Origin of the sequence: Microbulbifer zhoushanensis, assembly GCF_021729055.1 — a bacterium.
In the GTDB taxonomy this organism is placed as follows: Bacteria; Pseudomonadota; Gammaproteobacteria; order Pseudomonadales; family Cellvibrionaceae; genus Microbulbifer; species Microbulbifer zhoushanensis.
Map to the genome: position 1 here is coordinate 449757 of NZ_JAJSAO010000002.1, position 115343 is coordinate 565099.

Here is a 115343-nt window from a genome sequence, read left to right on the forward strand (position 1 = left end):
ATCGGTAAACATGGCTGCAGCGTACAGCGGTTGCACCTGTTCCTGGGCGTCCCGGACCGCTGCGTAGAGGGCTTTTTCCGCATCTTCCTGCAGCAGCTCCTCGTTCACGGAGGCGGGCACCGGGCCATCCAGCTTGGCGAGTATATTGGATACCCGCTTGTTGGCCGCGGCGAGAGCAGCGGCTTCCGGCAACTGGCTGAAGGTGTGCACCGCGTGCACCCGGTTGTCGATATCGAGCGGACGGGACAGTTTGCGCGCGGCTACCGCCATAAAGACCTCGGCGGGAATCCCCTGGTCCTCATAGCGGGCGCGGAAGCGCTCGAGCATATAGGCGAGGGCCTGTTCCACCACCGTGTTGTATTCGCCCAGGGCAGTGCGCGGATAATTGTCGCGGGCCAGCTCCAGCAGGGTACGCAGGTCCAGGTCCAGTTTCTTCTCCACCAGCAGGCGAATCACCCCGAGGCTGGCACGGCGCAGGGCGAAGGGATCGCGGGAACCACTGGGCGGTTGGCCAATGCCGAAAATACCCACCAGGGTATCCAGGCGGTCTGCCAGGGCCAGCACAGTCCCGGTTTCACTCTTGGGCAGCTCGTCGCCGGCGAACTTGGGCATGTACTGTTCATACATGGACTTGGCCACGTCCAGTGGCTCGCCATCGTTCTCGGCATAGTAGTAGCCCGCCACACCCTGCAGGTCGGCAAACTCGAATACCATCTCGGTGACCAGGTCCGACTTGCACAACTTGGCGGCGCGCTCGGCCTGGCTCTCGTCGGCGCCGATGGCGGCGGCGATTTTCGGCGCGAGTACGGCAAGTCGCTCGGTCTTGTCATAGATGGTGCCCAGCTTCTGCTGGAAGATCACCTGCTTGAGTTTTTCGCGGCGGGCCTCGAGGCTGGTCTTCTTGTCGGTATCGAAGAAGAAGGCGGCATCGGACAGGCGCGGGCGGATCACCCGCTCGTTACCCTCGATGACCTGCTTCGGGTCCTGGCTCTCGATATTGGCCACGGTGACGAAGAACGGCAGCAACTGGCCATCACCGTCCACCACGTGGAAGTATTTCTGGTGTTCCTTCATGGAGGAAATCAGGGCTTCCGCCGGAACGTCCAGGAAGCGTTCCTCGAAGCGGCCAGTGAGCGCCACCGGCCATTCCACCAGCGCGGTGACTTCATCCAGCAGGTCGTCGTCGATCACCGCCTCACCGTTGACGTTATGGGCCTCGGCGGTGACCTGGTCGCGGATCATCTCGCGGCGCTCGGCGAAATCCACCACCACGTGCCCGGGGTCGCGCAACTGCTGGACATAATCCTGCGGGGAGTGCACTTCCAGCTCGCGATCGCAGTGGAAACGGTGGCCTCGGCTGGTATTGCCGGCCCTGAGGCCGAGCACTTCGCCTTCAACCACGGCGTTGCCGAACAGCATCAGCAGCCAGTGAACCGGGCGCACAAACTCCTCGCGGCGGGCACCCCAGCGCATCCGCTTGGGAATCGGCAGCTGGGCCAGCGATTTCTCGACGATGCCGGGCAGCAGGCTCACGGTGTCGGCCCCTTTCTGTTCGCTGACAAAGGCCAGGCGCTCGCCCTTGTCGGTGTCCTTGCGGGACAGCTGGTCCACGGTGACGCCATTGCTGCGGGCGAAGCCCTCGGCGGCCTTGCTGGGCTTGCCATCCTTGTCGAAGGCGGCTTTCACTGCCGGGCCCAGCTTCTCGATCTGCTTGTCCCGCTGGCGCCCGGCCAGGCCGGTGACGGACACGGCCAGCCGGCGCGGTGCGGCGTAGGCCTTCACTTCGCCGAACTCCAATTCGGCACCCTCAAGGCCCTGTTTAATCCCTGCGGCAAAAGCCTCCATCAGGGTGTGCAGTGCGGTCGGCGGCAGTTCCTCGGTGCCCAGCTCTACCAGAAAATCCTGCGCCATTACTGCTTCTCCTCTTGTTCGGACTGCTGTTCCGGCTGCTCCGCCAGAATCTCTTTGCGAATGGCTTCCGCGGCCAGCGGAAAGCCCAGTGCGCGGCGCGCATCGTAATACGCCTGCGCCACGGCGCGGGCCAGGGTGCGCACGCGCAGGATGTAGCGCTGGCGCTCGGTTACCGAGATGGCGTGACGCGCATCCAGCAGGTTGAAGGCGTGGGATGCCTTCATCACCTGTTCATAGGCAGGCAGCGGCAGGCCCAGCTCGATCATGCGTTGGCTCTCGCGCTCGCAGTGATCGAAGGTGTTGAACAGGAACTCCACATCCGCGTGCTCGAAGTTGTAGTGGGACATCTCCACTTCGTTCTGGTGGAACACATCGCCATAGGTCACCGGGCTGCCGTCCGGGTTGCGGGTCCACACCAGGTCGTAGATGGACTCGACGTTCTGCAGGTACATGGCGATGCGCTCGAGGCCATAGGTGATCTCGCCAGTTACCGGGTAGCACTCCAGGCCGCCCACCTGCTGGAAATAGGTGAACTGGGTCACTTCCATACCGTTCAGCCACACCTCCCAGCCCAGGCCCCAGGCACCCAGGGTGGGGGATTCCCAGTTATCCTCGACAAAGCGGATATCGTGGATGGCCGGGTCCACACCCATGGCGCGCAGGCTGTCCAGGTACAGCTCCTGGATATTGTCCGGGGACGGCTTCATCACCACCTGGTACTGGTAGTAGTGTTGCAGGCGGTTGGGGTTGTCCCCATAGCGACCGTCGGTGGGGCGGCGGCAGGGCTGCACGTAGGCGGCATTCCAGGTTTCAGGGCCGATAGCGCGCAGGAAAGTGGCCGGGTGGAAGGTGCCCGCACCCACTTCCATATCCAGAGGCTGTAGAATGACGCACCCCTGGCGCGCCCAGTAATCCTGCAGGGCAAAGATCAGCCCCTGGAAAGTGCTTAGGTCGTATTGCTTGGACACCGCTATCTCCGGATATGTGTTATGTGCGGCCCGCGTGGCGGCCCCGCACTGGGGCCCGGCCGCGAGCGCGGGCAAAGGGTCGCAATTATAGCGGTAGCGGGGAGCGCACTAAACCCGTGGGGCAGGGTGCGCGGCCCCGGCACCGCAATCAATCACCATAATGGAGGGACAGGGCCGCGGGCCCGCGGTTCCATGTTCGTGTAACTGGCAGAGGAAGTTGTTGTCTTGGATATCAAGGGCCGGTTGGCGCTATTCACCCTGAAGCTGGTTGGCCGTCTGCCGTTGCGCTGGTCGCGCCGGCTCGGCCGTGTGGTGGGCTGGCTCGCGGTTTTGACCCGCGGCGAGACACTGCGCCTGACCCGTATCAACCTGGAGCGCTGTTACCCGGCCATGGACGCCCGTGAGCGCGAGCGGCTGGCGCGGCAGAGCGTGGTACACACCGCCATGACCGGTTTCGAGGTGGCCACGGTCTGGCAGCAGCCCTGGAGCCGCAGCGAGGACCAGATTATCCGGGTGCGCAACCAGCAGCTCCTTACCGACGAGGTGGATGAGGAACGCGGCGTACTGGTGCTGATCCCGCATATCGGCAACTGGGAGATCTTCGGCATGTACCTGGCAACCCTGGGGCCGGCCACCGCCCTGTATGCCCCGCCCAAGCTGGCTGCCCTGGACCCGGTGATTCGCGGCGCCCGCGAGGCCACCGGTGCGAGGCTGATGCCGACGGATATCCGCGGCGTGCGGGCGCTGCTCAAGGCCTTGAAGGCCGGTGAAATTGTGATGGTGCTGCCGGACCAGGAGCCCGACAGTGGCGGCGACTTCGCCCCCTTCTTTGGACGCCCGGCCCTCACCATGACCCTGGCCCACAACCTGCTGCAGCGCACCGGTTGCCGCTGTGTGTTCGGTTTCGGCAAGCGGGTGGATGACGGCTTTGAGCTGGTATTGCTGCCCGCAGAGCAGGCCATTTACAGCGACGAACAGAAGGTCTCACTGGCGGCAATGAATCGTGGTGTGGAGGCCTGTATTGGCGAGGCACCCGAGCAGTACCAGTGGGAGTACAAGCGCTTTCGCCGCCAGCCCGAGGGAAAGAGCGCCATCTATCGCAAGCCCTGAGGCCCACTGCGCCCGACTGGCTGCATAACCCGCTATGCTGGTGCTCCCGACTGACAAGAGTGCCGCCAGCCATGACTGAAGACTCCTCCCGCAAACTGCTTCTGGCGCAGATGGCCCTGCTGTCGGCGCTGGGGCTGGTGGTCGCCACTGTGGCCGCCCTTGTCTGGGGCCTGCTGCCCGGTATCAACCCCCTGTTCCAGTGGATGCTCGCCGACCTGGCCGGCACTGCCTGGTTCTATCCCCTGGTCGGGTTGCAGGACCTGGTGATCAATATGCTGCTCTGGTCGCCGGTGGCACTATTGATAGTGCGTATGCCTGCGGGCAATACCCCCCTGTTGCTGGGGGCGGCGCTGGTCCCGGCACTGCTGGGGATGAGCTGGCCGCTGTGGCACCTGGCCGGGGCAACCGGGCTGGGGCTGCGCGAGGTGTTGGCACTGCTGGTGCAGCTGGCGGCCCTGCCGCTGGTGTGGTTGCTGCTTTCACGCCGGCGCGCGGGCAAGCCGGCATCCAGCGCCCCGTCAGCCGCCGTGTAGCAGTCCCACCACCGTACCCGTCATGCAGGTGGCCAGCAGGCCGGCGAACAGAGCCCGGGTGGCCAGGTAGGCCACCTCCGCGGTACGCCCGGGCACGATGGTGGAAATGGTACCCACCACCAGGCCCAGGCTGGCAAAATTGGCAAAACCGCAGATGGCGTATACCAGCACCAGGTAGCTGTGTGGCGACAGGGCGCCGGGACCCAGCTCGGCGATGCGCTGGTAGGCAACAAACTCATTGAAGATCAGTTTGATGCTCATCAGCTCCGCTGCCTGGCCCAGGTCGGCACTGTCCACACCCATCAGCCACACGATCGGGTGGAACAGGAAGGAAGCCAGGTACTCGAGCGTGACCCCCTCACCGAACAGCGCACCCAGCAGCGCATTGACCAGGTAGATCAGTGCAAACAGCACCATAATCATACCGATGATATTCAGCAGCAGCCTGACGCCGTCCTCGGTGCCGCGCACCAGCGCGTCGAGGGTGCTCTGGGCCTCGCTGCGCACCGGGGGGATATGGTGCTGCTCGCGGTCGGCGGGTGGGACCCACAGCTGCGCGAACAGTACAGCCGCGGGCATGCTGACCAGCGATGCCACCAGGATATGCCCGGCCGGGTTGGCGATGATCCCATCCAGCTGGCTGGCGTATAACACCATGACGGTCCCCGCGACCGTGGACATGGCGGCGGTAATCAGCAGGAACAGGGTGGAGCGGGACATGGATTCGAAATAGGGGCGTACCAGCAGAGGCGCCTCGACGATACCGAAGAAGACGCTGGCGGCCACGCTGAAAGTCTGCAGGCCATCCAGGCGCAGGGCCTTCTGCAGCAGGAAGCCGAGCCCGCCGATGATTTTCTGTAAAATGCCCCAGTAGAACAGGATGGCGGAGAGGGCGCTCATCAGCAGCACAATGGGCAATACCTGGAAGGCGATGATGAAAGAGGTGCCGGGGCCGTCGGCCTCGAACGGCAGCTCCGCACCACCCAGGTAACCGAACATGTAACTGCTGCCGGCCAGTGCCGCCTGCTCCAGCACCTTGACCGCACTGTTGAGGCCCAGCAGCAGCTCCTGTACCCAGGTGACCCGCAGCATCACCCAGGCGATGGCGAACTGCAGCGCCAGGCAGGCGAGAATCATGCGCGGCGAGATCGCGCGGCGATTTTCACTCAGTAAAATCGGGATCGCGGTAAAGACCAGGATCCCCAGCAAACCTTGCCACATAAACAACATTTCCCCCCGCGCAAGGCGGCGCGATTACTAAACCATGACAGAGACACCAGCAACGACTCCCTGGCGCCATGTGCCCAATCTTCTCTCCGCCCTGCGCATCCTGTTGATTCCGGTCATTATCTGGTTGTCACTGAACCAATATGCCGAGGCTGCACTGGCGGCCTTTATGGTTGGTGCCCTGACCGATTTACTGGACGGCCAGTTAGCCCGGCGCTGTGGCTGGCATTCCCATCTTGGGGCAATGCTGGACCCGGTAGCGGACAAACTTTTTGTGCTCTGCCTGATGCCACTGATCTGGCAACTGAGTTCCGTGCTGGCCCTGTTCGTGTGGCTGGTGATTATCCGTTACACCCTTCAACTCAGTGTTTTCCCGGTATTGATGGGCTGGCTAAAGCGGCCGTTCAAGGTTGCCCCCAGGCTGGTACCCAAGGTGGCAACCCTGGTTGCCTTCCTGGTACTCGGCCTGGGCTTCGCCCAGCCGGTGGCACTGGAGTGGACGCCGCACTATACCCACACCGGAAACTTCTTTGGCCGCTCTATCCAGGCTGCGAGTGCCTTCGGTTGCCTGCTGGAAGCCTGGGTGCTGGTCACCTTCCTGCCCCGTTACGCACAGATTATCGTCGGTACCCACGATACTTTCGAATAGCGACGGTAACCGAATCACGGCCACGGGCCTGGTAATTGTCGCGGCCGCAGCGGAACTATTACCCGGGCCGGGCGCAACGTTGTGTCAGTGACGCCAGAAAGCCGGGGTCAGTAATACCAGCAGGGTAAAGATTTCCAGCCGGCCCATCAGCATTGCCAGGATCAGGAACCACTTGGCCACCTCATTGACCGACCCATAGTGCGCGGCTGCATCCCCCAGTGCCGGGCCGATATTGCTGAGGCAGGAGGCCACGGTTGAAAAAGAGGTGACAAAATTCTCACCGGTGGCCATCACGATAATTGTCAGCACAAAAAACGACAGGATATAAACCGCAAAAAATCCCCACACGGCATCGGTCACCCGGTCCGGTACGATCTTGCCGTTGACCTTGATCGGCACCACCGCGTTGGCGTGTACCAGCCGGTTCAGTTCGCGCATACCCGATTTCATGATCAGCATACCGCGTACCGCCTTGATGCCCCCGCAGGTGGAGCCGGCACAGGCGCCGAGAATCCCCAGCATCAATAACACATAGGGCAGGAAGGCCGGCCAGGCGGAGAAGTTTTCCGAGGCGAAACCGGCCGTGGTACCAATGGAAACCACCTGGAAGAAACCGTGCAGGAAGCTGCTGCCGGGAGAAAAAATCCCCAGCCAATAGAGGTAAAGGCTGATCAACACCGCGGAGCAGAGGGTCAGGGTCACCCAGAAGCGAAACTCGGAATCCCGCCAGTAATGGCCCAGAGTGCGATTGCGGAAGGCGAAGAAGTGCAGGCCGAAGTTGATTGCCGCGGTGAACATGAAAAAGATACAGATCGCCATGATGGCATGGTTGTTGGCGTAGAAGCCCATGCTGGCGTCGTGGGTGGAGAAACCGCCGTTGGCCACGGTGGAAAACGCATGGCCCACCGCATCAAACACCGTCATGCCGGCCCACCAGTAGCCGAGGCCGCAGAGCACGGTGAGGATAATGTAAATCACAAACAGCGCCCGTGCCGTCTCGGCGATCCGTGGCGTCAGCTTGGTATCCTTGACCGGTCCGGGTGTCTCCGCCTTATACAGCTGCATGCCGCCGATACCCAGCATCGGCAGGATCGCCAGTGCGATCACAATCACCCCGATACCGCCAAACCACTGCAGTTGTTGCCGGTAGTAGAGGATCGCTGGCGGCAGGCTGTCCAGCCCGGTGATCACCGTGGCGCCGGTGGTGGTGAGCCCGGACAGCGACTCGAAAATTGAGTCGGTGATACCCAGGTTGGGTTGCGGGCTGATAATCAGGGGCAGGGAACCGAAGCTGCCCAGTACCAGCCAGAAAAGCGAGGTCACCACAAAGCCGTCACGGGTGCGCATCTCCTGGCGCAGGTCGTGTACCGGCAGCCACATGAACAGGCCGGTAATCAGCGTGATGGCGAAGGCGATACTGAAGGCGGTATGGGTGCCGTCTTCATACCACAGGGACACGCCGATGGGCGGCAACAGCGTCAGGCTGAATACCGTCAGCAGGATCCCGAAAACTCGCGCAATTACTGCAATTCGCATCGGCGCCTATCAGCCTGTTATTGAATATGTTTTGGTAGGAGCGGCCCATGGCCGCGAAAAGCGCAGGGCGATGGCGCCCCTGATCGCGGCCATGGGCCGCTCCTACAAAATAAAAACCTAGAAAAAACTGAATCCCACCTGGAACAACTGCTCCACATGGCGCGTGTGGCGACGGTCCACCAGGAAAACGATGACGTGGTCATCGGTCTCCACCACCACGTCGTCATGGGCAATCAGCACCTCGCTGCCGTGATCCCGCTCACGCACGATGGCGCCGATGGCGGCCCCCTCCGGCAGGTCGATGTCCTCGATCTTGCGGCCCACCACCTTGGAGGTGCGCTTGTCGCCGTGGGCGATCACCTCGATGGCCTCGGCGGCGCCACGGCGCAGAGAATGCACGTTGACCATATCGCCCCGGCGCACATGGGTCAGCAGGCTGCCGATGGTGTTCTGCTGCGGCGAGATGGCGATATCGATCTCACCGCCCTGCACCAGCTCGACATAGGCGCGGTTGTTGATCAGGGTCATTACCTTGCGCGCCCCCAGTCGCTTGGCCAGCAGCGACGACATGATATTGGCCTCGTCATCGTTGGTGAGCGCGAGGAAAACATCCGTGTCCTCGATATTTTCCTCCAGCAACAGGTCCTGGTCCGAGGCGCTGCCGTGCAGGATGATACTGTTGGAGAGCTCTTCCGACAGGTAGATGCAGCGCTCGTGGCTCTGCTCGATGATCTTGACCGTGTACCGGTTCTCCAGCTTGTGCGCCAGGCGCAGGCCGATATTGCCGCCGCCGGCAATGGTTACGCGCTTGTAACCGTGCTCGAGGCGCCGCAGCTCACTCATCACCGCGCGAATGTCGGCGCGGGCGGCAATAAAGAACACCTCGTCACCGGCCTCGATGACGGTGTCACCCTGGGGAATGATGGGGCTGTTGCGGCGGTAGATGGCCGCCACGCGGGTATCCACCTTGGGCATATGCTGGCGCAGGTAGCGCAGCTGGTGGCCCACCAGCGGCCCGCCCTGGATCGCCCGTACCGCCACCAGCTGTACGCGGCCACCGGCGAAATCCAGCACCTGCAGCGCACCGGGGTGCTCCATCAGCCGGGCAATATACTCGGATACCAGTTGCTCGGGGCTGATCAGCACGTCGATGGGAATCGACTGGGGGTCGAACAGTTGCGGGTACTGCAGGTAGGCGGCGGCGCGCACCCGGGCAATCTTGGTGGGCACGCGGAACAGCGAGTGGGCAATCTGGCACGCGGCCATATTGGTTTCGTCGTTGTTGGTGACCGCCACCAGGATGTCGGCATCCTCGATTCCGGCTTCCTGCAGGATATCGGGATGCGAGGCGTGGCCGGCGACAATGCCGATATCGATGCGGTCGCGTAACTCGCGCAGGGTTTTCTCGTCGCTGTCCACCAGCACAATATCGTTGCGTTCGGAAGCCAGGCTTTCCGCCAGTGAGCCTCCCACCTGGCCGGCGCCGAGAATGACAATTTTCATATTATTGAGTTTGGCTCGCGGCCGCGGCCGCCCTGACTGTTATTGTCCGGCCCCGCGCCGGTTATGCCGCGGGTATCACTGCGGGGCCTTGCGGAGGAGGGCATAGAAAAATCCGTCGCCACCACCGGCGTCGGGAAAGACCTGCATCCCCGCTGCCTGCGGCTCGCCCCATGGCACCCCGCCAAGCATCTGTGGTGTATTGTCGCTCGCATCCCCTGTCTCCGCAATGAAGCGGGCGACTACCGCGCTGTTTTCCTCCGGCAGGATCGAGCAGGTGGCGTACAGCAGGCTGCCACCGGGGCGCAGCAGTTGCCACTGGGCCCGCAGAATGCGCGCCTGCAGTTCCGCCAGGGCGTCAATATCCTCTTCGCGCCGCACCAGCTTGATGTCCGGGTTGCGGCGGATCACGCCGGTGGCAGAGCAGGGGGCGTCCAGCAGGATGCGGTCGTAGGGCTCGCCATCCCACCAGTCGCGGGTCTCCGCGGCGTCGGCACACAGCAGCTCGGCGCTGGCACCCATGCGCTCGAGGTTCTCCGCCACGCGGTCGAGTCGCTCTTCATCGATGTCCAGGCATGCCAGCTGGATAGTGGGCTGCAGTTCCAGCAGGTGACAGCTCTTGCCACCGGGGGCGGCGCAGGCATCCAGTACCCGCTCACCCGCGGCCGGCGCCAGCAGCAGCGCCGCCAGCTGGGCCGATTCATCCTGCACGCTGACATCCCCATCGGCGAAGCCCGGCAGGTCGCTCACCGCCTGCGCCTCCTCCAGCACCACGCCCACCGGTGAAACGGCGGTGGCGCGGGCGGCGATGCCGGCGCCGGCCAGCTGCTCCAGGTAGGCCTCGCGGGAGACCCGGGCCGTATTGACGCGCAGGATCATGGGCGGGGCGGTATTGTTGGCGCGGAAGATTTCTGCCGCACGGACGTCCCAGGCGGCCTTGATGCGCCGCTGCAACCAGGCCGGGTGCATGGAACTGAATTGCGGGTTGCCGGACAGCTTGCGCTGCAACTGCTCGCGGTTGCGCTGGGCATTGCGCAGCACGCCGTTGATCAGCCCGGTGGAGCGCTCCAGCTTGAGCGCGCGCGCCGCCTCCACGGTGGCAGAAATTGCGGCGTGATCGGGGATGCGGGTGTACTCCAGCTGGTACAGGCCAAGCAGCAGCAGTGCCTGCACGCGTGTGTCGCCCGGGACACGGCGCACCAGCTTGTCCGCCAGCAGTTGCAGTCGCGGGGCAGTGCGGGCACAGCCGTAACAGAGTTCGCGCAGCAGGCTGCGATCGCGCTCCGCCACGGATTGCTCGGCCCGTGGCAACAGGCGCGCCAGGGAGCCCTGGCCCTCGAGCAGGGTGGCGACCACCCCGGCCGCCGCGGCGCGGGTATCAGTGGTCATTGTCTGTGACTCCGCCGAGCTGCTGGCCCGGTGTAAAGAGGTCCGGGTAGCCCCGGAGGATTTCCTCCGCGGCCAGTGCCTTCTTGCCCGGCAGTTGCAGTAATTGCAGGCGCAGCGCCTCGCGGCCGCAGGCCACCAGGATGCCCTCGTCATCGGCGCCGAGGATAGTGCCCGGCGCATCACTGTGGCAGCCCCGCTCCAGCTGGGCGCGGTAGATCCGCAGCCGCTGTTCGCCGCGGGCATCGGAATAGGTGCTCCAGCACACCGGGAACGGGTTGAAGGCGCGGATCTGGCGCTCGATTTCCGCCGCCGGGCGCTGCCAGTCGATACGCGCCTCTTCCTTGCTGATCTTGGCGGCGTAGTTGGCCTGGCTGTCGTCCTGGGGCCGGGGCCGTGCCGTGCCGTCCGCCAGCTGTGCCAGCGCCTCGAGCAGGGCCGGGCCACCGATTTCGGCGAGCTTGTCGTGCAGGCTGCCGCCGGTATCCGCCGCGGTAACCGGGCAGCGGCTTTCCACCAGCACGGGGCCGGTATCCAGGCCGGCCTCCATCTGCATGATGGCGACGCCGCTTTCCGGGTCACCGGCCTCAATGGCGCGCTGGATCGGCGCCGCGCCGCGCCAGCGCGGCAGCAGTGATGCATGTACGTTGACGCAGCCCAGGCGCGGTGTATCCAGCACCACCTGCGGCAGGATCAGGCCGTAGGCCACCACCACCATTACATCGGCACCGAGCGCCGCCAGTTCCGCCTGGGCGGTTGCATCGCGCAGGCTCAGGGGCTGGTAGACGGGGATTTCGTGGCTCTGCGCCAGCTGTTTGACCGGGCTGGCGAGCAGCTTCTTGCCGCGCCCCGCGGGGCGGTCGGGCTGGGTGTAGGCGGCGACTACGCTGTGCTCGCTGTCGAGCAGCGCCTGCAGGTGCACGGCGGCAAAGTCCGGAGTGCCGGCAAAAACAATCTTCAGGCTCATAACATCAATGTTCTGGAATGGCGGGAATCGGGTTGGCCAGCGGCAATTGCCAATAGTGTAGCGAGCCGCTGGCTGGAGGCGTGCGCCGGAGCACGGGCGCCGGCACTGTGACTGTGAGGCAGCCGGTCAGGCGCGCTTGCGCTGGGCTTTTTCCAGCTTGGAGCGGATGCGGTTGCGCTTCAGGGGCGAGATGTAGTCAACGAACAGCTTGCCGTCCAGGTGGTCCAGCTCGTGCTGGATACACACCGCCAGCAGGCCCTCGGCCTCCATGGCGAAGGCCTCGCCGTCGCGGTCCAGGGCCTTCACGCGCACGCGGCGCGGCCGCTCCACCGTCTCATAGAAGCCGGGCACCGACAGGCAGCCCTCGTCGTACTGGTGGATCTCCGGGTCCAGCACTTCCACTTCGGGGTTGATAAAGACCAGCGGCTCGCTCTGGTCTTCGGATACATCCATCACCACGATGCGCTGGTGCACATTTACCTGGGTGGCGGCCAGGCCCACCCCGGGGGCCTCGTACATGGTCTCGAACATGTCGTCCAGCAGGGTGCGCAGCTCGTCGGTAACGGTTTCGACGGGCTTGGCGACCTGACGGAGGCGGGGATCGGGGAATTCTAGGATCTCGAGCTTGGCCATATCACCTGTGACAAACTTCTAGTAAACATGGAACTTGCGCTGATAACATAATGATCGCGCTCGATATTTGCCGCAAGGAGCTGCTGCAGGCCGTGCCTGCCGGATGCTGTTAACAATGCTCCCGCCACCTCGGCTGTGGCCCGGCGCTGAGAATTATAGCGATAAAGAGCATAGGAATGCTTCCATGAAAAAAATTATTCTGGCCGCCGGCCTCCTGCTGGCCGCCGCGTTCGGCATCCAGGCGGCCGACGTGCGCCTCAATCCGGACCACCCGGACGAGTATGTGGTCCAGAAGGGCGACACCCTCTGGGACATCTCCGGCACGTTCCTTTCCCAGCCATGGTACTGGCCGGAAATATGGCAGGTGAACCCCCAGGTCGAAAACCCCCACCTAATCTACCCCGGTGACCGCCTGCGCCTGGTGTATGTCGAGGGCCAGCCGCGCCTGCAACTGGAGCGCGGGCCGCGCCCGTACCGCCTGTCTCCGGGCGCCGACCGGCTCGAGCCGCAGGTGCGCCGCGAGGCGGTGGGCGAGGCCATCCCCGCCATCCCGCTGGACGCGATCAACGCCTTCCTGTCCCGCACCCGCATCGTCGAGCCCAATGCCTTCGAGGGTACTCCGTACGTGATTTCCGGTGAGGACCAGCGGATCCTGATGGGTGCCGGCGAGCGCATCTATGCCCGCGGCGACTTCCGCGCGCCGCTGGCCTCCTACGGTATCTACCGCCCGGGCGAGCTCTACACCGACCCCTACACCGGTGAAGTCCTGGGGATGCAGGCGCTGGACGTGGGCGATGTGGACCTTTACCAGCTGGATCCGGACCAGCGCCGCGATTTCTCCGTGGCCACCATGGAAGTGACCCGCACTTCCCGCGAGATTCGCCTCGAGGACCGCCTGCTGCCGGTGGAGGAGCGCTCCATTGCCGCACTGTTCCAGCCGGGCGCGCCGGCCACCCCGGTGGAGGGCGTGATCCTGGGCGTGGAAGAAGGCGTCACCCAGATCGGTAAGTACGACGTGGTTGCCATCAACCAGGGCGAGCGCGAGGGCCTGCAGCCGGGCCACGTACTGGCGATCTACAAGCGCGGTGCCGTGGTGCGCGACCGCATCGAGCGCGAAAATGTGAAGCTGCCCGACGAGCGCGCCGGCCTGTTGATGGTTTTCCGCACTTTCGACAAGATGAGCCTGGGCCTGGTGCTCGAGGCCGACCGGGCCCTGGAAGTCCTGGACCTGGTCCGCAACCCCTGATCGATCGCGGGGCGCCGGTCGCCCCGGTCCCGCTGGCCGCCCAGCCAAACGGGCGCGCCACCTGACAAAACTCCGGAAGACGCATGGATGCGCTGACTCCCACCATGGCCCTGCTGCGCCTGGAGGGCCTGGGCCCCGCCCGTTACTGGCAACTGCTGGACCGTTACGGCTCCGCTGCCGCGGCCCTTGATTCCCTGCCCCAGTCACTGCTCGACAGGCTCCCCCCGCGGGCGCGCCAGCAATGGCGTGAATATCGCCAGCGCGGTAGTGACTGTGCACTGCTGCAATGGGTGCGGGAGGAGCAGGCGCGCTGTCGTGACCGCGGCATACAGCCCCTGGAACACTCCCACGAGGACTACCCGGCCCTGCTGCGGGAGATTTCCCGGCCACCACCTGTCCTCTACCTCAAGGGCAATGTTGCCGCCCTGCACCTGCCGCAGGTGGCGGTGGTGGGTGCCCGCCGCGCCTCGCGCGCCGGGCTGGACAATGCCCACGCCTTTGCCCGGGAACTGGCCGCCGGGGGTTTTGCCATTACCTCGGGACTTGCGCTGGGCGTGGATGCCGCTGCGCACCGCGGTGCGCTCGATGCCGGCGGTGCCACGCTGGCAGTGCTCGGCAGCGGCATCGACCGGATCTACCCCCGTCGCCACGATGCGCTGGCCGCAGAAATCATCGATCGCGGCGGTGCGGTGCTGAGTGAGCAGCCGCTCGGCAGCGCCGCCGAGGCCGCCAACTTCCCGCGCCGCAACCGTATCATCAGTGGCCTCGCCCGGGGGGTATTGTTGGTGGAGGCGGCGGTCCGCTCGGGTTCCCTGATCACCGCGCGCCTGGCGCTGGAGCAGAACCGCGAGGTATTCGCCATCCCCGGTTCCATCCACAACCCGCTGGCCCGCGGCTGCCATGAAATGATCAAACAGGGCGCGGCGCTGGTGGAGACCGCGTCGGATATCGTTACCCAGCTGGGGGGGATACATGTACCGGCGACGGCACCGCCGGCCACCCTCGAGGCGCTGCCGGTGGAAGAGGGACGGCTGGTGGTAGCGCTGGGCGGGGACCCGCGCAGCCTGGAGCAACTGGCGGCCGATACCGGCGCCGCGGCAGGCGAATTGATGGCGATACTGCTGCGCATGGAACTGGCCGGGCTGGTGGAGCAGGTGCCCGGTGGCTTCCAGCTGACGGCGCGGGGCGCCACCCACCTGCAGGCGCAGCTGACTGCTGCAGACTGATATGGCAGTGAAAGCGGCGCCGACCCGGCACATCCTTGGTGTGGTGGCGCCGGAAACACCCCACGCCGCCGCGATTTGCGCTTTATTGTTGGAAGCTCCCCCCGCGCGCGGCCGGCCCGAAACAAGGGGCGGTGACCACAGCCCAGGCGAGACCCCGGGGCGGAACTTGTTTTGCGCAGGCCAATCCGCTAGATTGCCGCGTCTTTACCGCATCGACTGTGTTGAGAGAGCTGAAATGAGCAAGCCTTTTGTCGCCATCCTGATGGGTTCTGATTCCGACCTTCCAGTAATGGAAGCCGCCTTTGGCGTGCTGGAGAAGTTCGACATTCCCTTTGAAGTGAAAGTCACTTCCGCCCACCGCACCCCGGAAAACACCCACAAGTACGTTACCGATGCCGACCAGCGCGGCTGTGCGGCCTTTATCTGTGCCGCCGGCATGGCCGCCCACCTGGCCGGTGCGGTATCCGCTACTACCCTGAAGCCGGTGATCGGTGTACCGATCAATGCTTCCCTGGACGGCCTGGACGCCCTGCTGTCCACCGTGCAGATGCCCGGTGGTATCCCGGTGGCGACCGTGGCGATCGGCAAGGCCGGTGCCAAGAACGCCGCCTACCTGGCCGCGCAGATCATCGGCTCCTCCGACAAGGAGATGCACCAGAAGCTGGTGGATGAGCGTCGTGCCAACGCCGAGGCGATCATCGCCAAGGACGAGCAGCTGCAGAAAAACCTCGAGCAGCGCAAGTCCAAGTAAGCGGATCCGATCATGGCGGTATCGCCACTGGATGTCCGCTTCGCCGCCCGCGTCCTCGCCGCGGGCGGCGTGATTGCGCATCCCACCGAATCGGTGTGGGGGCTCGCCTGCGACCCGCATAACCGGGACGCGGTCGAGCGCCTGCTGCGCCTGAAGAATCGCCCGCTGGCCAAGGGCCTGATCCTGGTCTCCGGTGACGAGGACGATTTCTCCCCCCTGCTGGACAACCTCACCGGCAACCAGCTGCAGCAGCTACACCGCACCTGGCCCGGGCCTGTCACCTGGCTGGTACCCCACTTCGGCCGCGTGCCTCCCTGGATCAGCGGCGCCCATCACTCCGTGGCCCTGCGCTGCACAGCGCATCCATTCACGGCGGCTTTATGCCGGGAGTTCGGCGGTGCTATCGTGTCCACCTCCGCCAACCCGGGGGGCGCGCAACCGCCGCGCCACAAGTACCAGGTATTGCGTTACTTCGGCGGTGCGCTGGATTTTGTCGGCGGCGGTGCCACCGGCGGACGGGCAACCCCCAGCGAGATCCGCGACCTGATCAGCGGCGATGTCCTGCGACCGGGCCGCTGAACCATTCCCCAGAAAGCGAACTTCTGACCATGAGCGATGCAAATTCCACCGCACTGGATATCGCGGCGGTGAAAAATTACCTGCTCGAACTGCAGGACCAGATCTGCCAGGCCCTGGCGGCCGAGGATGGCAGCACTTTCCGCGAAGACAGCTGGGAACGCCCCGGCGGTGGCGGCGGCCGCTCCCGTGTGCTGGAGGGCGGCAGCGTGATCGAAAAAGGCGGGGTGAATTTCTCCCATGTGTTCGGCGATGGCCTGCCGCCCTCGGCCACGGCCAACCGGCCGGAGCTGGCAGGCCGTTCCTTCGAGGCCATGGGCGTGTCGCTGGTGATCCACCCGCGCAACCCCCATGTGCCCACCAGCCATGCCAATGTGCGCCTGTTCGTGGCGCAGAAGCCCGGTGCCGAGCCGGTCTGGTGGTTCGGCGGCGGCTATGACCTGACGCCCTATTACGGGGTGGAAGAGGATGTGGTGCACTGGCACCAGACGGCAAAGAAAGCCTGCCAGCCTTTCGGGGAGGAGGTCTACCCGCGCTTCAAGCAGTGGTGCGACGATTATTTCTACCTCAGGCACCGGGATGAGGCCCGGGGTGTCGGCGGGCTGTTTTTCGACGACTTCAACGACGGCGGCTTCGACAACGCCTTCGCCCTGATGCGCGCGGTGGGGGACAGCTACCTGGACGCCTACCTGCCGATTGTGCAGCGGCGCAAGGACACCGCCTACGGTGAGCGCGAGCGGGACTTCCAGCTCTACCGGCGCGGTCGCTATGTGGAATTCAACCTGGTCTACGACCGGGGGACGCTGTTTGGCCTGCAGAGTGGTGGCCGTACGGAGTCCATCCTTATGTCGCTGCCGCCACTGGTGCGCTGGGAGTACGACTGGCATCCCGAGCCCGGTTCTGCCGAGGCGCGGCTGTATTCCGACTTCCTGCCGGCCCGTGACTGGGTCTGATACAGCGGCTCGATTTACTCAGGGGGACAGGACATTGGACCAGGCGCGCGAACAGGCCATCAACCGATTGTTTGTGGAGTACCGACGCACCTTCGAGAGCGGGGATGCCGAGCAGGTCGCGGATTTCTACCGCTTCCCGCTGCACTATTACAGTGAGCGTGGCGGCAAGGCCGCGGTGAACCGGAACGACTTTGTCGTCCTGGTGGCGCGGCTGCTGGCGATATACCGGCGCCTCGGCGTCGACCAGATTGTCGGCGCTGTCTCCGATATCACCGAGTTGAATGAAAACAGTGCCCAGGTGTCACTGAACTGGGTCTTGCTGCGCCGGGAAAACAACAGCAGCGCGGAAGTCTACAGCGCCACCACCCGCTACCTGGTTAGTGATTTCGAGGGCACACTGAAGATCGATGGCCTGGTCGCCGTGGATGAAACCCGCCGGATTCGCGAAGCGCTGCGCCGGCGTTGATACGCCGGCCAACCTGCCAGCGGACGGAAACACAGATGACAGATCAATATGCCGTGGTCGGCAACCCGATCGCGCACTCCAGGTCACCGCAGATTCATCGCGCCTTTGCCGAGCAGACCGGTGAGCAGTTGGACTACGGCCGTGAACTGGTGGAGCGGGACGATTTTGCCCGCTTCGCGCGGGAATTCTTTACCGGGGGCGGTTGCGGCCTCAATGTCACCGTACCCTTCAAGCTCGATGCCTGCGCCTTTGCCGATACCCTGACGCCCCGGGCGCAGGCGGCCGGGGCGGTCAATACGCTCAAGCGCGAGGAAGATGGCTCTATCCTCGGGGACAATACCGACGGTGCCGGGCTGGTGGCCGACCTGGTGCGGCTGGGCTGGACCCCCCGCGGCCAGCGGATCCTGTTGCTGGGGGCCGGCGGCGCGGCGCGGGGCGCGCTGCTGCCACTGTTGCAGGAAAAACCGGCCGCACTGCATATTGCCAACCGCACCGCGGCCAGGGCCCTGCAGCTGGCCGAGACCTTTGCCGGTATTGGCCCGCTGAGCGGCGGCGGCCTGGAGGATATCCCCGGTGAGTACGACCTGGTGATCAACGCCAGCTCTGCCAGCCTCAGTGACCAGGCGCCACCGATCGCGGACAGCGTGCTGGCCCCGGGTTGCCGCGCCTACGACATGGTCTATGGTGCGGAGCCAACCGCCTTTATGCGCTGGGCCGCCGATCAGGGCGCGGAGTCCGCTGACGGCCTGGGAATGCTGGTGGGGCAGGCGGCGGAGTCCTTCTACCTCTGGCGCGGTGTCTATCCCGAAGTAGAGCCGGTGTTGCAACGCCTGCGCGCCGCGCTCTAGCGTCTTCGCTGTCTGGAAAAACAATAAACGACGTTGATTTGAGGTAAAACGTGCGCGAATTCCTGAGAAACCTTTCCTTCTGTTTTGCTGCCGGTGCATTCGGTGGGCTGTGCTACGCCCTGGGGCTGTGGGCCATGGGGTACCACGGATTCACCCGCTGGGTCGGTGTCGATATCGCCCCCTACCTGTCCAATGCCTACCTCTACCAGCGAATTGTCTGGGGCGGTATCTGCGGGTTGATTTTCCTGTTGCCCTGGCAGCGGTCGTGGGTGGAGCGGGGCTTTTTCCTGTCGCTGATTCCCGCCGGCATCATGCTGTTCCTGCTGTTGCCCATGCGTGGTTATGGCTTCGGTGCCATGCACCTGGGGGCGCTGACGCCGCTGGTGATTGTCATGGCCTGTGCGGCCGGCGGGATCGGGGCGTCCGGCCTGATGCGGGCCCAGGGCAAGTAAGCGGAAGGGGAAAAACAAGTAAAAAAGGCGGCCAATGGCCGCCTTTTTTGTTGTGGATCCTGGGCGCTGTTATCCCGGCTTGCGCGCCAGCGGCTGGCACATGCAGTGAACGCCGCCACCGCCGGCGGTGATCATGGAGATATCCGGATCGATCACTTCCAGGCCGCGGGCGCGACACTTTTCCTTCAGCTCGGTGTTGTCGGCCGGCAGCATCACCCGGTCGTTGCCCAGTGCGACGACATTGACGCCCAGCTCCATCACCTGCGGGTAGGAGATATCGATGATCTCGAAGTTGCGCGACCTGAACCACTGCACCAGTTCCGGCTCCACGGCGTCGACGCACACCGCCACCAGCTTCTCCGCCAATGCCGCCACCAGTACATCGATATGCAGGAAGTAGGGGTCGAATTCATAGCCCCTGACCTCCCAGCCCTCTTTTTCGATCCAGTTTTTCATCTGCTGGAAGCCCTGGGGTGAAGTGCGCTCGCCACTGTAGCCGCACAGGATCACGCCCGGTTCCAGCACCATGAAATCGCCACCCTCGAGACTGCCGGCGGTGATGATGTCGTAAATGGGGATATCGAGCTTTTCGTAAGTCTTTACCACGTCGACCCACTCGCCGCGGCGCCAGGGGCTGTACATCTGCGTCACGATCGGGCCCCAGGGGGTCATTACGGAGGAGTCGCGGGCGTACAGCTGGTAGGGGAGGTTCTCATCCGCCGGCAGCAGGTGAGTGTTCACTCCGGCATGTCTGTAGGCGTCGAGCATCTCCTGGTACTGGCGCTTTGCCACGGCGGCATCGAACTGGCGTCCCAGGCGCAGCGAGCGGCGCGAGGCGGCGTTGCCGGTCTGCCAGGTGTAGTGGTCGATAGGGCCGACGAGCAGGTCGGTGAGCACGCCGTGCTCGGAATCGATGCCCCAGCGACCCAGGGCCGCAGTGTTGCCGTTGTCGTTGCGGTGTTTGTAGGTGAATTCGGTCATTGCTGCCTCGGGTTCTTGAAAATCTTTCGGGCACCGGGGCCCGGTGGTCTTGATTCCCCTCCAGGGCGACCCCGACACCGGGGTCTTCATTTCAGGTGAAGGGGTTTGTTTTTACCGCTGCTCAGTCGTTCGCCATCTTCAGCATGGCGTGCAGCAGTACGTTGGCGCCGGCTTCCAGGTCTACCGGCTCCGCGTTCTCGGCCTCGTTGTGGGACAGGCCCTTTTCGCAGGGCACGAAGATCATGCCGGTGGGGGCCACGCGGGAGACATAGACGGAGTCGTGGCCGGCACCGGAGACCATTTCCTTGTTGCTGTAGCCGAGCTCGGCTACGGCGGCGCGCACGGCCTCCACGCAGGGTGGCGCGAAGGCCACCGCCGGAGAGCGCCATTCATCACGAATTTCGGCCTCTACACCGGTATCGGCCGCAATCTCCGCAGTAATTTCGCGGAAGCGACGGTCGATTTCGTCCAGCACTTCCTGCTCCGGGTGGCGCAGGTCCACCGCCAGCACCAGTTTCTCCGGCACGGTGTTGCGGCTGCCGGGCTCGGCGCGGATATCGCCGAAAGTGACACGGGCCCAGGGGGCGAACTCTTCCGCCAGCCGGTAAAGGCGGTCGAGCACGCGGTGCAGGGCCATAAACGGGTCGCGGCGTCCCTCCATCGGGCTGGGTCCCGCGTGGCATGGCTGGCCGGTGAGGGTCAGGTCGTACCAGTACATGCCCTGCACACCGGACAGCACACCGATCTGCTTTTCCTCGGCCTCGAGGATCGGGCCCTGCTCGATATGCACCTCGAAGGCGGCGGTGAGCGGGCGCGCCCTTGCCGGTGTGGGTCCCCGGTAGCCGATACGTTGCAGCTCGTCGCCGAAGGCCTTGCCTTCCTTGTCGGTGCGGGCGTAGGCGTAGTCCTGCTCGAAGTTGCCGCTCCAGACCCCGGAGCCGATCATGGCCGGGGAGAAGCGCGCGCCCTCCTCGTTGGTCCACACCGCCACTTCCAGCGGCGCCGCGGTTCCGATGCCGGCGTCGTTCAGGGCGCGCATCACCTCAAGTCCCGCCAGCACGCCGTAAACCCCGTCGAACTTGCCCCCGGTAGGCTGGGTGTCCAGGTGAGAGCCGGTAAGCACCGGCGGCAGGTCCGGGTTGCTGCCGGGCCGGCGGGCGAAAATATTGCCCATGCTGTCGATGTCGACGCTGCAGCCGGCGTCGCGGCACCACTGTACGAAGAGGTCGCGGCCCTGTTTGTCCAGGTCGGTGAGCGCCTGGCGGTTGCAGCCGCCCTTATCCGTGGCACCGATGGCCGCCATTGCCATCAGCGAATCCCACAGGCGTTGGCCGTCCACGCGGATCTTGCTGTTATCGGTCATAAGGGGGAATCCCGGTCGTTAAACTTATTCTGTCGGCGCCCGGGGCTGTCCAGGGAGGCGTGCGGGAGCCGTGCACACCAGTCTATGGTTTGCATTTATCGACACAATTAACTTTTAATTGCCGTTATGGTGTCTTTAAGGCACCAGAAGTGACAGTCCAACTCCGGATAACCCGATGCCCACCGCGCTCAGGAACCTCTCCCTCACCTCCCTGCGAAGCTTCCACGCCGTGGGGCGCCACTGCCATATGCGCCGCGCCGCGGACGAACTGCATGTTTCCCACCCGGCACTCAGCCGCCAGATCCGGGATCTCGAGGACCGGCTCGGCACGCCGCTGTTCCTGCGCACCGGCAACCGGCTGGAACTCACCGCGGCCGGGCGGCGGTTGCACCGGGTGGTCAGCGACGCCTTCGGGCGGCTGGAGAAGGGACTGCTGTACCTGGACCCGGACAGCCTCAGCGGGGAAGTGGTGATTGCCTCGACAGCCACGATTGCGGTGCGCTGGCTGATGCGGATTCTGCGCGAGGTGCAGGCCCGCTACCCGGAAATCCGGCTGCGCCTGGTCACCATCGAGCCGCGCGCGACACGCCTTGCCAGTGAAGTGGACATCGCTATCTGCCTCGGGGAACCGCAGGCGCCGGGGCGGGAAGTGTGCCCGCTGTACCAGGAACACTACCTGCCGGTGGCGAGCCCCCAGTTGCTGCAGGCGGCGGGTGGGGCCGGCAAGCTGGCCCGGCCCCGCGACCTCCTGGCCCTGCCACTGCTGCACGATCGCCAGCAGCAGTGGCCCGGCTGGTTCACCGCCCAGGGAGTCGAGTATGCGCCGCTCGCCAATGCCGTATCCGTGGACTATGCCTACCAGGCGATAGAGGCCGCGCGGCTGGGAATGGGGGTGGCCCTTGCGGACCGCCTGGAGGTCAGCGAGGACCTGAAGAGCGGACGCCTGGCCACGGTAATCGAGCGCCCGTTTACCATCGGCCAGTCGCTCTACCTGGTCAGCGACCGCAGCGATCGGTTGAACAGCCGCACCAGCCTGGTACTGGGGCTGGTATTCCAGTGGCTGGAAAGCCGCGGCGCGCCGCTGGCGCCCCCGGCCCGCGTCCTGCAACAGACCCTTGCCCAGCCCGCGGAGGGCCCGCGCCCCGGGGCATAAGCCACGCCGCGCACCAGCTTCCATCCTGCCAATCCCGCCACTATCACCTGAACAGGTGATAGTGGCCGCCCTGTTGATCACGCATACTGAATAATAATTCGAAAAAGATTAACGATTGCGCAGATTGTTTGTTTGGTAGACGATAGCTCCGGTTCCCGGACAGTCGAAAATGGCGCCAATTGCCGGCAGCGTGCCCGGATCGCCACTCCACGCACAGCAGTAGAAAAGCCGAAGAAGATGCAAAACCATAACAAGATCTATATCGATGGCCGGTGGGTGGAGTCCGCTTCCCCCGACTGGCTGGAAGTCACCAATCCCGCCACCGGCGCGCTGGTTAGCCGCGTGCCCGCCGGTACCCCGGCGGATGTGGACCGTGCCGTGCAGGCCGCTGTCCGTGCCTTCGACGGCTGGGCCATCACTCCCGCCGATCAGCGACGCGCACTGTTGCTGCGGGTCGCCGACCTGATGGAGGCCCGGAAGGAAGCTCTTGTCGACGCTGTTTCCACCAGCATGGGTTGTCCCCGCCATATCAGCGGCTGGCTGCACGTGGAGGGCCCGATCGAGGCCATGCGGCTGTTTGCCGACCACGCCGCCATAACCGGGGAAACCGCCGAACACGGTCACTCGCTGGTATGGCGCGAACCAGTAGGAGTGTGCGGTTTTATCAACCCGTGGAATTATCCCCTGCACCAGTTTGTCGGCAAGGTGGGCGCTGCGCTGGCGGCAGGCTGCACCATGGTGACCAAGCCCTCGGAGCAGACGCCACTGCAGGATTACCTGATGGCGGAAATCCTTCATCAGGCCGGCCTGCCCGCCGGTGTATTTAACCTGGTGCCGGGTCGCGGCCCCGAGGTGGGCCAGGCCCTCTGCGAGCACACGCAGGTGGACATGCTCTCGTTTACTGGCTCGACCCGCGCCGGCATCGAGATTGCCCGGGCCTGTGCGCCCACGGTAAAGCGGGTGACCCAGGAACTGGGTGGCAAGTCCCCGTTCATCATCACCGACGACTGTGATTTCACCGCCGCAGTCCGCTATGGCGTGGACGATGTGATGCTCAACAGCGGCCAGACCTGCACCGCACTCACCCGCATGCTGGTGCCTGCCAGTCGCCACGACGAGGCCCTGGAGATTATTCGCACACGGGTGGCCGAGATCGAGGTGGGGACGGGGCCGAATGCCTTTATGGGGCCGCTCTCGTCAGAGCGCCAGTGGCAGCAGGTGCAGGACTACATCCAGGTCGGCCTCGATGAGGGTGCCAGCCTGGTCTGCGGCGGCCCGGGTAAACCGGATGGCCTGCCCCAGGGCTTCTTTGCCCGGCCCACGGTTTTTGCCGGGGTCAGCAACGACATGCGCATCGCCCGCGAGGAAATCTTTGGACCGGTGCTGTGCGTGATTGCCTACGACGACCTCGACCAGGCCGTAAGTATTGCCAACGATACACCCTATGGCCTGTCCTCCGGTGTATACGCCCGGAACCACGAGGAAGCCCTGGCGATTGCGCGCCGGATTCGCGCCGGCCTGTGTTTTGTCAATGGCGGCGAGTTCAATTACCGCGCTCCGTTTGGCGGTTACAAACAGAGTGGTAATGGTCGCGAGTTTTCCCACCACGGCGTGGAGGAGTTTACCGAGCTCAAATCGGCACAGCTGGGTGCCCCCGCGGCATAAACCGCATGGCCACCGGCTGATAATAATAATCACTGAAATAACGCGGGAGTCTTACCGTGACGGACGTTGTAGTTAAAAAGAACCTTGGCAAGCGGGATATGATCCTGTTTACCGTCTCTGCCATCCTGCTGGTGGATACGCTGGCCGCTACCGCGGCCATCGGTACTTCCAGTATTTTCTGGTGGTTGTTCCTGGGGCTGTTTTTCTTTGTGCCCTTTGCGCTGGTATCGGCAGAGCTGGGCTGTGCCTACCCGGAAAAAGGCGGCATTTATGCCTGGGTACGAGATGCCTTCGGCGGTCGCTGGGGATCGCGTATCAGCTGGAGTTACTGGGTTAATGTAGCCATCTGGATGCCGGCCATTTTCATTCTCTTTGCCGGTGTCGCCAAACAGCTGTTCTGGCCGCAGATGGGGGTGGCGGGGCAGATCGGCCTCGGCATTGTGCTGACCTGGGTCGCGGTGGCTGCCAACGTGGTTACACTGAATGTCGGCAAGTGGGTGCCAAACATCGGCGCTATCCTCAAGATCATAATTTTCGGTGCGATTATTGTCGGAGCGATTTTCCATGCCGCGGACAACGGACTTGCCAACCCGATTACTTTTGACAGTATTAAGCCGAACCTGGGCGACAGCCTGCAGTATATCCCCGCTATTATCTACGGCATGCTCGGCTTCGAATTGATCAGTGCCAGCAGCGAGGAAATGCGCAACCCGCAGCGGGATGTCCCGCGTTCAATCCTGGTCTCGGGTGTCATTATCCTCGCGCTCTACACACTGGGCACAACCGCAATCCTGGCAGCAATCCCGGCACAGGACATCGACCTGGTCGAGGGCCTGGTGGATACCCTGGAAATGTTTTTTGCCCAGCTGCCATATGGTGGCCTGCTGGTGATGGCCCTGGGCCTGGCCGCGCTTTATACCTTCTTCTCCAACGGTGTGACCTGGGCCATCGGCGGTAACCGCGCTGCCGCCGAGGCGGCGGAGGAAGGTGAGCTGCCTCAGGTTTTTGCGATCAAGAGCCGCAGCCGCAATACCCCGGTAGGCGCGGCCGTACTGATGGGCATACTGAGTACCTTTATCCTGGTCCTGTACGGCTTTCTGGTGAATTCCAATGAAGACCTGTTCTGGTCCCTGTTTGCCTTCAGCGGGGTGATTTTCCTGCTCCCCTACGTGGGCATGTTCCTGGCATTCCTGAAAATGCGCCGCACTGACGCATCGCGTTCGCGTCCCTTCCGTGTGCCCGGCGGTAATCTCGGGGCACTGGTACTGACATCGCTGTGTGTCCTGGTACTGGTGGGCAGTATCTTCCTGTTTGTGTATACCCCGGGCGAGGGCATCCAGTGGCCGGTGCTGGTGGGCTCGATAATTACCCTGTTGCTGGGCGAGCTGGCAATTCTCTGGGCGGAGAAGCAGGGTAGGGGAAAAATTACCGGGGCCAGTGGAATGCCTGTTACTGCTACATGACCTGACTAGCTACCGGGCAGCGTAATCCGGCCCGGTTCCGGCCGGCAGCGCCGCAGGCGCTGCAGCGCCATCCTGTTTGACCCGCACCCGCGGGTTTTTTTGTTCCCCGGAAAAATAAAGCGAAACCCGCCTTACTCACCCATTGGGGTGATACCCGAATTTCTATTCGGTTTTTATAGTGGATCCCACGATAAAACAGATAACTGTGTCCAGAGGGATCTCTATGCTTTCACCTGTCAGTGCCACCAGCGGTGGCTACCCGAAAAACTCACTTGCCTTCGCCATTGCCGGTGTTCTGGTTTCCGGTATCGCCCTGTCCTCCACCGCTGCCGCGCGGCAGATCGAGGAAGTCAGTGTTACGGCGCAGAAGCGCGAACAGTCCGTCAACGATATTGGCGTGTCTGCCAGTGCCCTCAGCGGTGAAATGATGGAAAGCATGGGCGTCGACAGTGCTGTCGACCTGGGTGCACACACGCCGGGCCTGGTTACCGTGAACTCCACCTCGGGTGGCACCCCGGTGTTCGCCATCCGCGGTATCGGCCTGGATGATTTCAGTCCCAATAACAGCAGCGGGGTAGGTATTTACACCGACGAGGTGTTTGCCAGCAACCCGGCATTCCTCGGTGGCCAGCTGTTCGACATCGAGCGGGTGGAAGTGCTCAAGGGGCCGCAGGGAACCCTCTACGGAAAAAATACCACCGGTGGTGCGATCAATTTTATCAGTCGCAAGCCCACCAGTGAGTTTGAGTCCTTTGTCGAGGCGGGCCTGGGTAACTACAACGCGACGGAACTGACAGGCGTTGTCAGCGGTGAGATCAGCGGCGAGGTGCTGGGCCGCCTGAGCCTGAATGTGTCAAGGGCCGACGGCTGGCAGGAGGACGCCATTACCGGCCGGGAATATGGCAGCGTCGATCGTGCCGCAGGTCGCGGCCAGGTCCTGTTCCCCTTTGCCGGTAATGGCGAGGCACTGGCAAAGGTTTACTTCAGCTCAGACAGGTCCACGCCGGTTTCGCCCCAGGTGAGCGGCCTCGGAGAAGCCTTCGGTGACCCGTCCTTCGATATGCTGAACAGCATTGCCGACCCGACCCGGGTCAATGTCGGCAACCTGGACGTCAGCCGCGATGAATCCGGCTACGGCGCGTCCCTGAACCTGAATTACGGCTTTGAGTTTTTTGACCTGGTTTCCATCAGTGCTTTGGATAACTACGAGCGCGCCGTCGTCGACAATTATGGAGGTGCGTCGGCGGCGATCCTCGATCTGTTCCAGGACAACGAGATCAGCCAGTGGTCGCAGGAATTCCGCCTGGTGAGCAACGGTGCCGAGGCCGTCTCCTGGGTGGCCGGTGTCAACATTTCCGAAGATACCGTGACGGTGACAGATACCTTCGATGATTCATTCTTCGTCACCGATTCCGTCGCCAGCACCTTTGTGCTGGACCCGGCGGATGTCCCGGTCCAGGGCTGGGACCTGCTGACGGCAAGCTATGAGCAGGTGACAGGCTCGTGGGGGGCCTACCTGCACACGGAAACCGCGCTCAATGACACCCTCAACCTGGTCGCCGGTATTCGCTACAGCGCGGATGATCGCAGCTTCGACGGTATCTCCAATAACCACGACGATATTTATTCTTTCAATGACGTGATCACTGCGCTGGATGACAGCGCCAGCGAGAGCGCGGTTACGGGTAAGCTCGGACTGGACTGGCAGCTGACCGACGACCTGCTGCTGTACGGCAATGTGGCCAACAGCTACAAGGCCGGCGCTTACTACGGTGCCGCGATCCTCGATGATATCAGCTGGGCCTACGTGGAACCCGAAGAGGTGATTTCTTACGAGGCCGGCTTCAAGGCGACGCTGTTCGATGCCGCGCTTCAGCTGAACGGTGCGATCTTTAGTCTTGATTACACGGATCGCCAGTCCCTGGTCACCATTATCGTTGACGATTTCAGTAATTTCCTCGAATTCCCCGTGGCCGATACCACCCTCGTCAACGTCCCCGAGTCCACCACCAACGGTTTTGAGATGGACCTGCACTGGTTGCCAACTGACAACCTCACATTGATGGCGGGCGTTGCCTATCTCGACAGCGAAGTTACGCGTGCACCGGGCACCGCCGAGATGCGCGGTATCGAGGCGAATGCGGCGGTCAATGGCGCGGCCGATGGTGTGAACCAGCTGTTTGTCGATGCCCTGGCGGCACCACTGCCGGAAGGCGCCGCGCTGTCACAGTCCCCGGAGTGGAGTTACAACAGCCTGGTGGCCTACGACCTGCCGGTGGCCGACTACAACCTGCGGCTGCAGACCAGTTACACCTACAGCGGCGAAATGACCGCCCAGCTTGCGGATGCCAATGCGCTCTCCGGTCCCGTGCATTCCTGGGATGCTGAAGCAACCCTGTCCGATTTTGACGGTCGCTGGGAGCTCGGCGCCTGGGTCAAGAACATCGAGGACAGCAGCGCGGAAACTTACGCCTTTTCCAGTTTTGCAGGCCGTTCCTACTATCGCCAGGCACCCACCACCTTCGGGATGTCGGTTCGCTACAACCTCTATTAATCCTGCGCTGGCGATACCGCGATGATGAGAGACCAACAATGACAGATGAACAGACCCGGGCGGATGCCCTGGCGGCGCTACAGCACACTACCTTCTTTCCCTACTGGCTGGACAACTCCCAGCGTCCACGGGAGGAGCCGGCCCTGCAGGAAAACCTTTCCTGTGACCTGCTGATTGTGGGCGGGGGCTTCACCGGCCTGTGGGCAGCGGTGCAGGCCAAGGAGGCCAACCCGGCCCGGGAAGTGATCCTGATCGAGGCCAGCAGCATTGCCATTGGCGCTTCCGGGCGCCCGGCGGCGATCCTCTCAACTTCGGTAATGCACGGACTCCAGAATGCCCAGCGACTGTACCCGGATGATATGGAGGAGCTGGAGCGACTGGGCAAGGAAAACCTCGACGGGTTCCGCGAGACGATCGAGCGCTATGGAATCGACTGCGACCTGGAGTGGGGCGGTGAGCTGACCGTAGCCATCGGCGACGAAGGACTGGCTGATATCGCAAAGGAGCATGAACTCTATTGCCACTACGGCCACGATGCCCACCTGCTGGATGCCGAAAGCGTACGGCGCGAAGTCCGGTCGCCGCTGTTCAGTGGCGGCCTCTGGTCGAAGAAGCGCAGTGGTACCGTGCACCCGGCAAAACTGGCCTGGGGCCTCAAGCGGGTAGCGCTGGAACTGGGAGTGCAGATTTACGAAAACACACCCATGGTCAGCAACCGGAAAAAAAGCGGCGGCGTTGAAGTGACAACTCCCTGTGGCCGTGTGCTGGCCAACCGCGTGCTGCTGGCTACCAACGCCTTTGCTGCAGGCAACCGCAAAATTCGCAAACGGGTTGCCGCCATTCGCGATCGCATCGTCGTCACCGAGCCGTTGAGCGAGGAGCAGATGGCAGCCATTGGCTGGCACAACCGCCAGGGTATCTACGATACCCGCACCCAGCTTAACTATATGCGACTGACGGCGGATAACCGGATCCTGTTTGGCGGCCGCCTGGATTATTTCTTTGGCAACAATACCGACCCTGCAGAGGACAGGACGCCGGATCCCTATCTGCGACTGATCGACAATTTTTACCGCACCTTTCCCATGCTGCGGGGTGTGCGCTTCACCCATGCATGGAGCGGCCCCATTGCCCTGACAACCCGCATGGCGGTGCACTACCAGCATTACCATGGCGGCCGGATGTTGTATGCGGGCGGCTATTCCGGTTTCGGCGTTACCGCAACACGCTTCGGGGCCCGGGTGGCACTGGCAATTCTGGATGACAGGAAGGTACCGGAGCGTGCGTTGAAATTTGCGCGCTCGCAGCCGGCATATATTCCCCCGGAACCCTTCCGCTGGATCGGCGCCAAGATCACCATGTACGCACTGGATACGCTGGATGAAAAGGGAGGGTGGCGAGTGCCCTGGGTGCGGATGGTAGAGCGCATGGGCTTTCCGGTAACGCAGAAATAGCGACTCAGTAACGTTTGTAAGCGAGTGGTTCCAGGTACCGGGAACCGTTGCCCGCGCGTCGCCCCCCTATTGGTTAGCGGGGCTGGCGGTGCGGGCGTTTTTATTTCCGCAACAGATATTCCGGGATTACCTATCCAGGCTTGAGAGCGGGTCTGGGTCCGCCCCGCTGTGGTGACGCAGGGCGCTGATAAAGAGGTAGAACAGTTCCGACTGCGAGGTGACATCCAGCTTGGTATAGATGTGCTTGCGGTGGGTCTTGATCGTGTCGACGCTGGCATCGAGCTTTTCCGCCATGGACTTGATCGAATGGCCGCGCATGGTCATGTGCAGTACCTCGCACTCCCGTGGGGTGAGTGTTGAGCTGCCAAAGTTGCGCAGGGCATTGTCGAGTCGTTTGCCGAAGCTCTCCCCGGTGCCCCGGGGACGGACGCGATTATTGATCCATTTCCTCAGTACACTTTCCACCAGCGGCCACAGGGCGTGCAGTAGATCCACTTCCTGCCGTGAAAACCGCCCGCCACCGAGATCCGAAGCGCGGCCGATCGACAGGCTGGCGATAATGCCACTGTCCCCGACTACCAGGTAACAGGCCTCGTCGGTCAGGTTGGCCTCGCGATAGTACATGCGGAAATATTCTGTCTCCCCGAACGCATCGGGGGCCACTTCGCGCAGCAGGAACAGTCCCTGGCGATTATCGTCCACCGCGGCACGATAAAAAGGATCGAGCAGGTAGGCTCCATCGACATAGCGGTCTACCTGGGTGCTGGGCTTCTCGTTGGCAAGCAGGCGATGGTGGGTGATTTCGGGGGCGCTGTCGGAAGGGTAAATGATTGCCATGCTGCTGTTGCCCTTGACCAGGGCCTCGGCGCCTTTCAGCAGTTCGTAGATGCGCTGTGAATCTGACTCACAGTCGAGCAGGGTGGCAATACACTGGTGCCACTGGCTGAGGTCTGGTGCAGTCGTCATAAAACATCCCCGTTGCAGCGGATATTACCAAAGAACGGGACCCCGCGGCGCCTGCGCGGGGCTCATGAAGGCGTGTTTTTGCGACCCGGGCCGGTGTGCCGTCCACACTGTGCCCGGCCACCGCTGGTGGCCATGCTGCGAATCAGAACTGCTCGTGCTCGGTCAGGTACTGGTTCTTCAGTTTGACGTAATTGGCGGCCGAATAGCGGAAAAACTCCTTTTCCTTTTCTGTCAGTGGCCGCGCCTGCTTGCAGGGGGCGCCGACATAGAGGTAGCCGCTCTCGAGCTTCTTTCCCGGCGGTACCAGGGCCCCGGCGGCCAGTACCACCTCGTCGCCGATCACGGCGCCGTCCAGCACAATTGCACCGATCCCGATCAGTACACGGCTGCCTACGGTGCAGCCGTGCAGGCAGGCCTTGTGGCCGATGGTGACATCCTCGCCGATCTCCAGTGGCCAGCCCGCTTCATTGAAAGGCCCGGCATGGGTGATATGCAGAACCGCGCCGTCCTGCACACTGGTGCGGGCGCCAATCCGGATCCGGTGCATATCGCCGCGGACCACCGCCATGGGCCAGACGGAGCAGTCATCCCCGAATGTGACATCGCCGATCACCGCCGATTGCGGGTCGATATAAACACCGTTCCCGAGCTGTGGTGACTTTTCCGCCTCGCCGTCACCGTGGGGGCGCAATGGGGACATACCTCTCCTCCTGTACAATGGGTCCGCTATCATAGCAGGCTGGGGCTACCGCGAACCTGCCGGCGCCGCAGCCGTGGCCTCGCCCAACCAATTGTTGCACCGATGTAAGAGAACAGGGTCCCACATGTCCAATCCGCTGTCAGAAAACGCCCTCCTGCCGCCCTTTGACCGTCTTCACCCGGAGCACGCTGAGCCCGCAATAGGGGAGCTGATAGATGCGTGCCGGGAAGTGCTGCGGGAGGGCCTGCGCCAGCCGGGCTGGGACACGACCCTGGCCCCCCTGGAGGAGGCCGAGGATCGCCTGAGCCGGGCATTTTCCCCGGTCAGCCACCTGAACAGCGTGCTCAGCGGTGACTGGCGCGCCCCCTACGAAGCGACCCTGGCGGAAGTGACCGCTTACTCCACTGAGCAGGGCCAGAACCGCGAGCTGTTCGAGGTCTACCGGGATATCGCCGACAGCGACGAATTTGCCCAATGGCCCCAGGCCCGTCGCCAGATGATCGAGCTGGGCCTGCGGGACTTTCGCCTCGGCGGTGTCGCCCTGGACGGCGAGGAGCGCGAGCGATTTGCCGCCAACAAGCGGCGGCTGGCGGAGCTGTCCAGCCGCTTCGCCAATAACGTACTCGATGCCACCAACGCCTGGACCCACCACACCCGCGATGTGGAAGAACTCGCCGGCCTGCCCGCCACCGCGCTGGCCGCGGCGGAAGAGGCCGCCCGCAACCGCGACCAGGAGGGCTGGACCATCACCCTCGATGGACCCTGTTACCTGGCGGTGATGACCCACGCCGACAACCGCGACCTGCGCGAAATGGTCTATCGCGCCTTCGTCAGTCGCGCCTCTGACGTGGGCCCCCAGGCCGGCGCCTTCGATAATTCCGCGGTAATGGAAGAGATCCTCACACTGCGGGCGGAGCAGGCGCAGCTGCTGGGTTTCGCCAGTTACGCCGAGCTGTCCGTGGCCCGCAAGATGGCGACGGATGCCGCCACCGTAACCCGCTTCCTCGAAGACCTGGCGGCCCGCGCCCGGCCCGCCGCCGAGCGTGAGTTTGCCGAACTGCAGGCGTTCGCGCGGGAAACACTGGACCTGGACCACCTGCATCCGTGGGACATCCCCTGGGCCGCGGAAAAACTCAAGCAGGCTCGCTACGCCGTCAGCCAGGAAGCGCTGCGGCCCTATTTCCCGTTTCCGCGGGTGCTGGAAGGGTTGTTCGCGGTAGTGGAAAAACTGTTCGCGGTCACCGTGGAGGAAGACACTTCCGTGCCGGTCTGGCACGAGGACGTGCAGTTCTTCTGGCTGTCGCGGGACGGTGAGCGCATCGCCGGCTTCTACCTGGACCCGTTTGCCCGCGAGCGCAAGCGCGGCGGAGCCTGGATGGATACGGTCACCACCCGCCGGCAGGGGGCAGGCGGCCTGCAGCTGCCGGTGGCCTACCTGGTGTGTAACTTCAGCGCGGCGACCGGCGATACGCCCTCCCTGCTGACCCACAATGAGGTCACCACCCTGTTTCACGAGTTCGGGCACGGCTTGCACCATATGCTGACCCGCGTGGATGTGGCCGCGGTTTCAGGGATCAACGGTGTGGCCTGGGATGCAGTCGAACTGCCCAGCCAGTTCCTGGAGAACTGGTGCTGGGAACCCGAGGCCATCGCCATGATTTCCGGGCACTACAAAACCGGCGCGGCGTTGCCGCAGGCGCTGCAGGAAAAAATGCTGGCGGCGCGCAATTTCCAGTCAGCCATGTTTACCGTGCGCCAGCTGGAGTTCGCTCTGTTCGACTTCCTGCTGCACAGCCGCCCTGGCGGCGCCACGGCACAGGAGATCCAGCAATTGCTGGACGAAGTGCGGGCGCGGGTCGCGGTGGTGCCGGTGATTGCCGACAACCGTTTCCAGCACAGCTTCAGCCATATTTTTGCCGGCGGCTATGCAGCGGGTTATTACAGCTACAAGTGGGCCGAGGTTCTGTCGGCGGACGCCTTCTCCCTGTTCGAGGAGCAGGGTATCTTCGATCGTGACACTGGCCAGCATTTCCTCCACTGTATCCTCGAGCAGGGCGGGAGTCGCGATGCACTGGACCTGTTCACTGAATTCCGCGGCCGCGAGCCTAAAATAGATGCGCTGCTGCGCCATTCGGGCATTGACTCCACCGCCGAAACCGCGTGATGCCACCACCAGTAAACATCCAACCGAAGCAAAGGCAGTATCGGGAAAATTGATATGAGTACAGAAGATGGCGGCAAGCAGACTGGCAAGAAGCGTTTTATTGCCGGGGCGGTCTGCCCGCGCTGTAGCGCGATGGACCGAATCGTCAACTTTCGCGAGGGGGATCGCAATTACCGCGAGTGTGTAGAGTGCGGTTTCAAGGACGAAATTCGCCTGCAGTCCACGCCCCGCATCCCGGACACGCGGGTACAGCGGACGCCGGATGCAGAGCATGAGGCACCGGTGAAAATCATCCAGCCACCTAAAAAGAATAACCAGGACTGATAACAACCTGTGAAGAAAATCCTTGCCTGCGGCGGGCTGCTGCTCGCCGGCATCATTGCTTTTACCTTTATTGGCCACTACCGGGAAGTACGCGAAGAGCAGCGCGAACAGACGGCACAGCTACTGGCGCGCTGTGTCAATGAGAGCCTGCTGTCACTGTTCCGGCTGCAGGCAAATGAGTGGCGTGATCGGCCGGACTTATACCGGGACGAGGCAGCGCGGCTGAGTAAAAATGTCGCCGCGCTGCCGCAGCGACTGTCGTCCGGAGAAGACTACCCGGAATGGCGGGAAGCGGTGCTTATCTGTGAACAGTTTACGGAGCATACCAACGCACAGCACCGCACGATATTCCGTCCGCTGGCTGCCTTTGCCGAATTGCCGGTGGGAGACAACCGCCTGTTAGGTGACCGGCGCGAATTGCGGCAGCTCCGTCGCCGCCTGGCATCAGTAGAGGTGTCGGCGCGTGCGGCGGACCGATACCTGCAGGATATGCAGCGGGATATCGCCCAACTGGTCAATGATTCAGGTCTCTCTGCGGCGACCCGGCAAGCAGCCGAACAACAGATCAACAGCGAGGTCCTGGACCGCTACCGGCGCGGAGCCTTCTCCCTGAAGCAGGTGCTGGCGCATACGGGACGAGTGCACCACTATTATAAATTGCTTGCCGGGAATCCGCGCGGCTGGACGCTGCGTGCCGGGGGATTGTACTTCCATGATCGTGCACTGCGCAGTGAAGTTGACCAGTTGAACAGTGCGGTATTCCAGGGTGAGGGGCAGTTCTATGCCAACTGGAAACAGGTTCTACAGCGCCAGCAATAACCGGGCCGGCCGGGGGATAATCCGGTTGGAAAAGCGGGATGTATGCGGACTGTGAAGTGGGTGTAAAAAATAATGAGCAGGCACAGCCATTATTATTCGACCTGCTCCATGCTTCCATCCTGGAAAGATATTTTTATTGGGAATCCTCTATAACTGGCAAAACAGCCAGTAAACAAACCTGTAATCAATTCGAAAAATAACCCTTCAGACCGATATACGTCAGGTTGCCCTGGCTAGTGCACCGTATCATTGCTGATTACCGCACCCGGGGTCAGCAACCCGAACTCCAGGCTGTGGGCCAGGTCCGGCCACTCGCCGGGATCGTGGCTAAAACGCTGGCGACAGAGAATCAGGGCCACCGTCATCTCGCTGTCGAGCTTCAGGTCCATGAAAGCCCGCCCCAGGCGGGCACTCTCGGAATCCATCTCCTCACAGTGCTTTTCATTCAGTAGCCCGCGAATGACCAGGTTCGCGCGCATGGGGTCCATGGGCAGTAGCGGTGCGCCACAAAGTGGTTGCAGCCGGTCGTTGATTTCTTCCATTACCCGGTGCGACAGGTAGGCTTCCGGGACCAGGGTGTGCAGCTGTGGACGCTCTCCAGCAATGCCGGACATCCGCTCCAGGCACTGGTCAATCATCACCTGCACCGGGTTAAAGTCGATGTCGGCCGCCGCCAGCTGGTGGTGCAGCTGGTGTAACCAGGGCGGCACACTCCGTACATAGCGTATCGCAAAGCAGGTCAGGTGCAGTGCACTGTCGCCCTCGGGTAACTGGATGCTGCGGTGCAGCGCAGGTAATTGCCGGTGGACGTGCCGGCGAAAATCGCCCTGCTCGCGCTCTCGCATAACAGCGAGATCGATCGTCCGCTGCATCTGGCGGTATTGGTTGTACATCGGAACCCGCTTTGCTGTGTAGTTAAATATTTTTTAATTTGTCTGATATATAGCAACGGAGATCGGATAGTGCAAAAAAGATCTGCTATTGATTGCTGTCGGGGATCCACGAGTTGCTTTGAGTGTAGTAGTGGTAATAAAGCAGTAGACTGAAAGATCGTGCGCTGATCCACAAAAACAGGCTGAACCAAACGCCATGGTTGTCCCACGGACGTGTCAGCCACCATGCGGGAAAGAAAACCAGCACGGTTGCAATAAACATGGTGTCCCGCATTTCCCGGCTGCGTCCCGCACCGATAAATACCCCATCGAGCAGAAAGCACCACACTGCCAGCAGTGGCAGGGCGCACAGCCAGGGGTAGACCGACCGCGCTTCCACCAACACTGATTCCAGGTCGGTAAACAGCGGCAGTATCCATTCCCTGCCCGGTACCAGGATGGCAGTGACCAGCAGCGCGCTGCCCAGTGCCCAGCGGCCCGCGCTGCGGACAGTTGCGCGGAACGCGGGTTGTGAGCGCCGTGCTATCGCGTCACCCACCAGGGACTCGGTGGCATGGGCGAACCCATCCAGTGCATAAGAGGTCATCATCAGTAATTGCAGCAGGATAGCGTTGGCTGCGAGTACTGCGTCGCCCTGCGCAGCACCCTGGGCCGTAAAAAAAGTGAGCGTTAAGAGCAGCAGGCAGGTGCGCACAAACAGGTCGCTGTTGATGCGCAACAGCTCCCGCCATGGACTGCTATCCGCCCAGGGATACAGGCGCGGGTCCCGGAGCCGCCGGGCAATTTGCCGGTAAATATCGCTACCGATCCCCCGCAGCAGGAAAATACCGCAGCCGAATGCGCAGATATCGGCGCATACCGTTGCCAGCGCTGCCCCGCGGGCACCCCATCCCAGGCCAATGATAAAGACCACATCCAGCAGGATATTGAGCAGGTTGGCAGCGAGCAGAATCAGCAGTGGCGCGCGGCTGTCCTGGCGGCCGATAAAGAACCCCAGCAGTGCGAAGTTGGCCAGTACCAGGGGGGCGCTGAACAGCCGGATCTGCAGGTACGCCTCAGCCTGGGGCGCGGCCGCGGCACTCGCATTCATCCATTGCACAATGGTGCCGAGTAAGGGGGACGCGATCGCCAGCAGTGCCAGCCCCAGCACCGCGGCCAGGCACAGCGCCCGCAGCAGCCAGCCGATACCGCCATCGGAACTGCCGGCGGCCCGGGCCACCAGCCCGGTGGTGCCCATGCGGAGGAAGCCGAAGGCCCACAACAGCATCGACATCACGCTTGCACCCACGGCCACCCCGGACAGGTAGGTGGGGGAGGGCAGGTGGCCGAGGATTGCGGTATCCACCGCGCCCAGTAGCGGCACGGAGATATTGCTGAGGATCATCGGCCAGGCCAGCTTCCAGACGCGCTGGCCGGGATCTTCCAGGAGTTGTGACTGCTTCATTCACCCGAGACTTAAGTTGGCGGATTCATTGACTTTTTGCCAGCGATGTGTTCCTTTTGTTGTCGTGCTGCCCCTCTGTGAAGAGGCCGCACCGGCTCTTCCCGGGGGCGGTCCACAGGGCCACACCGGCAGGCCGGAAAAAAGATGTACTGAGACAGTAATTGCAACAAAAAGAGACGCAGGTTGTTGGTTGTACCTTCCGGACGACGACATCTGAAGTAAAAAATCTTTGGGAAAAGAATAACAAGTTGCACTGAAGCAGTATCGCGGAGCAGGTTTTTCCCCTGCTGCGCCCAGTGTAAGTAGTCTTGTGTTACTACGCGATGTCCACAATTTTTGTGTGGAATTACCCGGAAACCGTGCCCGGCGAGCGCCCGGCCGGCAATGGGGAATCCAGTTATCCGTGAATGCAGCCGATGGCTGATATAAAAACAAACACACGGAGATCTGTAGGCGATGTTGAAAGGCTTCGATCGGCTGTTCGCCTTGCTGGCAACTTCGCTGCCGGCCTACTCCGCTTTTGCGGAAGTCGAGGGGGCGGAGCGCTGGGGGGTCAATATGACCCAGGGCGTTACCGAAGTTTCCCGTACCACTTACGACCTGCACATGCTGATCTTCTGGATCTGTGTGGCAATCGGCGTGGTCGTCTTCGGGGTGATGTTCTACAGCATGTGGCGTCACCGCAAAAGCAAGGGCTACCGGGCAGCACAGTTCCATGAGAGCACCGCAGTGGAGCTGGTGTGGACCATTATCCCCACCCTCATCCTGGTGCTGATGGCAATACCCGCCACCAAGACCCTCTACGATATTTACGATACCGGCGAAGCCGACCTCGATATCATGGTCACCGGTTACCAGTGGAAGTGGAAATACGACTACCTGGGTACCGATGTTTCCTTCTTCTCCAACCTCTCCACACCGCGTTCCCAGGTCGACAACCAGTTGCCCAAGGGTGAAAACTACCTGCTCGAGGTAGACGAGCCTGTAGTGGTGCCGGTGGGCAAGAAAATCCGCTTCCTGTTTACTGCCAATGACGTGATTCACGCCTGGTGGGTACCGGACCTGGCGGTGAAGAAGGATGCAATCCCCGGCTTTATCAACGATGCCTGGACCCGCATCGACGAACCCGGTATCTATCGGGGCCAGTGCGCTGAACTCTGCGGCAAGGACCACGGCTTTATGCCGATTGTGGTCAAGGCGGTACCCCAGCAGGAGTACGATAACTGGCTGAATGAGCGCGCTGCCACAGCTGCGAAGATGCGCGAGCTCACCGAGAAGACTTTCGACTTCGACGAGCTCTTCGCCATGGGCGAGAAGGTCTATAACCGCAACTGTGCCGCCTGCCACCAGCCCGACGGCCAGGGCGTACCCGGCACCTTCCCGGCCATTGCCGGCTCGCAGATCGCCACCGGCCCGCTGACCGAGCACCTGAGTATGGTGGTGAACGGTTCGCCCAGTAACCCAGCCATGCAGGCATTCGGCCCGCAGTTGTCGGAGGTCGACCTGGCCGCGGTGATCACGTACCAGCGCAATGCCTTTGGCAATGAAATGGGCGATACCGTCCAGCCCGTCGACATCCTCAATTTTAAGAATAAACAGTAAGCGGGAGCCGAAAGGAGCATAAGTATGGCACACGGTCCTCAACCCGGATTCTCCCGGTGGCTCTACACCACCAACCACAAAGACATCGGCAGCATGTACCTCTGGTTCAGCTTTGCCATGTTCCTGCTGGGCGGCTGCATGGCGCTGGTCATCCGCGCCGAGCTGTTCGAGCCCGGCCTGCAAATCGTGCAGCCGGAATTCTTCAACCAGATGACCACCATGCACGGCCTGATCATGGTCTTCGGTGCGGTGATGCCGGCCTTCGTGGGGCTTGCCAACTGGATGATCCCGATGATGATCGGGGCACCGGACATGGCCCTGCCGCGCATGAACAACTGGAGCTTCTGGATCCTGCCGTTCGCGTTCGCGATGTTGGCTTCCACGCTGTTCATGGATGGTGGCGCACCCAACTTCGGCTGGACTTTCTACGCCCCGCTGTCCACCGAGTACGCACCACCGAGTACCACCTTCTTTATTTTCTCGATCCATATCATGGGTGCGTCTTCGATCATGGGGGCAATCAATATCATCGCCACCATCCTCAATATGCGCGCACCGGGTATGACCCTGATGAAGATGCCGCTGTTCGTGTGGACCTGGTTGATTACCGCCTACCTGCTGATCGCGGTAATGCCGGTACTGGCGGGCGTGGTCACCATGATGCTGATGGATATTCACTTCGGTACCAGCTTCTTCAGCGCAGCCGGCGGTGGCGATCCGGTGCTGTTCCAGCATGTGTTCTGGTTCTTCGGCCATCCCGAGGTGTACATCATGATCCTGCCGGCTTTCGGTATCGTGTCGGCGATCATCCCCACCTTCGCGCGCAAGCCACTGTTCGGTTACAGCTCCATGGTGTACGCCACCGCATCAATTGCCTTCCTGAGCTTTATCGTGTGGGCGCACCACATGTTTACCGTGGGAATGCCGATTGCCGGTGAGTTGTTCTTCATGTACGCCACCATGCTGATCGCGGTGCCCACCGGGGTGAAGGTGTTCAACTGGGTGACCACCATGTTCCGTGGCTCCATGACCTTCGAAACGCCGATGCTGTTCGCGATTGCCTTCGTGATCCTGTTTACCATCGGTGGCTTCTCCGGCCTGATGCTGGCGATCGCACCGGCGGACTTCCAGTATCACGATACCTACTTTGTGGTGGCCCACTTCCACTATGTGCTGGTGCCCGGTGCGATCTTCTCGATCACCGCCGGCGTCTACTACTGGCTGCCAAAGTGGACCGGCAACATGTACAACGAAACCATGGGCAAGGTGCATTTCTGGCTCGCTTTCGTCGGCCTGAACGTGACCTTCTTCCCCATGCACTTCGTCGGCCTGGCCGGCATGCCGCGGCGGATTCCTGACTACGCGCTACAGTTTGCCGATTTCAACCAGATTGCCAGCGTGGGTGCCTTCCTGTTCGGTGCGGCGCAGATCGTGTTCCTGTTCAACGTGGTACGCACGGTAATGGGTGGCAAGAAGGCGACCGACGAGGTGTGGGACGATCCGGAAGGCCTGGAGTGGACCGTGGCCTCCCCGGCACCCTACCACACCTTCAGCACGCCGCCGGCGGTGCGCTGAAACACGGAGTGGCGCGGTGATGCAACTGAGTGAAAACGCAAAACTCACAGCCAAGCTGCTGGCCCTGGCCGGCAGCATGCTGGTGTTTGCCATCTTTATCATGCCGCCACTCTACGACGCCTTCTGTGAAATCACCGGGTTGAATGGCAAGACTGGCAGCCGTTACGAGGCGGTCCCGGCTGCAGTGCAGACTGACCGTACGGTAAAAGTGCAGTTTGTCGCCAGCCACAACGAGAGCATGCCCTGGGATTTCCGCCCGTCTGTGGTCTCCATGACGGTGCATCCGGGCGAGGCAGTGGACACGGTTTTCCTGGCCCGCAATCCCACCGGCCGCGATATGGTGGGGCAGGCGATACCGAGCCTGGTGCCATTCAAGGCGGCCGAATATTTTCACAAGACGGAATGCTTCTGTTTTAACCAGCAGACCCTGAAGGCGGGGGAGAGCGCAGAACTGCCGTTGCGCTTTATTGTCGACCCGGACCTGCCAGCAGGGGTCAACACCATTACACTTTCCTACACGCTGTTCGATGTCACGGAAAAATTTACCCGGAACCTGGATAACAAAAATGCCGACTCCGAGCGAGAGGGATAAAAATTATGGCCAGTGAAAGCAGCTACTATGTGCCCGAGCAGTCCCGGCTGCCAATTTTTGCGACCATCGGTCTGTTCCTGACCGCGTTTGGAGCCGCCAACTGGATCAACGGCGGCTCCTCCTATATTTTCTTTATCGGTGCTCTGGCGATGGCCGGCGTACTGTGGTTCTGGTTTGCCGCAGTGATCCGCGAGAACATGGCTGGGCTGAACAGTGACCAGCTGAAGCGCTCCTACGTCTGGGGCATGGGCTGGTTCATCTTTTCCGAGGTGATGTTCTTTGCCGCCTTCTTCGGTGCGCTCTATTACATCCGCACCTTTGCGCTGCCCTGGCTGGGCGGGGAAGGTGACCGGGGCGAGTCCAATATGCTGTGGCAGGGTTTCGAGAACACCTGGCCGCTGATGGTAACCCCGGATGCCGCGGTGCATGGCGATGCCGCCAAGGTGGTCGGGCCCAATGACATCATCGACCCCTGGCACCTGCCGCTACTGAACACCGTGATCCTGCTCACTTCCAGTGTCACCGTGCATATCGCCCATGTATTCCTGAAGAAGGGCAAGCGCAACGCCTTTAACCTGTGGCTGGGACTGACCGTGTTGCTGGGGGCACTGTTCCTGTTCTTCCAGGTGGAGGAATACTATGAGGCCTATGTCCACCTGGGGCTGACACTCGAGTCCGGTATTTACGGCACGACCTTCTTTATGCTGACAGGCTTCCACGGTGCGCACGTGACCCTGGGCACCATCATGCTGTTGATCATGTTGCTGCGCTCGGTCATCGCCCATCACTTCAAGCCGGACGATCACTTTGGCTTCGAGGCTTCCAGCTGGTACTGGCACTTCGTGGATGTAGTCTGGGTAGGCCTGTTTATTTTTGTATACGTACTCGGCTCCTGAGGACTAATGGCGGCCCGCAATGCGGGCCCCGAAAGAGCGGTATCAGTATTTATTGGCCCAGGGAGCAGTATTGGAGAGCATGCCGCTGTCAAAGCCATACCAGATGGCAAGCAGCAGCAGGGCAGCCAGGGAAATACGGATACCCAGGGCGTAAAGGGTGCGCTTCGATTCTGGGGCGCCCATATCGCGCAAGAGGAAAAACAGCGCGCTGGACAGGCTGGCCAGCACAGCTAAAAACAGAAAGACAATAACGATCTTCAGCCACATTTGTATTCGCCATTTGTTGTAGGGGCCTGTTCGCAGGCTGGAATCGGCATGACAGTAGAGACCCATCCAGTGCGACCCCGGAAACCTTCCGAGAGGGCCAGTGTAGCACTGATTTCCAATTGGCCCGTGACGGTGTTCAGCGCACTGTTGTTGCCGGTCCTGGTGGGCCTGGGGCTTTGGCAGCTGGATCGGGCAGCGGAAAAGCGGGCCCTGGTTACTGCCGTTGACAGTCGCCTCGCCGCCCAGCCGCAGGACCCCAGCCAACTCGCGGACCTGCAGCGCTATATCCCGGTTCGCCTGCTGGGTTACTTCACCGACGAGTACTTTTACCTGGACAATCGCACGCGTAGCGGTCGCGTGGGTTACGAAATCCTCCAGGTTTTTGTGTCCGGTGACCGACGCTGGCTGGTCAACCGGGGCTGGTTACCGGCGGAACGCAAGCGCTCAGCGCTACCGGAAGTGACCTGGCCCCGGGCGGCGAAAGTGATCACCGGCTTTCTCTATCCGGTAGCGCTGGCCGAGGATGAGGCTGCTGCGTCGGCTGTCGCCGGCACAGCGCGAATCCAGGCGGTGGATTCCCGGCTGGCCGACACACTTGACCTGGCGCAGCCGCAATGGACGATCAGGCTGAGTGCGGACTCGGATACCGCACTGGTCACTGACTGGCACCTGGTCAGCAGCTCGCCGGCACGCCACCTGGCCTATGCGTGGCAGTGGTTTGCGATGGCGATGGCACTGGTGATTCTGTGGCTGCTGGCGGCCACACGGCTCCCGGCCAGGCTCCGTGGAATTGATCGCCGGCGGCAAAGAGATTAACCGGCTCGAGAATAATGAAAACAGACAAGAGGTAACCTAGCCGTGACCCAGAGCAACGATACCCACCGTGAAATCAGCGAAGATGCCCCGCCCCGGTCCCGCCGGTTGCAGGCCCTGTCCGTGGTAGCCTCGGTAGTGCTGCCTATTGCGGCCGCCTACATCGTCTTCTACACCGGCGTGGGTATGCCCGATGCCACCGTGAACGAGGGCAGCCTGCTGGAGCCGCCGCGCAATATCCAGTCACTGCCGCTGATGGAGCAGGGCCGGGCCCCGCTGCAACTGGAGGCGGAAGAGCCCAAGTGGCGCTACCTGATTGTGCCGGGGCAGGATTGCGATAACGCCTGTGAGGAGCTGCTGTACACCAGCCGCCAGGTTCACGTCCGGCTCGGGGAGAAGGCCCGCCGGGTCGAGCGCCTGCTGGTCAACACTGCACCGCTCAGCCCGGAGCGCCGCGAGCAGCTGGCAGAAAAACACCCGCGCCTGCGATTCGTGACGCTGCCTGCGGCGCAGCTGGACAGCCTGCTGCAGGGTACCAGTCACAGCACCATCGATTATCCCAGTGCGCTGCTGGTGGACCAGCAGGGTTACGCAATGATGGTTTACAACAATGAACACAGCGGCAACCAGCTGCTGAAAGATATCAAGCGACTGCTGAAGTACTCCTACGAGCAGTAAGCCGGAGAATTGCATGCGCCAATACCAACCCGACCCGGACTATAACCCACGCAATGACTGGCGACTGCGGGTCGCCATGGCCGGTACCCTGCTGGCAGTGGTGGTGGTGGTCCTGGGTGCATTCACGCGGCTGGTGGATGCCGGTCTGGGCTGTCCTGACTGGCCTGGCTGTTACGGCCACCTGACCTGGCCGGACGAAGTGCACGAGATCGAGAGTGCCAATGCCGCCTTCCCGGATAGCCCGGTGGCCACGGACAAGACCTGGCCGGAAATGGTGCACCGCTATTTTGCCGGGGCACTACTGCTGCTGGTTGCAGGGCTGACCGTGATGGCCTGGCGCCGGCGGGGGCAGCGGGGTTTCCTGCATACCCATTTCCTGCTTGGCCTGATCATCCTGCAGGCCGCGTTCGGTATGTGGACAGTGACGCTCAAGCTCTGGCCCCAGGTGGTCACCGCCCACTTGCTCGGGGGTATGGCGACCCTGTCCTTGCTGTGGCTGTTGGTTGAACGCCTGCGTTACCGCAAGCGACTGATTCCGGTACATGAGTTCCGGCGGTTGCAGAAAATCCGGCCGCTGGCGATTGTCGCCGTGGTGGCAGTTTCATTACAGATTGCGCTCGGGGGCTGGACCAGCTCCAACTATGCCGCGCTGGCGTGTGCCGACTTCCCCACCTGCCATGGCGAGTGGTGGCCGGCGATGGATTTCAGCCAGGGTTTTAACGTGGCGCAGCACATCGGTCCCAATTACCTGGGGGGTGCCCTGGAGAGCGATGCCCGCACCGCAATCCATATTACCCACCGCCTGGGTGCGCTGGTTGTCAGCGCGATAGTCCTGTTGCTGGCGGCACTGGCATGGCGGGCAGGTTCGCGGCGCTGGGCTGTAGGCCTGGCCGGGGTGCTGCTGCTGCAGGTATCACTGGGTATAGCCAATGTGGTGATGTCACTGCCACTGCCGGTGGCCGTGGCGCACAATGCCGGTGCCGCGTTACTGCTACTCGGGCTGCTCACCTTCTGTTACCGTATCCAGACGGCCCAGCCGCGAATGAAAAAATAATAACGAAGTACAAAGAGGTGAAACCATGAGCACCCAAGCCGCCGCCCTGACGCACGCCACCTGGCGCGACTACTACGAGTTGACCAAGCCGCGGGTGGTCATGCTGATGATCCTCACCTCGGTGATTGGCATGCTGCTGGCAGTGCCGGGGATGGTGCCTCTCGACGTGCTGGTGCTGGGGAACCTGGGTATTGCGTTGTGTGCCGGCAGTGCCGCAGCGGTCAATCACCTGGTGGATCGCCATATCGATATCAAGATGGCCCGCACCAGCAATCGTCCTATTGCGCGTGGTCGGGTGGAGCCCCGCCGGGCGCTGGCATTCGCCCTGGCCCTGGGTGTGGCGGGCATGGCCGTGCTCCTCGCATTCGTCAATGCGCTCACGGCATGGCTGACCCTTTTCTCACTGCTGGGCTATGCGGTGGTCTACACAATGTTCCTGAAGCGCGCCACGCCGCAGAATATTGTAATCGGCGGGATCGCCGGGGCCGCACCACCACTGCTTGGCTGGACCGCGGTAACCGGGGAACTGCACGGACATGCGCTGCTGCTGGTGCTGATTATCTTTGCCTGGACTCCCCCGCATTTCTGGGCCCTGGCGGTTCACCGCCGCGAGGATTACGCCAAGGCCGACATCCCCATGCTGCCGGTGACCCACGGCGTGGCTTACACCAGGCTGCATATCCTGCTTTACACCTTTATCCTCTTCGCTGTCAGCCTGCTGCCGTTTGCAACCGCCATGCTGGGCTGGCTCTACCTGCTTGGCGCTGTGGTGCTGGGTCTGGGTTTTGTCTACTGGGCAGTGGAAATGCTGCGTGACCGGAACCCGAATGCGGGCATGGAAACCTTCAAGTATTCCATTATTTACCTGATGGCACTGTTCTGCATCATGCTGATTGATCACTACCTGGTAGCAGTGTGATAAATGGGTGAGGAAAAATGAGCAAAAATACTGCTGGTGATCCAGGCCTGAACAGCCAGGACAAGAGCCCGGAACAGCAGCGCGGCGTGCTGATTACAGTTGCCGTCTGTGTCTTTTTTATGTTGGCAGTGCTGGCCGGTTTCCTGAATAAAATGGGCCAGCCGAGGGTGCTGACCGAGGCTGAAATGCGGGCCAATGGGACCGTGGAGCTGGAACGCCCGCGGATACTGGATAATTTTACGCTGGTAGCGGACAGCGGCGACAACTGGGAAACCGGAGAGCTGGCCGGTCGCTGGACGCTGGTGTTCTTTGGGTTTACCCACTGCCCGGATATATGCCCCACCACCATGTCGACCCTGAACAGCTTCTACCAGATGCTGGATCCGGAAACCCGTGCAGATACGGATATCCTGCTGGTCTCCGTGGATCCCAAGCGAGATACCGCTGATAAGCTGCGCCAGTACGTGGACTATTTCAATCCGGAATTTGCCGGTGTCACCGGTGAGTTTCTCAACCTCAAGCGCTTTGCCAACCAGCTCAATGTGCCCTTTAACAAGGTACCGCTGGAAGACGGCGAGTACACGGTGGACCATGGGTCGCAGGTGGTCTTGATCAACCCCCGCGGACATTACCACGCCTTTTTCAAGGCGCCGCTGGATCCGGCGAAAATGAAACTGACCTACCGCTCCCTGCGCGCAACCTACAACGGCTGAATGCCGACGGGCCGGTAATACAGGGTAGGCCTGTGGGCCCGCCACCTTACGAAAGGCCGGCCAGTTAACCTGGACTGATATCCCCGATATGGACATCGAACAGCGCAGTGCCAGCCCGGTACTGCCATTGCAAACCAGAGCGCTTTATATTCCGCTGGCGCTGGCTTTATGTGTGCTGCCGTTTGGCTGGGTCGGTTTGGCGGCGCCCCTGATCTGGCTGGCCCTGAATGGAATAGAGCGCAGCTCGGGCTGGTCCCGTGGACTGCTATTTGTTGTCGCGGCGATCGCCATGCTCGCCGCGGCGCTGGGTTTGCTGCCGGCGGTCCCCCGGATCGAGTTGCTGCCGCCATACGCAGACAATGCCGGAAACATGATTGTTAGCAGTTTCAACCCGGGCAAGGCCACCATTGCGGTTGCAGTGATTGCCTTTATGTTCGGGCGTAACCAGTGGCCCGCAAGGCGGGACTTGCCGTTGCTGATCTTCGCCGCAGTACTGCCGGTGGCACTTGCACTGCCGCTCACCGGCCTCTCAGCCAAGTTTTCCGTAACCATTCTGCTCGCACTGGTGATCAACCTGGTTGTCGTATGCGTGAGCGAAGAGGCGTTTTTCCGCTGGATCCTGCAGCGTGGCAGCGAGCAGCTGCTGGGGCGGTGGCGCTGGCTGGCGGTGCCCCTGGTGGTGGCGATATTCACCCTGTTGCATACCGGCTGGGCGGCGAGTCCACAGGTTGTCACGCTGGTGGCACTGGCGGGGTTTGGCTATGCACAACTCTGGTACCTGCGGGAAAAATTCTGGGTTTGCGTCCTGGCGCACTGGGGTGTGAATAGCCTGCATATGCTTCTGTTACCCTATCCACTGCAATAACCATGAAAACATATGCCGCGACGTCGGTGCAGTAATAGCTAATTACCACCGTCCAGCGTGCACACTCCCCTGGCTCACCGGAATACAGTAAACAATGGGAATTAGTACTGAAGTCATACTCTCACTGGTCATATACAAAGTCGTTTCGCTGCTGGTGGGTAGCCTGTTCGGCTATCTGGGCTACAGGCTTTTCATATCCGGCGTCTGGGGTGGCGCCGGTGAGCTGCAAGCCGCATTTCGTGATAACCGCCTGGTCCTGAAAGAGGCCGCACCGGGCACCTTTTTTGCCATCTGTGGCGTGGTTATTATTGCCGTTACCTTATATAAAGGCCTGGAGTTTGAGGACTACCACAGGGGCAATACGAATTACGTGGAAATCGCGGAAGAAGGGGGCGATGACCTGGCGGCCCAGCCGAAAGAGTGAAGGACAGTCCGGTGGCCCAACCGGAGAGAGCTATATCATCTTTCCCTCTCAAGGGAACAATAAGGTCATTGCGCATCCAGCGTGCCCAATCCTTCTCAGTAATTGAGGCAGTTCCCCACTTGGGTTATTCAGTCGGCCGGCACAGCGTCGCGGGGGATCACATGGAATACGCAACCGCTGGTTGATGGACAGCACCGGATGCTGTTCAGATAATGCGGAATAAAGTTTGCAGAATTGCATTGCAAGGGAAGCGCCGTCATGGAAAGAGCCGTCGTCGTTCATGAGGACCGGCCGGAAAATACTGAGGGCCTGGTGCTGGCAGTAGAAAGTATTCTCCGGCACACGAATTCCACCGACATTATTGTCAGTCACCGATTTCCTGACCCCGTTTTTCGTGCCTGGCTCAAAGCGCAGCCGGTGCGTGAGGCCCAGCTGGATACTACAGGTTTTAGTGGTTGGAATATCAAGGCGCGAATTATCCAGCAACTACTGCAACAGGGGTATCCCGAGGTGATCTGGATCGATGCGGATATCCTTGTCTGCGGAAACTTCCTGGAAAAGTTTACGGACTTTTCACCCTCAACAGTGATTGCCACAGAAGAGACGGCTTTTGGGCAGCGCCAGGGTGGCAGCCACCGGACAGTAAGCTGGGGATTGAAGCCCGGCCGTCGCCTGGCCCGCACCATTAACACGGGCGTGTTGCGTGTGACGTGTGAACACACCGAGCTCATCGACACCTGGTGCAACATGCTCTCCCATCCGGTTTATCGTCAATCCCAGAGGTTGCGCTGGTTCGAGCGGCCGCTGCATATGGTGGGGGATCAGGAGGCATTCACTGCCTTGGTGTGTGCGGATGAGTTTGCCCACATTCCTGTATACCAGTTACGCAGCGGTGTGGAAATTGCCCAGTGCTTTGGCCCTGCCGGCTTTACACCCGCTGAGCGCGTAAAGGCCTGGTTGCGCAGGCGCCGGCCGCTCTTCGTGCATGCCATGGGTACCAAACCCTGGGCGCGCGGGCCACTGGAGAAGGTGCGTGGGCTACGCGCCCTGTATAACTACATTCACCTTGAGACTTGCCCCTATACCCTGATCGCATCGATCGATTACGGAAGTCGCCGGTACCCACTGGACTGGACGAGACCCCGACACCGGGTATCGCGGTTGTTTCGCCGCCTGTCCGGCGATCATTACCTCTTTTGCCAGTTACCCCTCGCGCTGTTTGACAGTGCTACGCGGCTATTGCGCAGGGTGCTTGGGATCGGCCGCTACCAGGCCAACGCCCGCTTTACTCTCGAAGCGCAGGACTTTCGTCGTAGCACCGTGACCACCTCAACACCGGGATCCTGACCGTGGCCTGAGGGCCAGCTTTTCAGGGCTGGCGGGTCCATTGTGGGCTCACCCGGCCTGTGATGCGCGGCGGGGGTAGGCAGTGCTGTCGGTATGGCCCCGGAGCAGCCTGTCACTGACAGCCACCAGGGCCAGCGCCGCGAATGCTGCGATGAAAGGCACAGTGGGAAGGTGATAGCGATCCTGGGAGGCTATCAATGCATGAATACCCGCATTGGCTCCCCAGCTCAGGATGAATGGGTGGGTCAGTGCCCTGGCAAGCCCGGCCTGGTACAGGGTTAGCGCGAGGCCGCCGAGGCCTGCTGCCAGCAAAAGGAGCCAGTATCCCTGGGCCAGGATTTTCAGCGGTAGTAGCGCGCCTTCACCAAAGCGCGTCCTGATCCCCTCTGCGTTCCAGGTTATCCCAATGGTTTCATAACTGTGAAAGCGAAACAGTTTTATGAAAGTGCGCTGTACAAATGCTACCGGTTCTTCCGCAATATACTCCAGGGCGCGGGCCCTCAGAACCCGGCTCATTTCGTAAGTAGAATTCGTATTTGCAATCACGTCGGGCGGGATTTCGGCATAACCTCCATTGGTACCCGGTGAATTCCCCATCCAGAATACGGCTCCGCCGTTAGAGGACATGGGCACAAAATCATCGTATAGCTGGTAATTCCGGTAAGCCCAGGGCGCGACCATCAGTGCGAGTATCAGGAAGCAGCAGCCGGTGCGAAGAACCACTGCCAGAGGGCGTTGCCGCAAATACGCGAAGCAGGCAATCGCAAAAATGATTATCGAAACGGTAATCAGTGGCCGCACATAATACGCAGCGCCCAGCAACAGGCCCGCAAAGACCACTCGGCCCTTTGCCCCCTTGTCAGCGGTCACAAAACAATAAAGCCCGGCGACTGAAAAAAACATAAACAACAGTTCGCTCGCGAGTACGGTCACGTAAAAAATACCGGTCGGCCAGAGTGCAAGCAGTAAAAGGCTGAGCCTGGCAACCCGCGGATCGCTGAAAAAGATCTGGCACAGACGTCCAGTAAAGAAAAGGATTCCCACAGACAGGCAGATGTTTAGCGCTACGATCGGCCAGTATGCATGGCCAAACAGCAGGTACAGGGCTGCGTAGATCGCCGAGGTGCCCACTGCCCAGTAGCTGCCGGGCTCATCGGGTTGCCAGCCGTAAGTCCCGTGCTGCCAGATATTCACGGCAAAGGTATCGTAGGCGGCACTGTCGGAAACCGGCATCACCGGCACCAGCAGGGCCCATAGCAGGCGCAGGCCAATGGCGAGCAGGTAGATTCCGGGCGTCGCCACCAGCAGGCGCATCAATCGATCCATGATTATCGCTCCATAAGCTTTTGCAAAGCGGCAAGGATTATACGGATAGCGCCCGGGCGGCGACAGCTGTTGTGATTCGTTGTAACACCCTCTTCCGAATTCCGGTTTTTACCGCCTGGACGGGATGGTGCGAACCTTGCAAGCACTATGCCTGCCCGGCCTGTGTATTACTGTAATCGCGCCGGGGTTGCATTTGTGCCGAAATAACGAAAAGATCCCGTGCTCGTCCCGCACTGGAAGCGGGCGCGGGTTTTAGCTCGCCTGGTACATTTGTTCAAGAAGGTAGGTGCCGGGAATTGACTGGAACGAGTCACGGATAATGAGAGCACTTGCCTGTAAAGGGTAAATGCCAATGAACGCCCCATGGAACCGGGGAGCAGAATCGCTTAAGGAGAGAGCGCAGTGTCCCATCACGAGTCCCCGTTGATTGTCGACCTGGATGGCAGCCTGATCCGTACCGACTTACTCTATGAGTCATTCGTGCGTACCCTGTTTACCCGCCCCTGGGCACTGGCTTTCCTGCCCCTATGGCTGTTCCGCGGTATTGCCTACCTGAAATATCGCCTGGCCCAGGCCATCGATATCGACGTCAGTGCATTGCCTTATAACAGCAGCCTGCTGGAGTTCCTGCGGGAGCAGAAGGCACAGGGCCGCAGCCTGGTTTTATGCACCGGTGCCAATGAAGGCCTCGCACGGGAGGTAATGGATCACCTGGGTATTTTTGATGAAATCTACGCCACCGGAATTACCCACAACCTGACTGGCGAGAGGAAAGCGCAGTTCCTGCGCGAGCGTTACGGCGAGCGTGGCTTCTCCTATGTGGGTAATGAGAACCGGGACCTGCGCGTCTGGCGCTTTGCCAGGTCTGCCGTGGTGGTTGGGTCAAGCCGGGCCCTGGCGGAAAACGCAGCACAGGTCTGCCAGCTGGAAAACAGCTTTCCAACAGCGGCACCGACTTTGTCAATTTATCTGCGGCAGGTCCGTATCCACCAGTGGGTCAAAAACCTGCTGTTGTTTGTGCCGCTGGTGACGTCACATCAATTCCTCGACGCGGAAGCTGTAACGGCAGCATTGCTGGCGTTCGTCTGCTTTGGCCTGTGTGCCTCGGCCACCTACATCATCAATGATATTGCGGACCTGGATTCTGACCGGGCGCACCAGAAAAAGCGCTGGCGACCATTGGCCTCGGGGATGTTGTCCATCCGCGCGGGCCTGCTGCTGTGTTGCCTCCTGCTGCTCGCCTCGGGTGTGCTGGTTACTTTCCTGCCACCGTGGTTTGGTGCCGTGCTGTTCCTGTACCTGGTTACCACGCTCGGTTACAGCTTCCTGCTCAAGCGGCTGCAGACCGTTGATACAGTGGTTCTGGCGGGGCTGTACACCACCCGTATCCTGGCGGGGGCTGCCGCCATTGGCGTCTATCCCTCCTACTGGCTGCTGGCATTCTCGATGTTTGTGTTCCTGTGCCTGGCGCTGGTCAAGCGAATTTCAGAAATCTACCGCAAGCAGGGGGCAGACGAGACGTCCCTGCAGATCCGTGGTCGCGGTTATTTCACCTCCGACCTGCCGGTTCTCACCAGCCTGGCGTCAGCCGCGGGTATGGTTTCGATCCTGGTGTTTGCCATGTACGTAAACAGTGCGGAGGTGATGGGCATGTACCGTTCACCGATGATCCTGTGGCTGGCCTGCCCGCTGTTTGCCTACTGGATTATCCGCATGCTGGTTATGGCTTCCCGCGGTGAAATTGATGAGGACCCGATTGCGTTTGCGATCAAGGACAAGCGCAGCTGGATAACCGGCCTGGTTCTCGGCCTGGTCCTGGCAGCTGCCTCCACCATGACGATTCAGGGATAAGAAATGAATGTGCTCAACCTCTCCGTCATATTGTTGACGGTGTTCCTGTCCGCCTGCGCGCAACTATTGCTGAAGCTGGGTATGCAAAGGGCCGGTGAGGATTACCTGGCTGACGGCGTTGGAGGTATGGTGCGTGTACTCTTCAGTCCCCACGTCTTTTCCGGGATATTCGTATACGCAGTCAGCGTACTGGTATGGCTCTGGGTGCTGTCGCGGGTGGACCTCAGTATCGCCTATCCGTTTGTTGGGCTGAGTTTCATTTTTACGCTGTTGTTTGGCTATGCGTTTCTCGGTGAGCCGGTCAATGCCATGCGCGTTGGCGGATCCATGCTGATTGCCGCCGGCTGTATCTTCGTGGCGCGCTCCTGATCCTTCCATTAACGAACCCTAGTGCTGTGTATCCGCTGGTGGCAGCCGGCTTGCTTGCACAGTGCAATTCATCGTGTACGCTCAGGGTAAGATTGGCGCTGCCGAGAGGCCCCAGGCGACAGGGTTCGTGCATTGAAAAACCTGTTCGATAAGTTTTCGCACTCGCGCAGGGTCTGCCGTGCCCTGGGTTGGCTGGGGCTTTGCCTGGTAGTACCCGTTGTGCTGTGGGCGGCGCTCGGCGGGCTGGGCCTGGTCCCCTCCCTGGTGGAGGTGTTCACTGTGCCGGGCCTCAGGATTCCGGCATCAATCGCCATTACCGGCCTGTTGATGGCCGCTGTTGGTTTCTGGGATTACGACTGATCTTCCGGGCACAGCCCGGTATTGCTGGAGGCAGCCATGTTCAAGCTATCGGACCTGTTCATCATGATCGCAGTGGGGATCTCTTTTGTGCTGTCGGGATACCTGTGGTTCAACGGGTATCGGGAGCAGGGGATCTTCACAGCGCTGTGGGTGCCGAGCATTCTCGCTTTCGGCATTTACTTCAAGGTTTCCGCGCTGCTGGCACGGAGGCAATAACCATGTCGGATACGATGCTCCTGGTCATTGCCATCGGCGTATTCGTCATGCTGGTGATCGGTATTGCGCTGACCATTTACGAGTTCCGCCAGGCCGGTGAGGAACCGGCAGAAAACTCGCATTCCAAGGGCGACCATCCGGGGCGCTAAGCCGCGCGGACGGGGATGCCTCAGGTTGCGGGCCCGGTTCGCAACTGGGCCAGCAGGAATAACAGCGCTGCCGCCAATACAATCGAGGGCCCGGCCGGGGTATCCCAGAGGATGGATGCCAGCAGCCCAAGGATGACCGCCACTGCGCCGATCAGGGAGGCGAGCAGTGCCATGCGTTCGGGCGTGTCGGCCAGGCGCCGCGCTCCGGCCGCCGGAATGATCAGCAGGGCGGTAATCAGCAGGATGCCCACCACTTTCATGGCAATGGCGATCAGCAGTGCCAGCATCAGCATCAGGGCGAGCCTGACCCGTTCCACCGGCACTCCCTCCGCGGCGGCCAGTTCCTCATTCAGGGTGAATGCCAGCAACCTGTCCCACAGGAAAAACAGCAGGCCGCCGATAGCCGCAACTGCCGCCGCCATCAGCACCACATCCTGGTTACTGACGGCCAGCAGGTCGCCGAGCAGCAGCGCCAGCAGGTCGACGCGGATCCCGAACAGGCTCACCGTGACAATACCCAGCGCCAGCATGGAGTGCGACAGGATCCCAAGCAGGGTGTCTACCGACAGGGTCTGTCGGCGCTGCAGGTAAACCAGCAATACTGCCAGCACGCAACAGGTGGCGCCCACAGCGAGGGTTGGTTGTAACTGCAGGAGGAAACCCAGGGTCACACCGAGCAGGGCGGAGTGCGCCAGGGTATCGCCGAAATACGCCATGCGCCGCCAGACGGCAAAGCAGCCCAGTGGACCGCTGACCGATGCCACCAGCAGGCCCGCGGCCAGGGCGAACCACAGGAACTGGCTGCTGAACAATGCACTGACATCCATTACGCGGTCTCACTCCCGTTACCGTTGTCCCGGTGGCTGCAGCCTTGGTCGTGCACGATGTCGCCCCCCAGGTCGTGTTCATGGTTATGCTGGTGGGTATAAGGTGCCACCTTGTCGCCGAATAATTCGATAAAGGCCGGGTCGCGACTCACCTGCTCGGGATGGCCGTGACAGCAGATATGCTGGTTGATGCACAGCACCCGGTCGGTAGCCGCCATCACCACGTGCAGGTCGTGGGAAACCAGCAACACACCGCAGTTCAGTTCGTCCCGCAGGCTGGCGATCAACTGGTAGACCTCGCCCTGGCCCCCCACGTCCACGCCCTGGGTGGGTTCGTCCAGCACCAGCAGCTGTGGCCGGCGGGCGGCTGCCCGTGCCAGCAGCACCCGCTGCATCTCTCCCCCGGACAGGTCTGCCAGGCTGGCCCGCGCCAGGCGCGCCGCGCCGACCCGGGCCAGTGCTTCGTGCGCCGCGGGCGCATCGACGCGCTCGTTACCCAGTTGCAGGAAGCGCAAGACCGACATGGGCATGGACGGGTCAACCTGCATACGCTGCGGCATGTACCCGAGGCGCAGTCCCGGCTGGCGCCATACATTGCCGTGGGTAGGGCGGGTGAGTCCCAATAACAGGCGCAGCAGGGTGGTCTTGCCGGCGCCGTTGGGTCCGATGACGGTGACGATCTCATCGCGCCGCAGTTCCAGCGTGATGTCGTGCAGCAACTGGCGGCCGGCCACCTCGAGGCCCAGCCCGTTTGCTGTGATGAGAGGGTCAGTTTGGCTCAGGGTGAAGTCTCCGCGACCGCGTGGGGATGCCAGGGGCTCTGTCGGCGCCGATGCTGTGTGTCGGCCCGGCAGGCGTTTGAAAGTGGCGCGCCCGGACTGGCGGGCTGGCGCCGGCTGTGATTATATCGCAGTTTACGCCCGACCCGATGGCCCGCGAATCCCGGATCCTGATGAATTTCCCGCAGTACCCAGTAAAGTATCTCCTGCTGTTCCCCCTGTTCCTGATGCTCGCCGCCTGTGCCCGGGAAGCGTCGGAACCGGAGCCGGACAATAAGGCGCTGGTCGTCAGTGTGCGCCCACTGGCGCTGATCGTGCGGGAAGTTGCGGAGCCGGATACGCCGGTGCAGGTACTCGCGGCAAACGGCGACCCCCATCACTATGCTCCCGGGGTATCCGACCGGGCGGCGCTGGAATCGGCGCGGTTGGTGATCTGGCTGGGGCCGCAGATGGAAAGCGCCCTGGCGCGGCAGCTGTCACTGTTGCCGCAGGGACGCCAGCTGCAATTGCTGGAGCAGGACGGGTACGAATTCGGCGGGGCCTCGGCGGAGGATTTTCACCTGTGGCTGCGCCCTCGCAATGCCGCCGTGATGGCCGCCCATATTGCCGCGCGCCTGGCAGAGCTGGATCCCCGGCGGGCCGACGCATACCGGCAGCGGGCACGGGACTTTTCCCGCCGCATGGCAAACCTGCAGAAAGTGCTAGACCGGGCCCTGTGGGCATACCGGGATGTGCCCATTGTGGTTACCCACGATGCCTACGGGCATTTTTTCGGTCCCGCCGGTGTCGAGACGCAGGCTCTGGCCGATTCGGCCCATGGCGGGCATGGGGCCCGGGCAATGCTGGAGTTGCGTGACGGACTGGGGGAGTCGGCCGCCGGCAGCGGCTGCCTGTTTGGTGAGGTGCCGGAAAATGCCCGCGACCGGCAGACGGCGGAGAACCTTGGCCTCCGCTACGCGACGCTCGACCCGCTGGGGACACAGTTGCCGGCCGGTGCTGATTACGAGAGCCTGGTGCAGGCGTGGCTGGCCCAGGCTCGCAGTTGCCTGGCCGAGGTGCCCGATCGCAGCGACCGCGGTTGATCCCGCCCGCTCAGGAAGCCTCCTCCCCCGGTTCGTCCGCCTGGAGAGCCTCGCGTTCCCTCTGTAGCCTTTCCTGTTGTTGCTGGCGGGCCGCCTCTTGCTGCTCGGATTCACCGCGCTGTTGCACCTGCAGTTGCTGCAGGCGCTGACGGAATGATTCCATCTGTTGCCGATGTCGCACGAGCAGCGAGCCCAGTTGCTCACGCTTGCCCTGGTGTTCCAGTGCCCGTTCCTGAGCCTCGCGCTGGCGCGCTGCCTCCCTCTCTGCCCCGGTAACATCCAGTTCGTCGGTCACTTCCAGGTACTCCATCGGCCCGGGCTTCTGCGCCGGCCGCCCCACCGAGTCAGCGGAAACGGCCCCGGTCGCCAGTACAGCGGCCAGGAACACACTGGAAATAAACTCTCGCCTCATGGTCATATCCCTCTCTCGAGCATCTCGCCGATAGCGGCAGGCCGGCGGCAGAATGGGCACTGCCGTTCAACTAAAGCCTAGAAGCCCGGGAGAAAACTGGCGGTGACACTGCGATGACCGCCACGGATGCGGCGCCGGGGCGAGCGAAAAAAAACGATCGCGGTTATCCTGTCGCGCAATCCCAGACATCCACGATGAAATTCCAGCTTTCCGGATACTTATGAGTAACAACAAGCCCAGTGCCGCTCCCCTGATCCTGGTGGACGGTTCTTCCTACCTCTACCGCGCCTTCCACGCGCTGCCGCCGCTCGTGACCAGTGAAGGGCAGCCCACCGGGGCCGTGCGCGGTGTGATCAGCATGCTGCGCCGCCACCTGAAGGAACATCCGGACAGCACGGTTGCAGTTGTATTCGATGCCAAGGGCAAGACCTTTCGCGACGAACTGTTCGCCGACTACAAGTCCCACCGGCCGCCCATGCCCGACGACCTGCGGGAGCAGATCCAGCCCATCCACGACATCATCGACGCCATGGGCCTGCCGCGGCTGGTAATCGACGGGGTCGAGGCCGATGACGTGATCGGCACGCTCGCCCTGCAGGCGCAGGAACAGGGCCAGGAAGTGATCATCTCCACCGGCGACAAGGACATGGCCCAGCTGGTGCGCCCGGGTATCACCCTGGTGAACACCATGAGCAACACGGAAATGGATACCGACGGTGTGCGCGAGAAGTTCGGTGTCGGGCCCGAGCTGATCATCGATTTTCTCGCCCTGATGGGCGACAAGTCCGACAATATCCCCGGAGTTCCCGGCGTGGGCCAGAAAACCGCCCTGGCCCTGCTGCAGAACCTGGGCAGCCTGGAGGACATCTACGCCGACCTGGATGCCATCGCGCCCCTGGGTTTTCGCGGCAGCAAGACCCTGGGCAAGAAAATGGCCGAGCACCGCGAGGCGGCCGATCTCTCTTACCAGCTGGCCACCATCAAGACCGATGTGGACATGCCTTATAAGCCCGCCGACCTCCACCACGGTGAACCGGATAAGGCGAAACTGGCGGAGCTGTTCAGCGCACTCGAATTCCGCAGCTGGCTGGAGGAGCTGAGCGGTGATGACGAGGCCCAGGCAGCGATGGCCGAGGCCATCGAGCGGGATTACCGCGTAGTTACCGAGCGCGGCGAGTTCGACGCCTGGCTGGAAAAGCTGAAAGCCGCCGAAATTTTCGCCTTTGATACCGAGACCACCAGCCTCAATTACATGCAGGCGAAGCTGGTGGGGGTGTCCTTTGCCGTGGAACCCGGGGAGGCGGCCTATGTGCCGCTGGCCCATGACTATATGGGGGCGCCGGAACAGCTGCCCTACGACGAGGTGATGGCCGCCCTCAAGCCGCTGCTGGAGGATCCGGAGCAGAAGAAAGTGGGCCAGAACCTGAAATACGACAGCCATATCCTCGCCAACTGCGGCATCGAGCTGCGCGGCATCGCCCGCGACACCATGCTCGAGTCCTATGTGCTGGACAGCACCGCCAGCCGCCACGACATGGACAGCCTGGCGCAGAAATACCTGGGTGAGCAGACCGTCCACTACGAGGATATTGCCGGCAAGGGTGCCAAGCAGCTCACCTTCAACCAGATCGAGCTGGAGCAGGCCGGCCCCTATGCCGCCGAGGATGCGGACATCACCCTGCGCCTGCACCGCGAGCTGGGCGGGCGCCTGGCGGAAATCCCGCCGCTGGAGAAGGTGCTGGACGAGATCGAGATGCCGCTGTTGCCGGTACTGGTGCATATGGAGCGCAATGGTGCCTACATCGACGCCGAGATGCTGGCAAAGCAGGGCGCCGAGCTGGAAAAGAAAATGCGCGACACCGAGCAGCAGGCATTCGAGGTGGCTGGCGAGGAGTTCAACCTGGGTTCCACCAAGCAGCTGGGCGCTATCCTGTTTGAGAAGCTGGAGATCCCGGTAATCAAGAAAACCCCCAAGGGGGCACCCTCCACCGCCGAGCCGGTGCTGCAGGAGCTGGCCCACAGCCACGAACTGCCGGCACTGATCATGCAGTACCGCGGCCTGGCCAAGCTCAAGAACACCTACACCGACAAGCTGCCGCAGATGATCGACCCGGGCACCGGCCGGGTGCACACCTCCTACCACCAGGCTGTGGCCGCCACCGGGCGCCTGTCGTCCAGCGATCCCAACCTGCAGAACATCCCCATCCGCAGCGAGGAAGGGCGCCGCATCCGCAAGGCGTTTGTGGCTGACCCGCGCATCGACGGCGGCAGCGTGATCATTGCTGCCGACTACTCACAGATCGAGCTGCGCATCATGGCCCACCTGTCCGGCGACGAGGGCCTGGTAAAGGCTTTTGCCAATGGTGAGGACATTCACCGCGCCACCGCCGCGGAGGTGTTCGAGGTGAGCCCGGAAGAGGTGGACGACGAGCAGCGCCGCCGCGCCAAGGCGATCAACTTCGGCCTGATTTACGGTATGTCGGCCTTCGGCCTGGCGCGCCAGCTGGGGATTCCGCGGGGCGATGCGCAGACCTATATCGATCGCTATTTCGAGCGCTACCCGGGGGTACTCGCCTACATGGAGAACACCCGCAAGCATGCCGCCGAGAAGGGCTACGTGGAGACCCTGTTCGGCCGCCGCCTGTACCTGCCGGAGATCAACTCCCGCAATGGCGCGCGCCGCCAGGCCGCCGAGCGCACCGCGATCAATGCGCCCATGCAGGGGACTGCGGCGGATATCATCAAGCGCGCCATGGTAGAGGTGGATGCCTGGCTGGGACGGGAAAAAATGGCCAGCCGCCTGATCATGCAGGTACACGATGAGCTGATCCTCGAGGTGCCGGCGGCGGAGGTGGAGCAAGTACGGGACAACCTGACCCGGCTGATGCAGGATGCCGCCGAGCTGGATGTGCCGCTGATCGTCGATGTGGGGCAGGGCGCCAGCTGGGAAGAGGCCCACTGAGCCGGGCAGTATGGCCATGAGAACGACATGACCGGGGAGACAGGGCAAGTGAAGGGAATTGCGGTGAAAGATTGGCTGCTCCGGTTCGCGCGGATGTTCGCCATCGTGCTGGCAGTACTACTGCCGGTGGAACTGTTCAAGGGGGCGACACTGGCCGGCGCCCTCCGCTACGGCCTGTTCTGGGCCGGGGCCAGCAGCCTGGTTTATTGCCTGGTGCTGGCCTACCGGCTGCGGCGCGAGCGCGCCTACGTGGAGGAGGTGACGCGGGCGGCATCACAGGAGCGGCAAGACTGAGGGAAAGCGGCGCCAATGATTAACACTTTTTAACCTGCCTGCGGGAACCGTCGCAAAAATGGCGGCTCTAAACAGGCAAGATCGTTGGAATGCGTCATCCCCCCCAAGGAAGTCAGATGTTGCTCGCCCCGGTGCTCCCCCAGCCCGGGGATTTTTTTTGCCTGCGGGAAAAGTGATCAGGCGGCATGGGCCCCGGCGCGCCGGCCGTAGTGGCGCGCTGCGTCCAGGTAGCGGCTGGTCTTGTCGCGCCATTTCTGTGGCTCGGCCACCACACCATCCTGCAGGTGCGCCGCCGCCAGTTGTGCCCTGACCAGCGCCCGGTAAGCCTTGTAAAAGTATTCCAGCAGGGCCGGGGCGGGGTCGGCGCAGGCACGCCGATAGCTGGCGAGGATACCGTCCCCCAGGTCCCGCCGGCCCAGCAGTTCGCACTCCAGTGCCAGGTAGCCCAGTTCGTCCAGGGGGTCGATGCTGCGCAGGTCGCGATTGAACTCCAGGCAGTCGATAATCTGTGGCGGCTCGGTCAGGAAGCAGTGTTCGGGCCGCAGGTCACCGTGGCCCTCGACGATGCGGCCGTCCACCGCCCGCTGCGCCAGCAGTGGGGCCTCGCGCCGGGTGAAAGTGACGAGGAAGTCGGCCAGCGCGTGAATACCGGCCGCCGGCAGCCCCAGTTCCGGCGCCAGCAGGGCCGTCCGTCGCAGCTCCACATGCTCACGCAGGTCGGTGACGTAGACCACCGGGTCCACCGCCAATGGCGGCGCGGACCGGTAAAAATCGCACAGGCGCCGCACCAGTGGCGCCAGTTCCTCCCCCGTGACCTCCCGGCCCCGCGCCGCCAGGTTCTGCGCCTCCGGCAGGCGCCGCATTTTCACCAGCCATTCCACCACCTCGCCGTGGCCGCCACTATCGGCCAGTTGCAATTGGCCATCAGGCCGCTGGCACAGCGGCACCACCGCCAGATAGACCCCGGTGGTCAGGCGCCGGTTGAGCCGCAGCTCCTCCCGGCAGTCGGCCTCGCGCAGGGCCAGGGTGCTGAAGTCCAGGAACGCCGTCTGTACCGGCTTTTTCATCTTGTAGGCATGGCGATCGGTCAGGAACACCCGCGCCATATGGGTTTCCACCAGTTCCACCGCTGTCGTGTCCCCGGCATAGCTGCCCGGCGCCAGCAGGAAGCGGGTCTTGGTATCCAGGTCAGGGGGTGCCGGTTTGGGATCGCGCTGGTCACTCATATTCAGATTGCCGGGAGGGTCTGTTTGCTAGTCTAGTTTTATCGGCATTACCTGCGGAGATCCCAGTGGTAACCCCCTTCAAGGACCGTGTAGCGGCAGGCCGTGAGCTGGCCGCCAGCCTGCGGGATTACGTCGATCAGCGGCGCCGCTCGGGCCGCGATGACATCATCATCCTCGCGCTGCCCCGGGGCGGCGTACCGGTGGGCCTGGAGCTGGCGCGCGCCCTGCATGCACCGCTGGACCTGATGCTGGTGCGCAAGCTGGGAGTGCCCGGTCACGAGGAACTGGCGATGGGCGCCATCACCGCGCAGGCGCGGGTCCTGAACCAGGATGTGATTCTCGGGGCCGGCATCACCGATGAAATGCTCGAGCGCGAGACGGAAGCCGAGCGGCGCGAGCTGGAGCGCCGGGCACAGCGTTATCGTGGCGACCGGCCCTGGCCGGAACTGCGGGATCACTGCGTGATCCTGGTGGACGACGGGATCGCCACGGGGGCCACCATGGAGGCGGCGGCCCGTGCGGTGCGCGCCCAGCACCCGGCCGAGATCGTGCTGGCGGTGCCGGTGGCGCCGACGGATGCACCGCGGCGCTTCGAACCGCTGGTGGACCGCTTCGAGTGCCTGGCGATGCCGTCGGCCTTCTGGGCCATCGGCGCCTGGTACGAGGACTTCTCCCAGCTCTCCGACGACCAGGTGATCGACATGATGCGCGAGGCGGACCGCCTCCGGGAAAGCGGGCAATGAGCGGTGGCGATGTACTGATCGATGCGGCGGGAGCGCGGCTGGAGGGCATCCTGCAACTGCCGGAGGATCCCTGCGGCCTGGTCCTGTTTGCCCACGGCAGCGGCAGCAGCCGCTTCAGCCCCCGCAACCAGATGGTGGCCGGCCAGCTCAACCGCGCCGGCATCGGCACGCTGCTGTTTGACCTGCTCACGGCAGAGGAGCACCGCGAGGACGAGATTACCCGCGAGTACCGCTTTGATATCGCCCTGCTGTCCGATCGCCTGATCGCGGCGCTCGACTGGGCGCACGGTATGGAAGAGACCCGCGACCTGAAGCTGGGCCTGTTCGGTTCCAGCACCGGCGCGGCGGCGGCCCTGATTGCCGCCGCCGAGCGCCCGGCACTGGCGGCGGCGGTGGTCTCCCGCGGCGGCCGGCCGGACCTGGCCGGTGAGATGCTGCCGCTGGTACGCGCACCCACTCTGCTGATCATCGGCGGGGAGGACGATGTGGTCATCGAACTCAACCGCGAGGCGGCGGCCCGCATGAGCAATGACCCGGCGATGGAAATCGTCCACGGTGCCACCCACCTGTTCGAGGAGCCGGGCACACTCGAGGCAGTGATCCAGCTGGCGATTGACTGGTTCCGGCGCCACCTGGCGGGCACGGGCGGCCATGGGCCGGATTAAGCTGTTCAGCCTTGAGGCCGGCGCCGACCTGGCGCAGCGGGTCGCGGGCTTGCTGGGCGAGCCGCTGGCGGCCCACGAGGAGCGCGACTTTACCGATGGCGAGCACAAGCTGCGCCCGCTTGAGGATGTGGAGGCGGCGGACGTCTACCTGCTGCAATCGCTCTACACCGACCGGCCCGGGGGCACCGGCGGCAGCGTGGATGACAAACTGGTGCGCCTGCTGTTTTTCCTCGCTGCGCTCAGGGATGCCGGCGCCGCCCGCGTCACTGCGGTGATCCCCTACCTCTGCTACGCACGCAAGGACCGCCGCACCAAGCTCCACGACCCCCTGTCGAGCCGCTACCTGGCCAGCCTGCTGGAGGCCATGGGCTGTGACTGCGTGGTGACCGTGGATGTCCACAACCTGGCCGCATTTGAGAACGCCTTCCGCTGCCGGACCCTGCACCTCCCGGCACGGCCGTTGTTTGTCGACTTCGCTGCCCGGCTGCTGGCGGGGGAATCCCGCCAGCTGGTGGTGGTGTCACCGGATGTGGGTGGGGTGAAGCGGGCCGAGGCGTTTCGCGCGGACCTGGCGCAGCGGCTGGGGCGGGACGTGGGGCAGGCGTTTGTGGAGAAATATCGCAGCGGCGGCGAGCTCAGTGGCGGCACCCTGGTGGGGCGGGTCGAGGATTGCTGCGCGCTGGTCATTGACGACCTGATCGCCGGGGGTGGCACCACCGGGCGCGCGGCGGCGGCACTGGATCGTGCCGGCGCCGCGCGAATCCTCGCCCTGGCCAGCCATGGGCAGTTTGCCGGCGACGCCCTCGAGCAGCTGGGGCGGGCGCCACTGGAACTGGTTGCGGTAACCGATACCCTCCCGCAGCTTGATGCTGACCGCCTGCACGTGATCGAGTGCGCGCCGCTGCTGGCAGAAGCGATCCGGCGGCTCCACGAGGGCGGGCCGGCAACCGAGCTGGGCCTCTGACATGCCTGCCGGTGATGCAACGGGCCGGGACCCGTTCACGGCCGATATTTCCCGTTTTGTCTGGCAAACCAAATACCGGCAGCAGGCTCGCGGCCGGCCTGTGGATAACTCTATCGAGGATACCTGGCGCCGGGTGGCCGGTGCACTGGCCAGTGTCGAGCCCGGCGGCCAGCACCGCTGGGCGGCACGCTTCTACCGCAACCTGGAGGGCTTCCGCTTCTTGCCCGGCGGTCGCATTCTCGCGGGCGCCGGCACTGCCCGCGACGTCACCCTGTTCAACTGCTTTGTGATGGGGTCCATCGAGGACTCCATCGAGGCCATCTTCGAGCGGCTCAAGGAATCTGCCCTGACCATGCAGCAGGGCGGCGGGATCGGCTGCGACTTCTCCACCCTGCGGCCCGCGGGAACTATTGCCCGGCATACCGGCACCATTGCCTCGGGACCGGTTTCCTTTATGCGTATCTGGGACAGTATGTGCGCGACCCTGCTTTCCACCGGCAGCCGCCGGGGCGCAATGATGGCCACCCTGCGCTGCGACCACCCGGATATCGAGCAGTTCGTGGACGCCAAGCGCGATCCACGGGAATTGCGGCACTTCAATGTATCGGTGCTGGCCAGCGATGAATTCATGCAGGCGGTGGAGAACGACAGCGACTGGCCACTGGTATTCCCCCGGGCACAGCTGGATGACGGCGCGGGCGAGACGGTCATGCGCCAGTGGAGCGGCACCGCCGGCCCGGTTCCTTGCCGGGTCCTCAGGTCCGTGAACGCACGAGGGCTGTGGCAACGGATCATGCGCGCCACCTACGACTGTGCCGAGCCGGGGGTATTGTTCGTCGACAGGATCAATGGCGACAACAACCTGTATTACCGCGAACAGATCAACGCCACCAACCCCTGTGGGGAAATTCCGTTGCCCGCTTTCGGCGCCTGCGACCTGGGCTCGGTAAACCTGCTGGCGTTCGTGCAGAACCCCCTGACACCCAATGCCCAACTGGACTGGCAGGGCATTGCCGATTGCGCAACCGTGGGGGTGCGGATGCTGGATAACGTAATAGACCTCTCCCGCTACCCGCTGCCGGCGCTGGAGCAGCAGGCCAGGGGCAGCCGGCGTATCGGCCTGGGTATTACCGGGCTGGCCGATGCCCTGATCGCGCTGGGCCTGCACTACGACAGCGATGACGCCCGCGAACTGGCGGGAAGGGTGATGTGCCTGTTGCGGGACAGCGCCTACAGGGCCTCGGTGGCCCTGGCGGAGGATAAGGGCCAGTTCCCGTTTTTCGATGCCGCCGCCTATAGCCGGGCCAAGTTTGTGCGCGGGTTGCCTGTGGGACTGCAGGAAGAGATTGGTGAGCGTTATATCCGCAACAGCCACCTGCTGGCGATTGCACCGACGGGAACAATCAGCCTGCTGGCCAACGGCGTCTCCAGCGGGGTGGAGCCGGTGTTCGATTTCCGCCACCGGCGCAAGGTACTGACGGCGAGCGGCGATTACCGCGAATTTGAGATCTGTGACCCGGTCTACCGCCTGTGGCTCGACCGCCATGGTGGGCACGGGGAGTCGGCTGCGCTGCCGCCGGAGTTTGTTCCTGCCCACAAGCTCTCGCCGGCCGCCCACCTGGCGATGGAGGCGGTGCTGCAGCCTTATGTGGACAACGCCATTTCCAAGACGGTGAATGTCCCGGCCAGCTACCCCTTTGCCCGGTTCGAATCCCTCTACCGGGAGGCGTTCCGGCTGGGGCTGAAGGGCTGCACCACCTACCGCCCCAACGAAATTACCGGCGGCGTCCTGAGCACAACTACTGGCGACGGCGGCGGACCCCATTGCTGCAGCATCGAGCGGGAAGGTGAGTAGTCGGAAAGGTAAAATTTCTCTGTTTTAAGGGAACCTACAGCAGTCAGGTGCGTCTCAAGAGACAGTATTGTTCCCACCCCGTGAGGTTGAACAATCTTCCCTATGCCCCGATACCTCCCCCAAGGTCGGGGCTTTTTTTCACCGGCAGTATGCATTTGCCCGCACAGAGGCACCGGAGGAGAACGATTTCCCGGTATTCAGGGAACAGGGAAACAGGATATGCAGGGGGCGCAGCGGATTATGCTGGCACCAATATGGTGTGGGAAATCCGTTGTTGCGAGCTTACCGTACATATAGAGGTCAGTGAGTAGCTGACGGCGTCGAGACCCCCAAGCGACGCCGGGTGAGAACCCATAGGCGTACCCGTCCCCCTGGGTGCGTCTAGTAAGATGCCCATCCCCAAGGGCATCGACCCCTGGCCGGCAGTCCCCATCTGCCGGCTTTTTTTTGCCTGCCGAACCGGTTTTCCCCACAGGCCTCTTCAGTTTAGCGGATTCTCCGCCACTGCATTGCAAATGATAATTATTATCGTTAACGTTGGGTGTGGTTTTTTGCGAATACAGGGAGGCTCCGTGAAGTATCGTTTTCTATGTGCCGGCCACCGCGCCTGGCTGATGTCGGATTGCCAGCGCGCCGAAAGGTCCATGCTGGGTTGGCTGGAGGAGGGGCAGGGACTGCTGGCCCAGGGAAGCCCGGAGCGGGCTTTGGCGTATTTTGGCTGTGCGTTCGAGCTGGCTGGTTTCCTGCTGCGCGGGGAGCGGCACGGGAGCGTGCGGCACTTCAGTGAATGTGCCCGTTGCCTGCTGGCCGCCGGCTGGCAGCTGGGCGAGCGGGAACTCTGCGGCTGGGTTACCACTGTTACCCGCATGCGGCTGTTGCGGGGTCTTCCCACAGGAGGTGGCAGCCAGGCAGCAGTATCAGGGAGGGACACTGCCGCCAGTGGCGGCGACAGCGGGGGAACGCCAGATGGACTCCTGCACTAGCCCCGCGGACGCGCCGGGATTCCTGGAGCTCCAGGTACGTGAAAAGACCCTGCTGGAGCTGCTGGCCGGGCGCCGGCTGGTAGCGGAAGACCTGCGGGCCCAGACGCCGGGCGCCCGTCGCCAGTTGCGCCGCCTGCTGCTGCAATCGCTGTGCCGCGGACCCGCCGGCAATCCCTAGGCGCCTGCCGGCGGGACCTCTTCTTCCAGTGCCAGCCACTCGGCGAGCTTGCGCTCGAGCTTGTCCAGCCCGGTCTTCTTGGTGCTGGAAAAGATCTGTACCGACACCCCGGTATCCAGGCCCTGTTCCCGCAGGGCCTTCTCCACGGCAAAACGGGTGTTGTTGGCCGGCCCGTTCTTCAGTTTGTCGGCCTTGGTGAGCAGGATGTGGGCTGGCAGGCCGCCGCTTACCGCCCAGGTGAGCATCTGCTGGTCGAACTCTTTCAGCGGCTGGCGGATATCCATCAGCAATACCAGCCCGCGCAGGCACTCCCGGTGCTCGAGGTAAAACGCCAGGTGCCGCTGCCACTCGTCTTTCATCGAGCGGGCGACTTTGGCATAGCCATAACCCGGCAGGTCCACCAGGCGCTGCTGGTCACTGATGCGGAAGAAGTTGATCAGCTGGGTGCGGCCGGGGGTCTTGGAGGTGCGGGCCAGCTTTTTGTTGCCGGTCAGGGCATTGATGGCGCTGGACTTGCCGGCATTGGAGCGCCCGGCAAAGGCGACCTCGGCACCACTGTCCTCGGGACACTCGTCGAGGGTCGGGGCGCTGGTTAAAAATTGAACGTTGCGAAAGTTGATTCGCTCGGGATTGCTGTCAGACATGATTGATCTACCAGATTCGGTACACTCGCTTGGCGCGCAAGTATATAATGCCGCGGTTTACGCGTCGCAGGATTGACTGGGGGCGGCGCGGGGTTCGGTGAAAGCCGGGCCAAATGGCATATTTCAGCGCGCAATGGGACGACGTATGAACAGCATTGTAAAGAACTCCGCCCTGGCCCTGGGGCTTATTCTCGCCGCACCGTTCGTCGCGGCCGAAGGTGACCCGGCCGCGGGCAAGACCAAGGCCGCGCAGTGCGCCGCCTGCCACGGCCCCGACGGCAACAGCCCGGCGTCGGCTTTTCCCAAGATCGCCGGCCTGGGAGAGAAGTACATCCTCAAGCAGCTGATGGACGTGAAGAGCGGTGAGCGCGAGATTCCGCAGATGATCGGCCAGCTGGACAACTTCGACCAGCAGGACCTCGAGGACCTGGCGGCCTACTTCGCCTCCCAGCAGATGCAGCTGTCCGGCGCCGAGCCGGTCTCCGTGATGCTGAACAATGGTGAGAATGTCGACGGCCTGATGCTGGGACGCAAGATTTTCCGCGCCGGCAACCCGCAGACTGGTGTGCCGGCCTGCATGGGCTGTCACTCCCCCACCGGCCAGGGCAACGCGCCGGCGGGATACCCGCGACTGTCCGGTCAGTGGTCTGACTATATCGAGACCCAGCTCAAGGCCTTCCGTTCCGGCGAGCGCGCCAACGATGGCGAGACCCGGGTCATGCGCTCCGTGGCGAGCCAGCTGTCCGATGCCGAGATCACGGCGGTGGCCCACTACCTGGCGGGCCTGACCGACGGCAACTGATCTGTCGCAACAATCATCCAAAAAGGCCGGGTTTATCCCGGCCTTTTTGCGTTTGGTCCCGTGGATCTTGCACCGGCGCGCCGGAACTTCAATAATCGGGGCTGATCAAAGTTTTACCACCGGCGCTTGCCGGGAGAATAATGATGGAGAACGCCATGCGAGCAGTTGCCGCCCCCTTTACCCTGATCCTGACACTGTTGCTCAGCCTGTCGGCTTGTGCCCAGGACAACGGCCAGTTCAAGGCCGGCCAGCACTACCAGGTACTGCCCCAGGCGGTGCCGCAGAGCGATGAAGACAAGATCCAGGTGACCGAGCTGTTCTGGTATGGCTGCGGCCACTGCTACCACTTCGAGCCGATCCTCAACAAGTGGAAGTCGGACATGCCGGCAGACGTGGCGCTGGACAAGATCCCGGCCATCTGGCAACCGGTGATGGAGGTGCATGCGCGCCTGTATTATGTGGCTGACGCCATGGGCGTGCTGGACAAGATGCACCAGCCGATTTTCAATGCCATCAACAACCAGCGCCAGATGTTCGCCAACCGCGATGGCCGCGAGTGGAATCCCGACATGGACGCCATCGAGGAGCTGTTCAATGAGCACGGCGCCGACGGTGCCAAGGCGGTCAAGCTGATGAACTCCTTCGCCATCAACAGCAAGGTCAAGCAGGGCATGGCCAACCAGCGGGCCTACCAGCTGAGCGGCACCCCGGAAGTTGTGGTCGCGGGCAAGTACCGCATCAGCTCCTCCCTGCCGGGTTTCAAGGGCAAGAGCAATGGCCAGCAGCTGATGCTGGAAGTAGCGGATTACCTGATCGAGAAAGAGCGCGCCAATCGCGGCTGATCGAAGACAATCGCTGAAAAAACCCCGCCAAGTGCGGGGTTTTTTTATGGGTTGCCCCCCGTCCACTCCCTGTCGCCTCCCGCGCCACTCCCCCCAGTTGCCCCACACCCGACCTGTCGGGTGGACTACAGCGAGCACCGCTGGTGGCGGTGAAATGAATATTTTTGATGCTTCCCCTGCCACTGTTGGTTTTTACGTCTAGCCTTGAGTGAAAGGGACGTGAAAAAGCGCGCAGATGCACTTTTTCATGCCGGCGGAACCAACACCAGCGCCGGCCAGGAAAACCGGCAGCTGGCGGACCCGATTGCCCCACTGCCAGACATTGGTCAGCAGTAGTCGAGTTGCGCATGAAGTTGTTGCGTCACCTTTTGCCCGCGAATCCTCTTTCCCACTTCCTTCCAGCCTGCGCGATGACAATGGCGCTGGCGTTCCTCCTGTCCTTCCCGGCCGTCTCATCCGCGGAGGTCTCCCAGCGCGAATGGGCCGGTAACTGGCTGGTGGTCGGCGAGGGCGATGCCCAGCTGGTCTGGCAGCTGCACGCCGACGGCTCCGGTTATGCCTACGGTTTCCAGCCCGGCGGGGAGCTCTCCCATGGCTTCGCCATCAGCTGGACACTCCAGGGCGACCGGGTGCGGGTGCGAACCGGTGCGGCGGTACGCTGCAGTGGCGGTGTGGTGGATGTGGCCTTTACCGGCTGGAGCCCCGTGACCCTAGACTTCGCAGTACTGGATGGACGCCATTGGCGCCAGCACGGCGGCGGGTTGCTGAGCTTCCAGCGCCGCCTGCAGGACTGGGAGACCCCCACGGCCGGCAACGAGTGCCCCAGGCTGAATAGCTAGGGGCATCCAGCAGGACCGGTGCGGCAGAGCCCGCCGGTCCCCTCCTCAGGGATGAGTAAAGCGACTGACTGGAGAACAGCTGTAATGCAGCGGCGCTTTATTCCCGCAGTAGCCCTGGCTCTCTTGGCCGGGTGGACCGTGTCCGGGGTCGCCCGGGCACAGCCTGAATCAGATGAAGCCCCCGACGGGGACGGCTGGGGCTGGGACGTGGAATCCCGGCTCGAGGCGGACCAGTGGGTGGGCGACTGGCTGATTTCCCGCGACGGCGAGGCACGCCATGTATGGAGCCTGCAAGCCGATGGCACGGGTCGCTCCTACGCCTTTGTCCAGCGCAGCAACGGCGATATGCGCTTCGCCTACGGCTACGACATCCAGTGGTATTTCGACCCGTTCACGCAGATGGCCAACATTCGCACCGAGCGGCGTATCGTCTGCCGTGGTGGCAAGCTGTATCCCTACTTCCTCACCCTCAAATCCTACGAAAGCGATTACGCGGTGCGTGGCAAGTACGCGTGGCAGACCACCTGGACCGAGGCCAGTATCGGCGAAAACAACCTGCACAAATCCCTCATCGTGTTTGTTACCCCGCTGTCGGGCTGGCACAACCCGCGGAAGGACGCGCCCTGCCCGGACTTTCCCAGCATCGAGCTGGAACAGGATATCGACCGGGCACTGGACCGCTGGGCCAGGGATGCGGAGCGGGCCCGGGTGAGTGCCGAGAGCGCAGAGGATGTCACGCCATCCGCGGACGAGCCGGATATAGAGGGGGAATCATTCAGCAACTGATGGCCGCCCCAACGATGGCGGCCGCCATACCAACCAGACCGGGAGTGACTCGATGTATGAACGCCACCATAGGGCTGGAAAAGCTGCTGCGCAGCTGTGAACCGCAGTTGCACGGCAGCGACTGTGTCTTCTGTACCCTGAGCGCGGAGCAGCTGCCCCTGCTGGCCGGCCAGTGCCTGTTACTGGTCAGTGAGCGGGACGGCTACAGCGCGATACTGCCGCGGGAACTCGCCGAGCGCGAGGGTATCCCGGTGGACGCACCCCTGTGCCAGATCACCCTGCGCCAGCGAGGCGGGCCGGTGTTGCCGGGCCTGCTGGCTGCCCTTGCCGGTGAGCTGGACGGTGCGCGCATCAGCGCCCGTATCACCTCGACACCGCGGGGCCATCACCTGTTTGTCCCGCAGGCGCAGGCCCAGGACACACTCATGCTGTTGCGGGGAATCGGCAACCGGGCACACTACTGTTAGCGCTTGCCCGGTTCGCCGGCCGGCTATGCAGATTGACTATCCGCTGGTGCAACCCCACGGCGAAATCCGCCGGCTGTTACCGGATATTTTTTATATTCCCGGGACGGCCCAGCTGGCGCCCGCCACTGCCGTGAATCGCAACATGGCCATTGTCCGTTGCGGCGATGAGCTGGTGCTGGTCAACCCGGTGCGCCTGCGCCCCGCGCAGGAGGAAAAACTCGAGGACCTGGGCCATATCCGCCATGCGGTGCGCCTGGGCTATTTCCACGGCTGTGACGACCTCTACTATCGCGACCGTTTCAACCTGACCTTCTGGTGCCAGCCGCACTCGGACTACTATCCCGCACCCGCCGCAGACGCGCTGGTGGAGGAGGGTGGCGAGTGCCCGGTGCCGGGTGGGCAGTTCTTCGAGTTTACCCGCGGCCGCCATCCTGAGGCGGCGTTGCTGGTACCGGGCTGTGGCGGCCTGTTGCTGACCTGCGATGCGCTGCAGTACTGGACATCCTGGTGTGGTTGCAACTGGTGCGGCCGCAACCTGCTTCGACTGGCCGGCTTCCGCCAGGGCATGCAGGTGGCACCCACCTGGTGCCGCCGCATGGCGCCCGAGGGCATGGATCCGGTGCGCTGGTTGCGGGCGGATTTCGAACGCCTGCTGGAGCTGCCATTCCTCCACTTTATTGCCGCCCACGGCGATTTCTGTCCCGATAATGCCCACGAGGAAGTGGCCGCTGCAGTGGACAGGCGGTTTGCCCGGCACTGACCCCGGCGACGAGTCGCCGAATTATTTTCCCGGTATGTGCGTCAATACGCTGCGATGACCCGGAACCGGTTGGCAATACCGCCGGAATGGATCGTGGTAACCTTGCTGGCGTATAAGAAGTCATTCCGCCGGTGCCCGGTGCGCCATGGTCACTGCTGGCGGGCACCTTTCAACGCTGGACAAGAACCTGACGATGAGACTCACCAACCTGCTCGGTGCCCTGGCTGTGGGCGCCCTTGCTGCCTGCGCCACCATCCCACCACCGCTGCCGCAGGCGGATGTGGAGCATATCCGCCAACAACTGGAATACCTGGCTGCGGATGAGCTGGCCGGGCGCGAGACCGGCACGCCGGGCTATCGCCAGTCGGCGGAATATGTCGCCGGTCAATTCCGCGCCCTCGGGCTGCAGCCGGCCGGGGGAGAGGACTTCCTGCAGGAGGTGCCGTTCCGCCGGGCCAGCTGGGACGGCCGCGAGCCGACCCTGGTACTGCAGGGCCGCGACGGCGACATCACTTTCAGGTTCGGTGAGGATTTTGTGGCCTCGCCGCCCACGACCGCAGAGAGAACCGCCATCGCTGCCGGGCTGGTGTTCGTGGGCTTTGGTATCGACGCACCGGAGTACGGTATCGATGATTACGCCGGCCTGGATGTGAGCGGCAAGATCGTGGTGATCCTGTCCGGCCGCCCCTCCAGCCTGCCCAGCGAAGTGGGTGCCCACTACGCGTCTTCCCGCACCAAGCGCCAGACCGCCGCGCGCCACGGCGCCGTGGGTTACATGACCCTCAATACGCCTCAGCGGGAAAAGCGCTCACCCTTCGCCCGTGCGGTAGAGCACCGGGAGGATGCCAGCTTTGACTGGATCGGCGCCGATGATATGCCCGGCAATGCCATTCCCGGCCTGCACCCCGGCGTCTACCTGGATATGCCCGCTGGCCGCCAGCTGTTTATGGGCGCCGAGCGCAGCCTGGATACCGTATTTACTGAGGTTGCCAATGGCCTGGCGCCGCGTGGCTTCCCATTGCCCTACCGCGCCTCCCTGACCAGTGGCGCGCGCCACGAGCAAGTTCTCAGTCCCAATGTGGTGGCGGTGCTGCCGGGCAGCGATCCCGAGCTGAAGGACGAGTATGTGGTGTTTTCCGCGCACCTGGATCACCTGGGCAAAGACGCGGAGGGGCGCGTGGTCAACGGCGCACAGGACAATGCCGCCGGCATCGCCATCATGCTGGAGACGGCGCGACTGTTTATCGAATCCGGCCGTGCGCCGCGGCGTTCGCTGATGTTTGTGGCGGTGACCGCCGAGGAAAAAGGCCTGCTGGGTTCCGACTACTTTGCCCAGCACCCGCCGGTGCCGCCGCGCGCCATGGTGGCGAATATCAACCTTGATATGCCGATGCTGCTGTACCCGTTCCGGGACATCATCGCCTTCGGCGCCGAGCATTCCTCACTGGGCCAGACCACTGCGCGCGCCGCGGCCCGCGCGGGCCTCAAGCTGAGCCCGGACCCGATGCCGGAACAGGTGATTTTCGTGCGCAGCGATCATTACAGTTTCGTGCGCCAGGGGGTTCCCGCCATCTACCTGATCACCGGGCGCGAGGCACAGGATCCGGCAGCCGACGGCACTGCAATGCAGAACCGGTTCCTGCGCGAGCGTTACCACAAGCACACCGATGAGGCCGACGCCCAGGTGGATTACGTGGCCGCGCAGCAGTTCGCCCGGGTCAATTACGCCATTGCCCGCGAGGTGGCCGACGCGGACCGCAAACCGCGCTGGTACGAGGGGGATTTCTTCGGCGAGTTGTTCGCCCCCGGGGGTTGAACCACGCTGCAGATCAACTGCGCACTACCACCGCGGTGCGCAGTCGCTCCCTTCCAAACACGGACATGCGGGCAAAATCCTCGCGGGCAATGGGCAGGTAACTGCTATCCAGCTGGTCCCAGAGCTCATCACAGTCGGGATCGTGCACGTACAGGCACTGTTCATCCATACCCACCAGCGTTACCCAGTGGGGCACCTTTTTGCCGTCGAGCCGATAGGTGCTGACCAGCATTAACACCAGTGCACCTGCTTCCAGCCACTGCTGCAGCTGGTCCTGGGTGAATTCCTCCGGTACCACCTGCATGCCGGCGGCAGTCGCTGCCGCGCGGAAATCCGCATCCACCTGGCTGATCACTTTCTTTTTCCCGGGCGCTCGCACACTGTCGATAAACAGCGGACCCTCCCGATTCAGGTACACAGAGGCGTCGAAGCCCCGCGCGCGCAGTGCCAGCCCCAGGCCCACCGGGTGGCAGCCACCGTGGCCGGAGGTCATGAAAATGGTGGTGGCCTCCCGCCACAGGGCCAGTTCCTCGCTAACAGAGGGGTCATAGCTGCTGTCCAGGGCTGCCATGGCCATCATGGCGGCAGCCGGGCCACAGGTGAAATCCGTCGTCTGCCGGTACCAGGGCACTGCCAGCCGATGCAGGTTTTCCGGATGGTAGTGGATGCGTTTCTGCATGCGCAGGGCATGGCTGTCATCCTGGTAATAGTTGCGGTAGCGGCCGAAGGCGCGGTAACCCAGTGCCTGGTACAGCGCGATCGCGGCCTGGTTATGTTCGGCAACTTCCAGGCGCATGAAAAAGCGACCACTGTCACTGGCAGCCTTTTCCACCGCTGATACCAGGTGGCTGCCAATACCCTGGCCGCGGGCGCTACTGGCTACTGCCAGCGAATAGAGCCGTGCCAGCCGGGTACCGCGACGCAAAATGACCAGCGCGTAGCCGAGCAGAGACGTGTCCCGTTCCGCCAGCAGGAACACACAATTGTCGGCCATTACCCAGTGACGCAGGCGTCGCCGGCTGAGTCGGTCGCGGGCAAAGGCGGCCTGCTCGAGGTCGTGCAGGGCCGCCACGTCGGCGGGCATCGCGGGCCGGATGACAAGGCCGGTTTTTTCCGGGGCGGGCATAGGGGGGCCTGTCGGCAAGAAGCCGTCAATACCGCGACATTGCGGCTGCGCAACAGTAGCAGAAGCGTCCCGGAAGGGAAGATTCCCCGGTGAAAAAACGCATAAAAAAACCTGTAGGCCGAACTCCGGTTTTCCTCTATCTTTCGCCTGCTGTCCGGCGTCCGCCGGACCCGATCCTGCGAGGCTTTCCTGCCGATGTCCCGGGTACTTATTGTTATCGACCAGCCCAGTGACTGGGCCCCCTATTATCCCAGCGAGCGCGTCATCACTTTTGCCGATTACCTGGCACTAGCTTCCCCCCAGCAGCGGGTTCGGGTGATTAACCTGTGTGGTGACTACCAATACCGCAGTGAGGGCTATTACTGCTCCCTGCTGGCGGAGGCGCGCAGCCACCACGTGCTGCCCAGCGTGCGCAGTCTCAATGACCTGGCGCTGCCGCAACTCTACAAGCTCCAGCTGGGTAGCATCCTGCCGGCGCTGGGCAAGTTGCCGGCACCGGCCGACGGCAGCAGCGAACTGCGGGTCAAGTCGTATTTCGGGCGCTGCCCCGAGCCGGTGTTGCAGCCGCTGGCACGGTTGCTGTTCGATCGTTTTCCCTGTCCGGTGCTGGAAATCCACCTGGTCCGCAACCAGTCCTGGGAAATTGCCGACCTGCACGTCTGTTCCCATCGCGACCTGGACGATGCAGAGGAGACGCTTTTTGCCGAGGCACTGGACGGTTTCAGCAACCAGGTGTGGCGGCCGCGGAAAAAGAGTGAAAGCAGCCGTTATGACCTCGCCATCCTGGTCAACCCGGAGGAATCACTGCCGCCGTCGGATAGCGTTGCCCTGAAGAAATTTGCCAGCGCCGGTCGCGAGCTGGGTTTTGCCGTGGAGATGATTACACCGGCGGACTACATGCGCCTGCCGGAATTCGATGCGCTATTTATCCGCGAGACCACGGCCATTGACCATCACACCTACCGCTTCGCCAAGCGGGCCGAAGCTGAGGGCCTGGTGGTACTCGACGATCCCACCAGCATCCTGCGCTGCACCAACAAAATCTACCTGGCGGACCTGTTCCGCACCCACAGGGTGCCGGCTCCCCGCACCGCTATCCTGCGCCGGGGCGACGAGGCCGGGTTAATGGCGGCAGTGCAGGAGCTGGGCCTGCCGATGGTGATCAAGATCCCGGATGGTTCTTTTTCCCGCGGCGTGGTCAAGGTAAAGAGCGAGGAGGAGCTGCGCGACCGGCTGGGTGAGTTGTTTGCCAAGTCCAGCCTGCTGCTGGCACAGGAGTTCCTGTACACGGAGTTTGACTGGCGTATCGGCGTTCTCAATAACCGGCCGCTGTATGCGTGTCGCTACTATATGGCCAAGAACCACTGGCAGATCTACAACCACGGCGACAAGAAAAACAGCAGTGGCGGCTTCGCCACCCTGCCGACCTTCGAGGTCCCGAAAGCGGTGCTGCAGGCCGCGCTCCGGGCCACCCGCCCGATCGGTAATGGTTTTTACGGCGTCGATGTAAAGGAGTCCGCAGGCAAGGGCTATGTGATCGAGGTCAATGACAATCCCTCGATCGACAGTGGCGTGGAGGACAAGTACCTGGGCAGGGAGTTGTATCGCCAGATCCTGTCGGAGTTTATCCGGCGACTGGAGGCGCGCCGCGTCGGCAGACAGGAAGCCCGGGCCGGACAGGGGATGCCGCTGTAATAAGCTGTAATCCTGTACCAATGAAGCCCATGTTAATCTCCGTGCCGGCTGGCGCTTGTATCAACCAGCCGACCGATAAAAAAATACGCTAAAGGACGAAACATGATTAAGAAAATTGCCTTGGGGGCCTCAATCGCTGCACTGACCCTGGCTACTGGCTGTGCCAGCATTCTCAGCGACAGCAAATACCCGGTAACCATCAGCAGCACGCCCACCGGTGCCAACTTCTCTGTGATCAATGAGGCGGGCCTCGATGTGCATTCCGGTGTAACCCCGGACACCATCACGCTGGACGCTTCTGACGGTTTCTTCTCGTCCGCCAACTACACCGTCAGGTACCAGATGGCCGGTTACAATGAGCAGACCTTCCAGATCAAGGCTGGCATGGACGGCTGGTATATCGGCAACATCCTGCTGGGCGGCCTGATCGGCATGCTGATCGTGGATCCGGCCACCGGTGCCATGTGGAAGCTGCCGGAAACGGCCAATGCCACCCTGCAGCCGCAGACTGCCGCTGCCTCCTCCGAGGACCTGACCATTGCCTCTATCGACCAGGTGCCGGAAGAACTGAAATCCCAGCTGGTACGGGTGAAGTAATCCCGTTACTGCCCGCAGGGGTGGGAACAGTTAGCGAAGCCACCCTCCGGGTGGCTTTTTTATTGGCGGGTTACGCGGCCTGCCGGCACAGCTCCAGCCAGCGCTCGATCCCCGTGCTGCGGTATTTCTGCCGGTGCAGGGCGAAATAGAACTCGCGGCGGAAATCCCGCTGGGGTACCGGCAGCTCAACCAGCGAGCCGCGTTTCAGGGCATCGGTAAGGGATACCCGGGACAGGCAGCTAATCCCCAGTCCCGCTTCAACCGCACGCTTGATGGCTTCGGTGTGCTGTAATTCCAGCAGGATATGCAGCTGGGGAAGCAGCCCCGCCAGCGCACGCTCGAAAGTCTGCCGGGTGCCGGAACCCGGCTCGCGCAGTATCCAGGTGGCGCTGCACAGGTCGGCGTCGCCGAGGGCCTGATGGCCTGCCAGTGGATGGTCCGGCGCGCAGAAGACCACCAGCTCGTCGTCGCGCCAGGGCATCATTTCCAGGTCCGGGTGGTTGAGTTCCCCCTCGATCAGCCCCAGGTCCAGTTCAAAGTTCAGCACGCGCTCGGCGATGGCGGCGGTGTTGGCCACGTCCAGCTCCACCCGGGTACCCGGCTGCTCGGCCATGTAGCGCGCCATGATGCCCGCCGCCAGGTAGTTGCCGATGGTGAGGGTGGCGCCGATCTTGAGCCGCCCAAGGTCGCCGTGGGCGGCCAGCGACTGTTCCAGTTCCCGCGCCCGCTCCAGCAGCTCTTCGGCCCGCGGCCACAGCTGGCGTCCCAGCTCGTTGAGGCGTAGCCGCTTGCCGGTGCGCTCGAACAGGCGCAGCTCGAACTGCTGTTCGAGTTCCTTCAGCGCCGTGGAGGCGGCGGACTGGGACATATTCAGGCTGGCGGCGGCGCGGCTGACATTCTCGTGGTGGGCGCAGGCGAGGAAGACTTCCAGCTGGCGCAGGGAGTAGCGCAAGGCATACCTCCGGGTCGGGATTTCAGTTATCTATTAAATAGATAAGGATTATCGAAATATCCCATTTTGCCAATAGGTATTCCGCAGCTAGAATTCAGGCATTAAGAGAATTGAGGAATAACTGGTTCTAATCTTATGTCAAATTTGAATATTGAAAAGGTGCTGGATGTCCATCACTGGAACGACACCCTGTTCAGCTTCAAGACCAGTCGCGACCCGTCATTCCGCTTCGAGAACGGCCACTTTACCATGATCGGCCTGCAGCAGGAGAACGGCCGCCCGCTGCTGCGCGCCTATTCCATCGCCAGTGCCAACTATGAGGATGAGCTGGAGTTCTTCAGCATCAAGGTGCCGGACGGCCCCCTGACCTCCAAGCTGCAGAAGATCCAGCCGGGTGACGAGATCTATGTCAGCCGCAAGCCCACCGGCACCCTGGTGGCGGATCACCTGCTGCCGGGCAAGCGCCTGTGGCTGCTGTCCACCGGCACCGGCCTGGCGCCGTTCCTCAGCATCATCAAGGACCCGGATGTCTACGAGCGCTTCGACCAGGTGATCCTGACCCACGGTGTGCGCTACAAGTCGGAACTCGCCTACCAGGACTTTATCCAGCGGGAACTGCCGGAGCACGAGTACTTCGGTGAGATGATCCGCGAGCAGCTGCTCTACTACCCCACAGTGACCCGCGAGCCCTACGAGAACAATGGCCGCCTGACTGACCTGATGCTGTCCGGCAAGCTGTTCGACGACCTGGGCACGCCGAAACCCAACGTGGAAGAGGACCGCTTTATGCTCTGCGGCAGCCCGGGGATGCTCAAGGACCTGACCAGCATCCTGGATGACTGGGGTTTCCGCGAGACCCGCGCCGGTGTCCCGCACGAATACGTCATTGAACGCGCCTTTGTGGAAAAGTAATTACCACCCGCTTCGACTGTCTGGCCACCCTCGGGTGGCTTTTTTATTTCCGGAACCGGCATTAATGTAATCCCGGCGGCTGCGTCAGGCGTATTGGGCAGTGACATCAGGCTACCCTATAAATAGCCGGTGATGGATTTCCGCTAATGGCTGGCTGAGAGGCGCTACCTTGCGAAAACTTTTGCTGCTGTGTTTTGCATTCCTCTGGGGTTGTACCGGGGTGCCGGAGAATGTGCAGCCGGTTACCGGCTTCGATCTCGACCGCTACCTGGGCCGCTGGTACGAGGTGGCCCGCCTGGACCACTCCTTCGAGCGCGGGCTGAGCCATGTCACCGCCGAGTACAGCCTCAACGACGACGGTACCGTGAAAGTGGTGAATCGCGGTTATTCCCGTGAGAAAGGTGAGTGGCAGGAAGCCGTGGGCCGCGCCCGGTTTGCCGGTGACCCGGATACCGGCCACCTGGAGGTTTCTTTTTTCGGGCCCTTCTACGCCTCCTACGTGGTGGTGGCACTGGACGCGGACTACCGCCACGCGATGGTGACCGGCTACAACCGGGAATACCTGTGGCTGCTGTCCCGTGAACCGGAAATTCCCAAAGCCGAACTGGAGCAGCTGCTGCAGCAGGCGCGGGACCTGGGCTACAACACCGACAACCTGATCTTCGTCGACCACAGCGGTGAGCCCCCCGGCCAGTAGGCCCTGGCGCAGCTCCGGCTGGTTTGCGCCAGGGCTGGAAGTGCCTTCAGCGTTTCAGTTTCCGCTCTCCCCACCAGCTGATTGCCAGCAGGCCCAGTAGCAGCAACGCCAACCAGTGTCGCGGTAGGGGCCGGTGCGGCGCCGGGGCTTCCCTACCGGGGCCCAGCCTGGCGGTGGCCATCTGCCCGGTGGACTGTGCTTTTAACGTGCGTTGCCAGGCGGGCCAGGCATCGGCGGCGAACACATACAGGCTGAACGGAGCCACCGCCGCTTCCGCCGTGGCTTCCAGTTCATACCAGCCGTGCTCGCGGGGCCAGAAGGCATAACAGCCGTCAGTGGACTGCGTTCCCGCCAGGCGCTGCTCGCCGGCAACGGCCGACAGTAGCGGTGCCGCACCGGTGAAGCCGCGACTGCACAGGGTTACCCGGTGGCCCGCCCGCGGCAATGCCTGGCGCACCGTCACCGGTGCGCCACTGCCCCGGTAGGCCAGTTGCGGTTCCAGCACCGCCTGCCACAGGCGGGCGAAAGCCTGGCCATAGCCGGCGGTGATCCAGCGGTAGCTGTTGCGAAAAAACACAAACCCCAGTGCCCCGTCCGCATCCCCACGACCCCAGTAGAGCGCGGTATCCCTGCCATCGACTGGACCCGCGGGAGCCCCCCGCAGCACCCGGTCGGTGGCCTGCACGGCAACGGGCCGGAAACTGGTCGTGCCCAGGGCCGGAGTTTCGCGGTCGCCGAAGGGCGCCCGCAGTTCAGCGGACCTGTCGCGCTCCAGCGTCATGCCGTTGGCGCGGGCATAGTCGATAAAGCCCTCCGGCGCCTCGTCGCCCACCAGCCACAGCACCGATGCCTGTTGCCGCAGCTGCTGTCGCTGGCGCCGGTCCAGCTGCGGCCACAGCTGGCTGTCGAGGATCAGCAGGTCGAAGCCATTGGCGGGGTCCAGTGGTGCGCGATTGCCGCCGTCAAAACCGTTCAGGTTGCGGCTGCGCTCGATACCCGGTGCCAGCCGGGTAACGACCCTGGTCGGTACGCGGGACTCCTGCAGCCAGCGGGACAGCGCGGCGGACTCGAAGCCCGGCTGCGCCAGCCACAGCAATACCTGTGGCCGTTCGCCCCGGTTTACCTGTACCGGCACGGCTTCGCGCCTCGCCGATGGTCCCTCGCCAATCTGCAACTGGTATTCCCAGCGCCCGGCCAGCCGCGGTGTATCCGCCAGGGTCACCTTGCCGGGGGGGGGGGAGGCGGGGATGGTGGTTTCCGCAACCGCCGTACCGAAGGGATCCAGCAGTTTCACCGGCGTTTCTGCGGGCAGTGTCGCGGGCAACTGCAACTGCAGCTGCAGGGCAAGCTCCTGCCCCAGGCCCAGCTGGCGCGGCCAGCGCGGCTGCCAGCCATCCGCTGCTGCCGTAGCGGGGGCAGCGTGTTCGTGGCTGGCGCCTGTCACCCGCAGCCGTACCGGCGGCAGGGCGAGCAGGTCCTCCCGGTACAGGCCGGGGCCGCTGACCGCGAGAGCCGGCAGCGCGTCCAGTTCACGGCTTGTAAGCGCCGGTGTTATTGCCTGGCGCGGCCCCGTCGCTGTATGGGCCAGGCCATCGCCGTCTTGCAGGCGTTCGCTATCCAGCAGCGCAGCATCGGGGGCGGGCAGCAGTTGCGGCGGCTGGGACAGGAGCCACGCGGCCAGCCAGATTGCCAGCTGCAGCACTCCGGCAGTGACGCGCCGCTGCGCCGGGGCATGGCGCCGGGCCACCAGTAACAGTGACACCAGCGCACCGGCGATACAGGTCGCCGTTATCCACAGGCTCATGGCATTCCCCCGCTCGGCACCGTCTGTTTACCGTGGGGATTGGCGGCGCGGATCCAGTCGGCGTAGCTGCCCTGGTTAGCGCCACTGGCCGGCAGTGCGGGTGCCGCCTGCAGCGGCGCCAGCAGCTGATACAGCTGTGCCTGCAGTTCCCGCCGACACTGGCTGCACGCCGTGTCCTGGCGGAAACGGCGCAGGGCCTTGCTGACTTCCAGTCGTTTCCCCTGTTGAAGCCCGGATTGCCCGCTGGCAGACATAAGCCCCGGCAGCGCGGCGAGCTCGTCTTCCGTTGGTGTTTCCCCGCTGAGCAGGCTGCGCAGGATGGACTCCAGCCTGGCGCGATCGGGGTCATCGAAGGCGGTGGTAACTTCCGGTGGCGCCACTTCGTCGCGCTCGCCGGTCAGGCGGCGCTCCTCGTCGATGGGCGGGGGCTCGAAGCCCACCCGCTGCAGGTAAATGCGCGAGGCCTGTTGTACCTCCTTGATATAACGCAGTGCGCGATGCTGGTGTGGGAGCGACGCCTGCGGTTCCACGATCGACAGCTCGCGCCAGGAGCTCCACATGGCATTGAGGGCGCTGCGCAGTAGTTCTTTCGTCTGCGGGTCGAACAGGGTCGCGTGCTCGGAGTTGTCGTGCTGGTGGCCCACTGCGGCGACGATGCCGGCGGCGTTGCCAAATTGCGTGGTTTCCCGCTGAACCTCGCCGGCACTTCCGGCCTGTTCCCCCGCGCTTTCCCCGCCATGTTCGTCCCGGTGCTGGCCGCCATCGCCATGTTCCCCGCTGTGTCCGGGTCCATCATCGTGCTGTTCCATGGCCGAGTCCTCCTCGCCCAGGAATTTGCCGTAGCGCATGCGCAGCAGGTTCTGTTCGTAGGCCAGGGATTCGGCGCGGCGGCGGAATTCGCCGGGGGGAATTTCCGGTTGGTCCGCCAGTAACGCCTCGGTATCGATAATCAGCTGCCGCTGGCTGCGGAAATATTCCGGCATCACCTTGATCGCCATGCCCTCGGCATCGCTCAGGCCAAAGATCTCCTCCTGCTGCCAGCGCAGGATAAAGTGCTGGCTGCTGGCCACATTGGGCGCGGGCGCACGGTTGTCGCGGGCCTCCAGGAACCAGTAGAGCTCGTCGCCGGGTTCGATGGTGAACCGGTCCACCGGCACCTGGAACTCAAAGCGCTGGCGCTGCCCGTCGGCGGCAGCCGGTTGCAGGGGAATGCGCTCGTTGCGAAAGCGCACATTCTCACCATTGCCGCTGGCCAGGGTCACCACCAGGGCGGTGTCCTCGATACGGAAGTCGTCTTCCACCGTCACCAGTACCCGCAGTGCCGCGTCGCCGGAGGCCAGCGCGGCACCGACCACCGCAAGGCTGTCGCGGGGCAGGCTGAACTGGAATTGCGGTGCCCGGTCCGGGATCACCTCAATATTGTGGATTTCCGGCAACAGGGTCTCACGGCCGTCGCGGGTCAGTGCCAGCTGGTAGAAGTCACTCTCCGCCAGCCGGCGCTGCAGGGTCCAGCGGCTGGCCGGCAATTCCCCCCGGGGCTGGAATTGGAAATCGGCCTCCGCCGCTTGCATCCGCAGCCTCTCCACCGGGGCAGACAAGCTCACAGACCACTCGGCGCGGGCATTTTCCGGCGCGCGGACCTGCAGCGCCTGTTGTTGCTCCGGGAGTCCGGTATAGGCCGGCGGCATGACCCGGACCTGTGCGCTGTCGACCTGGATCATTCCCGGCCCGTCAGCTTCCGCCGACCCGGAAGAATTGGCCGCGATGCCGTGTGCAGGCTCCGGGCTGCCGGGCCACAGGGTGGTCACCGGGGCCAGCAGTGCTGCCAGGCATAACACCAGGGTAACGCCAATGGCGGGCCGCCAGCGGCGTGGCCTGAAGTGCAGCAGTGCCCCGCCGGCTACCAGTTGCTCCAGCGCGCTGCGCGTGCGCTGTTGCTGGAGGCGCACCAGCGGCGGCAGGGTTTCCGGCGCCTCCAGCAGCAGGGCACTGCTGTCCTGCAGTGCCGGGAAGCGGTGGTCCAGCAATTGGCACAGGTCCCGGTGGCCGGGGCGCCAGCGCTTATCCAGTAATGCGCCCAGCCCGGCGACTAACGTGGCGGCGATGCCGCTCCACAGCGGCCAGCCCAGCAGGCCGTGGCTCACCTGGCCCAGCAACAGTGAAAGCAGTGCCAGCGCGATATACGGCGCGAGGCCCCATGCGCGCCAGTGGCGCCGGGCGATCCGCAGCGGAGAAGAGAGGCGGTGAGGCCGGTGCTTATCCATGGACCTGCCTCCGTGACAGAGTGAGTGCCCGCTCCGCCAGCAACACCAGTAACAATGCCAGCAGCAGCGGCTGCTGCAACGGTTCCCGGGCCGCGGCTGCCACCTCGCTGTCCGCTACCGGGATGCCCGGTGGCTTGCCCGCCGGCCAGTGTGGCTGCAATTGTGCCTGCAGCGGCCAGTCCTGTTGTGACCACTGCTGCCACAGCAGCGCCGGCAGGTCGGTACGGCGGTAGAAAGCCTCGTCCTGCCAGTTGCCCCGGTAGCGCAGCCAGCTGCCGCGTCCCAGCGCGGCCGCTTCGCGAGCGGGCCCGCCGTCACCCCCCAGCGGCACAAAATCCAGTGTCCCGGCAGGGGTGACTGAACTGTCGCTGACCAGCAGCCCGCCGGCGCGCACGAATGCCTGCACCGCTTCCGGCAGGGGGCCGGGACGGTTATAGAGCAGCCACTGGAATTGCTGCGGGTCCAGTTGGCCCGGATCCGCCAGTGCCTGTGGCTCCAGCTGTGCGGTACCGGTTTCCGCCAGCTCCTGCAGGGCAGGGCCCAGCCAGGGTGGGGCTTCGCCCATGATGGCCATGGGTGGCGCCGGCGGGGCCGCTGGTGTGTTCTCGCCGGTGCGGTGCCACTGCCAGTGTGGGCTGTAGCGCAGCGCCCGGTAACCGGCAGCGCTGGCACCGGTGTCGAGCAGGATATGGGCATGGCGGTAGCGGGGCTCTGCCGCCAGTGCTGACAGGCTGTTCCAGCTGTCGCGACTCTCGGGGGAGCTGCTGGCCACCGGCTGTGGTCGCGGCTGCAGCCACAGGACCCGGGCGAATGGTCCCTGTGCCTCGCTAAAAGCGGCAAGCTCAGCGGGTTCCACCGCCGGGTCCACCAGCAGCAGCGCACCCGTGTTTTCCCGTTGCTGCAGCAAAGGTATCGCCAGCAGGGCCGCCAGCAGGGCCAGCAGCAGGAGCCGCAGGCACAGCAACCCGGTGTCGCGCAGCTGCAGGCGTTTCCAGCTCTGTGGCTGGCGCTGTTGCAGCCAGTGGGCCGCGGCGAAGGTAATTTCCCGCGGCGCGCTGCGCTGCAACAGGTGGATCAGCAGCGGGATCAGTAAAGCCAGCAGCAGCCACAGCCACTGCGGGGATTGCCAGCTCCAGGGTAACCACGACATCTCAGCTGTCCCCCCGCATCAGGCAATCCGCGAATGCAGTTGGACGAAACGCTGTACCGCATCCGCCAGCGGCCGCTCGATCTTGACGCTGGTCAGCGGGCTCTCGCGGCCGGCGAAGCCTGCGGCCAGGGACTGCTGTGCGCGGGCAAACGCCTCCAGGTACTGCGCCCGCTGGCTGCGTGCGTCCATTTCCCGCACGGGTGAGCTGCCGAAACCGGCCTCCGGGTCGCGCACGCGCAGTTCGCCCTTGAACGGGAAAGTCTCTTCCGCCTCCACCAGCAGTTGCAGGGGCAGGCAGGGACGGCCGGCGGCATGCAGCCGCGCGGCAAAATCACTGATTTCCTGCCCACGCTCGAAAAAGTCGCTGACCAGCACTACCTGGCAGTTGCTGTCGAACTGCGACCAGAGCGGCTGCAGCTGGGTGCCATCCGGCCAGTGACCGGTGGCACGGCTGCGCTGCAGTTCCAGTGCAATGCGGTGGTGGTGGGCTTCGCCCTGGCCGGCGGGGACGCGGCGCAGGTCCGCGTCGTTCAGCACCAGTAGGGAGCAGCGGTCGCCCTGCGCCTGCAGCAGCCAGCACAGGGCGGCGATCCAGCATTTGCCGAACTGCAGCTTGGTGAGTTCCGGCACGGCAAAGCTGGGCTGGGCCATGGAGGCGCTGGCGTCGAGCACAAAGCAGACGTGCATCTGGCTCTCCTGTTCCGCCTCGCGCACGTAGTAGCGGTCGGAGCGGGCGAAGAGTTTCCAGTCGATATGGTTGATGGCGTCGCCCGGCTGGTAGCTGCGGTACTGCTGGAATTCCAGCCCGGCACCGCGGCGCCGGCTGTGTTGCGCGCCCAGCATTACGCCCGCGGCAATATGCCGCGACAACCATGCCAGGTCGCGGGTGCGGGCCAGTGTCAGCGGGTCCAGCAAGTCCACCGGGTCAGTCCTGCCCCGGCTCCGGGCAGGCCCGCAGCAGTTCATCGATCACGCGCGCGATACCGACCCCGTCGGCCTGGGCGTGGAAGCTCAGCAGGATGCGGTGACGGAGTACCGGCAGCAGCAGGGCATGGATGTCCGCGCGGGTGACCGCCAGTCGCCGGTTCAGCAGCGCGCGGGCCTTGGCCGCCAGTACCAGTGCCTGGCCGGCGCGGGGCCCGGCGCCCCACTGGATCCACTGGGCCAGGGGTGAGTCCTCACTCCCGTTCGCTTCCCCGGTGGGGCGGGTGGCGCGCACCAGCCGGGCGATATAACCGTACAGGTCATCGCTGATATGAACCTCGCGCACCAGCCGCTGCATCTCGATGATGGTGTCACCGTCGAGGCAGGGTGAGGGCGGCGCGGTATCGCCGCCGGTGGTGCCGCGCAGGATGGCGATTTCGTCTTCCTCGCCCGGGTAGTCGATATGGATATTGAGCAGGAAGCGGTCCAGCTGTGCTTCCGGCAGCGGGTAGGTGCCGGCCTGCTCAATCGGGTTCTGGGTGGCCAGCACGAAATAGGGCCGCGGCAGGGCCATGGTCTCGCCGGCCATGGTGACGGCGTATTCCTGCATCGACTCCAGCAGCGCTGCCTGGGTCTTGGGCGGGGTGCGGTTGATCTCGTCCGCCAGCAGGATATTGGTAAAGATCGGGCCGCGCTGGAACTTGAAGAAACGCTTGCCGGTGCTGTGGTCCTCCTCCAGGATCTCGGTGCCGAGGATATCCCCCGGCATCAGGTCCGGGGTGAATTGCACCCGCTTGAAATCCAGCTCGGTGGCCTCCGCCAGGGTTTTTACCAGCAGCGTCTTGCCCAGGCCGGGCACCCCCTCCAGTAGGGCGTGGCCGCGGGCCAGCAGGCAGATCAGCAGCTGGTCCACCACCTCGCGCTGGCCGACAATCACGCGGCCGATCTCAGCGCGCAGTTGTTCCAGCGCCGACAGGGTTTGCTCGATGCCGCTCTCGGTGGCGGTGCGGGTTTCAGTTTCCATGTTGTTTCACGTGGTTAATGCGTAGATAACGATATTGACGGCGAACTTTGTATTGTCGATCGCCAGCCAGCGTTTGTTGCGGTAGTCGTAATCCCACTCGCAACCGAAATCCTTGTTGCTGTAGAGCACCGCGATACGGCCGTCCACGACGATGGCCTTGAGGTAATCGTGTACCAGGTCATCGCCCCAGCCATTCAGCTCAAAGCTGGTCACCGGGAGCTCGTCGAACTGGAAGAAGCACCGGTAGATTTCGTGATCGGCTGGCAGCTTCTGCAGGCAGTCCTCGCCGAAGAGCTCCACCATCTGCGCCTCGAAGGATTTGGCGAACAGGCCGTCGATATCGTGGTTGCAGTCATCCACGAATACGAAGCCGCCGCGATTGACATAGTCGCGGAAATTGCGCTTCTCGGCCGGGGTAAACTCCACCAGCTTGTGCCCGGCCAGGTAGCAGAAGGGCGCCAGCAGCATGGCCGGGTCCGCCAGCGGCACAATGCGTTCCTTCGGGTCGACCTTGAGATTCGTATATTCGACCAGGGAATTCAGCACATTCGATGGCATGCGCTGGTCCACGTCCCAGTCGCCGGATTCGTACATCAGGCGGGTAAAATAGAAATCGTAATACTCCCCGGGTTGCGCACGCAGGCCTGCCGGCAGCGCGAGAGCGCCGCTGGTGAGCAACAGGTGGCTTAGGAAATGCCTGCGGGAGAGGGACACGGTTACTGCTCTGTGATCGACTGAAAATCGTGCTTGTAGTTACGCAGTGCCGGTAATGCACTACTGCCCTGCCATCCATGGCGCAACCAAAGGCGTTTATCCAAGCTTCAGCCCCGCCATCCATGGCGCAACCAAAGGCGTTTATCCAAGCTTCAGCCCCGCCATCCATGGCGGGGCTGAAGCCGGGCGCAAAGCATCGCCCGGCTTAGCCCAACTTGCGCTTGGTGTTGATCACATTGACCCCGTCGAAGCGCGCCGTGGAGCTGCCGTGGGACACGGTGCTGATCTGGCTCGGTTGGCCCTTGCCGTCGAAGAAGGAGCCGCCCAGGCGGTAGTCGCGCTTGTCGCAGATCTGCGAGCAGGAATTCCAGAATTCCTGGGTGTTGGACTGGTAGGCCACATCCTCCACCATGCCGGTGATCTTGCCGTCCTCGATCTCGTAAAACAGCTGGCCACCGAACTGGAAGTTATAGCGCTGCTGGTCGATGGAGAAAGAGCCGGCACCGACGATGTAGATGCCCTTTTCCACGTCCTTGATCATGTCGTCCAGGCCCAGTTCATCCTGGCCTGGCAGCAGTGACACGTTCGGCATGCGCTGGAACTGCACGCTGGACCAGTCGTCGGCGTAGGAACAGCCGTGGGACTTCTCCTGGCCGAGCATGTGCACCTGGTCGCGGGTGGCCTGGTAGTTCACCAGGATGCCATCCTTCACCAGGTCCCACTTGCCGGTCTCCACGCCCTCATCGTCATAGCCCACCGCGCCCAGCGAGCCGGGCTGTACCTTGTCGGCGAACAGGTTCACCTTGTCACTGCCGTACTGGAATTTGCCGCTGCGCCACTTGTCGAGGGTGGCAAAGGAAGTACCGGCGTAGTTGGCCTCGTAACCCAGTACGCGGTCCAGTTCCAGCGGGTGGCCGACCGACTCGTGGATGGTGAGCCACAGGTGGCTGGGGTCGAGCACCAGGTCGTACTTGCCGGGCTTGACGGACTTCGCCGTGAGTTTCTCTTTTGCCTGCTGCGCCGCCAGCCGGGCGTCCTCGACCATGTCGTAGGAATCGCGATACAGAACGGTCTGCGACTGCACCTTGTCCTCGGCGCGGCCATCCAGGTACTCGAAGCCGCGCCCTACCGGCTGGCTCAGGCCGTTGCGGGTGCGAAAGCCGCCGGTCTTCTTGTCTACGGCGGTCACCTGCATCGGCGCCCACAGGCGATGTACGTCCTGGTCGATATAGGAGCCATCGGTAGAGGCAAAGTACTTCTGCTCGTTCACCACGTAGAGGCTGGAGTTGATAAAGCTGGCCCCGGCGCCGAGGGCGGCCTCGTTGACTGCCATCAACAGGTCGACTTTTTCCGCCAGCGGGATCTGCATGGCGTTTTTCTGGATCGGTGTCTTCCAGCTTACCTCGCCGTAGCCTTTCTGCTCGGCCAGCTGCACCGGCTCGCTCTGGTACCTGGAGTTGGCCTTGGCGGTGGCCACGGCCTTGCGGGTAGCCCTGGCGATCCCGTCGCTGGTCATATCGTTGGTGGCGGCGAAGCCCCAGGTGCCGTTGGCGATCACGCGCACGCCCATACCGATGGACTCGGTATTGACTACGTTCTGCAGCTGCATTTCACGGGTGATCACATACTGGTTCAGGTAGCGGCCGATGCGCACGTCGGCATAGGTGGCCCCCAGCTTGGTGGCGGTATTCAGGGCGGCGTCGGCCAGCTCCTTCTTGACGGAGAGGTCGATACCGCTGGTGGTCAGCTTGCTCTCGGCCACCAGGTTGCCGGACAGCGGCAACATGGAAACGCCCATGCCGGCGCCGGTCAGCTGTAAAAATTTTCTTCTGTCCATGTCAGGTCCTCGTTTTGGCTGCCGGGCTTAAACCGCGTCGGAAAGGCTGCTGAAGGTGAAGTCGCGCACTTTCAGTGCGGGGACCATAGCGGGGAAGCCCATCATGTTGACGCGCTTGGCCTGTCCCATTTCCTCGATGTTGTTCAGCATGATCACCGGGCTCTCGTTGAAGCGGAAGTTCTTTACCGGGTACTTGATCTTGCCGTTCTCGATATAGAAAGTGCCGTCGCGGGTCAGGCCGGTCAGCAGCAGTGACTGCGGGTCCACCATGCGGATGTACCAGGTGCGGGTCACCAGAATGCCGCGGCGGGTGTTCTTGATCAGTTCCTCGGTGGACTTGTCGCCGCCGATCATGATCAGGTTGCCCGGTGTCGGTACCGCTTCCTCTTCAGTCTTTTCGGCCCAGTAGCGGCTGCGGAACATATTCTGTGCGACACCGCCCTTGACCCAGTCGATGCGCTGCAGGGGCATGTGGTCGTCCTCGGCCCAGGGAGTCGCAGGTACCTGCGGGTCGGTGGGGTCGGAGTAGATGTGCACGCGCTTGTCGAACATCTTCTCGCCCAGGCGGTTGCCGCCGCCCTTCTTGCTCATGAAGCTGCGGCCTTCGTCGGCGTTGCGCGCATCGTAGCTGTACATCATGTAGCCCAGCAGGCCGGAGACGGCGTTGGGCTCGAGGATCACGGTGTACTTGCCCGGCTCCAGCGCGCGGGCCTCCTGGGACTGTACCGCCTTGTCGATGGCAATGCCCGAGGTGGCGGCTGTGCTCATGTTGTCAAAGTCGGTCACGTCGCTCTCGGCCCAGCCCGAGCCCAGGCCATTTTCGGTGCGCATGGTCACGGTGAAATTGGCTGAGGTGGAGACGTGGTAGCCGAACAGTCCCCTGGTGTTGGCCACGGCGGCGAAGGAGCGCGCGTCCTCCAGGTAGCCGGCAGCCACGACCTTGTTTTTCTTGGCTGCCATGATGGAGTCGGCGGCGGCCTTGGCGCGCTGCTCCGGGGTGATGTTGGCGGTGGCCTTGGCGAAACCGTTTACGTCCAGGTATTTCTGCGGGCCCAGCAGCGGCATGGCCTCGGGATTGTCCGGGGAGAGTTTTGCCAGCTCCTCGGCGCGGCGCATGACTTTCTCCAGGGCCGCGTCGCTGAACTCATTGATGGTGGCCACGCCGGACTTCTTGCCGAAACGTGCCTCGACCGCCAGCGAGATATCGTCGACGATACCGCTGGTGGAAACACTGTTGCGCGCGTAGCGGATGTTGCCGGTCTCGGCACCGGTCAGCTGTGCGCTGGCTCCATCGGCACGGCTGTATTCCAGCACCTTGTCGAGAATGCGCTTTGCTTCACTTCTGGTCAGGATTGCCATTATTTTTTCTCCGGTTACTTATTCTTGTGTCGGCACCGCCCTGGGGGCGGTGCCGCGCTGTCAGTACGGGGCAGTTGCCCCAGCAGTGTCTTACGAAATCTTGCGCTTGGTATTGATTACATTGATCTTGTCGAAGCGGGTGGTGGAACAACCGTGGGACACCGCGCTCACCTGGCTGGGCTGGCCCTTGCCATCGAAGAAGGTGCCGCCCAGGCGGTAATCGCTCTCGTCGCAGATGGCCGAGCAGGAATTCCAGAACTCCTGGGTGTTCGACTGGTAGGCGACATCTTCGACCTGGCCGACAATCTCGCCGTCCCTGATTTCGTAGAACAGCTGGCCGCCAAACTGGAAGTTGTAGCGCTGCTGGTCGATGGAATAGGAGCCGCGGCCGAGGATATAGATACCCTTCTCCACGTCCCGGATCATGTCCTTCACGGAGTACTTTTCCTTGCCCGGCGCCAGTGACACGTTCGGCATGCGCTGGAATTGCACACTGTCCCAGCTGTCGGCATAGGAGCAGCCGTGCGATTCGTCCTGGTCGATCATGTGCACCTGGTCGCGGGTGGCCTGGTAGTTCACCAGGATGCCGTCCTTTACCAGGTCCCAGCGCCTGGCCTTCACGCCTTCGTCGTCATAGCCGACGGCGCCGAGGGACCCGGGCTGGGTGCGGTCGGCAAAGAAGTTGACCTTGTCGCTGCCGTACTGGAATTTGCCGCTGCGCCACTTGTCCAGGGTGGCAAAGGAGGTGCCGGCGTAGTTGGCCTCGTAGCCCAGCACGCGGTCCAGTTCCAGCGGGTGGCCGACGGACTCGTGGATGGTCAGGCGCAGGTGCAGGGGCTCCAGCACCAGGTCGTACTTGCCCGGGTCGATGGACTTGGCCGACAGCTTGGCCTTCGCCTGCTCGGTAGCGAGGATCGCGTCCTCGGCCATATCGTAGGAATCCCCGTAGAGGGTGGTGTGGCCGTGGATCTTGTCCTCCTCGCGGCCGTCCAGGTACTCGTAGCCGAGCCCCACCGGGGTGCTGAGGCCGTCGCGGGTCTTGAACACACCGGTGTCCTTGTCCACGGCGGTCACCTGCATGGGCGCCCACAGGCGGTGGATGTCCTGGTCGATATAGGAGCCGTCGCTGGAGGCGAAGTACTTCTGCTCGTTGACCAGGTAGAGGGAGGAGTTGATGAAGCTGGCCCCGGCCTTCAGTGCGCTGTTATTGACCTCCATCAGGTAGTCCACCTTCTCGCTGATGGGCACCTCGAAGGCATTCTTCTGGATGGGGGTCTGCCAGGACACCTCGCCCACGCCCTTGACTGGCGCCAGCTGTACCGGCTCGACCTGGTACCTGGAATTCGCCCTGGCGATGGCCACCGCACGGCGCGCGGCATTCGCGATGCCGTCGTCGGTCAGGTCATTGGTGGCGGCGAAGCCCCAGGTGCCGTTGGCGATCACGCGGATGCCGGCTCCGAAGGACTCGGTGTTGATGATGTTCTCGACGCGGGTCTCGCGGGTGACCAGGAACTGGTTCAGGTAGCGGCCGATGCGCACATCGGTATAGCTGGCGCCGGCCTTGCGGGTGGTGTTCAGCACTATGTCCGCCAGCGCTTTCTTGCGCCGCACGTCCATACCATTTTGGGTCAGTTCCGCGGCGCTGACGCGGGTGCCGTAGACCGGCAGCAGGATACCGCCAGCCCCGACACCGGCCATCTTCAGGAATTCTCGTCTCTGCATGGTCCTCCCCAGCCCGGTACACCGCAGGGCGGTAGCGCCGGGAGTATTGGTTATTGTTCTCTGGTCGCAGGGCCCGGTGTCCCGGCTGACCGGTGTATCCAACCTATCACAATGGTGATGGCCGGTCAGGACATCCCGCGGCAGGTGCCCGGAATGCAAAAAAATTGACCAATGATCAGGATCTTCCGGTCGCGGGGGGCTTGTAAAGCGGCGGTCGTTAAACGGAGGGCAGGGGCGGATGAATTGAAGCGGGCTCGGGGAGGTGGTGCGCCCCGGGGCGCCCAGCGGATCGACAGTGAACCGTTCGCCGGTTGTGGGCGATAGTCAGATCTCGGCCCGGCGGCGCACCTCCGCGAAGGTAGTCTCGCGCAGCAGCCGGCCATCCCGGAACACCGGTCGCAGCAGGTTGGTGCGCTCGCCCAGTTCCTCCAGGCGCACTGTCTGCATTTCCCCGGCATCGTCCCGCACCAGCGCCAGCCGGCCGCGCATGGACTTCTTCTCGGGGCCCGTGACCGGGTCCTTCCAGACATCCTGCCACTCGCCGTCGATACAGATGGCACTGGCCTTCATGGCAAAGCTCATCAGGTCGCGGTCGAGTTTCTGCAGCAGGGCGCCGCCCATGCCGAAGGTCAGGTTATCGGCGGACAGGCCCCGGTCCTGCATCGCCTGCAGTATCTCGGGGATGGAGTGGCGGTCGACGCCATCCCCCTGGATCACGCGGATGAAATCCGGCAGGACCCGGTAGCCCTTGCTGTTGGTGGTGGAACCGAAGATGCGCATCAGGCGCTCCAGGCTCTCGCACACGATCTCCACCGGGTCGCCGGAATCCGGCCGCACAACTAAAGTGCCGCCACTGTTGATTACCCGCTCTTTCAGCTCCCCGCCCCAGATATTCTCGATCGCGTGCCAGAGGTCCCAGCTGTCGCTGACCACGGCCACGATCTTGCCGGGGCCGGCGAACTGGTCGAGCATATTGGCGTAGGCATCCGCCTCGCGCTCACGGCCCCAGGCGGTCATGGTGCTGTGCTCGGCGGCGGGAATGGATACCCCGGCCATGGGCTCGTCATAGTAGCGCCGGGCCCCCACCAGCCCGGACACGGTATCGGTGCCGTGGAAGTTCACCAGGTGCGACATGCCGCCCAGCATGGCGCTCTCCAGGCTGCTGGCGCCGCGGCCGCCGAAGTCGTGCAGCTTGAGCGGCAGCCCGTCCAGGGAATCCGCCGTCTCGCGCAGGTAGCCGGCGATGATTTTCTTGATCAGGCGGCTCTGGGTGGACACGGTCACCGGGTACCAGATGGCGCGCACCAGCCCGGTCTCGATATAGCTGGTGAGCCAGAAACAGGCCGGGCAGGTATTGACCACCTGCAGCATCACATTGTGCAGCGGCACCAGCGTGCCCTCCGGTACCGCCGAGATCTCCAGTGGCAGCAGCCCGCCGTGCTCCTCCAGGATGTGCTCCCAGCCGGCGCGGTGGAACGGCAGGCCATGGCTGTGGAGCATTTCCTCGGCCTCATCGATATCGCCCATATGAATGGGGGTGAGCAGGTACTCGCGGATGTACGCCTGCAGGCCGAAGAACACCGCCTCGGGGAAGTCGCCGCCACGGCACTCGATGTAACTGCTCACATACTCCGCCCCCGGCGGGTACTGCAGGTAGTGGCTGGCCTTGTAGCTGTCGACGTTGAGGATCAGGTTATGTGCAGTCATAGGTGGCTGGGCAGCGCGCAATCAGGGTTTTATTTCAATAACGTGCCATGGAACTTTACCTATCTCCATCGCTGTAAAGCCGATGTATTGATTTGGGGGCAGTGTAATTAAAGCAGGCAGGGCCCAGGCTACAGATTGCTCATCAGTTCTTTGAGGGACAGGGTCGGTTGTATCCGGATCTCTGCATCGAGGGCCGCAAAAAGTACCTCATTGTATTCCATGAGTTTGGCCTGGTTTGTTTCCTCGAAAACAAAAACCGCGTCACGCTTGCCTTCCCATAGGTGGAAATAGGCCGCTTCCGGGTTGGCAGACTCAATGAAGGCTTTTAATACCTCAGCCATCGACCCATCTGCTTTACTGTCGTTGCCCTTCTCCACAGGAATACGCACTTCCATGAATAGCCGCACAGCTACCTCCTGATCACTAAAGTTATGTAACGGGATTGTCCGTCTCCGATTAACAATAGAGTGACCATGAGCGTCCATGAGGCAACAGGGGCCAAATACGGCGCACGGCCGGGATTTCTTTCTATGATTGCTAGCGAGGCGACTCGTATCGGACGCAAACGATACTCGGCGGGACGTAGTGCTGGCTAAAGGTGTTTGTTGCCTGATAAGGGAAGCCTGATCGCAGTCGCCCACCGCTCAATAGCGCAATTGTTCGCGCATGATTGCCAGGGTTTCCCGGGCTCGGAGTAAATGAAGCGACATGGAGTACAGGGACTACTACCAGATCCTGGGCCTGGAGCGGGATGCCAGCCAGGACGAGATCAAGCGTGCCTATCGCAAACTGGCACGCAAATACCATCCGGATATCAGCAAGGAGGCCGATGCCGAGGACCGCTTCAAGGAGGTGGGCGAGGCCTATGAAGTACTGAAAGACCCGGAAAAGCGCGCAGCCTATGACCAGGTCGGCAGTGGTTATCACGCGGGCCAGGACTTCCGCCCGCCGCCCAACTGGGATGAGGGTTTTGAGTTCCACGGCGGCGGTTACACCGAAGCGGATGCGGGCGCCTTCAGTGACTTCTTCGAGAGCCTGTTCGGGCGCGGTGGCTTCAGCCACGGCTATGGCGGGGCGCGCCAGCAGCAGTTTCACGCCCGGGGCGAAAATACCTATGCCAAGATCGCCATCGACCTGGAGGACAGCTATCACGGCGGTAGTCGGCAGATAGCGCTCAAGCACTCCGAGCTGGGGCCCGACGGGCGGCCGCACCTCAAGGAGCGCAAGCTCAACGTCAAGATCCCCAGGGGAGTGACCGAGGGGCAACAGATCCGCCTCGCCGGACAGGGCGAGCCCGGCTTCGGCGAGGGCAAGCCCGGTGATCTTTACCTGGAAATCAGCTTCAACCCCCATCCCCTGTACTCGGTGGAGGGCAAGACCGTGTACCTGGACCTGCCGGTGGCGCCCTGGGAGGCGGCTCTGGGCGCGAAGGTGAAGGTACCGACCCCGGCGGGGGAGATCCAGCTGACCGTCCCCCCCAACAGTCGCGGCGGTAGCAAACTGCGGCTCAAGGGGCGCGGTATACCGGCCGCTGAACGCGGTGACCTGTATGTGGTGCTGCAGGTAGTGACCCCACCGGCCAGCAGTGAGGCAGAGAAGGAGGCGTACAGCGAGTTCAGTCGCGCCTTCAGTTTCGACCCGCGCAGTAACCTGGGCAGCTGAAAGGAGAGGGCCAATGCAAGGTGATAATCACAGGGAAATCAGCGGCGCGCTGCTCGATGAAGAGAGTGAGCTGACCCTGGGTGAGCTGTGCCGGGCCTGCGGTATTCCCGCGGAGGCAGTGCTGGCGCTGGTGGAGGAGGGGGTAATCGAGCCCCGCGGACGCGGGCGCACCCGCTGGCGCTTCAGTGGGATCTGTGTCCGTCGCGTGCGCCGGGTTTATAGTATTGAGCGCGACCTGGGGGTGAACCTGGCCGGGGCCGCGCTGGCGATCGACTTGCTGGAGGAGATCGAGCGGCTGCAGGCGCGGCTGGCGCGCCTGGAACACGGAAAGAATAAGTAGTGGGAGTTGTTTAAGCTCCCGCAACCCGGGTAATGGTCATTACCAGGTAGGCGTTATAGACCACATAGGCCAGCAGCAGGGCAGCACCCTCGAAGCGGTTGATGCGGCCCTGGCGACCACGGAAACCGTAGCCGAACACGAACAGCGCAACGGTCAGGCCCACCACCATCGGCCAGTCCCGGGACAGCACCTCCGCCGGAACGCTCGACATGGGCGCAATGACGCCGGCGATCCCCACCACCGCCAGCAGGTTGAACATATTGGAGCCCACCACGTTACCGATGGCGATATCGTGTTCGCCCTTGCGGGCGGCGACCACGGTGGCGGCCAGTTCCGGCAGCGAGGTGCCCAGGGCAACAATGGTAAGGCCGATGATCAGGTCGCTGACACCCAGTGACTCGGCGATGGTGACCGCGCCCCAGACCAGGATGCGGGAACTGATGATCAGCAGTGCCAGGCCGGCCACCACCCAGAAAATCGCCCGGCCCAGTGGCATGGCGTGTTCCTCCAGCTCCTGCGCGATCTCACCCTCGACCGCATCTCCCTTGCCAGTCAATGCGGTGAAGATGGACCAGCCGATCAGGCCGAAGAATCCCGCCAGCAGTACACCGGCCTCCCAGCGCTCCAGGTTGCCGTTCCACAGGAAGGCGCCGGTCAGGCAGCTGATGGCCAGCAGCAGCGGCAATTCCTTGCGCACGATCTTGGAGTGCACCGCCAGGGGGATCATGATCGCGGTCAGGCCCAGGATCAGGCCCGTATTGGCGATGTTGGAGCCATAGGCATTACCCAGGGCCAGGCCCGGGCTGCCATCCAGCGCCGCCATGGCGGATACCACCATTTCCGGGGCCGAGGTGCCGAAGCCGACGATGACCATACCGATCAGCAGGGGCGGCATACCGGCGTGCTGGGCGGTCGCGGCGGCGCCCTCGACAAAGCGATCGGCACTCCAGACCAGCAGGGCAAAACCGGCAATGATGGCGAGGGCGGCGAGAATCATAGGTCGTCCTTCGTGAATAGTTTCAGGCTAGCAGTCCGTCCGGCGCGGTGGAATCGGTTTAACCGGTAACGATGTTGCCAGTAGGGGCTGTGCCCGGGGCCGGGGTACCAGGCGCCGGCCCGGCGGGGGGCCGATTGTACCGGCTCCGCAGAATTGGGAAAGGGCAGGCTGGAATCAAGGCCTTGCTATTGCCCTGGACTCGATGGTCACGGGCGCTCTGCAGATGGGGGTTCCTGTCGGTTCTCATTAAAGTGCTGTTGTACTGGACAGACTTAGCGGGGGCTTCCATGAACAGGAAACTCTTACTGGGCGCCCTGGTGGGTGCCGGCATCTCGATGTTGAACAAGAAACGACGCCAGGCGCCCCAGACCCGGGCGCCGAACATCCCCCCGCCCGACTTCTCCCGGGTACCCCCGCCCACCGGCGGCAGCCTGAACAGGCCCCAGGACAGCGGCCTGGATGACATCTTTGGCCGCCACACCGGCCGGGGCAGTGAGGGCACGGTGCCAGGTGGGGCCCGACGCGGCGGCGACGTATTTGGTGGCTCCACAGCCGGGGCAGGTGCGGCCGGGGCCGGCGGGGCCACGGTATTAATGGATATCGCCCGCCGCATTTTCCAGGAGATGCAGCAGCGCGGGGGCAGCCAGGCAGCGCCCCGCGGCGGCAACCTGACCGATCTGCTGGGGCAGATCTTCGGGCGTACGAATGGCAAGTTCGGCCAGCAGGGCCCACTGGGTCCTGCGGGTGATTCCCGTGCCTGGCAGGGCGCCGGCCAGGGCGAGCTGTTTGGTTTTGCCGCGAATGACAGTGGCGCCGAGGGTGAGGAACAGGCCGAGCTGATGCTGCATGCCATGGTGGCAGCGGCCCAGGCCGATGGGCGTATCGACGAACATGAACAGCGCAATATCCTCAGTTCCCTGGAAGGACAGCTGGATCAGGATGACCTGACGGAGTTGCGAGAGTTAATGACCACACCGGTGAATATTGATCGCCTGGTAGACAGGGTCAATGACCCCGCCACGGCATTTGATATGTACCTTGTTTCCGCGATGACCATCAACGAGGACAACCCGCGCGAACATGAATACATGGATCGACTGGCAGAAAAGCTCGGTATTTCTGAGCAGGCTGCGCAGATGATTGAGCAACAGGTGCCGAAGGCTGCCTGAATCCGCTCCAGGCTCGATAAACCGATTCAACCTGAGTCGCGGCAGGTTGCCGCGACGAGATTTTGCTGGGACGAAATTGTGGGAGGTGTGCCGATGCAGTCTTTGCAAATGATGGTAAGGGTGCTGCTATTGTCGCTGTTGGCGCTCGCGCTCGCCGGGTGCGGCCCGAAACGCGACGGGCAGGAGAATCCCGGGGACGGGGTGAGCGGCCAGGTGGGCTGCTGCCAGGAGGGCCCGGATGCCTGTTCGGCCCCGGCAACAGAGTCGGCATGCCTCGAGACAGATGGCACTTTCCACCGGGGCAAAGCGTGCGATATTGATAGCGGTAAATGCGAGGACGGCCCCGGGCCCTGATCGACTACCCACACTGTTCACCTCGCCACGTTACGGATGCCGGACAACAGCACAGTGGCGCCCCGTCGGAGGGGTAGGGTTTTGCCGGCCAGTTCAGGTGCACCATTACAGTGCTGGTGGCCAGCGGGCTCATCCAGCATGACGGCGGCACGTGCTTCATCATGCTGTGGGCAGGGTAATGAGACTACTGAAATCGCCTTTCCGTGATCGCGCATTCCCAACCTGTGTCCCGGGAAGAAACGCTCTGGCCAACGATACCTAAATTCCGGGGAGGCACTTAATACCTAAGAACTAATTGACTCCACTTATTGGCTGTTTTGTACCACTTGAGGCCCTGTATTTATACGTAAGGTAAAAACTCGAGCGCAGCATTTACACTGAAAAAAAATTTATCAATAATCTGTCCCTACTATTTTCGCAGTAACCCGCTGTCGCGGTCACAGGCAGCTGAAGGGGAGCGTGGCTGAGCGATATCCTGGCCAGGATAGAGCCTATACGTATTCCCTGGTCGCCCCGGCGGCGCATGGAAACTGCTTCGTCGGCAGGGCCGGCGAAAAATTCAGGGATGCGGCTTACCTACCAGGGCCGCGATATATGCGCAGGGAGCGCGACAAGATGATTACCTCTCAAATTGCCGGTGGGCCACGGTCGTGGCCCAGCGCTGGCTGTTTTCCTTTTGTGCCCGGCTGTGCGGGTCGAGAAGAAGCTTCCCTCCTGAATACTCTGTCATCGCGATCGGGCACGTGCTGTCAAAAGGCTGCGCAATCACCAGTCGGTATAGATATTGCGTGGCTTGAATACGGTCAAGCATAACCATGAGCCCGGACACCCGGGCGCTTAACTGAATCATATGGCCCGCCCGGCCAGTAATTAAGCTGAAACAGAAAAATGAAAGAGTTTACTTACCAGGACTACCTTCCCAATGAGCAGCTGAAGACGCTGGTGCGGGAGAGCGCAGAGGACTATCGTAGTGCGCTGCCGTTTGCCCATGGGGTATACGATGATGTGTTTTCACCCGAGGTCCTGAATGCGGTACTGGAAGAATTCGAGCGTGGTCAGAAATACTGGCGTGAATTCAATTCAAAGTATGAGAAAAAATTCCAGATGAGTTCGGACCTGAGCATGGGCCCGGTAACCCGGACTTTCATCCATACGCTAAATTCGGCGCCATTCCTTGAATTTCTCGAGCAGCTGACAGGCATCCAGGGACTGATTCCCGATCCCTACCTCCATGGCGCCGGCCTGCACAAAATACCGGCCGGTGGAAAGTTGGGGGTGCATGTGGACTTCAACGGGCATCGCCGTATGAATGTCTACCGCCGTATCAACGTGCTGATTTACCTGAACAAGGACTGGCTGGAAGAGTGGGGGGGAAACTTTGAGCTGTGGTGCGCACGGGAGAAGGTTTGCAAGAAATCCATAGCCCCGATCTTCAACCGTATGGCGATTTTCTCCACCACCGCCAAGAGCTTTCATGGCCATCCACACCCGCTGAGCTGCCCGGAGGATCGCCACCGTGTTTCCCTGGCGCTGTATTACTACACTGCCGGTGAACGGGGCGAGCAGAAAAAGGACCTTCACAGCACAATTTTCCTGCGCGCCGATGGCAAGCAGGAGGAATTATCACGACAGCCAAAGGGCCTGGTCGCGAGGATCCGACGGGCATTGGTGAACAGGCTGGTCAGTAACAACGAGCAGGCCAAGCATGTCGGCTGAGAGGGCACCGGGAAAACTCGGCATTGTGGTTATCGGCCGCAATGAGGGGGAGCGCCTGAAGGCCTGCCTCGACTCCCTGGCGGCGAGTGCATATCCCATTGTCTATGTGGACTCGGGCTCGACCGATGGCAGTGCCGCGCAGGCCGCCGACATGGTCGACTCCGTCGTGCGGCTCGATCCCGCCCGGCCATTTACCGCGGCAAGGGCCCGTAACGAGGGTGCGGCACGCCTGCTCGAACGCTTTCCCGGGCTCACCCTGATCCAGTTTGTGGATGGTGACTGTGTGTTGGACCCGGCCTGGCTTGGCCGCGGGATCATGGTGCACGAGCAGAGTCCGGGCACAGCCGTGGTCTGCGGCCGCCGCCGGGAGCTCCATCCCGATGCTTCCATCTACAACCGACTCTGTGACATGGAGTGGGATACCCCCACTGGTGAGGCCGACTCCAGCGGCGGCGACTTTTTAGTGAGAGTGGCGGCATTCCGGGCAGTAGATGGGTTCAACAGCGACATGATCGCGGGAGAGGAGCCGGAGCTGTGTTACCGGCTTCGTAGTGCGGGCTGGAGGATCCAGCGAATCCCACATGAAATGACCCTGCATGACGCTGATATCAGCCGCTTCTCCCAGTTCTGGCTCCGCGCCAAGCGGGCGGGGCACGCATATGCACAGGGCGCCTACCTGCATTCCGGTGACGGCCGCGGTTTTCGCTGGCGGGAAGTCCGCAGCATCATCTTTTACAGTGCATTGCTACCGCTTGCACTACTGTTTTTGAGCCTGTTGCTGGGCCCGTTGTTACTGGCATTACTACCAGTCACTTACCTGGCCCTGGCTGTGCGTGTCTATCTTGGGCGGCGGGTGCGCAAGGAAAGCGAGACCAGGGCATCAGCAGCTATCTATGCGACCTCCGTAGTCGTGGGGAAGTTTGCACAACTGCTCGGCGTGCTGGAATTTTTCACCAGCCAGTGGGTGAAGAAACCACGTGAATTGATCGAATATAAATAGCGTATCGCGGGAAAGGAGTTCCCTGCATGATCCATCACCAGCGCACAATCGGTGCCTGTCATATCGACCGGATGACCATGGCGTCGGCGCTCGAGAAAATCGTGTCAATGAGTCGGCAGGATACCAATCAATTTGTAGTAACGCCGAATATTGATCACATGCAGCGCCTGGTGACCGGGGAGAAATGTGACCGGCTCCAGGCTGCCTATGATAGCGCCGGGCTTTCACTCTGTGACAGCCGTATCCTCGCCCATATGCTGCGCTTGAAGGGCATCGTGGTGCCCGAGGTAGTCCCCGGCAGCACGCTGACCAAAGCACTGTTTAAGGGAAAGCTAACATCCCGGGATCGTGTCCTGCTGATCGGTGGGGATGAATCAGTCTTTTCCGGCATCAGGTCTCGTTTTCCACACCTCAATCTGGCGCACTACAACCCGAGCATGGGTTTTATCCACAGGGAAGAGGAGGTGAAAACCCTGGTGCAGTTTATCCTGCGACAGAAAGCAGATTATATCTTCCTTGCGTTGGGATCCCCGCAACAGGAATTACTGGCTTACCTGTTCGCACAGGAGCCGGAATCACGAGGAGTGACTCTCTGCGTGGGCGCGTCCCTGCTTTTCCTGTCCGGCCAGCAGCAACGGGCGCCTCGCTGGCTGCAGAAACTGTCACTGGAATGGGTGCACAGGATGCTATCGAATCCGCGTCGGCTTGCGCCCCGCTACTTCAGGAATTTACTTGCGCTCCCGGCAATCTACCGCAGCATCAGGCGAGATCAACGCCAGCCTGTGGTAACGACGGAAAACTAGGCTTGTTACCCATGTTGGCAATCAAAGAAAAACCGTATGTCATCATCTCTCCCTGTCGGGATGAAGAGGAGTATCTCGAGAACACCCTACACAGCGTAATAAACCAGACTGTTCCACCTACGCTGTGGCTGATCGTCGATGATGGTTCGACAGATAGAACACCAGAAATTCTTGAGCGCTACCGGGAGAAGTACGACTTCATCCGTGTCCTCCGCCGTGATAACCGGGGCTTTCGTAATGTTGGCCCCGGAGTAGTCGATGCATTTTATGCCGGCCTGGAAGAAGTGCAGTTGGATCAATTTGATTTCATTTGCAAGCTGGACCTGGATGTTGAGTTGCCAAGCCGCTATTTCGAAACACTATTGCAGAAAATGACAGCCGACCCGCGACTCGGCTGTGCCAGTGGTAAGCCCTATAATATGCGCGATGGCCGGCTGGTAAGTGAGCGGCGTGGCGATGAAATGTCAGTCGGGATGACCAAGTTTTACCGAACCCAGTGCTTCAGGGAAATTGGCGGGATTGTCCGCGAGGTAATGTGGGATGCCATTGACTGCCATCGTGCGAGGATGCTTGGCTGGCGCGCCCGCAGCTGGGATGAGCCGGATCTCCGTTTTATTCACTTGCGGATCATGGGGTCGAGCCAGCGGGGGATACTAACCGGCAAGATGCGCCACGGTTACGGCCAGTATTTTATGGGCACTGGGTTCCTGTACCTCGCCGCTACGGCTGTCTTCAGAATCGCTGACTACCCCTTTATGGTTGGCAGCATGGCCGTACTCTGGGGTTACCTGCGGAGCTGGCTGTCGCGTAAACCCCGGTTCCCCGACCGTGAATTTATTGATTACCTGCGTGCATTCCAGCTTTATTCACTGGTGGCTGGTAAGCGGCGGGCGATCGAAAAGTATGAAGCTGCAGGGCTTGAGCGCTGGAAGTCGGCGCGACGGGAGAATAACGTCCAGGTTTCCGGCGGGGCACCTGCCAATGCCTGATCCTGTACTTGCCTACATCGCACCGGAGATTCCCGGCCTTTCCAGTACTTTTGTTTACAAGGAAATCTTTATCCTTGAAGACCTTGGATTGAAAGTCGAACCATTTTCCATTCATGCCCCGATGGCGACTACGGGAGATAGCCGGCAGGAGGCGTTGGCGAGACGTACAACCAGGGTCTATGGCCAGGGAAAAGCGAAGCTTTTCCGTAGCCACCTGTATTTTTGTTTCAGGAATCCGCTCAGGTACTGGCGTCTGGCTACGACTGTGGTCACAGATGCAATATCGGTGTTGCCTGACCTGAAAACAGCTATCGGCCTTTGTTACAGGGGAGTCATCGCCCCCTGCCTTGCGCGAGAGCTGTCAAGGCGAAAGGTCGATCACTGTCACGTACATTTTGCACACGTGAGCACCGATGTTGCGATGTACTCAAGCCTACTGTCCGGTATCCCATTCTCTGTAACCGCCCATGCCAATGACCTGTTCCAGCGTGGCTACCTGCTGCCCCGGAAGGCCAGGCGTGCTGCGTTCATAAGTACCATTTCCCGGTTTAACATTGGCTGGCTACAGGACAAAGGAATACCCGCTGATAAGCTACGGCTGGTTCGTTGTGGCGTGGACAGCCGGGAGTTCAGCGCGCGGCAGTACCGGGATCAGCACGAAGTATTCCGCTTCGGTTTTCTTGCTCGCCTGGTGGAGAAGAAGGGCCTCAATATATTACTGGACGCCTGCCTGTTGCTTAAGCAGCGTGGGATAAAGTTCAAGCTGGAAGTGGCGGGCGATGGGCCACTGTGGGACAAACTGCAGAGCCAGGTATCTGCGTTGGGTCTGCAAGCGGAAGTCAGCTTCCTGGGGGCAATCGCCAACACAGAGGTCAGGGCATGGTTGGAGCAGATTGATTGTTTCGTGCTGCCATGCTGTCGCGACAGTGCCGGGGATATGGATGGCATCCCGGTGGCACTGATGGAAGCCATGCTCACTGGTATACCGGTGATATCCACGTCTGTCTCGGGAATCCCCGAGTTGGTCATCGACGGTGAGACAGGCCAGGTGGCGGATCCAACCCCGGACTCTATGGCCAAATGTATGCATTCGTTGATTGGGGTGGAGCCGGAAGAACTCGTGGCGCGGGTAGCCAGGGCCCAAAAGCTGGTGGCCGGCGAATTTGATATCCACCGAAATACCCTGCACCTGCTTGAGGAAATCAAACAATCCCTGGCAGATAAGGCCTCTGGCAACACCGCGCGAGCCGGCCTGAAGGCAACCTGATGATGCCCAACGCAATAGCACAACTGGCATTACTGTTGTGGCCGGCATTGGCGGCGGTGCTTTATGCGCGCCTCAGTGCGCTGACCGCTACTTTTATCACGATCGTTGGTGGTTACCTGTTCCTGCCGGTTAAAGTCGAGTTTGACCTGCCGCTGCTTCCACCCCTGGACCAGGAAAGCATCCCGGTAATCTGCGCAGCAATCGGTTGTCTTGTCGCCCGGGGGACCGGCTTTATCGGTATACCGGTGCGGGGACTGGAACGCATCATTGTAATCGTGCTACTCCTTTCGCCGGTCGCCACGGTAATGACCAATGGGGAACCTTATTTTGACGGGGAGATCTTCATTCGGGGGCTGGCTATCAAAGATAGCCTGACGGCGATTGCCGAGACCTACCTGATGCTGTTGCCGTTTGTCCTGGGCCTGGCATTGGTAAAAACAGACGAAGACCTGATAAAGGTATTCCGTCTGCTGGTTTTCTTTGGATTGGCCTATACACCATTGGTGCTTTATGAAGCTCGTATGAGCCCGCAATTGCATACCATGGTTTATGGGTTTTTCCCCCACAGTTTTGCCCAGCAGGTACGCTTTGGCGGCTTTAGGCCAGTCGTTTTTGTCGGTCACGGCCTGTTGTTGGCTCTCTTTTTTACTGTGCCTTTTCTTGCATCGGCAGTCTTGTCCCGGGCCCGCCAGCGGATTACGGCACTGCCCAACGTGCTGGTGACTCTTTACCTTGCATTGATCCTGGTTGTCTGCAAGTCGGTTGCCGCATGGTTGATCGGTTTTATCGGATTCTGCTCCATAATGTTGATGCCGCAGTTCCTGACCAGGCTGCTGATCCGATTGATCTGTGTCACTGTCATCGCCTATCCCCTGCTTTGTATTATGGACCTCTTCCCCCATCAGGAATTCGTCGAGTTCGCCGCACTATTTGGCGAGGGCAGGGCGCAATCGCTTGATTTCCGCTTTTATCACGAGGAGCGGTTGCTGGAGCATGCGCGGGAAAAGATATTGCTGGGATGGGGCGCTTGGGGACGCAACCGGCTTTCGGACTCCGTTACCGATGGCTTCTGGATTATCCAGCTGGGTTGCTACGGCTTAGTCATGTTTGCCGGGCTTTTTGGCCTGATGTCATGTAGTGTTTTTCGCGCGCTGGGAGTAGCCGGAAAGAGCTCGGGGAATGATCGTCGTGCTTTATACACCGGTGCTGCACTGGTGGCGGCACTTATGATGATGAACCAGTTGCCCAATAGCTCATTGTACTCCTGGCTCTGGTTCCTGTTCGGTTGTATCGGGGGGGTATCCTACAACCGGGTATGGGTGGTTGGTCACCGCGAGCGACAGGTGCCGGGAACTGCGCCTGCTGGCTGTAGCCAGCAGGGAGCCCTCCAGTTGTAGGGGGGCAGGATGTTTACCCGGGCTGGCAGTTGCTGCCAGCCCGGATGGGAGATCTATCCAGTTCAGTCGGTGCCGGGAGCCAGGGGAATGGGATAGTCTTGCTGGATCGGTGTCCCGCAGTCAGTAATATCAGTGAAGATGCTGTCATCGTCCTGCAGCGGCGACCCATCCGGGGGGGTGCTATTGAGGCGGCACTCGGCGTTCACCGGGTTGAATTCGTTGCCGATTGCGACGATGTTGACACCACCGAGGCGTAACTGGGCCTGGTTCTGGTCGACCTGGTCCAGAAGGTACTCGTTATTGAAATAGCCTGAATAGAAATGACCGCCACTGAACTCCGTAAAGGAAGCTGAATCATGCTCAGGGTCCATTTCGGTATCATTGAAAATGCTGTCAAAGACAAAGTTGAAGTGCGGCGTGAAGTGATTGGAAAATGACTTGGGCCGAATATAGTTGGCCGGGTCACTGAAGTCTTCGGGGTTCTTGTTGATATCAACCTCATTGCCTGCGGCAGACTGGCGCAGTGTGAGTCGATGCTTGCCGCCCACGCCACCTATGTGGTTTCCGCGGAACCACACGTTCGATACCACCAGGCCCCAGGCACCCTGGAACCGCGCATTGTGCTCGATGGCTGTGCGGTTATCCACACCGGCTATACCACCATTGATCATCAGGCAGTTGTTCATACAGCCAATATTCACGTTGGGCAGGTTGTCCGGGTGTGCACGCTGGATGGAATCGGTGAAGAAGATTCCATAGGAAAGCGGCACCAGGTCGCAATCGAGTTCATCGGGGTTATTAATGCAGTAATTGGTTGAATCACCGAAAGCAAACAGGCCGGGAAATTCACCACTGCCAGACCAGTCCAGGTCCAGGTCGTGCATGGTCACCAGCGTGGCAGACGTGCCGGTGATCGCGCTGCCAACCTTAAGCCCGGTGACGGTGTTGCCATAGGCCCACCCCTGGGTGATATGACCCTGGTCGTTCCTGGTGAGCATTGGGTATCCGCGGGCCTGGGTTGTACGTGGCACATCCAGGCAGCGATTGACCACACCGACTTGCACCACAGGTACAACAGGGCGTGAACCCTCCCCGTAGCGATCAATAGTGACATCGCGCTCCTGGTAACCGATGCAGATGTCCCCGAAACGTTCACCGGCGTGTAGCAGCACCCGCTTGCCGCTGTATTCGCCCGCCTGCGGCACAGAAGTCTTCCGTTCAGCGCCCTGTGGACAGCCCGCGAAATCACTCGAGGGTGATACGCAAATCACATCACTGGTCGCGTAGAAGTTTTCCTGCGCGTGAATCTGGATAGTGACGAAATCGTCTGAGTAGACTCCGTCAGGTGTCTGGACCCTGACTCCCACCCGATACTCGCAGACTCCATCCTGGTATTTGCTGCTCTCTGGTGTGCAGGCAAATGTATGCAGCGCCCGGGGTGACGGACCGACCTGGCTGTTGCGGCTGTTGCCCGTTGTCGCAAAGTTGCCCGAGTCGGGGTCGTCGAAGCTGAAGTGATATCGAAACCACTGGCCACTGGCACAGGCATCTGCATCGCTTCCACCGCTGAGGTCAGTACAGGCGGTGTCGGTGGAGTCCTGTGCAGAAAAATAAACTGTTTCCGGGGATATACCCACTGTCCGGGTCAGGGAGCGAAGGCGCGCGGTTACATCATCTGACTGGAGACCACCGTCACCTACCAGGACCGTGCGTTGGCGGGTAGTCTCGATCCCTGCGGAATCCTTGACCGAGTAGCGGACCCAGTATTCACCTGAAGTACTGGTATCGACATTTGAAGTCTGCGAAAGCAGGTTGGTAAGATCCCCGTCCTCTTTATCCTCCGCCATGGCACCTTCATCCTGGTAATCGGTGCCTACCGGAACCACGACCCTCTTGCTGCCCTTGAGTGTTATTGTCGGCGCAGTATTGTCCTCTACCACTACGTCGCGATTTGCCCTGGCAGTGGCGCCGGCGGAGTCCACCACGGTGTAGACCACGGTATAGGTGCCGGGTGCATACTCATCGATATCGTCGCCTTCGGTGGCGACCTGGTCACTGATGTCTCCGTCTTCTTCATCGACGGCAGAGAACCCCGGCTCCTCATAAGGGGTCCCATATGCCAGCGTCACCCGTGAACCTCCGGCAAGCGAAATAGTCGGAGGGGAATTACCACTGCCGGAATCGGGTGGCGGTGCCACAGTTGTTGGTTTTTCGGAAGAATCATCCCCGCCCGACCCCCCGCCACCACAAGCACTGATAGAAGTGATCAACAGCAAGAGAATCGAACGCCTGAACATCATGAATACCTGGAGTTTTATGAAATGGAAATTACAGGAGGCCGTTCCGTGGTGTCACCCATCCAGAACATCTCACTGAAAAAGAATCTTAATAAGCACGGGCAGTTTCAACCGAACTTTTGACCCTGCACCAAACAAGTTCAAAAACAGCAGCACAGGCCAGGTTGAAACATCGTTTTGGGTGTCATTCTGACTTGAAGCTCTCTACTAGTCGCGGGTTCAAAGTTACCCGGGGAGAACCTATTGAGCCCCAGCATTGAATAAAGTTTCCTGAGCCAGCCAGTTAGAACCGGCCACTGCTGGATCACCTTCAGGCCCTGGAACAACGCCAGCAGCAATGAGGGAAATATTATACCCGCCAGGAAAACAATGGTGCGCCCAGAAACCTGACCAAATTCACGAAACGGAAATCCAGGCCTGTACAAATGATTTAACTTGGTACTAAAGGATCGTCTTGAAACCAAATGTGGTACGAAAGTTCTTTCCATAAAAGTAGATCAAAAAGTTATTTTGTGGGCACAGGAAAGAATTCAATTCTTGGCCCGTCCGCCGATGTTAAGCATGCCGGTTTACAGCGGAGCCTGACGTGCTGCCGTTGGGAGGCCGGCCATTTGCGCTGGCGGATACAGTCGCGCGGTTACAACGCGTCTCTGGTGTGCGGCTGCGCAGGAATTGTCCTGGATTTGCGCGGTACAGCAGGGACACAGATGCTCCCGGTGACCAATTACAGTGCGCTGCCAGGCAAGTTGTAATATCATGCATGCTGCGATCTGGGCGTCTCCTGGTTCGTCTGTTCAGTCGCATTTTCGTCTGTCAGGGAGGCTGCTTGGCAGCTTATATTCTGCCCTGGTGAGCCGCCTGGGATATCGAAGCTGACGGGGATGGGCATGGCAGGGACTGTTCTGTTGCTGCCCGGTGGATCGGGACGGCCTGTTAAAATTCCCGGGGGGGAGAGCCAGGCGATGGCCGGATTGACACTGGTCATAAACGATTAAGATGGCATGAGTATTGTATGCTATCTATGCCCTCCGGCCGCTCCGGTTCCTGCAGAAGCGAACAATACTCAAAGGTTGGATCATAAGTTCTTATAGTTAAGAAAATAGGGAGCTGTACCGCGCTCCCGTGATAATAGCGAATACCCGTCAATTGGATGACGTAATAAGCAAAGGGATCATCATGTACGTAAAGGGAGCTGCTGTAGAGACCGCCCAGGGAACGGATAATTGCAATCTCAAAAAACCTGTCCGCGAAAGACTGCCAGATTTTTTTGTAATCGGTGCCATGAAGTCAGCTTCGACTTCTCTGTATTTCTACCTTGAGCAGCATCCGGACGTTTTCCTGCCGGCCCGGAAAGAGCCAGAGTATTTTTCCTTTCGCTACGGATCCAGCACTGATTACGCCTGGTACCTGTCGTTGTATGAGGGGGCAAAGCCAGGGCAGGTTTGTGGTGATTGTTCGACCGGATACTCCAGGGGGCTGGATGAACACCATGTCCCCGCTCGCATAGCCCGGCAAGTTCCCCATGCGAAAATAATTTACCTGCTAAGGAATCCGGTAAAACGGGCCTGGTCCCATTACGTCCATCGTATGAATGAGCGTGTTTCAAGCGGACAGCCAGTACTGGAATTTGCGGAAGCTGTCCGTGAATACCCGGATATTATCGATGCAGGTCGCTATGCGAAGTGCCTGAGGAAGTACCTTGAATACTTCCCGCTGCGCCAGATAAAGGTTTTTATCCTCGATGAATTATTGGCCGATCCAGGCGCACATGGCAGGGAATTGGATGAATTCCTAGAGGTTGAACATGTACCTGAACGGCAGTTTTCCCGCAGTAATGTCGCAGGACAGTGGAACAAGGAAAAAAAGCTGGCTGCCTGGATGGAGCGGCTTGAGGGCAGTACCTTGGGAAAGGTCATGAAAAAGATCCTGCCCCGGTTTATCCGGTCAAGGATCCGTGGTGGCCTTCGTTCCAGTAAATGGGTCAGGGCTATTGCCGAGAAACGGACAAAGACTGTCGAGTTGCCCAAAGAGCCGCCGCTGGAGTTGCAGGACTGGCTCCGGGGTGCCTACAGGGACGAAATGCGGGCATTGGAGCAGTTACTTGGCAGGCCAATACCATCCAGCTGGCTGGGTGACAGCGAGCATGAGCATCCAAGCGGGGGCGTCAACCCCGGGGAACCATTCTTGCGGGCCAGCTGACAGGAGGCCCGGATTCCCCTGTCGAAAACAGGTTCGCTTTATCCGGACGCGGCCAGTGATAACGATAACTGGCCGATATAGCCCGGAAGCAGCGTTGCCAGGGGCGTGGTAAAAAGCAGGCCGTCGATCAACAGGACCTTGCGCGTAAAGTAAGGCATTGCCACTAGTATGGTAAGGATGCCTGCCAGGAGTTGGGCGGCTGCGGTAGCGCCTACAACATGAGCACTGTCACCGTACCGGAATGCAAGTAGCATTCCCGCAGCCAGGGTGCCGAACTGTATTAGCCTGACGAGGAAAACTCGCCGAGAATCAGCGTTACCTTTCAATACTGGAAGGTAGAGTGCGGTGACAATGAGCCCACCTGAACCCAACGCAATAACAGAGAGGAAATCCGCAACGGTTTTAAACTCTGGCGTGTAAAGTATTTCCACCAGTATTTCAGAACAGTACACCAGCCCAGTGATTACGACGATCGATATCGCAAGGATAGCGGCGCGTATCCTGGCGGACTGGAGCTCGCTGTCATGGTTGCCCTTGTTTCTGCAGTATACCGGGAACAACCATTTCTCACTGAACTCACGTAAAACCATTGCCAGGACAAGACCTATATTCGAGGCAATGGCAAAAAAACCGAGAGCAGTTGGCAGAAGGAAAAAGCTGAGAGCGAGCTTGTAACCATCCCTGATCGCCCAGGTTACGATTGTCGCAGGGAGCATCCACTTGCCATAATCCAGGATTGTCTTTATTGCGCTTCGCTCAAGGCAAATACGATTAGAGATGCCGGGCAGTACCTGGTGTGTAAGGAGTACAGTCAGGCACATGGCGATCGCATTCGCCCATAACACTGATCCCGCATTGGGCCAGAAATAGCACAGCAGGATTGCCACAAGCAATGCGAAGAGTCTCTCCACGAGCACGATGGCCGCAGGACCCGCGGGTCTTACCAACTTTTCCTGCTGAAACACTTTTGTGGACGTAAACCCGGTCAGGAGCGCGGTCAGTGCACATATCCTCAGGTAATTATCGATATTCGCAATTCCCGGGTACAGCCGGTGCACGAAAAAAGAAGCTACGAGCAGGGCCATAGCGACCAGCAGGTACTGCGCGATACGTAGTGTCCAGGCCGTATTGACATACTTCGGATCTGCCATGCCGCGATCATTATTAATGATACTGCCGCGAAGGCCAATTTCGGAGCAGAGCGTAATCAGGCCGGTAATGGTGGAGACGACCAGTATCTCACCAAAAGCCTCTGGAGCCAGGAGGCGGGTAAATATAATAGTAGAAACCAGGCGCAGGAGTATCGACGCTCCCTGGGACGCAAGCACTATGCCGGCGCTGCCTGTGAGCAGGGGGATCGACGCCTGGAGATAGGCAATCCGCCCACGAATCGGTTCTGTCAGCATAAGGACCTGGTAATTCTTTATTGCGGGCCGGTGGCCTGGGTGGTTCCCTTGCCGGGAGGCACTGATTTCGAGGTCATCAGTCGGGATACGACGTAGGGCTTGAACGCAAGTAACGGTCTCTCGATCAAGTGCCAGGAAACGTAAGCAAGGCTGAAGGCCATTAGATACAGGAGGCCGGTATAGAGCATTGTTTCCCGCTGTAGCTCCATGTTTACTTGCAGCAGAAGCCAGGACAATATGTGAGTAGCAAATGCATGATAGATATACAGTCCATAGCTGATTCGTCCTATCAGTCTCAGGTTTCTTGCGCGTAAAAAGTGACTGCCCCTGCTCGCCCCTGGCAAATTCACCAGCAATATAACCACAGTGGCGCAAATGAGAGCGAGTACACTATCGAACAGTGCCAGATAGAGCCGCACAGCGGTATCCTGCCAATACAGGACAAGCAAACCCGATGCCACGATCGCACAGCAAGTGCATGCGGTCCTGATATATTTTTTCATTGGCTGGCGAATCGGCAGCGAGCCTCGCTGGTAGATTGCTGCCAATGCGCCAAGGCACAGCGAATCCATCACACCGGGAAGAAGCATCAGGCCGGTATGTGGGTAACTGGGATCCAGGATAAAGATACAAAATATGCGCCATGCCGGTGCAGCAGCCACCGCGGCGCATAGAACCCAGAAAAGTGTATGCCGGGTCAAAAGTACAGCGAGCAATGGATAGAGCAGGTAAAACTGCTCTTCAATTGCCAGCGACCAGAAATGAGCAGTGGATGGATGGCGTAGTATTGTGCCGGCATCCGTTGTGATATAGCGAACGCCATCCAGGTTGGAAAGATATGCGAAGTGCCAGCCGGAAATATCCCGGAATCCCTGAAAATCGATCAGGTAGAGAAGTATGATTGTCAGGTAGTAAATAGGAAAGATGCGCAGGGTGCGGCTGGCGTAGAATTTATAGAATACCTTTGAGGGAGAGATCCCCCCGGTACTGGCTTTATCCAGATCCAGCAGTAACACGCTGGTGATCAGGAAACCGCTAAGGACAAAAAACAGCCTGACACCAATATGCCCCAGGCCCAGGTGGCTGACAAAATCGAGAGAAGCCGGTCCCAGGCCAAAATGGCTTACAAGCACAAGCAGTATGGCAACACCGCGGAGGCCTTCCAGCTCCGGCACGAACCCATGGGAATTTGCGGCGGTTGGGTTGTTCATGGGGAAAGGTTGTTCGCTTGTGCGGCTACCTGCCGCGGCGGCGTACCAGACGTAATAGTGGCAGAGTGTCCACGAGCTGGCTCACTTTGAATTACCCTGGCGATATGCTCCACATTTCCCGCCCGCAGGATGCCAATATGGTTCCCGGGAACGTCATACACACTCACACTCCGGGTGCGGCCGCTCCAGCCCAGGAAGGTGTCCCCGTGGTAGCCATAAAGTGATTCCCTGTCTGTCGCTTTGAACAGCAGGATATCCAGGTCGAAGTATTCGTCGTGAAAGTGATCCAGTGCACGCCGGCGAGCCTGCTCACGGGGATCGCTTGTCGCCGGGTCTTTCCGTCGCAGGACATACTTGCGTAAGGCTTGCTTGAATTTCCTGGGCAGGCTTGCGGAATCCATGCTTGAGTCAACGCTTCGCGGATACCAGCTATCGAACAATGCAAGCAGGCGTACCTCTTCACCAGCCGCTTGCAGGCGGCGGCCGACCTCAGCGGCTATCAGCCCACCGAAAGATGCACCGCAGAGATAATAGGGGCCCACAGGCTGGTCCGCAGTGATTTCCTCTATGTACCGTTCGACAATCATGCCGAAATCGGTGATTGAAGTATTCTCATCTTCCGTGATGCCGGCAGTGATTATGTTGGCTTCCTCTGGCAGGGCGACTCCGCAGACACGCCAGTCGCCACCCAGTGCATTGGCAAGGTCACGGTACTGCAGGATGCCGTTACAGCAATACAGAGTCCTTGTTGCCTGGCTATTTCGGGTGAGCTCATTGACTACACGCCGGTCGTCTGCGGTTGCGCCACTGTCAATGACGGCGGCCAGCTGCGCAATACTGGGTGACGTCAGCAGGGTGCGCAGTGGCGGGGCGAAGCCATAGGTGCGCGCCACTTCGCTAAGCATGCGGACAGCTTTCAACGAGTTTCCGCCGAGGTCAAAAAAGCTGTCATTAATACTGAAATCCAGCTCGGGAAAGTAGGTGCACCAGATCCGGTAAAGGCACTCTTCAGTCGACGAGGTCGGGAGCGCGGCAACAGTGCCCGTATGTAAAGAGTTCGCCCTGGATGGTGAAGGGAGCCTCTTTCTGTCAACCTTGCCATTAAAGTTGGTGGGCAAGTAATCGAGCGCTACAAAATGTGCCGGAACCATGTAGGCCGGTAGCTGCTTGGCCAATGCCGTTGCCAGCTCTGTCCGGGAAAGGGATATGCCATCTGCCATAACCAGGTATGCAACCAGCTGCGTGGATTTGTTGTCCCCTGGAGACCAACCCGAGACTACAGCCTGCTGAATACCCTCGAAAGACTTCAGGAGCAGCTCAACTTCCTGCATTTCCACTCGATTCCCATCAATCTGGACCTGGAAATCATTACGGCCAAGTAATTCAATATTTCCGTCAGCGTCAAACCGCCCGATGTCACCGATAGCAAAGAACCTTGCCCCGTCGATCATGCGGAATTTATCGCGATCTGTTTCAGGGCGATTGATATATCCGGGTACTACGCCGGGACCGGAGAAATGCAGTTCGCCGGGAGCGCCCAGAGGTACCGGGTTACCATAGGAATCCAGGATCTTTACACGGGTATTGGGGAATGGCTTGCCGACCCGTGTCCGTTGCAGTTTTCGGTCCCTGCGCACCTCGTAGGTGCAGCCCAAGCAGCTGATTTCACTGGAGCCGTAACACACGTAAACCTGCGCCATCGGGAATACAGATTTGGCTCGCTCCAGAAGTTCTGGTGGCACCATATCCCCGCCGCTGATAACAGTCGTTACTCCACGGGTGATTGCTTCGCCATCCCCGTTGTCTTCCAGCGAGTCCATTATCCTCGCGAGCAATGACGGGACGGCATGAATTACGCTCGCGCCTCCAATCGAAAGGCATAGTTGCTCGCTGTCGAGGAAAGCTTCCTTTGAGAGAATCGCTACGCTGCCACCGGCACGGAGGGCGGTTAGCATTTCAAACATGCTGATGCTGAAGGTGCTTCTGGCCATGGAGACGAAGTGGTCATCCGCAGAAAAGCCGTAGCGCTCGATTGCTGCTGAGAGGCAATGGTCCAGGTTGCGATGTGTAGCCAGTATCCCCTTGGGTATGCCGGTAGTCCCGGACGTAAAGAATACGTGGGAATAATCGTTGTAGCTGGCAACAGTTTCCGGGGCCGGGACAGCCTGGCGGGCAGCGAGGTCCTCGATATCGCGGGTGAGAACCGTATGCCTGACCAGCGAATGTATGCCCGCATCACTTTCATGGCTGGTGATGGCAAACCCCAGGTCCAGCTGATCACATACTGCCTGTAGGCGCGCAGCGGGGAATTCTGTATCCAGTGGTACATAAATGGCACCCGCCTTGTGGATCCCGAGCAGGCAGGCGACGTTCAGGTGTGAGCGTTCAATATAAACACCAACGTAATCCCCCCTGCCTACACCGGCCTGTGTTAGTACCGATGCAACCGCATTGGCCAGGTTGTCCAGCTCAGCATAGGAAATCTCCCTGGTCCCATTCAGAATTGCGGTACTGCAGGGATTGGCTTGGGCATGGTCAGCGACAGCCTCAAAGAGCAACGCGCTATTGTGAGATAAACAACAGGGGCTACCGAAATCCGCCTGGATCAGGCGCTCATCCTCACCAACAATATCCAGCGACTCGTGCAGGAACGAGTCGCCTGAACGATGCCGACGCGCGAATGCCGCCACATACGTGTCGAGCCGGGTGACTTCCTCGATCTGCCTGTTTCCGCTCTGTACAAGCCAGCAGGCGTCTGGTGCGCGGTCTGATAACCACAGGACCGGTTGGCCCCCCGCGACAGAGATGAGCTGGCGCAGCGCCGGGGTTTCTGTGCCATAAGGCATCTCCGGGCCGATTATTACGTGTAGCGGCAGCGTTGTTGCTTCACCGGCTGGTGTGACCGGGCGGCGATCCGTTGCGTGCTGTAACTCGTAGTGAATAAGCTCACAGAGCTTGCGGAAATCCTTGCCTTCGATGTCATCGATAACAATCGAGTGGAGCTGGCGCTCAGGTAATAAAGAGCAATGGATAGCCAGCCGGGTGGACCTGTTGAGCCTGAATCCGGCAGCAGCCACAGCTGCCAGGACCATGGCGATGCGCTGGATGGTAGAGTCATATTCACGCAGGAAACTGGCAAAGCTTGCCTCGAGCAGGGTGATGGGATCCGGTATTTCCATGGGCCCCGTCTGCGGCCGGGAACCGGACCGGGTAGCCGAACCGGCCCCGG

At 61.8% G+C, this 115343-nt stretch carries 106 protein-coding genes (1 of these 106 only partly in view); 67 read left to right on the top strand and 39 right to left on the bottom strand.

The annotated features are described in order from the left end of the window. Both glyS and glyQ read right to left on the bottom strand, forming a co-directional pair. Positions 1–1911 carry the 5' portion of a glycine--tRNA ligase subunit beta gene (glyS, locus tag LVD10_RS05625; RefSeq protein ID WP_232940357.1) on the bottom strand. 171 nt of this gene lie to the left of the window's left edge, so the window shows 1911 of its 2082 coding nt (coding positions 1–1911); it begins with the start codon at positions 1909–1911; the stop codon falls past the left edge of the window. Further along, entirely contained in the window at positions 1911–2879 is a 969-nt protein-coding gene (gene glyQ, locus LVD10_RS05630) for a glycine--tRNA ligase subunit alpha (RefSeq protein ID WP_232940358.1), read from the bottom strand. Before glyQ ends, glyS begins: the two co-directional genes overlap by 1 nt. Positions 2880–3104: 225 nt before the next feature. On the opposite strand from glyQ, the gene LVD10_RS05635 reads away from it, so the two are divergent. Together LVD10_RS05635 and LVD10_RS05640 are read left to right on the top strand one after the other, a co-directional pair. Next, positions 3105–3989: a lysophospholipid acyltransferase family protein gene (locus LVD10_RS05635; protein WP_232940359.1), complete on the top strand. Its 885-nt coding sequence runs from the start codon at positions 3105–3107 to the stop codon at positions 3987–3989. Positions 3990–4060: 71 nt separating this feature from the next. Then, positions 4061–4522, top strand: a complete 462-nt coding sequence (locus LVD10_RS05640; RefSeq protein WP_232940360.1) for a hypothetical protein — start codon at positions 4061–4063, stop codon at positions 4520–4522. Here LVD10_RS05640 and LVD10_RS05645 read toward each other — a convergent pair. Next, on the bottom strand, positions 4508–5743 hold the full coding sequence (locus LVD10_RS05645) for a NupC/NupG family nucleoside CNT transporter (protein WP_237062324.1): 1236 nt from the start codon (positions 5741–5743) through the stop codon (positions 4508–4510). The genes LVD10_RS05640 and LVD10_RS05645 overlap by 15 nt on opposite strands. A 43-nt stretch (positions 5744–5786) precedes the next feature. Between LVD10_RS05645 and LVD10_RS05650 the strand changes: the two genes are divergently transcribed. Beyond that, positions 5787–6398: a CDP-alcohol phosphatidyltransferase family protein gene (locus LVD10_RS05650; protein WP_232940362.1), complete on the top strand. Its 612-nt coding sequence runs from the start codon at positions 5787–5789 to the stop codon at positions 6396–6398. 84 nt (positions 6399–6482) lie between these two features. Here the strand turns inward: LVD10_RS05650 and LVD10_RS05655 are convergent, their stop codons facing one another. The 5 genes from LVD10_RS05655 to def all read right to left on the bottom strand — a co-directional run bounded on the left by LVD10_RS05655 (position 6483) and on the right by def (position 12420). Next, complete coding sequence (locus LVD10_RS05655; RefSeq protein ID WP_232940363.1) at positions 6483–7934, bottom strand: TrkH family potassium uptake protein; 1452 nt, start codon at positions 7932–7934, stop codon at positions 6483–6485. 117 nt (positions 7935–8051) lie between these two features. Next, a complete protein-coding gene (gene trkA, locus LVD10_RS05660) occupies positions 8052–9437 on the bottom strand; it encodes a Trk system potassium transporter TrkA (protein WP_232940364.1) in 1386 nt (461 codons plus the stop codon). 75 nt (positions 9438–9512) lie between these two features. Next, a complete protein-coding gene (rsmB, locus tag LVD10_RS05665) occupies positions 9513–10823 on the bottom strand; it encodes a 16S rRNA (cytosine(967)-C(5))-methyltransferase RsmB (RefSeq protein ID WP_232940365.1) in 1311 nt (436 codons plus the stop codon). After that, on the bottom strand, positions 10813–11787 hold the full coding sequence (gene fmt / locus LVD10_RS05670; RefSeq protein ID WP_237062326.1) for a methionyl-tRNA formyltransferase: 975 nt from the start codon (positions 11785–11787) through the stop codon (positions 10813–10815). Before fmt ends, rsmB begins: the two co-directional genes overlap by 11 nt. 126 nt (positions 11788–11913) lie before the next feature. Then, positions 11914–12420: a peptide deformylase gene (gene def / locus LVD10_RS05675; protein WP_232940367.1), complete on the bottom strand. Its 507-nt coding sequence runs from the start codon at positions 12418–12420 to the stop codon at positions 11914–11916. Between the two features lie 184 nt (positions 12421–12604). Here def and LVD10_RS05680 point away from each other — a divergent pair, with 184 nt between their 5' ends. From LVD10_RS05680 to LVD10_RS05715, 8 genes are all read left to right on the top strand, one after another. After that, positions 12605–13666 carry a LysM peptidoglycan-binding domain-containing protein gene (locus LVD10_RS05680; protein ID WP_232940368.1) on the top strand — a complete coding sequence of 354 codons (1062 nt, stop codon included), beginning with the start codon at positions 12605–12607 and terminating at the stop codon, positions 13664–13666. Positions 13667–13749: 83 nt separating this feature from the next. Further along, entirely contained in the window at positions 13750–14892 is a 1143-nt protein-coding gene (gene dprA, locus LVD10_RS05685; RefSeq protein WP_232940369.1) for a DNA-processing protein DprA, read from the top strand. Positions 14893–15127: 235 nt separating this feature from the next. Then, the gene (gene purE, locus LVD10_RS05690) at positions 15128–15643 is read left to right on the top strand and encodes a 5-(carboxyamino)imidazole ribonucleotide mutase (RefSeq protein WP_232940370.1); all 516 of its coding nucleotides are present in this window, start codon (positions 15128–15130) and stop codon (positions 15641–15643) included. A 12-nt stretch (positions 15644–15655) separates the two neighbouring features. Further along, the gene (gene tsaC / locus LVD10_RS05695) at positions 15656–16222 is read left to right on the top strand and encodes an L-threonylcarbamoyladenylate synthase type 1 TsaC (protein ID WP_232940371.1); all 567 of its coding nucleotides are present in this window, start codon (positions 15656–15658) and stop codon (positions 16220–16222) included. 29 nt (positions 16223–16251) lie between these two features. Continuing rightward, positions 16252–17172, top strand: coding sequence for an oxygen-dependent coproporphyrinogen oxidase (hemF, locus tag LVD10_RS05700; protein WP_232940372.1), 921 nt, complete (start codon positions 16252–16254; stop codon positions 17170–17172). A gap of 34 nt (positions 17173–17206) precedes the next feature. Further along, positions 17207–17638 carry a DUF6841 family protein gene (locus LVD10_RS05705; protein WP_232940373.1) on the top strand — a complete coding sequence of 144 codons (432 nt, stop codon included), beginning with the start codon at positions 17207–17209 and terminating at the stop codon, positions 17636–17638. A gap of 35 nt (positions 17639–17673) precedes the next feature. After that, positions 17674–18486, top strand: a complete 813-nt coding sequence (gene aroE, locus LVD10_RS05710; protein WP_232940374.1) for a shikimate dehydrogenase — start codon at positions 17674–17676, stop codon at positions 18484–18486. A gap of 50 nt (positions 18487–18536) precedes the next feature. Next, a complete protein-coding gene (locus LVD10_RS05715; RefSeq protein ID WP_232940375.1) occupies positions 18537–18938 on the top strand; it encodes a hypothetical protein in 402 nt (133 codons plus the stop codon). Positions 18939–19007: 69 nt separating this feature from the next. On the opposite strand, the gene LVD10_RS05720 is transcribed toward LVD10_RS05715, so the two are convergent. Beyond that, positions 19008–19919, bottom strand: coding sequence for a dimethylarginine dimethylaminohydrolase family protein (locus tag LVD10_RS05720; RefSeq protein WP_232940376.1), 912 nt, complete (start codon positions 19917–19919; stop codon positions 19008–19010). 121 nt (positions 19920–20040) lie between these two features. Then, positions 20041–21282 carry a Zn-dependent hydrolase gene (locus LVD10_RS05725; protein WP_237062328.1) on the bottom strand — a complete coding sequence of 414 codons (1242 nt, stop codon included), beginning with the start codon at positions 21280–21282 and terminating at the stop codon, positions 20041–20043. A 175-nt stretch (positions 21283–21457) separates the two neighbouring features. Between LVD10_RS05725 and LVD10_RS05730 the strand changes: the two genes are divergently transcribed. From LVD10_RS05730 to LVD10_RS05750, 5 genes are all read left to right on the top strand, one after another. Further along, positions 21458–22435 (top strand): LysR substrate-binding domain-containing protein, encoded by a 978-nt coding sequence (locus LVD10_RS05730; protein ID WP_232940378.1) that lies wholly within the window; start codon positions 21458–21460, stop codon positions 22433–22435. A gap of 237 nt (positions 22436–22672) precedes the next feature. Continuing rightward, on the top strand, positions 22673–24100 hold the full coding sequence (locus LVD10_RS05735) for an aldehyde dehydrogenase family protein (RefSeq protein ID WP_237062330.1): 1428 nt from the start codon (positions 22673–22675) through the stop codon (positions 24098–24100). A 56-nt stretch (positions 24101–24156) separates the two neighbouring features. After that, a complete protein-coding gene (locus tag LVD10_RS05740; protein ID WP_237062332.1) occupies positions 24157–25563 on the top strand; it encodes an APC family permease in 1407 nt (468 codons plus the stop codon). A gap of 223 nt (positions 25564–25786) precedes the next feature. Further along, the gene (locus LVD10_RS05745) at positions 25787–28117 is read left to right on the top strand and encodes a TonB-dependent receptor (protein ID WP_237062334.1); all 2331 of its coding nucleotides are present in this window, start codon (positions 25787–25789) and stop codon (positions 28115–28117) included. Between the two features lie 38 nt (positions 28118–28155). Next, positions 28156–29571 carry an NAD(P)/FAD-dependent oxidoreductase gene (locus LVD10_RS05750; RefSeq protein ID WP_232940385.1) on the top strand — a complete coding sequence of 472 codons (1416 nt, stop codon included), beginning with the start codon at positions 28156–28158 and terminating at the stop codon, positions 29569–29571. 126 nt (positions 29572–29697) lie between these two features. Here LVD10_RS05750 and LVD10_RS05755 read toward each other — a convergent pair whose 3' ends face one another. After that, a complete protein-coding gene (locus LVD10_RS05755; RefSeq protein WP_237062342.1) occupies positions 29698–30537 on the bottom strand; it encodes a helix-turn-helix transcriptional regulator in 840 nt (279 codons plus the stop codon). Between the two features lie 142 nt (positions 30538–30679). Further along, positions 30680–31237 (bottom strand): gamma carbonic anhydrase family protein, encoded by a 558-nt coding sequence (locus LVD10_RS05760; protein ID WP_232940387.1) that lies wholly within the window; start codon positions 31235–31237, stop codon positions 30680–30682. 124 nt (positions 31238–31361) lie between these two features. On the opposite strand from LVD10_RS05760, the gene LVD10_RS05765 reads away from it, so the two are divergent. Genes LVD10_RS05765 through LVD10_RS05775 form a run of 3 tightly spaced genes read left to right on the top strand, consistent with a single transcriptional unit; the run spans position 31362 to position 34544 of the window. Beyond that, complete coding sequence (locus LVD10_RS05765) at positions 31362–33401, top strand: M3 family metallopeptidase (RefSeq protein WP_237062344.1); 2040 nt, start codon at positions 31362–31364, stop codon at positions 33399–33401. Between the two features lie 54 nt (positions 33402–33455). Further along, positions 33456–33725 (top strand): YheV family putative zinc ribbon protein, encoded by a 270-nt coding sequence (locus LVD10_RS05770; protein WP_237062346.1) that lies wholly within the window; start codon positions 33456–33458, stop codon positions 33723–33725. Positions 33726–33734: 9 nt separating this feature from the next. After that, on the top strand, positions 33735–34544 hold the full coding sequence (locus tag LVD10_RS05775) for a hypothetical protein (RefSeq protein WP_232940390.1): 810 nt from the start codon (positions 33735–33737) through the stop codon (positions 34542–34544). 233 nt (positions 34545–34777) lie between these two features. Here LVD10_RS05775 and LVD10_RS05780 read toward each other — a convergent pair whose 3' ends face one another. Both LVD10_RS05780 and LVD10_RS05785 read right to left on the bottom strand, forming a co-directional pair. Next, positions 34778–35437 (bottom strand): hypothetical protein, encoded by a 660-nt coding sequence (locus LVD10_RS05780; protein ID WP_232940391.1) that lies wholly within the window; start codon positions 35435–35437, stop codon positions 34778–34780. Between the two features lie 85 nt (positions 35438–35522). Beyond that, the gene (locus tag LVD10_RS05785) at positions 35523–36881 is read right to left on the bottom strand and encodes an MATE family efflux transporter (RefSeq protein ID WP_232940392.1); all 1359 of its coding nucleotides are present in this window, start codon (positions 36879–36881) and stop codon (positions 35523–35525) included. 456 nt (positions 36882–37337) lie between these two features. On the opposite strand from LVD10_RS05785, the gene coxB reads away from it, so the two are divergent. The 4 genes from coxB to LVD10_RS05805 are packed head-to-tail and all read left to right on the top strand — an operon-like array spanning position 37338 to position 41546. Beyond that, on the top strand, positions 37338–38483 hold the full coding sequence (gene coxB, locus LVD10_RS05790) for a cytochrome c oxidase subunit II (protein WP_237062348.1): 1146 nt from the start codon (positions 37338–37340) through the stop codon (positions 38481–38483). A gap of 24 nt (positions 38484–38507) precedes the next feature. After that, positions 38508–40058, top strand: a complete 1551-nt coding sequence (gene ctaD, locus LVD10_RS05795) for a cytochrome c oxidase subunit I (protein WP_237062350.1) — start codon at positions 38508–38510, stop codon at positions 40056–40058. A gap of 19 nt (positions 40059–40077) precedes the next feature. Beyond that, positions 40078–40650 (top strand): cytochrome c oxidase assembly protein, encoded by a 573-nt coding sequence (locus LVD10_RS05800; RefSeq protein WP_237062359.1) that lies wholly within the window; start codon positions 40078–40080, stop codon positions 40648–40650. Positions 40651–40655: 5 nt separating this feature from the next. Beyond that, a complete protein-coding gene (locus tag LVD10_RS05805) occupies positions 40656–41546 on the top strand; it encodes a cytochrome c oxidase subunit 3 (RefSeq protein WP_232940398.1) in 891 nt (296 codons plus the stop codon). Between the two features lie 42 nt (positions 41547–41588). Here LVD10_RS05805 and LVD10_RS05810 read toward each other — a convergent pair whose 3' ends face one another. Beyond that, positions 41589–41813, bottom strand: a complete 225-nt coding sequence (locus tag LVD10_RS05810) for a DUF2909 domain-containing protein (RefSeq protein WP_232940400.1) — start codon at positions 41811–41813, stop codon at positions 41589–41591. 48 nt (positions 41814–41861) lie between these two features. Between LVD10_RS05810 and LVD10_RS05815 the strand changes: the two genes are divergently transcribed. The 8 genes from LVD10_RS05815 to LVD10_RS05850 all read left to right on the top strand — a co-directional run bounded on the left by LVD10_RS05815 (position 41862) and on the right by LVD10_RS05850 (position 48626). Continuing rightward, positions 41862–42629, top strand: a complete 768-nt coding sequence (locus LVD10_RS05815) for an SURF1 family protein (RefSeq protein ID WP_237062361.1) — start codon at positions 41862–41864, stop codon at positions 42627–42629. Between the two features lie 42 nt (positions 42630–42671). Continuing rightward, positions 42672–43304, top strand: a complete 633-nt coding sequence (locus LVD10_RS05820) for an SCO family protein (protein WP_232940404.1) — start codon at positions 42672–42674, stop codon at positions 43302–43304. Between the two features lie 13 nt (positions 43305–43317). Beyond that, positions 43318–44358 carry a COX15/CtaA family protein gene (locus tag LVD10_RS05825; protein WP_232940405.1) on the top strand — a complete coding sequence of 347 codons (1041 nt, stop codon included), beginning with the start codon at positions 43318–43320 and terminating at the stop codon, positions 44356–44358. A 25-nt stretch (positions 44359–44383) separates the two neighbouring features. Continuing rightward, positions 44384–45277, top strand: a complete 894-nt coding sequence (cyoE, locus tag LVD10_RS05830; protein WP_232940406.1) for a heme o synthase — start codon at positions 44384–44386, stop codon at positions 45275–45277. A gap of 17 nt (positions 45278–45294) precedes the next feature. Beyond that, the gene (locus LVD10_RS05835; protein WP_232940407.1) at positions 45295–45990 is read left to right on the top strand and encodes an SCO family protein; all 696 of its coding nucleotides are present in this window, start codon (positions 45295–45297) and stop codon (positions 45988–45990) included. 88 nt (positions 45991–46078) lie between these two features. After that, entirely contained in the window at positions 46079–46855 is a 777-nt protein-coding gene (locus LVD10_RS05840) for a CPBP family intramembrane glutamic endopeptidase (RefSeq protein WP_237062369.1), read from the top strand. 94 nt (positions 46856–46949) lie between these two features. Then, complete coding sequence (locus LVD10_RS05845) at positions 46950–47279, top strand: hypothetical protein (RefSeq protein WP_232940409.1); 330 nt, start codon at positions 46950–46952, stop codon at positions 47277–47279. Between the two features lie 258 nt (positions 47280–47537). Further along, a complete protein-coding gene (locus tag LVD10_RS05850; RefSeq protein ID WP_237062371.1) occupies positions 47538–48626 on the top strand; it encodes a hypothetical protein in 1089 nt (362 codons plus the stop codon). Positions 48627–48674: 48 nt separating this feature from the next. On the opposite strand, the gene LVD10_RS05855 is transcribed toward LVD10_RS05850, so the two are convergent. Next, the gene (locus LVD10_RS05855; protein WP_232940411.1) at positions 48675–49952 is read right to left on the bottom strand and encodes a glycosyltransferase family protein; all 1278 of its coding nucleotides are present in this window, start codon (positions 49950–49952) and stop codon (positions 48675–48677) included. Between the two features lie 402 nt (positions 49953–50354). Between LVD10_RS05855 and LVD10_RS05860 the strand changes: the two genes are divergently transcribed. The 5 genes from LVD10_RS05860 (at position 50355) to LVD10_RS05880 (ending at position 52897) form a co-directional block, all read left to right on the top strand. After that, complete coding sequence (locus tag LVD10_RS05860) at positions 50355–51803, top strand: UbiA family prenyltransferase (RefSeq protein WP_232940412.1); 1449 nt, start codon at positions 50355–50357, stop codon at positions 51801–51803. A gap of 9 nt (positions 51804–51812) precedes the next feature. Next, the gene (locus tag LVD10_RS05865; protein WP_232940413.1) at positions 51813–52172 is read left to right on the top strand and encodes an EamA family transporter; all 360 of its coding nucleotides are present in this window, start codon (positions 51813–51815) and stop codon (positions 52170–52172) included. Positions 52173–52304: 132 nt separating this feature from the next. Further along, positions 52305–52532, top strand: coding sequence for a hypothetical protein (locus LVD10_RS05870; protein ID WP_232940415.1), 228 nt, complete (start codon positions 52305–52307; stop codon positions 52530–52532). 36 nt (positions 52533–52568) lie between these two features. Further along, on the top strand, positions 52569–52748 hold the full coding sequence (locus tag LVD10_RS05875; RefSeq protein ID WP_232940417.1) for a hypothetical protein: 180 nt from the start codon (positions 52569–52571) through the stop codon (positions 52746–52748). 2 nt (positions 52749–52750) lie between these two features. Beyond that, on the top strand, positions 52751–52897 hold the full coding sequence (locus tag LVD10_RS05880) for a hypothetical protein (protein WP_232940418.1): 147 nt from the start codon (positions 52751–52753) through the stop codon (positions 52895–52897). A gap of 20 nt (positions 52898–52917) precedes the next feature. On the opposite strand, the gene LVD10_RS05885 is transcribed toward LVD10_RS05880, so the two are convergent. Next, positions 52918–53724 (bottom strand): iron chelate uptake ABC transporter family permease subunit, encoded by an 807-nt coding sequence (locus tag LVD10_RS05885; RefSeq protein ID WP_237062381.1) that lies wholly within the window; start codon positions 53722–53724, stop codon positions 52918–52920. Further along, positions 53724–54443 (bottom strand): ATP-binding cassette domain-containing protein, encoded by a 720-nt coding sequence (locus LVD10_RS05890; protein WP_237062383.1) that lies wholly within the window; start codon positions 54441–54443, stop codon positions 53724–53726. Before LVD10_RS05890 ends, LVD10_RS05885 begins: the two co-directional genes overlap by 1 nt. 179 nt (positions 54444–54622) lie before the next feature. Here LVD10_RS05890 and LVD10_RS05895 point away from each other — a divergent pair, with 179 nt between their 5' ends. Further along, positions 54623–55585 carry a metal ABC transporter solute-binding protein, Zn/Mn family gene (locus LVD10_RS05895; protein WP_237062392.1) on the top strand — a complete coding sequence of 321 codons (963 nt, stop codon included), beginning with the start codon at positions 54623–54625 and terminating at the stop codon, positions 55583–55585. Positions 55586–55595: 10 nt separating this feature from the next. On the opposite strand, the gene LVD10_RS05900 is transcribed toward LVD10_RS05895, so the two are convergent. Beyond that, positions 55596–56003, bottom strand: coding sequence for a hypothetical protein (locus tag LVD10_RS05900; protein ID WP_232940422.1), 408 nt, complete (start codon positions 56001–56003; stop codon positions 55596–55598). A gap of 214 nt (positions 56004–56217) precedes the next feature. On the opposite strand from LVD10_RS05900, the gene polA reads away from it, so the two are divergent. Together polA and LVD10_RS05910 are read left to right on the top strand one after the other, a co-directional pair. Continuing rightward, positions 56218–58959, top strand: coding sequence for a DNA polymerase I (gene polA, locus LVD10_RS05905; RefSeq protein WP_232940423.1), 2742 nt, complete (start codon positions 56218–56220; stop codon positions 58957–58959). Between the two features lie 63 nt (positions 58960–59022). Then, a complete protein-coding gene (locus LVD10_RS05910; RefSeq protein ID WP_232940424.1) occupies positions 59023–59253 on the top strand; it encodes a hypothetical protein in 231 nt (76 codons plus the stop codon). Between the two features lie 176 nt (positions 59254–59429). On the opposite strand, the gene LVD10_RS05915 is transcribed toward LVD10_RS05910, so the two are convergent. Beyond that, complete coding sequence (locus LVD10_RS05915; RefSeq protein WP_237062394.1) at positions 59430–60479, bottom strand: hypothetical protein; 1050 nt, start codon at positions 60477–60479, stop codon at positions 59430–59432. Positions 60480–60544: 65 nt separating this feature from the next. On the opposite strand from LVD10_RS05915, the gene LVD10_RS05920 reads away from it, so the two are divergent. The 6 genes from LVD10_RS05920 (at position 60545) to LVD10_RS05945 (ending at position 65867) form a co-directional block, all read left to right on the top strand. Beyond that, positions 60545–61222 (top strand): phosphoribosyltransferase, encoded by a 678-nt coding sequence (locus LVD10_RS05920; protein ID WP_237062396.1) that lies wholly within the window; start codon positions 60545–60547, stop codon positions 61220–61222. Continuing rightward, positions 61219–61887 (top strand): dienelactone hydrolase family protein, encoded by a 669-nt coding sequence (locus tag LVD10_RS05925; RefSeq protein ID WP_237062398.1) that lies wholly within the window; start codon positions 61219–61221, stop codon positions 61885–61887. The genes LVD10_RS05920 and LVD10_RS05925 overlap by 4 nt, the downstream gene beginning before the upstream one ends. Then, positions 61874–62851, top strand: coding sequence for a ribose-phosphate diphosphokinase (locus LVD10_RS05930; protein WP_237062400.1), 978 nt, complete (start codon positions 61874–61876; stop codon positions 62849–62851). Before LVD10_RS05925 ends, LVD10_RS05930 begins: the two co-directional genes overlap by 14 nt. Position 62852: 1 nt before the next feature. Next, positions 62853–64706 carry an adenosylcobalamin-dependent ribonucleoside-diphosphate reductase gene (locus LVD10_RS05935; protein ID WP_232940430.1) on the top strand — a complete coding sequence of 618 codons (1854 nt, stop codon included), beginning with the start codon at positions 62853–62855 and terminating at the stop codon, positions 64704–64706. Between the two features lie 572 nt (positions 64707–65278). After that, positions 65279–65689 carry a hypothetical protein gene (locus tag LVD10_RS05940; RefSeq protein WP_232940432.1) on the top strand — a complete coding sequence of 137 codons (411 nt, stop codon included), beginning with the start codon at positions 65279–65281 and terminating at the stop codon, positions 65687–65689. Continuing rightward, complete coding sequence (locus LVD10_RS05945; RefSeq protein ID WP_237062402.1) at positions 65673–65867, top strand: hypothetical protein; 195 nt, start codon at positions 65673–65675, stop codon at positions 65865–65867. Before LVD10_RS05940 ends, LVD10_RS05945 begins: the two co-directional genes overlap by 17 nt. Here the strand turns inward: LVD10_RS05945 and yihA are convergent. Beyond that, a complete protein-coding gene (gene yihA / locus LVD10_RS05950; RefSeq protein WP_232940434.1) occupies positions 65864–66511 on the bottom strand; it encodes a ribosome biogenesis GTP-binding protein YihA/YsxC in 648 nt (215 codons plus the stop codon). The genes LVD10_RS05945 and yihA overlap by 4 nt on opposite strands. A gap of 145 nt (positions 66512–66656) precedes the next feature. On the opposite strand from yihA, the gene LVD10_RS05955 reads away from it, so the two are divergent. The 7 genes from LVD10_RS05955 (at position 66657) to LVD10_RS05985 (ending at position 72823) form a co-directional block, all read left to right on the top strand. After that, positions 66657–67313 (top strand): c-type cytochrome, encoded by a 657-nt coding sequence (locus LVD10_RS05955; RefSeq protein ID WP_232940435.1) that lies wholly within the window; start codon positions 66657–66659, stop codon positions 67311–67313. Positions 67314–67468: 155 nt separating this feature from the next. Continuing rightward, positions 67469–68155 (top strand): thiol:disulfide interchange protein DsbA/DsbL, encoded by a 687-nt coding sequence (locus tag LVD10_RS05960; protein WP_232940436.1) that lies wholly within the window; start codon positions 67469–67471, stop codon positions 68153–68155. Between the two features lie 416 nt (positions 68156–68571). Continuing rightward, entirely contained in the window at positions 68572–68994 is a 423-nt protein-coding gene (locus LVD10_RS05965; RefSeq protein ID WP_232940437.1) for a hypothetical protein, read from the top strand. 84 nt (positions 68995–69078) lie between these two features. Next, positions 69079–69780, top strand: coding sequence for a hypothetical protein (locus tag LVD10_RS05970; protein ID WP_232940438.1), 702 nt, complete (start codon positions 69079–69081; stop codon positions 69778–69780). Between the two features lie 56 nt (positions 69781–69836). Continuing rightward, positions 69837–70247, top strand: coding sequence for an ACT domain-containing protein (locus LVD10_RS05975; protein ID WP_232940439.1), 411 nt, complete (start codon positions 69837–69839; stop codon positions 70245–70247). A gap of 25 nt (positions 70248–70272) precedes the next feature. Continuing rightward, a complete protein-coding gene (locus LVD10_RS05980; RefSeq protein ID WP_232940440.1) occupies positions 70273–71007 on the top strand; it encodes a hypothetical protein in 735 nt (244 codons plus the stop codon). A 193-nt stretch (positions 71008–71200) separates the two neighbouring features. Further along, positions 71201–72823 carry a M28 family metallopeptidase gene (locus LVD10_RS05985; RefSeq protein ID WP_237062404.1) on the top strand — a complete coding sequence of 541 codons (1623 nt, stop codon included), beginning with the start codon at positions 71201–71203 and terminating at the stop codon, positions 72821–72823. Between the two features lie 13 nt (positions 72824–72836). Here LVD10_RS05985 and LVD10_RS05990 read toward each other — a convergent pair whose 3' ends face one another. Continuing rightward, a complete protein-coding gene (locus LVD10_RS05990; protein WP_232940443.1) occupies positions 72837–73949 on the bottom strand; it encodes a GNAT family N-acetyltransferase/peptidase C39 family protein in 1113 nt (370 codons plus the stop codon). A gap of 195 nt (positions 73950–74144) precedes the next feature. Between LVD10_RS05990 and LVD10_RS05995 the strand changes: the two genes are divergently transcribed. Both LVD10_RS05995 and LVD10_RS06000 read left to right on the top strand, forming a co-directional pair. Further along, positions 74145–75644 (top strand): RimK family ATP-grasp domain-containing protein, encoded by a 1500-nt coding sequence (locus LVD10_RS05995; protein ID WP_237062406.1) that lies wholly within the window; start codon positions 74145–74147, stop codon positions 75642–75644. Positions 75645–75746: 102 nt separating this feature from the next. Further along, positions 75747–76241 (top strand): hypothetical protein, encoded by a 495-nt coding sequence (locus LVD10_RS06000; RefSeq protein ID WP_232940445.1) that lies wholly within the window; start codon positions 75747–75749, stop codon positions 76239–76241. Positions 76242–76311: 70 nt separating this feature from the next. Here LVD10_RS06000 and LVD10_RS06005 read toward each other — a convergent pair whose 3' ends face one another. Further along, the gene (locus LVD10_RS06005; protein WP_232940446.1) at positions 76312–77193 is read right to left on the bottom strand and encodes a LysR family transcriptional regulator; all 882 of its coding nucleotides are present in this window, start codon (positions 77191–77193) and stop codon (positions 76312–76314) included. Between the two features lie 135 nt (positions 77194–77328). On the opposite strand from LVD10_RS06005, the gene LVD10_RS06010 reads away from it, so the two are divergent. Continuing rightward, complete coding sequence (locus LVD10_RS06010) at positions 77329–78105, top strand: ferredoxin--NADP reductase (RefSeq protein ID WP_232940447.1); 777 nt, start codon at positions 77329–77331, stop codon at positions 78103–78105. Between the two features lie 169 nt (positions 78106–78274). Next, positions 78275–78802, top strand: coding sequence for a lipocalin family protein (locus LVD10_RS06015; RefSeq protein ID WP_232940448.1), 528 nt, complete (start codon positions 78275–78277; stop codon positions 78800–78802). Between the two features lie 46 nt (positions 78803–78848). Here the strand turns inward: LVD10_RS06015 and LVD10_RS06020 are convergent, their stop codons facing one another. The 11 genes from LVD10_RS06020 to LVD10_RS06070 form a co-directional block, all read right to left on the bottom strand. Then, positions 78849–80606, bottom strand: coding sequence for a hypothetical protein (locus tag LVD10_RS06020; protein WP_237062408.1), 1758 nt, complete (start codon positions 80604–80606; stop codon positions 78849–78851). Next, entirely contained in the window at positions 80603–82870 is a 2268-nt protein-coding gene (locus LVD10_RS06025) for a DUF4175 domain-containing protein (RefSeq protein ID WP_237062410.1), read from the bottom strand. The genes LVD10_RS06020 and LVD10_RS06025 overlap by 4 nt, the downstream gene beginning before the upstream one ends. Further along, positions 82863–84020, bottom strand: a complete 1158-nt coding sequence (locus tag LVD10_RS06030; RefSeq protein WP_237062412.1) for a BatA domain-containing protein — start codon at positions 84018–84020, stop codon at positions 82863–82865. Before LVD10_RS06030 ends, LVD10_RS06025 begins: the two co-directional genes overlap by 8 nt. A gap of 18 nt (positions 84021–84038) precedes the next feature. Then, positions 84039–84941 carry a DUF58 domain-containing protein gene (locus LVD10_RS06035; protein WP_232940452.1) on the bottom strand — a complete coding sequence of 301 codons (903 nt, stop codon included), beginning with the start codon at positions 84939–84941 and terminating at the stop codon, positions 84039–84041. Positions 84942–84945: 4 nt separating this feature from the next. Then, on the bottom strand, positions 84946–85968 hold the full coding sequence (locus LVD10_RS06040; protein WP_237062414.1) for an AAA family ATPase: 1023 nt from the start codon (positions 85966–85968) through the stop codon (positions 84946–84948). 6 nt (positions 85969–85974) lie between these two features. Next, positions 85975–86682, bottom strand: coding sequence for a DUF4159 domain-containing protein (locus LVD10_RS06045; RefSeq protein WP_232940455.1), 708 nt, complete (start codon positions 86680–86682; stop codon positions 85975–85977). A 205-nt stretch (positions 86683–86887) separates the two neighbouring features. Beyond that, positions 86888–88519: a TldD/PmbA family protein gene (locus tag LVD10_RS06050; RefSeq protein ID WP_232940457.1), complete on the bottom strand. Its 1632-nt coding sequence runs from the start codon at positions 88517–88519 to the stop codon at positions 86888–86890. Between the two features lie 27 nt (positions 88520–88546). Beyond that, positions 88547–89878, bottom strand: coding sequence for a TldD/PmbA family protein (locus tag LVD10_RS06055; RefSeq protein ID WP_232940459.1), 1332 nt, complete (start codon positions 89876–89878; stop codon positions 88547–88549). A gap of 90 nt (positions 89879–89968) precedes the next feature. After that, positions 89969–91600, bottom strand: coding sequence for a TldD/PmbA family protein (locus LVD10_RS06060; RefSeq protein WP_232940461.1), 1632 nt, complete (start codon positions 91598–91600; stop codon positions 89969–89971). A gap of 324 nt (positions 91601–91924) precedes the next feature. Further along, complete coding sequence (locus tag LVD10_RS06065) at positions 91925–93307, bottom strand: nicotinate phosphoribosyltransferase (RefSeq protein ID WP_232940462.1); 1383 nt, start codon at positions 93305–93307, stop codon at positions 91925–91927. Positions 93308–93435: 128 nt separating this feature from the next. Further along, positions 93436–93702, bottom strand: a complete 267-nt coding sequence (locus LVD10_RS06070) for a hypothetical protein (protein ID WP_232940464.1) — start codon at positions 93700–93702, stop codon at positions 93436–93438. Positions 93703–94015: 313 nt separating this feature from the next. On the opposite strand from LVD10_RS06070, the gene LVD10_RS06075 reads away from it, so the two are divergent. Next, positions 94016–94969, top strand: coding sequence for a DnaJ C-terminal domain-containing protein (locus LVD10_RS06075; RefSeq protein ID WP_237062416.1), 954 nt, complete (start codon positions 94016–94018; stop codon positions 94967–94969). Between the two features lie 13 nt (positions 94970–94982). Further along, entirely contained in the window at positions 94983–95309 is a 327-nt protein-coding gene (locus tag LVD10_RS06080) for a chaperone modulator CbpM (protein WP_232940466.1), read from the top strand. Between the two features lie 10 nt (positions 95310–95319). Here LVD10_RS06080 and LVD10_RS06085 read toward each other — a convergent pair whose 3' ends face one another. Next, entirely contained in the window at positions 95320–96306 is a 987-nt protein-coding gene (locus LVD10_RS06085) for a calcium/sodium antiporter (RefSeq protein WP_232940467.1), read from the bottom strand. Positions 96307–96593: 287 nt separating this feature from the next. On the opposite strand from LVD10_RS06085, the gene LVD10_RS06090 reads away from it, so the two are divergent. The 8 genes from LVD10_RS06090 to LVD10_RS06125 all read left to right on the top strand — a co-directional run bounded on the left by LVD10_RS06090 (position 96594) and on the right by LVD10_RS06125 (position 105001). Further along, on the top strand, positions 96594–97475 hold the full coding sequence (locus LVD10_RS06090) for a DUF533 domain-containing protein (protein ID WP_232940468.1): 882 nt from the start codon (positions 96594–96596) through the stop codon (positions 97473–97475). A gap of 93 nt (positions 97476–97568) precedes the next feature. Beyond that, complete coding sequence (locus LVD10_RS06095; protein ID WP_232940469.1) at positions 97569–97829, top strand: hypothetical protein; 261 nt, start codon at positions 97569–97571, stop codon at positions 97827–97829. An 888-nt stretch (positions 97830–98717) separates the two neighbouring features. Beyond that, positions 98718–99545 (top strand): 2OG-Fe(II) oxygenase, encoded by an 828-nt coding sequence (locus LVD10_RS06100; RefSeq protein WP_237062418.1) that lies wholly within the window; start codon positions 98718–98720, stop codon positions 99543–99545. Then, positions 99535–100545, top strand: coding sequence for a glycosyltransferase family 2 protein (locus LVD10_RS06105; RefSeq protein ID WP_237062421.1), 1011 nt, complete (start codon positions 99535–99537; stop codon positions 100543–100545). The genes LVD10_RS06100 and LVD10_RS06105 overlap by 11 nt, the downstream gene beginning before the upstream one ends. A gap of 26 nt (positions 100546–100571) precedes the next feature. Then, positions 100572–101348 (top strand): WecB/TagA/CpsF family glycosyltransferase, encoded by a 777-nt coding sequence (locus LVD10_RS06110; protein ID WP_237062423.1) that lies wholly within the window; start codon positions 100572–100574, stop codon positions 101346–101348. An 11-nt stretch (positions 101349–101359) separates the two neighbouring features. Then, positions 101360–102337: a glycosyltransferase family 2 protein gene (locus LVD10_RS06115; RefSeq protein WP_237062425.1), complete on the top strand. Its 978-nt coding sequence runs from the start codon at positions 101360–101362 to the stop codon at positions 102335–102337. Then, positions 102330–103604, top strand: coding sequence for a glycosyltransferase family 4 protein (locus tag LVD10_RS06120; RefSeq protein ID WP_237062427.1), 1275 nt, complete (start codon positions 102330–102332; stop codon positions 103602–103604). Before LVD10_RS06115 ends, LVD10_RS06120 begins: the two co-directional genes overlap by 8 nt. Beyond that, positions 103604–105001, top strand: a complete 1398-nt coding sequence (locus LVD10_RS06125; protein ID WP_237062429.1) for a hypothetical protein — start codon at positions 103604–103606, stop codon at positions 104999–105001. Before LVD10_RS06120 ends, LVD10_RS06125 begins: the two co-directional genes overlap by 1 nt. 62 nt (positions 105002–105063) lie before the next feature. Here the strand turns inward: LVD10_RS06125 and LVD10_RS06130 are convergent, their stop codons facing one another. Beyond that, a complete protein-coding gene (locus tag LVD10_RS06130; protein WP_369413273.1) occupies positions 105064–107301 on the bottom strand; it encodes a DUF5011 domain-containing protein in 2238 nt (745 codons plus the stop codon). A 1173-nt stretch (positions 107302–108474) separates the two neighbouring features. Between LVD10_RS06130 and LVD10_RS06135 the strand changes: the two genes are divergently transcribed. Beyond that, positions 108475–109497 carry a sulfotransferase family protein gene (locus tag LVD10_RS06135; protein WP_237062433.1) on the top strand — a complete coding sequence of 341 codons (1023 nt, stop codon included), beginning with the start codon at positions 108475–108477 and terminating at the stop codon, positions 109495–109497. 38 nt (positions 109498–109535) lie between these two features. Here LVD10_RS06135 and LVD10_RS06140 read toward each other — a convergent pair whose 3' ends face one another. From LVD10_RS06140 to LVD10_RS06150, 3 genes are read right to left on the bottom strand one after another with little or no spacing between them, the layout of a single operon-like run. Continuing rightward, entirely contained in the window at positions 109536–110903 is a 1368-nt protein-coding gene (locus tag LVD10_RS06140) for an oligosaccharide flippase family protein (RefSeq protein ID WP_232940479.1), read from the bottom strand. Positions 110904–110920: 17 nt separating this feature from the next. After that, a complete protein-coding gene (locus tag LVD10_RS06145) occupies positions 110921–112114 on the bottom strand; it encodes an acyltransferase family protein (RefSeq protein ID WP_237062435.1) in 1194 nt (397 codons plus the stop codon). Continuing rightward, a complete protein-coding gene (locus LVD10_RS06150) occupies positions 112111–115293 on the bottom strand; it encodes an AMP-binding protein (protein WP_237062437.1) in 3183 nt (1060 codons plus the stop codon). Before LVD10_RS06150 ends, LVD10_RS06145 begins: the two co-directional genes overlap by 4 nt. Positions 115294–115343 lie beyond the last annotated feature (50 nt).

Coding starts and splice junctions, on each gene's coding strand:
- LVD10_RS05975 (WP_232940439.1), top strand. CDS start 69,837: ATGAACGCCACCATAGGGCTGGAAAAGCTGCTGCGCAGCTGTGAACCG.
- LVD10_RS05760 (WP_232940387.1), bottom strand. CDS start 31,237: ATGTCCCCATTGCGCCCCCACGGTGACGGCGAGGCGGAAAAGTCACCA.
- rsmB (WP_232940365.1), bottom strand. CDS start 10,823: ATGACCACTGATACCCGCGCCGCGGCGGCCGGGGTGGTCGCCACCCTG.
- LVD10_RS06120 (WP_237062427.1), top strand. CDS start 102,330: ATGCCTGATCCTGTACTTGCCTACATCGCACCGGAGATTCCCGGCCTT.
- LVD10_RS06105 (WP_237062421.1), top strand. CDS start 99,535: ATGTCGGCTGAGAGGGCACCGGGAAAACTCGGCATTGTGGTTATCGGC.
- LVD10_RS05845 (WP_232940409.1), top strand. CDS start 46,950: ATGGGAATTAGTACTGAAGTCATACTCTCACTGGTCATATACAAAGTC.
- LVD10_RS05985 (WP_237062404.1), top strand. CDS start 71,201: ATGAGACTCACCAACCTGCTCGGTGCCCTGGCTGTGGGCGCCCTTGCT.
- LVD10_RS06130 (WP_369413273.1), bottom strand. CDS start 107,301: ATGATGTTCAGGCGTTCGATTCTCTTGCTGTTGATCACTTCTATCAGT.
- LVD10_RS05990 (WP_232940443.1), bottom strand. CDS start 73,949: ATGCCCGCCCCGGAAAAAACCGGCCTTGTCATCCGGCCCGCGATGCCC.
- LVD10_RS05955 (WP_232940435.1), top strand. CDS start 66,657: ATGAACAGCATTGTAAAGAACTCCGCCCTGGCCCTGGGGCTTATTCTC.
- LVD10_RS06010 (WP_232940447.1), top strand. CDS start 77,329: ATGTCAAATTTGAATATTGAAAAGGTGCTGGATGTCCATCACTGGAAC.
- fmt (WP_237062326.1), bottom strand. CDS start 11,787: ATGAGCCTGAAGATTGTTTTTGCCGGCACTCCGGACTTTGCCGCCGTG.
- LVD10_RS06065 (WP_232940462.1), bottom strand. CDS start 93,307: ATGACTGCACATAACCTGATCCTCAACGTCGACAGCTACAAGGCCAGC.
- LVD10_RS05965 (WP_232940437.1), top strand. CDS start 68,572: ATGGCGCTGGCGTTCCTCCTGTCCTTCCCGGCCGTCTCATCCGCGGAG.
- LVD10_RS06030 (WP_237062412.1), bottom strand. CDS start 84,020: ATGTCGTGGTTACCCTGGAGCTGGCAATCCCCGCAGTGGCTGTGGCTG.
- tsaC (WP_232940371.1), top strand. CDS start 15,656: ATGGCGGTATCGCCACTGGATGTCCGCTTCGCCGCCCGCGTCCTCGCC.
- aroE (WP_232940374.1), top strand. CDS start 17,674: ATGACAGATCAATATGCCGTGGTCGGCAACCCGATCGCGCACTCCAGG.
- LVD10_RS05995 (WP_237062406.1), top strand. CDS start 74,145: ATGTCCCGGGTACTTATTGTTATCGACCAGCCCAGTGACTGGGCCCCC.
- purE (WP_232940370.1), top strand. CDS start 15,128: ATGAGCAAGCCTTTTGTCGCCATCCTGATGGGTTCTGATTCCGACCTT.
- polA (WP_232940423.1), top strand. CDS start 56,218: ATGAGTAACAACAAGCCCAGTGCCGCTCCCCTGATCCTGGTGGACGGT.
- LVD10_RS05765 (WP_237062344.1), top strand. CDS start 31,362: ATGTCCAATCCGCTGTCAGAAAACGCCCTCCTGCCGCCCTTTGACCGT.
- LVD10_RS05810 (WP_232940400.1), bottom strand. CDS start 41,813: ATGTGGCTGAAGATCGTTATTGTCTTTCTGTTTTTAGCTGTGCTGGCC.
- LVD10_RS06080 (WP_232940466.1), top strand. CDS start 94,983: ATGCAAGGTGATAATCACAGGGAAATCAGCGGCGCGCTGCTCGATGAA.
- LVD10_RS05785 (WP_232940392.1), bottom strand. CDS start 36,881: ATGAAGCAGTCACAACTCCTGGAAGATCCCGGCCAGCGCGTCTGGAAG.
- LVD10_RS05755 (WP_237062342.1), bottom strand. CDS start 30,537: ATGACGACTGCACCAGACCTCAGCCAGTGGCACCAGTGTATTGCCACC.
- LVD10_RS05735 (WP_237062330.1), top strand. CDS start 22,673: ATGCAAAACCATAACAAGATCTATATCGATGGCCGGTGGGTGGAGTCC.
- cyoE (WP_232940406.1), top strand. CDS start 44,384: ATGAGCACCCAAGCCGCCGCCCTGACGCACGCCACCTGGCGCGACTAC.
- LVD10_RS05835 (WP_232940407.1), top strand. CDS start 45,295: ATGAGCAAAAATACTGCTGGTGATCCAGGCCTGAACAGCCAGGACAAG.
- LVD10_RS06090 (WP_232940468.1), top strand. CDS start 96,594: ATGAACAGGAAACTCTTACTGGGCGCCCTGGTGGGTGCCGGCATCTCG.
- LVD10_RS05805 (WP_232940398.1), top strand. CDS start 40,656: ATGGCCAGTGAAAGCAGCTACTATGTGCCCGAGCAGTCCCGGCTGCCA.
- yihA (WP_232940434.1), bottom strand. CDS start 66,511: ATGTCTGACAGCAATCCCGAGCGAATCAACTTTCGCAACGTTCAATTT.
- LVD10_RS05970 (WP_232940438.1), top strand. CDS start 69,079: ATGCAGCGGCGCTTTATTCCCGCAGTAGCCCTGGCTCTCTTGGCCGGG.
- LVD10_RS06095 (WP_232940469.1), top strand. CDS start 97,569: ATGCAGTCTTTGCAAATGATGGTAAGGGTGCTGCTATTGTCGCTGTTG.
- LVD10_RS05885 (WP_237062381.1), bottom strand. CDS start 53,724: ATGGATGTCAGTGCATTGTTCAGCAGCCAGTTCCTGTGGTTCGCCCTG.
- LVD10_RS05750 (WP_232940385.1), top strand. CDS start 28,156: ATGACAGATGAACAGACCCGGGCGGATGCCCTGGCGGCGCTACAGCAC.
- ctaD (WP_237062350.1), top strand. CDS start 38,508: ATGGCACACGGTCCTCAACCCGGATTCTCCCGGTGGCTCTACACCACC.
- LVD10_RS05935 (WP_232940430.1), top strand. CDS start 62,853: ATGCCTGCCGGTGATGCAACGGGCCGGGACCCGTTCACGGCCGATATT.
- LVD10_RS05875 (WP_232940417.1), top strand. CDS start 52,569: ATGTTCAAGCTATCGGACCTGTTCATCATGATCGCAGTGGGGATCTCT.
- LVD10_RS05930 (WP_237062400.1), top strand. CDS start 61,874: ATGGGCCGGATTAAGCTGTTCAGCCTTGAGGCCGGCGCCGACCTGGCG.
- LVD10_RS05815 (WP_237062361.1), top strand. CDS start 41,862: ATGACAGTAGAGACCCATCCAGTGCGACCCCGGAAACCTTCCGAGAGG.
- LVD10_RS06150 (WP_237062437.1), bottom strand. CDS start 115,293: ATGGAAATACCGGATCCCATCACCCTGCTCGAGGCAAGCTTTGCCAGT.
- LVD10_RS05730 (WP_232940378.1), top strand. CDS start 21,458: ATGCCCACCGCGCTCAGGAACCTCTCCCTCACCTCCCTGCGAAGCTTC.
- LVD10_RS06055 (WP_232940459.1), bottom strand. CDS start 89,878: ATGGCAATCCTGACCAGAAGTGAAGCAAAGCGCATTCTCGACAAGGTG.
- LVD10_RS06050 (WP_232940457.1), bottom strand. CDS start 88,519: ATGGACAGAAGAAAATTTTTACAGCTGACCGGCGCCGGCATGGGCGTT.
- LVD10_RS05900 (WP_232940422.1), bottom strand. CDS start 56,003: ATGACCATGAGGCGAGAGTTTATTTCCAGTGTGTTCCTGGCCGCTGTA.
- LVD10_RS05780 (WP_232940391.1), bottom strand. CDS start 35,437: ATGTACAACCAATACCGCCAGATGCAGCGGACGATCGATCTCGCTGTT.
- LVD10_RS05825 (WP_232940405.1), top strand. CDS start 43,318: ATGCGCCAATACCAACCCGACCCGGACTATAACCCACGCAATGACTGG.
- LVD10_RS05745 (WP_237062334.1), top strand. CDS start 25,787: ATGCTTTCACCTGTCAGTGCCACCAGCGGTGGCTACCCGAAAAACTCA.
- def (WP_232940367.1), bottom strand. CDS start 12,420: ATGGCCAAGCTCGAGATCCTAGAATTCCCCGATCCCCGCCTCCGTCAG.
- LVD10_RS05650 (WP_232940362.1), top strand. CDS start 5,787: ATGACAGAGACACCAGCAACGACTCCCTGGCGCCATGTGCCCAATCTT.
- LVD10_RS06145 (WP_237062435.1), bottom strand. CDS start 112,114: ATGAACAACCCAACCGCCGCAAATTCCCATGGGTTCGTGCCGGAGCTG.
- LVD10_RS06000 (WP_232940445.1), top strand. CDS start 75,747: ATGATTAAGAAAATTGCCTTGGGGGCCTCAATCGCTGCACTGACCCTG.
- coxB (WP_237062348.1), top strand. CDS start 37,338: ATGTTGAAAGGCTTCGATCGGCTGTTCGCCTTGCTGGCAACTTCGCTG.
- LVD10_RS06075 (WP_237062416.1), top strand. CDS start 94,016: ATGGAGTACAGGGACTACTACCAGATCCTGGGCCTGGAGCGGGATGCC.
- LVD10_RS05850 (WP_237062371.1), top strand. CDS start 47,538: ATGGAAAGAGCCGTCGTCGTTCATGAGGACCGGCCGGAAAATACTGAG.
- LVD10_RS06100 (WP_237062418.1), top strand. CDS start 98,718: ATGAAAGAGTTTACTTACCAGGACTACCTTCCCAATGAGCAGCTGAAG.
- LVD10_RS05960 (WP_232940436.1), top strand. CDS start 67,469: ATGCGAGCAGTTGCCGCCCCCTTTACCCTGATCCTGACACTGTTGCTC.
- LVD10_RS05945 (WP_237062402.1), top strand. CDS start 65,673: ATGGACTCCTGCACTAGCCCCGCGGACGCGCCGGGATTCCTGGAGCTC.
- LVD10_RS05840 (WP_237062369.1), top strand. CDS start 46,079: ATGGACATCGAACAGCGCAGTGCCAGCCCGGTACTGCCATTGCAAACC.
- LVD10_RS05640 (WP_232940360.1), top strand. CDS start 4,061: ATGACTGAAGACTCCTCCCGCAAACTGCTTCTGGCGCAGATGGCCCTG.
- LVD10_RS05855 (WP_232940411.1), bottom strand. CDS start 49,952: ATGGATCGATTGATGCGCCTGCTGGTGGCGACGCCCGGAATCTACCTG.
- LVD10_RS05925 (WP_237062398.1), top strand. CDS start 61,219: ATGAGCGGTGGCGATGTACTGATCGATGCGGCGGGAGCGCGGCTGGAG.
- LVD10_RS06040 (WP_237062414.1), bottom strand. CDS start 85,968: ATGGAAACTGAAACCCGCACCGCCACCGAGAGCGGCATCGAGCAAACC.
- trkA (WP_232940364.1), bottom strand. CDS start 9,437: ATGAAAATTGTCATTCTCGGCGCCGGCCAGGTGGGAGGCTCACTGGCG.
- LVD10_RS06070 (WP_232940464.1), bottom strand. CDS start 93,702: ATGGAAGTGCGTATTCCTGTGGAGAAGGGCAACGACAGTAAAGCAGAT.
- LVD10_RS06085 (WP_232940467.1), bottom strand. CDS start 96,306: ATGATTCTCGCCGCCCTCGCCATCATTGCCGGTTTTGCCCTGCTGGTC.
- LVD10_RS05980 (WP_232940440.1), top strand. CDS start 70,273: ATGCAGATTGACTATCCGCTGGTGCAACCCCACGGCGAAATCCGCCGG.
- LVD10_RS06020 (WP_237062408.1), bottom strand. CDS start 80,606: ATGAGCCTGTGGATAACGGCGACCTGTATCGCCGGTGCGCTGGTGTCA.
- LVD10_RS05800 (WP_237062359.1), top strand. CDS start 40,078: ATGCAACTGAGTGAAAACGCAAAACTCACAGCCAAGCTGCTGGCCCTG.
- LVD10_RS05680 (WP_232940368.1), top strand. CDS start 12,605: ATGAAAAAAATTATTCTGGCCGCCGGCCTCCTGCTGGCCGCCGCGTTC.
- LVD10_RS06060 (WP_232940461.1), bottom strand. CDS start 91,600: ATGCAGAGACGAGAATTCCTGAAGATGGCCGGTGTCGGGGCTGGCGGT.
- LVD10_RS06025 (WP_237062410.1), bottom strand. CDS start 82,870: ATGGATAAGCACCGGCCTCACCGCCTCTCTTCTCCGCTGCGGATCGCC.
- dprA (WP_232940369.1), top strand. CDS start 13,750: ATGGATGCGCTGACTCCCACCATGGCCCTGCTGCGCCTGGAGGGCCTG.
- LVD10_RS06135 (WP_237062433.1), top strand. CDS start 108,475: ATGTACGTAAAGGGAGCTGCTGTAGAGACCGCCCAGGGAACGGATAAT.
- LVD10_RS05725 (WP_237062328.1), bottom strand. CDS start 21,282: ATGACCGATAACAGCAAGATCCGCGTGGACGGCCAACGCCTGTGGGAT.
- LVD10_RS06140 (WP_232940479.1), bottom strand. CDS start 110,903: ATGCTGACAGAACCGATTCGTGGGCGGATTGCCTATCTCCAGGCGTCG.
- hemF (WP_232940372.1), top strand. CDS start 16,252: ATGAGCGATGCAAATTCCACCGCACTGGATATCGCGGCGGTGAAAAAT.
- LVD10_RS05770 (WP_237062346.1), top strand. CDS start 33,456: ATGAGTACAGAAGATGGCGGCAAGCAGACTGGCAAGAAGCGTTTTATT.
- LVD10_RS06125 (WP_237062429.1), top strand. CDS start 103,604: ATGATGCCCAACGCAATAGCACAACTGGCATTACTGTTGTGGCCGGCA.
- LVD10_RS05880 (WP_232940418.1), top strand. CDS start 52,751: ATGTCGGATACGATGCTCCTGGTCATTGCCATCGGCGTATTCGTCATG.
- LVD10_RS05720 (WP_232940376.1), bottom strand. CDS start 19,919: ATGACCGAATTCACCTACAAACACCGCAACGACAACGGCAACACTGCG.
- LVD10_RS05645 (WP_237062324.1), bottom strand. CDS start 5,743: ATGTGGCAAGGTTTGCTGGGGATCCTGGTCTTTACCGCGATCCCGATT.
- LVD10_RS05915 (WP_237062394.1), bottom strand. CDS start 60,479: ATGAGTGACCAGCGCGATCCCAAACCGGCACCCCCTGACCTGGATACC.
- LVD10_RS06115 (WP_237062425.1), top strand. CDS start 101,360: ATGTTGGCAATCAAAGAAAAACCGTATGTCATCATCTCTCCCTGTCGG.
- LVD10_RS06110 (WP_237062423.1), top strand. CDS start 100,572: ATGATCCATCACCAGCGCACAATCGGTGCCTGTCATATCGACCGGATG.
- LVD10_RS05655 (WP_232940363.1), bottom strand. CDS start 7,934: ATGCGAATTGCAGTAATTGCGCGAGTTTTCGGGATCCTGCTGACGGTA.